Source organism: Priestia sp. JSM ZJ58 (assembly GCF_044383985.1).
GTDB classification, from domain to species: domain Bacteria; phylum Bacillota; class Bacilli; order Bacillales; family Bacillaceae_H; genus Priestia; species Priestia zanthoxyli.
In genome coordinates this window covers 1-115,343 of the sequence record NZ_JBISEM010000001.1, presented here as the reverse complement: position 1 = coordinate 115,343, position 115,343 = coordinate 1, and the positions used below count along the sequence as shown (strand labels likewise).

Below are 115,343 nucleotides of genomic sequence, written 5' to 3'. Positions count from 1 at the left end.
GACATTAATGTCGTCACTTCTTTACCAAATAAATCATCAAGCTGGCGAAGGCGATCAGCGTTTAAATCAATTATTGTAACATCAGCCCCTAATCCGACCGCGATTTTAGCAGCATTGGTTCCTGCTACTCCTCCTCCAATAATCGTTACTTTTCCTCTTTGCACGCCTGGAACTCCACTTAATAAAATCCCTTTGCCACCTTTGGTTTTCTCCAAAAATTGAGCTCCAATCTGAGAAGACATTCTTCCTGCAACTTCGCTCATCGGAGTTAACAGAGGCAAGCTTTTGTTTGGAAGCTGTACAGTTTCATAAGCGATGCCTACCACCTTTTTATCAATCAATGCTTTCGTTAACGCTTCTTCAGCTGCCAAATGTAAATACGTAAACAAAATAAGTCCTTCGCGAAAATATCCGTATTCTTCTGAAATCGGTTCTTTTACTTTCATAACCATTTCAGCATCCCATGCTTCTTTTGCAGTATTTACAATAGAAGCTCCTGCATTTGTGTAATCTTCATCATGGAATCCAGAGCCTTCTCCTGCCTGTGTTTCAATATATACATCATGCCCACCGTTAACTAAAGCTGTAACACCAGCTGGAGTAATAGCCACGCGATTTTCATTGTTTTTTACTTCTTTCGGCACTCCAATTTTCACCTTTATCCCTCTTTTCTTATATCAGTGATTAACTGAAAAAAGAACGCCACACCAAATCCTTTAGAAAACCGGATTTACTATGACGTTACCTTTCGATAGAGCTCAGCATAATCCTGCTTTTCTTAGTTTATATACAGTATATGCATGTAGTTATTCATATAGTTCGTTATCGCTCTTTGCTTCTGGATTTTCAACTACAGAAGCCATAGCATCGCCAATAACGCCGCTTGAATAAGAATCCATTAGCTGTCTTGATGTCTCTTTTTCTCCTTCAAAATCATATTCATATACATGCTGCGGATGTTTTTTGTCTTTCATATGTCACTTCTCCTTTTTCACTCTATTTTCTTTACGAATGTGAACTTTATTTCATAATCCCTTACATGATCTTTTCTATTTTCTTCTTAATTGCTCTAGTTATACCATTTATCTCACATCAAAAAACGCCCGCAGAATTTTCTGCGGACGTTTTGAAAACTGTTTTATATTGAAGCTTTTTCATGCAATTCATCTTTAGCTAGTTGAATTGCTTTTTTCACTTGTTCAAACCCTGTTCCCCCCGCGCTATTGCGGCGATTAACAGCTGTTTTTGGACTTAATACATGGTAGATGTCTTCCTCAAATAAATCTGACGCTTCTTTATATTGCTCGAGCGGCAAATCCATTAGGTAGATATTTTTCTGAATACAAACGAGAACTAGTTTCCCAACCACTTCATGTGCTTCACGAAACGGCATACCTTTTGCAGCAAGATAGTCAGCTAACTCCGTTGCATTTGAAAAATCTTGTTTCGTAGCTTTTTCCATAACATTTGTTTTTACTGTCATTGTTTCAATCATGCCAGCAAAGATTGTTAAGCAGCCTTCAATCGTTGTAACCGTATCGAACATGCCTTCTTTATCTTCTTGCAAGTCTTTGTTGTATGTTAAAGGCGTGCCTTTTAACACAGTCAACAAGCTAAATAAATGACCATATACTCGTCCTGTTTTACCACGAATTAACTCTGCCATATCAGGATTTTTCTTTTGAGGCATAATACTGCTGCCAGTTGCATACGTATCATCCATTTCAATAAATTGAAACTCTTGACTAGACCATAAAATTAACTCTTCACAAAAACGAGATAAATGCATCATTAAAATAGAACTGTTGCTTAAAAACTCTAAAATAAAGTCACGGTCGCTGACAGCATCCATACTGTTTTGATAAATTCCATTAAAGCCTAGAAGCTCCGCGCTGTAATGACGATCAATTGGAAATGTCGTACCAGCTAAAGCTCCTGCTCCTAAAGGAGATAAATCAATACGCTTTAGTGATTCCGCATAACGCTCAGCATCACGCTTAAACATTGAAACATAAGCCATTAGATGATGAGCAAAAGAAACCGGCTGCGCGCGCTGTAAATGTGTGTAGCCTGGAAAAATAGTTTCGACATGCTGATCTGCTTTTGTAAGCAGCACATCTTCTAGATTTTCGATCAGTCCTACAATTTGCTGAACATGCTTTTTTAAATATAAGTGCATATCTGTAGCAACTTGATCATTACGGCTTCGACCCGTATGAAGCTTACCTCCAACCGGACCAATTTCATCAATTAATAGCTTTTCTAAATTCAAATGAATATCTTCATATTGAGCAGAAAATGTTAATTCTTTCTTCTTAGCTTTTTCAAGCAGTGTTTGAAGGCCTTTTTTAATTTGTGACGCTTCATCTCCAGAAAGAATGCTGCATTTCTCAAGCATTGTTACATGTGCTAAACTGCCTTCAATATCTTCTTCTACAAGATGCTGATCAAATGAAATGGACGCACCGAACTCGTCAATCCATTGTTCAGGGCGTTTCGTAAAACGCCCTCCCCAAAGTTTGGTCATACCGTTGTCACCTTCTTTTGATTTACCATGCTGCTCACTTGTGTTGGAAGACCCCATAATGAGATAAAACCAACTGCTGCATTGTGATCAAATTCATCTTCTTTTGTATATGTTGCAAGTTTTTCATTGTATAAAGAATTAGGAGATTTACGTCCCTCTACGATAGCATGCCCTTTAAATAGTTTTACTCTCACTGTTCCGTTCACATATTGCTGCGTGTCTTTTAAGAATGCAAGCAGGGAATTTGTTAATGGAGAGAACCATAAACCCTCATAGATAACTTCTGTTAATTTTTTCTCAATCACTGGTTTGAAGTGCGCTACTTCTTTCACTAATGTTAAATCTTCAAGCTCTTTGTGTGCTTTAATTAATGTCATAGCAGCTGGACACTCATATACTTCACGTGATTTGATTCCCACAAGACGGTTTTCTACATGATCAATACGTCCCACTCCGTGCTTACCTGCAATTTCATTCAATTCTAGAATTAACTGAGCTAGCGTATAAGATTGACCATTTAATGCTACTGGAACACCTTCAACGAATTCAATTTCTACTACATCGGCTGTGTCCGGAGTATTTTCAAGAGAAGCCGTTAGGTCATATGCTTCTTCAGGTGGAGCTGCCCAAGGATCTTCAAGAACGCCGCACTCGTTACTTCTTCCCCATAAGTTTTGGTCAATTGAAAATGGGCTGTCTAAGTTAATTGGAATTGGGATATTCTTTTCTTTTGCATACTCAATTTCTTCTTCACGAGACCATTTCCAGTCACGAACAGGAGCTAAAACTTCTAAGTGTGGATTTAATGCTTTAATTGATACTTCGAAACGCACTTGGTCATTTCCTTTTCCCGTACATCCATGTGCGACAGCTACTGCATTTTCTTGTTCTGCTACTTCTACAAGCTTTTTAGCGATTAGCGGTCTAGATAGTGCAGATACTAATGGATATTTTCCTTCATATAACGTGTGTGCTTGAAGTGCTGCTAATGCAAATGTATTAGCATATTCTTCTTTTGCATCAATCACATATGACGATACCGCTCCAACTGTTAAGGCTTTTTCTTTAACGAATTTCAAATCTTTTCCTTCGCCTACGTCTAAACAGCAAGCTACCACATCGTACCCTTTTTCTTGTAACCATTTAATTGCAACTGATGTATCTAAACCTCCGGAATATGCTAAAACAACTTTTGGATTACTCATCATCTATTCCTCCTACAAATTATATATATATTAATACAACCGTTTTAATTTTTATTCATTTAATCTACTATTACTTTAACAACTTTTTAATCTATTTTCAATAGTTATTCAAAAAAAAGTATATAAATTCACGTTTTTTTTAATTTAATAGGATGAAAGCTCTTAAAATACTGTAAAAATAGACGTGAATGAATATTCCTGCCTTAAATGCATTGTATATTTATATGCATAAATCAAGTATAAATGATTTATTTTTCACTTAAAGTAGCTCTGGCTTTTGTCATTGTATAAAATGGAAGGGAAGAGGTGAAAAAATGGAGCGCTTTTTTACTTATGACAACAGACTCGGTATAAAAATTCCTGCTCTTGAAAGAGAATGGACATTCTATTCTGAAAAAGTTCAGCAGGATATCCTCCTAACATGGGAATCCATTCGAGGGCAAATTCCAGACAAAATTCAATCTGTAGAAAAGAGGATTAATCAAAAACAAGCGGCGTTAGAAGATGAGACTAATTTTATCCGCTCCTGTGAATTAAATAGCGAGATAGGAGAACTTGCTTCTATTATTAATGATTTGTGGCTTTGGTATCGAACAAATGAGGAAATATCAGAAAAAGTTCACGGATAGACAAAAAAACGAGTCTCATGAAAAATTAATGAGACTCGTTTTTCTTATCCAGCAAATAGCGGTATTGGTAAAAGCGCTTCGCATAATCTGTCACTTGTTTGGCCATTCGATAATTCATCCCTCCGCCAACCATCATACTCACAATTGGCAAACGATTATAAACTTTTCGCTTCGCAGCAAATATAGCTAGCGTTTTTCCAATTTGCACAACAATTTTTTGCAGCCACGTCTTATCTACAATTTGATCAACACCTTCATAAAAATACGGGTCAAATTCTTGGCTTAGCTCACTCTTTAATTGATGCCATCCCTCAGCCTGAAGGTGTCTAGGTAACGTTGCTGCATGGAAAACTTTTAGCGTTAGCATAAGCTCTGAAGGAGTCTGGATATGATAGCCGTAGCTCATTGCTGCCTGTTGCACCGCTTGAATATTCATGCATAAAACAGCGGGTATATCAATACCGACTAGCAGCGATTGGCCGGTTCCTGAAAGTGCTCCTTGACTCAGCGCATACAACCGCAGCTTGGCCATTTGCTGTTCGCATATATAAGAAAGCTGATCTACTTGAAGGGAATTCATTTCTGACAGATCTGTGATATCTTCTTTGAATACACGGGCGGTTTCAATAATTCGTTTTGTCGCTTGAGTTTGCATTTCCGTACCTTGAATTAATGCAGTTAACTGAAAGAGTCCCTCATCAATTTTATGTAAATAGGTCTCACGAACAGAAGCAGGAATTAAGTTAAGCCCTTTTTCTAACCATTCTTCGTACAATAACTCCATCTCAGTTGCTTCTACGCTCTGTAAGCTCTCTTCCCATTTATAGATTTCTTCTAAAAGCTGTTCTTCGCGATTCGTTAATATCATCATGTCACCCTTTCAAGAAATAAGTAGTTTTATTTTTATTATAACAAATAATGCATCCGTTACATTTTGCTTCCTATATTATTTCTTTCTTCTATACGTTGTAAACCTTCTTTCAACCGTCAGCTCCTTACGCTATATAAAAAAGCTGATTTCCTAACAAGGAAATCAGCTTTTCGTTAGTTTGCCTGACAATTTATGAGAATTCATGCATTGAAGAGGCACTTTATGAACTTAAATATTCGCTAAACGAGTAACGTCACGTGCAATCATAACTTCTTCGTCTGTAGGAATAACCATAACTTTAACTGGAGAATGAGGGTAGCTAATAAATGCTTCTTCTCCTTGTACACTATTTAAAGCTGGATCCCAATAAACGCCCATGAACTCTAAACCACGAAGAACGCGAGCACGTACAACATCACTGTTTTCTCCAATACCTGCTGTGAAGATGATTGCATCTACACCAGACATACGAGCAGCATAAGAACCGATATATTTATGAATACGGCTAGCAAATACTTCAAGTGCTGTTTCAGCACGTTCATTGCCTTCAGCGCTTGCTTTGATTAGATCGCGTAGGTCACTAGAAATACCAGATACACCTAAAAGACCACTTTCTTTATTTAATACATTTAATACTTCGTCAGCAGTTTTTCCTGTTTTCTCCATAATAAATGGAATTAATGCAGGGTCAATGTTACCTGAACGAGTTCCCATTGCTACACCAGCTAATGGTGTGAAGCCCATTGATGTATCAATTGACTTGCCGCCTTCAATTGCAGCGATACTTGCACCGTTACCTAAGTGACAAGAAATTAAGCGCAATTGTTCGATTGGACGGCCAAGAAGCTCAGCTGCACGCTCAGAAACATATTTATGAGATGTGCCGTGGAAACCGTATTTACGAACGCCATACTTTTCATAGTACTCGTACGGTAAGCTGTACAAGAATGATTTTTCTGGCATTGTTTGATGGAATGCTGTATCGAAGACTGCTACAGCTGGAACATTTGGAAGAATATCTTGGAACGCTTTAATTCCCACAATGTTTGCTGGGTTGTGAAGCGGTGCTAAATCAGATAAAGCTTCAATTTCCGCTAATGTTTCATCTGTGATTAAAACAGAATCAGCAAATTTCTCTCCGCCGTGTACTACACGGTGACCTACACCAGTGATTTCATCGTATGATTGAATGATGTTTTGAGAAAGTAACTTTTCAACTAAAATTTTAACTGCAACAGCATGGTCAGGGATTTCTGTAATATCCGTTTGTTTTTCACCATTTACCGAGATCGTGAAAACAGCGTTATCTAAACCAATTCGTTCTACTAAACCTTTTGTTAATACCGTCTCACTTGGCATTTCAAATAATTGAAACTTAAGTGAAGAACTGCCGGCGTTGATTGCCATGATTTTTGACATAAAAAAACAGCTCCTTCTTTATTATACGTGCATCATAAACATAACGAACAGAACATAAAAGTGTAATCTCTACAATATTCTATGCATTTCGACACGATTTCTATCCTTATTCATTTAATCATTCACGACAATAGATTTCAAGAGCTATACATCATGAAAACGCTACCGGTAAAAATTCATTATTTTCGAAAAAGACTTACTTTTTATTAACGCTGAACCATTGGTCCATTTGAGCCATAATATCACTCATTGCTTCTCGATTACTGAACTTCGGCAAATTCACAAGCAGCGCTTGATCAGGCGCTGTTACCCCTTCTCCCTGCTTTTGAAGAATGATAATACTCTTAGCAGCCTGCTCTTGTTTGAACATTGAAAGCGGCAGCTGAACGATTCCTTGAACGATTGCTTCCTCTTTTAGCAGCGGCTGTAATAAATGAGACTGTTCAGACTCGAACAAGTTATTTGGAATAAGGGCCACTACGTATCCTCCGTCTTTTACATGGCGCAAGCTTTGTTCAATGAATAAGTGATGAGCATAGGTATGACCTTCTTCAGCTCTTACTTTATACTCTTTTGCCCCTTCATCGTTTGGATAATAACCAACCGGCAGGTCACAGACAACTAAATCAACAGGATCAATAAAAAGCGGCTGTAAGCTGTCTTGATTAAATAATTGAACGCCGTGCTTCTGTAAGTTTGCATTTACATATGTCAATTGAAGTAATAAATCATCCACATCTACACCGTATACATGTTCAATTGACGCAGCGTGTGTATTTAAAATGGTTGTTAATAAGTTTCCAGCTCCTACTGCTGGATCTAAAAGCGTATACTTATCTTTTCCTGCCATGAATTTTCCAACTAAGTAGCTGACAAATAGTCCTACAGCATCAGGGGTCATTTGGTGGTTAGGCTGAACTGCTTCTTTCATCCCCTTTAAAATAGCTAGCTGATATGCTTTTCGAATCGTTTCTTTTTCAAAATGATCAAGCGTGATTGAATCGTATTCTTTTTTTAAACGTTTTTTGGTTACCTCATCTAGCTCTTCTTGCAAAATAGTTCCTTGAAACAAGTTTTCTCCCGTTTCAGCTACTGCTTCTAAATATACGCAGTTTAGTTCTTTTCTTAAAATAATAGCTGTTTGATCAATTACACCAAATAGCTTTTCCATACTAGCTAATTGACTCATATTCTGCCTCCTGTGTAATGAAATGATATCTATATAAATGAGTAAACGTCCTATTTGGAACATCATATTTTATCATAAAAGCTTCTTAAAACACAAAGAAGGCGAAAAACATTGTTTTCCGCCTTCTGCCGAACGCCATCGACAATCTTACTTAGCTGCTTTAGCTGCTTCGATTGCTGCTTCGTAGTTCGGATGCTCAGTTACTTCTGGTAAGTACTCAACATACGTTACGTTGTCATTTGAGTCTACTACAAAGATTGAACGAGCCAATAAGCGTAATTCTTGAATAGCTACACCATATGCTTCGCCGAAAGATAAGTCGCGGTGGTCAGATAATGTTTGAACATTATCAATGCCGTTAGCACCACACCAGCGCTTTTGAGCAAACGGTAAATCTACGCTCACTGTTAATACTTTTACGTTATCTAATTTAGCTGCTTCTTCGTTGAAGCGGCGAGTTTGCGCATCACAAACTCCAGTATCAATAGAAGGAACTACACTGATTAGGCGAACAGAACCCTTTGTACTGTCAAGCGTTACTTCTGATAAATCATTTGCTAAAACGGTAAAGTTTGGCGCCTTGTCTCCAACCTTTACTTGATTTCCTAATAATGTTACATCGTTACCTTTAAATTTAGTCACGAATAATTCCTCCTTTAAATAAGTATGTACACTGTTCATATTAGCTTGTCTGTCTCTATATTGCAATTAAATGACATACATACTATAACGCTATATGCTAGAAAACATGCCCAATAAAAAAAGGCTTTGCTTGCTTCTTTTATCGTTCAAAGAAGCAAGCAAAGCTTTATTTTATCCCTACAAATTAAAATCATTTGCACCGTCATGATGCTGATTTTGTTGATTATGATGATCCTGCTGATGGTTATTTCGCTTGAACATTTGCTGCACGCGTTCAATGGCTTGAGGTGCTGTATCTAAAATCTTTTCATATAAATGTGTACTTTCATTAAGGTGAAGCATTTTAATTCCGCTTCCACTCACAATTAAAAAGGCAATTGGCGTAATTGATACACCGCCACCGCTACCTCCGCCAAATGGATGACCTGATTCTTGCTGATGCTGCCCTGGAGAAGATGGCGCATGCCCTTCTACTCCAAACTCGCTTCCACCCGCTGCAAAGCCAAAACCTACTTTTGAGACAGTTAAAATAACGCTGCCATCAGGTGTTTCTACGGGATCACCAATGATTGTATTAACATCAATCATTTCCTTTAAATTTTCCATAGCTGTCGACATTAAACTTTTAATTGGATGTTCTGCCATTAAGATAACCTCCTTATGTTTTCACAGAGTGTGTCTTGTTCTTATTTGACGACTTCCATCTTTTGCGACGCTTTTTGGACGTATGCCGCCAGTATCTCAAGGTCCGTAAACCTACTAGAATAGCTTGACCAACTCGAAAAGAAATTATGCACTCAAATACCGTTTCTGACCAAAGATGTTGAAATACAGGGGTAACGCTCATGACAGGCATATCTTTTAGTTTCATATAACGGCTGATTATACCAACTATGCCCCCCTTTGCAGACCATACAGCCCCGGTAAGTACGCCTGTTAACGCAGCATCACCTAAGCCGAAACGGCTGTGCCATTTAATATCCCTTACCGTCACTTTCTGTAAGAAACGACGAAAAATTTTATGAAAACCGACTACCTGTTCAAGGAATTGCTTCGCATTTTCTAACATGCTTAGTCCGTCTTCTACAGAATAATCACTCCATGAATTCTCGTCTTCTTTTCCTTGATCACCCATTCCTTTTTTCTTTTCAACAAGCAAACGTGGAGAATCTTTTTTTACTTTCACTACCGGAATTTCATATGTATAGCGAATAAGACCGAACCAAGCTCTGAGTCTCACTCTGTAATAATCGTTATCTCGGACATGATGAAGCTCTACAAATAGCGTGATTTTTGTCCATACAATAAGTACAATAACAATTAAAAGTGCTAGCAATATCCATAAAAGCCATAGCACATCCTTCACTCCTTCTTAGCTTCACATTATCTCCAAAACAGAGAATATTAAACCTTATGAAAACAATAAAAAGAGGTTGAGACATAACGAAATGAATCCAATCAGCTGCTAGAAAGATCTACATAAATGAAACCTACGTTTACCCTAACAAAAAAACCGAACCACTAATCAAAAATCTTGATCAGTGGTTCGGTTTTCAATTCGTCTAAATACTTTTGCCCCAGCCTCTTTTTATTATCTGCTTATTGTACCTTCATGTATGACAGTTGTATCTGCGTAGTAATCATGCGCTCCCTGCTTCTTAGGTAAAAACGCAACTAATAAATAGCCAAGTAAAAAAACCGTTTTAGAAATATAACGTCCAACTCCTTCACGAAACAGCACAACAGGCCAAGTTAAGGTGGAGTCTTTCAGCGATACTACTTTAAGCCCAAACACCATCTTTCCAAGCGTTTGTCCAAAATACTTGGTCATTAAAACAAAATAACCATAAAAGATAATAACCGTTACAATCGTATAGGGAGAAAAAAATCCATCTCCTCGAGAAATACCTGCTAAATGGAAAATGGGCTTGATCAGCAGGGAGTTCAAGCTAGCTACCACAGCTAGATCTAAAAGATATGCCCAAAAGCGCATCCAAAAGCCTGCATAATGGAATTCACTACCTATTGGAGTACTTACCGCTGGCTCATGTTTTATATTGTCGTTCGATTCGGTTGAATGAGACTGATTTTCCATGTTCCCACCTCTATTCTGCATATAAATACATCAGACGCGGAGAGCTTGGCTGCGCAAATGTTTTTAACATTGCAGTGACTTGTTCATCTCCACCTATTACTTTTTGCATGCTCATTGAAAGCCAAGAAGGCAGTCCGAATCCTTGATTGTATTGAATTACTTGTGCACCTTTTAACTTATAATCTTTCTCCATTCCCGTTACCGCATCTTCAAAATAGCCTAGTTGATCGACCAGCTTCAGCTCTTTAGCCTGACGTCCATCGTACACTCGTCCATCTGCGATAGAACGCACTTTTTCTTTAGACAAGTGGCGTCCCTCAGAGATAACATTGACGAAACCATCGTACGAGTTGTCTACAAGTGTTTGCATAATTTCTTTTTCTTCTCCGGTCATTTCTCTTGTTGGAGACATAATATCTTTATGAGCCCCGCTTTTAATAACAACAGATTCTACTCCTAGTTTATCAGCCAGCTTGCCGTAGTTAACGCTTTGCATAATTACACCTAGTGAACCTGTTAAAGTGTCCGGAATTGCATAGATTTTATTAGCAGCTGTTGAAATATAATAGCCTCCTGAAGCAGCCATTGATCCCATTGAAATATACACTGGCTTTTTCGTTTCTTTCTTCAGCTCTTCAATTTTTTTATGTATTTCAGCACTTTCAACGACGCCGCCGCCCGGTGAATTCACCTTAATAATGACTCCTTTAACTGCCTTATCATTTTTGGCAGCCTCTAGCTGCTTTAAAAATGCTTGGTGGTTATAACCATTTTGAGACATAAGCGGAGAGGAACTGCTTCCTGTATCTTGAATCGTTCCATTGACCTCTAGCACTGCAATTTTCTTCGCTGCATTCCCTTTTTCGATAACTGTTTCTGATAGTTCACTGTCGTCTCCTCCAAATATGCCTGCCAGACCGTCATCTTTTTCTTCTTTGACTGAAAAACCAATATTAACAATCGCAGAAAAAATGAATAAGCAGGCCGCAATTAAAAGAGCAATCCACCTTTTTTTGTTCATGAAAATCCTCCTTTTTAGGTGTCAGAATTAAAAGATTATTCTTTTAATTCTTAAAGCAATAATGCTATAATTATTGTAACAAACTTTTTTTAAAAAGTTTACTTTATCGCTAATATTTTACATATCAGACAAACAAGGGGGAACTATCTATGCCAAATCGTCGCAACGTTTATTTCTTTCATCCAAAAAACCAGGAATCAAAGGCGCTCGTAAGTCCACTTATTGAACTTGCAAAACAATATGACTTTCAAGTAGTAGACCATTTCGACAGCGCTAACATCATTGTAAGTATTGGCGGTGACGGAGCTTTCTTGCAGGCTGTCCGTCAATCTGGCTTTCGAGATGACTGCTTATATGCTGGTGTCACAACTTCAGATCAACTAAGCTTTTACTGCGATTTTCATATCGATGAAACGGATAAAATGATTGAAGCTATTACGACAGAAAATATAGAAGTACGTCGATTTCCCGTTTTACAAACTCAAATTGATCAAGGAACTTCTTTTTATTGCTTAAATGAATGTTCTATTCGATCAGGTGTTATAAAAACACTCAGTCTAGATGTTTTTATTAATGAAAATCACTTTGAAACATTCCGTGGGGATGGGATGATTATTTCAACACCAACAGGCAGTACGGCTTATAATAAATCGGTAAGTGGAGCCGTAGTTGATCCGTTAATTCCTTGTATGCAAGTCAGCGAATTGGCATCGTTAAACAATAATAATTATCGTACATTAGGATCTTCATTCATCCTAAGCGCTGAGCATACGCTCACTTTAAAACTATCCAATGACAATAACCACAGTCCAATTATTGGAATAGATAACGAAGCATTAAATGCACGTCAAGTTGATCAAGTTCAAATACGTTTAAGCGACCGTCAAATTAAAACGGTTAAGCTAAAAGATAACTCTTTCTGGCAACGAGTTAAGCGTACATTTCTATAATAAAAAGCGCCCAAGGGCGCTTTTTATTTTTGATATACAATTTTTCCATTAATAGCAGTCATCTGCACCTGTACCCCTGGAATATCATCTGCAGATATCTCAAACAGATCTTTTTCTAATACGGTAAAATCGGCCACATATCCCTTCTGAACATATCCTTTTTTATGCTCTTGATGAATGGCCTGCGCGCTTCCTAAAGTAAACAGCTGAACAGCTTCAAATACTGTGACTCGCTCAGAAGGTATGTAAACGACCGAGCTATTTGGAGAAGTTTTTCTAGAAACCGCTGCATGGATCGTTAACATGGGATTGATAGGTTCAATAGGTGCATCCGATCCGCCTGCACACATAACCCCTTCGTCCAATAACGTTTTCCAAGCATAGCAATAATCCAAATGCTCTTCTCCGATTTTTTCAATGACCCATGGAAAATCACTGGCTAAAAACCGAGGCTGAATATCTAGCACAACCGGGAGCTTTTTTACACGATCAACTAAATCTTTTCGTAGAATTTGCGCATGGATGATACGATCTCTTTGCCCTGTTTGAGGAGGATATTGTTCGATGCTTTCCACTACGTATTGAAACGCTAAATCCCCAATCGCATGAATTGCAACGGTCATGCCCAATTCTCTCGCTTTCCTCACTAGCTGCTTTAATTCATCTAGTGATTGAATAGCTACACCTCTTGTAGAAGGGTCGCTTTTGTAAGGAAAGCTTAAAAGCGCAGATTGACTGCCGAGCGAACCATCAGCAAAAATCTTCATTGGCCCTATTTCAATAAAATCGGATGTGTCTTTCTTTTCTTCACAGTATGTATACATATCATCTACAGCTTCATGATGAACAAGTAAATGAGCACGAAACAGCTGCTTTTCTTTATGAATAACGTCTTGGAATGCTTGATATGTACGCAAAAAGCCTCCATAATAATTTAAATCTTCCGTATGTCCACCCGTTAATCCGTGCTGAACACAATCTTTAATGGCTACTGAAAGCGCTTGTCGAATGTATGCTTCTGATACTTTAGGAATATGAGCCGTTACTAATTCTTGCGCTTGATCAGCAAAAAAACCGGTAGGATTTCCAGCTTCATCCCTCTGGATAATACCTCCTTCCGGGTCACGTGTTTCAGCTGTAATCCCGGCTATTTTAAGAGCAGTCCCGTTTACTACTAATCCGTGACGACAGACTCGCTTCAACATAATAGGATGTTCAGTTGACAGCTGATCAAGATCTTGATACTGAATCAAAGAGGAATCTTCCCACTGATTTTCATCCCACCCTTCTCCAATTACCCATTCTCCTTTTGGCGTACTCTCTACTTTTTTCCGAACGAGCCTTAACACCTCTTCCCGAGAAGTAGCTTGAGACAAATCAAGCCGAAGAAGCTTTTCACCGTGACCAATTAAGTGAAGGTGGCTATCGACAAAGCCCGGATACATTGGGTGTCCTTTGAGGTGTACTTCTTTGTCAATCTCAGCACCCCATTTGATTCTTAGATCTTCTTCTGCGCCTATATCTTCAATGAATCCTTTTTCAACATATACGCTTTCTACATGCTCACCTTCTTTTAGCATCGTATATATTTTGCCGCCGTAAAATAAAGTCCCCATCGCCAACATCTCCTTTACTTTATAAAGCTTGATCTTGTCTCTATTATACGTGACAAAACAAACAAGACAAAAGAGTGAGGTTTCCCCCACTCTTTTTAGCCATCATTATTTAATTAATATGACTTATTTACCACCAAGTTGTTGCTCAGCCATTTGAACTAAGCGTTTAGTGATTTCTCCACCAACAGATCCGTTAGCGCGAGCTGTTGCTTCTGGTCCAAGATTTACACCGAATTCAGAAGCGATTTCGTATTTCATTTGGTCGATAGCAGCTGCTGAACCAGGAGCTACTAATTTGTTTGTGTTTGCCATGTGTTTTCACCTCCTTGTTGAATATAGATTGTGTCAAAACACATGGCATCATACATTATTTTTTTGGTAATTTTATGAAATTTTACTTTTAAAACAAATCTTCTACGCTGTCTGCGGTATTTGTAGCCGAAGAAGCTGTCATCTCAAGCGTTTCTACATTATTTACCGCTTCTTGAATTAATGTTTCAAAATCATAAAATTGTTCGTATCGATTTATTTTTTCACGCTTTGGCTTAGTTTTTGGTGAGCTTGGCGTAAAAATTGTACAGCAGTCTTCATACGGACGATTCGAAATTTCATGTGTGTCAATTTTACGGGCAATTTCCACAATCTCCGTTTTATCCATTGTCACAAGCGGACGCAAAATTGGCGTATTCGTCACTTCATTAATCGCATACATGCTCTCAACCGTTTGACTAGCTACTTGCCCTAAGCTGTCGCCAGTTACGATAGCTAACGATTCATTTTTTTCACGAATAAGGTCCGTAATTCGAAGCATCATACGGCGTGTAGAGGTCATGGTATAATTCTCTGGAATTTGCTTTTGAATCGCTTGCTGTACAGCTGTAAACGGTACAATGTGAAGCTTTACTTTTTCGTGATAAGCCGTTAATTTTTGCGTTAAATCAATTACTTTTTGCTTAGAACGTTCACTTGTAAAAGGCGGACTATAAAAATGAACCGCTTCTATTTCTAAACCGCGCTTCATAGCTAAGTATCCTGCAACCGGGCTGTCGATTCCTCCAGAAAGCATGAGCATCGCTTTTCCACTCGTACCAACTGGAAGACCCCCTGCTCCGCGATAATCAAAACATGTAATATACGTTGCTTCACTTCTCACTTCTACTCGTACATTTACGCTTGGCTCTTTTACGTTTACCTGTAGATGCTCTGTATTTCGTAGAATATGACTTCCTACTGCATAATTTAATTCGTTTGTATCAAGAGGAAATTGTTTGTACGCTCTTCGAGTAGATACTTTGAACGTTTTTCCTTCTATATCAAATTCTTTCATTGCTTCTAGCGCTGCTTCTTGAATGGCTTCAAGTTCATTTTCAACTTTTAATGCTAAACTAAAACTTTGAATACCAAAGATTTGCTGAAGACGTTCAATGATAGGCTCGTGATTTTCACCATTTAAGTGAATATACATGCGGTCTCTTGTGTATTTTACGTGAATGTTTTGGAATGCACTAAGAGCCGTTACAATATTTTTTCTTAGCTGCGCAACAAATTTTTTTCTATTTTGTCCTTTAGTGGAGATTTCTCCGTATCGAATTAAAATATGGTTATATATCATAGTTATTTACCTCATTACTTTCTTTAGATCTTCAATTACTGTGAAAATAGCATTTATAATGGGCGTTACTTCATTATAGTCATTTAATCCTGACAAGCTCAAACGAATGGACTGATCGGCTTCTTCGTAATTTTTACCGATAGCTAAAAGCGTTTTACTTGGCTTTTTTCGTTTTGATGAGCAGGCAGATGTAGTTGATACAAACACTCCTTTTTCTTCAAGAGCGTGAACAAAAACCTCACCTTTAATACCTTGCGCTGTAAAATTTATAATATGGGGAGCTGAATGCTCATTCGGCGTATTAATCGTGATTCTTTCGTGAGCAGAAAGTTTGTCCATCAGTTCTGCTTTTATTTTCTGCATTTTTTGCTGATTCTGAGCTGCATGTTCAAGTGTTAAACGAAGTGCTTTAGCAAATGCTACGATTCCCGGAACATTTTCCGTGCCTGATCGATGCTGCATTTCCTGAGAGCCTCCGCTAAGCAACGGATGAAGCTGAACTCCATTTCGTTTATATAAAATCCCCGTTCCTTTTAAGCCGTGAATTTTGTGTCCTGATAATGTGCATAAATCAATTTTATGATTTGCTAAAGAAAGCGGAACTTTTCCAATCCCCTGCACATGATCGACATGAAAAAGCACCTTCGAATAGTTCGTAAGCATCTGTCCAATTTCTTCAATTGGCTGAATGGTGCCAATTTCATTATTTACATGCATAACGGATACTAAAATGGTTTCATCCGTAATAGCTGATTCAATAGCCGCAGGTGACACAAATCCATTTGAATCTACCGGAACATACGTCACATGAAACCCTAGTGCTTCTAACTGCTTAAATGGTTCATGAACAGAATCATGTTCAATATTTGTCGTAATAATATGCTGACCTCGGCTTTTATATTGCATCGCTACGCCTTTAATAGCTAAATTATTCCCTTCCGTTCCTCCTGATGTAAAGATAATTTCATTTGACGATACGTGCAGCAATTCTGCTACTTGCTCACGTGAACGGCTCAACAAATTCTCCGCCTGTACGCCAAATTGATGGAGGGACGATGGATTGCCATAATAAGTTGTAGCTACTTTGGTAAAAGATTGTATGACTTCATTATAGGGTTTTGTTGTAGCGCTATTATCTAAATAAATCAAGGATGCGCGCCCCCTTCTTCATTTTTTCGGAACAACGTATTATCATACCACACCTTGGTATTTTTTTAAATTAGGCGTTCCTTTTATTATTAATAAACTATTTAGATTTTTTCAAAAAAACCTATATATGATTCCATAAATGTGGTAGTATGTATCACGTACTTTTAGTTTTTAAAAAGTCAGAAAATTTAATCATCAACATAAGAAACACTAGGAGGCATTATGAAAACCAAAGCACTCACTAACAAAGAAATACTTGCCATCGGTCTTATGCTGTTTGCTCTCTTTTTCGGAGCGGGAAATATGATTTTCCCTCCTTTGCTCGGACAGCAAGCCGGAACACACACTTGGAGTTCCATTATCGGTTTTCTCATTACAGGTGTAGGACTTCCGCTTATGGGGATAATCGCTGTTTCTAAAAGTAATGGAAATTTTACCGAAGTAGCTAAAAAAGTTCACCCTATTTTCGGGATTTCTTTTACTATATTGCTTTACTTAGCAATTGGCCCTTTTTTTGGTATACCCAGAACGGATACGGTAGCGTTTGAAATCGGTGTGACCCCATTTTTATCAGAAAATGCGGTTGCAAGCAAGATTCCTTTAATGGTCTATACCGTTATTTTCTTTGGCCTAACACTTTATTTATCATTGAATCCAACTAAAATTGTTGATCGCATAGGAAAAATTCTAACTCCTTTACTGCTCGCAGTATTAGCTCTTTTAGCTATCAAAAGTTTAATGACACCTATGGGTTCTTTTCAAGAACCTCACGCCAAATATATAGCCTCTCCATTTACGGGCGGCTTTATTGATGGATATTTGACAATGGATACAATTGCAGCTCTCGTATTTGGCATCGTTGTTATCAACAGTATTAAGGAAAAAGGCGTAACGGACGAACGAACACTTGCTTCGGTATGTATCAAAGCCGGGTTGATTGCTGCTGCTGGGTTAGCTATCGTTTATCTTTCTCTCGCGTATGTCGGCGCTTCAAGCGTAGAAGCAATTGGTATGAAAGAAAATGGAGGAGCTATTTTAACAGCTGTAGCTACAACATTATTCGGTTCGTTTGGCACCATTATTTTAGGACTCGCTATTACATTTGCTTGTCTAACGACAGCCATCGGATTAACTTCTGCTTGCGCACGATTTTTCACGCAGCTGGTGCCAAGCATGTCATATAAAACATTTGTTGTCATTTTAATGCTGTTTAGTGCTGTTATTTCAAATGTAGGGCTTACTCAATTAATTTCTATTTCCATACCTATTTTGACCTTTGTATACCCTATTGCCATTACGCTAATTGCTTTATCATTAATTGAAAGAGCCATTTCGTTTGGTCGAGAAGTATATGTGACAGCCGTAATCATTAGCTCGATTCTGAGCATTTTTGACGGGTTAAAAGCAGCAGGAATTATCTTAACAAGCATAGACAATTTTTTCAAAAACTATTTGCCGCTTTATAGCCAAGGCCTTGGCTGGCTTATTCCAACAGTTGCTGCTGCCTTCATAGGCTATATTATTAGTATTGCAAGAGGTACACATCACACAGATAGTATACAAAGAAAAGCGTCATAAAAAAGCTCGTGTCCTTTGGACACGAGCTTTTTAACTCTGTGAAGATACAATACGCTGTATACGATCCAGCGCACCAGGATCTACTTGCTCAATAGCTGCAGATGCCTGTTTTAATGCTTCTTTGTATTCGTAATGACGAAACGCTTCTTCTGCTTCTTCTAAAGACTGTGCAATCGAGTGATGAGTACTTCTATAACGGTTACCGTATTGAATCACTCTTTCAACGAGTCGCGCCTCTTCTAACATTGCCTCTGTTTCATCAAATGTATCCTGAACAAAACCAACAGCATCTTCAAGTAAAGATTGAACAGCTTGAATATTAAGCGGTTTTTCTTTCAGCTTAGCGGTTACTTCATTTAAGATATGAACCGTTTTTTCAAGCTGCACTTTGTATTCTTCAGGAACACCGGGAAGGTTGCTTTTTTGAATAAGGCGTCTTGCTTCAATCAACTGAGATTTCAGTTCTTCTATTTTGTCCTTAGCCGAGAGCTCATCTTTGCGAAGAGCTTGTAGCATATCGCTATAGGATTCCTGAGATTCTTTTAATTGGTTAAGCTGTTTGGAAACGTCTTCGAGTTCTTCTTGGATCACACTGTAGGCTAAATTGTGCTCCGCCACCTTGTCCGAAATATTATAGTACAAGTTAGTCAATCGTTTTAGTTCGCGATCCATTTTGTAATATACGTCTAAATCGCGCTCTTTAAAATGATAGCTCTGCTGTACAAATAGCGTTTCTTCACGAAGTTCACGGTTTCGTTCTTGAAGCATACGAAGGAAGTTAGATACCGTATGAGATTCACGGTTCATTTTATGATAGGAGAAAACCTCATGCTCAAGTGAGTCATATAACTGCTCTAAGCGTTCGTTCACATCATCTAGTTTTGTAATCGCTTCTTCCACATATAATTCTTCAATATCTGCAATAATTTCAGCAGTTTCTTGTTTTAAAAGCTCTACCGTTTCTTCTACTTGCAGATGATCTAACACATATCCCTGCTCACTCATTTCGCGGAACCCGTCAAGCAGTTCATTGAACTGAACAGGAAGAGTGGTCTGACACTCAACTAACACTTTTGGAATTTGTTCTAAATACGAATCAATAGCTGTTAAATCAGTTTTTAATTGAAGAACAATCTCACGTGCTTGAAGATAGTTTCCGTTAATCGTCTCTTCCTCGTATTTTTTAAACTGCTCTTTAGATGTATTAATTGCGTATTCTAACGTTTTTTCAGCATTTCCATAGGAATACCGATGTGCGAGCAATTTTTTCTTCACGTGGCGGTGAAGCTGATTTAATTCCTCAATATCATATCGATTATCTTGTTCGCTACCAATTAAATTTTGAAGTTCAGTAAGTATGTTTTCAATATCTATCTTGGTTTGTTCTAAGGCTTGATCAATATGTATAGATAACTGCTTCGCTTTTTTAAACCGGTATTTATCTGCTGCTTCTTCCGTTTCAAACAGTTCTTTATCAATTTTCGGGAGATTAGTTGATATAATTTCATCCCACTGCTCACGCCAACGTTCAAATAGCTCTTCAGTTTGACCTGTCATGTTCAATTCTTTTACTTTTGAAATTTCCTCTGCAACTGGCGTATTTGCTAATTCGACTTTGATCGTTTCCAGGCGATCAATTTCTTGATAAATCTTTTTACGTGAAAACATTCCGTACACAACTAATCCGATAATAAGTATGATTAGTGCTATAATGAATTCCATACTAAGCCCCCTTACAGTGCGTTCTACATGACAAGTTTCTTATTTATAAAAAGGGTGAATTTAATCCTTTAAATTTTTTTGCGTCAATGTTTTTATGATACCATGTAAAGTCCAACTTTTGAGCAAAAAATTAAATTTTTTTATACAAAATATTGGCATGGAGTCACTTTGTGTCGTTACAATGGAAAAAGAAGAAAAAAGGAGGCATTTTTTATGAAAGTTGACAAACATATTCATACTCCATTTTGCCCACACGGTTCACCTGATTCATTGCAACAATATGTTGAACAGGCGATTTCCCTGAACTTTGGCGAGATTTCGTTTACAGAGCATGCTCCATTACCAAAAAGCTTCAGTGATCCGACGCCTGATCGCGACAGCGGAATGGATCCTGACAAACTTGATCGCTACATTCAAAACGTACAGCAAGTTAAAAAAGAATTTGAGCGCGATATTCGTATCAATGTCGGATTGGAAGTTGACTTTATTGAAGGATTTGAACAAGAAACAACAGATTTCTTAAACGAGTATGGTCCTTGCCTCGATGACAGCATCCTTTCTGTCCATTTCTTAAAACATGAAGAAGGATATGACTGCCTAGATTTTAGCGCTGACGTATTTGCACATATTGTACAGAAGTTTGGCAGCGTAAGCAAAGTATATGATAAGTATTACAACACGGTATTACGCTCTGTACAGGCCAATTTAGGCGTTTATAAGCCTAAGCGCATTGGTCATATGACACTCATACATAAATTTCAAGCTCAATTTCCATATGAAGACACACTTTCCCCTATTATTTTATCAATACTCGATGAAATAAAAATGAAAGATCTGGCTTTGGATTATAATGGTGCAGGATTGTTTAAGCCTTTGTGCAAGGAAGCGTACCCAGCTCCCTTTGTCGTAAAAGCAGCCCAACAGAAAAAAATCCCTCTCGTATATGGGTCAGACGCCCACTGTGCGAAGGATTTAGGCCAAGGCTATAGAGAGCTTCATTTAAGATAATTGAACGCGAAGTTTGTTTGTCCGTTCATATGGCAAACATACCGTTGTGTGCACCCATCGCTCAAGCTCAATCGCATATTGCTGAACAAAATACGGTTCGTGAGGCAATATATGAAGAACTTCACTTAGGTACTGAGGATGAAGATAAGGCATAGACAGCATGCCCTTAAGCTCAATGATTGTAAAGGAAACGTGCAGCTTTCGAAACTCCTTTTCTTTCATCCCTCTTTCAAGGATTGTTTTTAAGTAGTATTTTTCCTTGGTTAAATACGTAGTCATAACTTCTCGAATTAAAATCGTGTCAAGAGAGATTTCTCTATATACGAGCCGGGCAATATGCCTATTTTCGTGCTGGTAATGTAAGATAGCTCGAATCATTACGATCATACTTTCTGTTGAAGACAGCTTTTTCATTTCTTGAAATGCTTGCTCCAACACCCCAATATAACCTTCAAAATAAGAAATCACTAAACTTTCAAGCAATCCTTCTTTGCTATGAAAATAATATGAAATATTCGCTACGTTCACTTTCGCTTTTCCTGCAATCTCGCGCACCGACGTACCATCAAAACCTTTTACGTTAAAAAGAGAAACGGCCGCATCAATAATTTTCTCTTTCGTTTTTGACTGTACAGCCATCTATCTACACCTCATTTCGATTTATTTTTACAAAACACATATGATTGCAAAATTGTGTAGAAATCGTTACAGTATTTAAAAAGGATTTTAGTAGCCTCTCTACATAATTCGTGATAGGCTTTTTAGTTCCTGTAATCTTTTATCGACAAAGTAGCGTTAAAACTGACGTTTCCTGATAAAAATTCATTAAATCTTATGTTGAATGGAGGAGAATACATTGTTTAATGTCGAAAACTACAGCGGCTCAAAACAAAAGGATTATGAATTAGTAATTAAGCAATTACGCGCCTTATTAGAAGGAGAAAGCAATACGATTGCTAATCTAGCAAATGCTTCAGCTTTGCTAAATCAATTTTTAAATGAAGTAAACTGGGTAGGTTTTTATTTAATGGAAGACGGGGAGTTAGTGCTTGGACCTTTCCAGGGACTGCCGGCTTGCGTTCGTATTCCACTTGGAAAAGGCGTATGCGGTACAGCAGCTCAAAATCAAAAAACAGAGCGAATTGAAGATGTTCACGCCTTCCCTGGCCACATTGCATGTGATGCCGCTTCTCAATCTGAAATCGTTGTACCAATTGTAAAAGACGGTCAGCTTTTAGGTGTTCTTGATATTGACAGTCCAATCAAAAATCGCTTTGATGAAATCGATCAACAGTATCTTGAAGAATTCGTCAAAGAACTCACTTCTTTTCTTTAAATATGAATAAGCAAAAAAACCGCTGCAAATCAGCGGTTTTTGCTTATTAAACAAACGTTTGATTAGCCATCACCACCGTTTTCTTACGTTCTTTCTTCTCTTTTCATACTTCAAATGAATATATCCTTTCTTTTACAATCTTTTAATCTTCAATCTTTCTTGACTTTATACGAGGAAACACCTATAATACTCGTTGTGTGAAATATTGCAGCTTATACAATCTTCTTTATGTTTTTTCATTTTGTTCCTCATTAAAAGGTTGTTTTACAGAAGTAGCAATTCTTTTAAAAAGATGGTGTATCGTGTAACTCTCTGCTGCTAGAGCGATGGTACATGAAAACAAAATGAGCATATCGCTAGAATGTGTCTGTTTTTGTTTTGCATAAAATAAAAACACAAACAAGGAGGAGTCATCATGGCTCGTTATACAGGTCCAAGTTGGAAAATCTCTCGTCGCTTAGGTCTTTCTCTAAGTGGTACAGGTAAAGAATTAGAAAAACGCCCTTACGCTCCAGGTCCACACGGCCCAGGTCAACGTAAGAAAATTTCTGAGTACGGTTTACAATTACAAGAAAAGCAAAAATTACGCCACATGTATGGTGTAACTGAGCGTCAATTCCGTAACTTATTCGTTGCTGCTGGTAAATTAACTGGTAAGCACGGTGAGAACTTCATGATTCTTTTAGAAGCTCGTCTTGATAACTTAGTATACCGTATGGGTCTTGCACGCACTCGTCGTCAAGCTCGTCAATTAGTTAACCACGGTCACGTTTTAGTTGACGGTAAACGCGTTGACATCCCATCTTACCGTGTACAACCTGGTCAAGTGATCGGTGTTCGCGAAAAATCTCGCAACCTTTCAATCGTGAAAGAAGCGCTTGAAGTTAACAACTTCGTACCAGACTACTTAACAGTAGACGCTGAGAAATTAGAAGGTACATTCACTCGCTTACCTGAGCGTTCTGAATTATCTGCTGAAATCAACGAAGCACTAATCGTAGAGTTCTACTCTCGTTAATAGTAAAAAGCCGTTCCCTATGGAGCGGCTTTTTTACTGTCTTTATACAAAAAAAGGCCTTTCGGCCTTTTTTTATGCGTATTGAATAAGCGTATATTTTTTCTTGCCTCGACGAATTACTGTAAATTGACCTTCAATACGGTCTTCTGCTCCTACTGTTTTTTGCAAATCCTGCTCACGCTCACCGTTTAAGTAAATCGCACCGTTTGAAATATCTTCACGCGCTTGACGTTTAGAAGGAGAGATTTTACTTTCTACAAGTAAATCGATTAAACCAATATCTTCACCTGTATGCGTGTAAGAAGGAACATCCTTGAATCCTTGCTTAATTTCTTCTGCTGTTAACTCTGAAATACTTCCGTTAAATAAAGCTTGCGAAATACGAATGGCTTGCCCAAGAGCTTCTTCACCGTGTACAAGCGTAGTCATCGCCGCTGCTAGTGCTTTTTGTGCTTCGCGTTTTTCAGGCGCTTCTTTTGCAGATGCTGCTAATTCATTAATTTCTTCATGTGATAAGAATGTAAAGTATTTTAAATATTTTATAACATCACGATCATCTGTATTAATCCAGAACTGGTAGAATTCATACGGACTTGTTTTTTCAGCGTCTAACCAAATTGCTCCGCCTTCTGTTTTACCGAACTTCGTGCCGTCTGCTTTTGTTACAAGTGGAACTGTTAATCCAAATGCTTTTGCATCTTCTTCTGATTTACGAATTAATTCTAAGCCAGCTGTAATATTTCCCCATTGGTCGCTGCCGCCAATTTGAAGCTTACAGTTATACGTTTGGTATAAGTTCAAGAAATCATATGATTGTAAAATCATGTAGCTGAATTCCGTAAATGAGATGCCTGATTCGATACGAGATTGAACAGAATCCTTTGCCATCATGTAGTTAATACCAAAGTTTTTACCGATATCTCGTAGGAATGTAATAACATCTAACGTGCCAATCCAGTCATAGTTATTCGCAATAACCGCTGCATTTTCACCTTCTTCAAAATCTAAGAAGCGTGAAAGCTGACCTTTAATACGCTCACTAAACATAGCAACCGTTTCTTTTTCATTTAACGTACGCTCTGCTTTTTTACCGCTTGGATCTCCAATAAGACCCGTACCTCCACCAACTAATGCAATCGGTTGGTGTCCAGCTTGTTGAAAGCGACGCAAAATTAAAACAGGAAGCATGTGGCCGATGTGAAGGCTGTCGGCTGTTGGATCGAATCCACAGTACAAACGAACAGACTCTTTACTCAAAAGTTCATTTAAACCTTTTTCATCCGTTTGTTGATTAATGAGCCCTCGAAACTCAAGATCTTGTAAAATATCCATGTTATATTCTCTCCTTTATCTAATTGCTCGTTACAATTTGTTGAACAACATAAAAAACGCCCCTTCTTAAAAAAGAAGGGACGAAAATATCGCGGTACCACCCTATTTGGAAATAAATTATTTCCCACTTAAATGATGTAACGGTCTACCCGTCTTTTGCTACTGTAAGTTCACAAAAGATGCTCAAGGACGTATTTCATATTTGTCTATGTACTGATTTTCAGCAACCATCAGCTCTCTTAAACAGGGAGACAAGTATTACTTCTTCCTATCACTGCAGTTTATTTTATTTAAAAGTTTACACCCCACAATTATGAATGATTTCATTTTAAAATTCAAGTCCAAAAAAAAGTTCAAACAGCTGGCTGTTTGAACTTTATAAAAATCACTTATTTTCCCTACAAAGATTGAAACGTTTACTCCTTAGTCTTCCATCGTCGACAAATCGCCCGTTGGCAAATCTAATTCCCACGCTTTTAAAACGCGACGCATAATTTTACCGCTTCGTGTTTTAGGTAGCTTATCTTTAAACTCGATTTCACGTGGAGCTGCATGAGCAGCTAACCCTTTTTTCACAAATTGACGAATATCTTCAATCAGTTCATCTGAAGATTCATACCCATCTCTAAGTGCGATAAACGCTTTAATAATTTCCCCACGCACAGGATCAGGCTTACCAATGACACCCGCTTCTGCTACAGCAGGGTGTTCAACAAGCTTACTTTCTACTTCAAATGGACCAACTCGTTCTCCTGCGGTCATAATAACGTCATCAATTCGGCCTTGGAACCAAAAATAACCGTCTTCATCCATATACGCGGAATCACCTGATACGTACCAGTCGCCTGGCATAAAGTATGACTCATACTTTTCCTTGTTGTTCCAAATTGCATGCATCATAGATGGCCAGCCTTTTTTAATTGCTAAGTTACCCATTCGATAAGGTGGAAGCTCTTGTCCTTGATCGTCAACGATTGCTGCTTGTACACCCGGAATAGGTTTTCCCATAGATCCTGGTTTAATTTTCATAGACGGGTAATTACAAATCGTCTGACCTCCAGTTTCAGTCATCCACCACGTGTCATGAATACGTTTTTGGAAAACCTTCATTCCCCAGCGTACCACTTCAGGATTTAATGGTTCTCCCACGCTTAATACATGTCTAAGGCTGCTTAAATCATAGCGTTTAACTAAGTCATCGCCAGCACCCATTAGCATACGAAATGCTGTAGGCGCACTGTACCAAACCGTTACGCCAAAATCTTCAAGTGCTTGATACCATGCATCTGGACTAAAGCGTCCTCCTACAATCACATTTGTTGCTCCAGCAAGCCAAGGACCAAAAATTCCGTAGGAAGTTCCCGTTACCCAACCCGGATCTGCTGTACACCAATACACATCGTCATCTTTTAAGTCGAGCACCCACTTAGCAGTTTGATAATGCTGAAGCATTGCATTATGAACGTGAAGCACCCCTTTTGGTTTTCCAGTTGAACCTGATGTATAATGAAGCAGCATACCATCTGTTCTATCTACCCACTCAATCTCCACCTCTTTATTCGCCGCTTCTAATCGCTTCAGAAAATCTAGTTGAATGCCTTCTTCTGCTACATTTTCCCCTACAAGGAGAATGTGTTTTAAAGCTGGCAAATCCTTCACCGGAACGCGGCTCAGCAGTTCAGGCGTTGTAATTAACACTTTTGCATCACTGTCTTGCAAACGATCTTTTACTGCACCTTCCATGAATGCTTCAAACAAAGGCCCAACAATAGCGCCAAGCTTCACCGCCCCTAACAATGCAAAATAAAGTTCCGGAGAGCGAGGCATAAAGATAAACACACGATCTCCCTTCTCTACGTCTGCTTGTTTTAGCACGTTTGCGGCTTTGTTTGACCATTCTTTCATTTCTTTGAATGTATATTTTTCATTGCGCTGCGCATCTCGATAATAAAGCGCAACTTTATTTTTACGCGTAGAGTTTGCGTGCTTATCAATTGCTTCATAAGCTGCATTTAATTTACCTGTTTCATGCCATGAAAATTCCTTCTCCACTTGTGACCAGTCAAAGGTTTGATACGTTTTATCGTAGTCCTGTAAGTTGTATACCCCTTCAATTACAGGAAGCGCTTCCACCTTCATCACAAACTCCCCCTTATGTATAAAATTTACAAACCTATTATATAACAAAAATAGACTTTTCACAATTTTATAAAAATTATTTGTCGGAATTGGGATAATAGTCTCCCTTGTTATATGACAACCTTTGTTATATAAGTGTCGAATTAACAAGAATCTCTTTTAATTTCCTATTCTATGTTTTTGAAAAAACTCCTTTTCTTTTATTTAATTTTTTGAAAACGCTTTAATGTAGAGTTTTTTTTGTATTATAATACAGATAAGACTGCTTGAAGGTGGTGATTCATGTGAAACATTCCCAAACATACAATATGAAAGAACTAAAAACAGCGGTTGGAGCAATTGTTATTGAAGGACCTGTCTCCTCACAAACCTTGCAACAACTTGATTTTCATGAGCAACTAACGGCCTTTCGTCCACCTGAACAGCAAAAAGAAGCATTGATCGAGATTGCCAACTTGCCTGAAGGTAGAATCATTATTGCTCGTCATCATCATACAATCATTGGTTATGTCACCTTTTTATATCCCGATCCTCTAGAACGATGGTCGGAAGGAAATATGGAGAATTTAATCGAATTAGGAGCTATAGAGGTAGCTGCCCCGTTTCGCAGCTACGCTGTTGGAAAAAACTTGCTTATCGTATCTATGATGGATGATGCAATGGAAGATTATATTGTCATTACGACAGAATACTACTGGCATTGGGATTTAAAAGGAACAGGGCTAAATGTGTGGGATTACCGCAAAATTATGGAGAAAATGATGAATAAAGGCGGACTGACGTGGTTTGCCACAGATGATCCGGAGATTAGCTCCCACCCTGCTAATTGTTTGATGGTAAGAATCGGGAGCAGAGTCCCTCAAGAAAGCATACAAGAATTTGATAGCCTGCGCTTTCGAAATCGCTTTATGTATTGAGCTGACCTTTAAGAAAAGGAGCTGTGTCTGATGATTGTTGAAGAGATGATGAAAACCGATCTCGTTACCTTAACCCCCGACCATACGATTGCTGAAGCTATGAAACTTTTAGATACACATAAGATTAGACATATTCCTATCGTTAATGACCTTCATCACGTAGTTGGCATCATTTCTGATCGAGACGTAAGAGATGCAAGTCCATCTATTTTAGATAATACTTATACATCTGCTCTTCTATCCGAACCCGTGCGGATGATTATGAAAACAGAAGTCATTACAGCTCACCCTCTTGATTTTGTTGAAGAAATTGCAAGCATTTTTTATGAACACCAAATCGGTTGTATTCCCGTCACAAAAAACAAGCGGTTAGTAGGAGTTGTTACCGAAAGAGATCTACTACATACGTTTATTCAGCTTACCGGCACTAATAAGCCAGGTTCACAAATTGAAATAAAAGTAGAAAATAAGGCTGGCGTGCTCGCTGAAGTTACATCCCTCTTTGGTTCAAAGAGAACAAACATCTTAAGCGTACTTGTCTACCCTGATGTAGATGAACGATATAAAATCCTTGTGCTTCGCATTCAAGCTATTAATCCATTGATTAGTATAAATACATTAAAAGAAAACGGCTATGAGGTGCTATGGCCTAAATTACCGGAGATGACGTAATGACTAGTAATGCTGTATTTATTTATTCAGATGATATTCTTTCGTACAAATTCAGCAATAATCATCCGTTTAACCAGCTTCGTGTTCAACTAACATATGAACTGTTACGGGAATTTGGCGCTTTAGGCAATCAAGATATTGTATTACCGCGGATGGCATCTGATGAAGAACTTCAGCTTGTCCATGATACTAGCTATATTCAAGCGGTAAAATTAGCAGGAAGCGGCGAGCTTTCTGTTGAAAAAGCAGCAGATTTTGGTCTTGGAACAGAAGATACACCTATGTTTCCCAACATGCATGAAGCCAGTGCGTTTTTAGTTGGGGGTACACTTACGGCTGTAGATTATGTGATGACTGGAAAAGCTAAGCATGCTCTAAATTTAGGAGGAGGATTGCACCACGGCTTTCGAGGAAAAGCTTCCGGCTTCTGTATTTATAACGATAGCGCGGTAGCCATCAAATATATGCAGCAAAAGTACAACGCGCGCGTCCTCTATGTCGATACAGATGCTCACCATGGTGACGGCGTGCAATGGACATTTTATGACGATCCTTCCGTTTGTACTCTTTCCATTCATGAAACGGGACGCTACTTGTTTCCAGGCACGGGAAACGTTAACGAACGCGGGCACAGTGAAGGCTATGGTTATTCATTTAATGTGCCTGTTGATGCTTATACGGAAGATGAGTCTTGGCTCGACGTTTATAAGACCTCTTTAAAAGAAGTAGCTGCTTTTTTTAAACCAGATGTTATCTTGACACAAAATGGAGCCGATTCTCATTATTACGATCCGCTCACTCATTTATGCGGCACCACGAAAATATACCGTGAGATTCCTAAAATTGCTCATGAAATTGCCCATGAATACTGTCAGGGAAGATGGATTGCGGTTGGCGGAGGAGGTTATGATATTTGGCGGGTTGTTCCTCGGGCTTGGTCATTCATTTGGCTTGAAATGATTGAACGAAAGGCAGAAGGCATGCTTCCTCTATCATGGCTTGAAAAATGGACAAAAGTATCGCCTCACCCCATTTGCACGCAGTGGGATGATGAACCTAATATCTATCAGCCAATTCCAAGAAAACCAGAAATAACAGAAAAAAACGCTCAAACTCTTGAGCGCGCTCTTTATCCTATTCGTTCTCATACATCTCATTCTTAAAAAAAGGCTATACAAACGTATGGCCTTTTTCACTGTGCTTCGGGATCTGAAATAATAATTTCGACGCGTCTATTTTTTTGTAAATTGTCATTAGACGTGTTCGGAACAAGCGGCTTTGTATCTCCGTATCCAAGTGCTTCAAAGCGGTTAGCAGAAAGAGAAAAGTGGTTCGTTAAATAACGTATGACGCCGCTGGCACGCGCTGCCGATAGTTCCCAATTAGATGGATAACGATAGGTGTGAATAGGTCGATTATCGGTATGACCTTCTACTTTAATATCATTTGGAATAGTACTGAATAACCTTCCTAATTCATCCAGGAAAGGGGTACCTTTCTTCAAAATGTCTGCCTGTCCTGTTTCAAACAGCACCTGTTCTTGTAAAATAAGCACAACTCCGCGTTCATCTCGCTTAGCAGTAATAACATTCTGAAGCTTATTTTCCTTCAGGTAATTTTGCACTTTCGCTAAAATGTTATCCAGCTTTTGAGACTGCTGGCTCTTTTCTACAGAAGCTAATGAGCCACCGCTTGTAAGCGAATTGACAACGGTCTGAAACTTTTGATTATCAACGCTAGACATTGAAAATAGTAAAATAAAAAAAACTAATATTAACGTCACCAAATCAGCAAATGTTACCATCCATTTTGGCGACTGTGCCGAATACCTTTTTCTTCTACGCTTCACGAACGTGTTCTCTCTTTTCTTCCAGCTTTCGTTTTTCAACAGGGGCAAATACTTTTAGCTTTGCTTGCACAAAGCGAGACTTTTGCCCCGCCTGCAAGCCGATGACACCTTCAATAATCACTTCTTTAACAAAAAGCTCATGCTCCGTTTTACCAGCTAATTTAGCTGCGATTGGCTGAAAAAACAAGTTTGAAAGCAGCGCCCCGTAGAAAGTCGTTAAAAGAGCAATTGCCATGTTAGGCCCAAGCGATGAAGGGGTATTAAGGCTTTTAAGCATTAGCACTAGCCCAACGAGCGTCCCAATCATTCCCCAAGCGGGGGCATAATCGCCTGCTTTTTCAAACATACTTCGACCTCTCGTATGTCTTTCTTCTACTGCAGCTATTTCAGCTTCAAGCAGCTCTCGAATCATTTCTGGTTCTACTCCATCAATGGCTAGCAAAATACCTTTTTTCACAAATGAATCATCGATTTGTTCAAGCTCTGCTTCTAACGATAGAAGCCCTTCTCGACGCGCTTTTTCCGATAAATGTACAAATGTTCCTACAATTTCTTCTACGTTTATTTCTTTCGATTGAAACGCTTGTTTCCCTACTCTTCCCATATTTTTTAATTGTTTTAACGGAAAGCTCACGCACAGCGTACCAAAAACGCCTCCCAGTACAATTAAAATCGATGGCACATCAATAAAAGCTAAAAAACCGCTCATTCCTCCACTTGAAATAACCCCAAACACAACCATAGAGATACCAATTAGTATCCCTATAGGTGTGAGCATATCAATTTTTTTCATATTCTATCTCCCCGTGTCTGAACTTTGGATTCGTTCTTATTCATTCACAGGTATTATTTTGTTGATTGTCTGAACTCGATGCGGTGAGGAAGCTGTACAATGCTGCTGTCTACCGTTTCTTTGTTCATGTATTTCGTTAAGAGACGCATCGCTACTGCACCAATATCATACATTGGCTGTACAACAGATGTTAACTGAGGACGAACCATTGTTGAAAGTCTTGTGTTATCAAAACCGATAACTTCTAGATCGTTTGGTACATTCAACCCGCGATCTTGTGCCCCGTGAATAACGCCTAATGCCATTTCATCCGTTCCAACGAAAATAGCAGTTGGCTTTTCATCTTCTTCTAATAGTTTTTCAACTGCTTCAATACCTGAATCGTACGTGTAGTCTCCTTCTACAATATAAGAATCGCGTACAGGCAATCCGCTTTCAGTAAGAGCACGCTTGTACCCTTTTACTTTTTTCGCATGATTGATCGGTTCTTCTAGCGTACCTGAAACGAATGCAATATTTTTATGACCGCTGTCAATTAGTGATTGCACTGCATCAAAAGCTGCTTGTTCATAATCAATAGTTACAGATGGGATTTGGTTAGTTGATTCGATTGATGCTGCAAGTACAACTGGAACCGGTGATTTTTTTAACTCTTCTACGTGTTCTTCCGTTACATTCCCACTCATGAAGATGATTCCGTCTACTTGTTTACCAAGCATGTTATTTAAAAGATGAAGTTCTTTATCTTGATTTTGGTCGGAGTTACTTAAGATGATATTATACTTGTACATTGTTGCAATATCTTCGATTCCACGCGCTAACTCTGCATAGAAAATATTTGAAATATCAGGAATGATAACTCCTACTGTCGTTGTTTTTTTACTGGCTAATCCACGCGCTACTGCGTTCGGACGATAGCCTAGTCTTTCAATTGTTTCTAATACTTTTTTTCTAGTTGATGGTTTTACATTTGGATTTCCGTTTACCACACGAGAAACCGTTGCCATTGACACGCTTGCTTCCCTTGCTACATCATAAATTGTTACGTTCACAACAAACACTCCTTATCGAAAAACATTTCGTTTATTTTATCCTTATTTCATTTCTTGTATTTACGTATATAAATCCATCTTCCTTTATAGAATGGCTATTTCTAGCTCCTTCACTCTTACATACAGCTTAGATACCCTGTATGCATCTAAATCATTCCTGTTATGCCCTTATTATTACGTGTGCAAAGACAATTTTACCAGTTTATATGTAACAATGTAAAAGACGGTGTATAGTAAGTAAATAAAAAAAGTGAATCGCGAATTTATATCATATGCACTCACAGAATGATAGCGAATATCTGTAACTACTATACGATACTATGTGCTTCACCGCAACGTATTTACCGCCTTTTTCCGACAAGTTTCACGAGAATTTCATAAATTCTTGTTTTTTGGATTTGCACTTATTCTTTCCTATTTTGACAAAAGTTATCGACTGTTTTCAAAATACGTGATAATTTCGCTTATCTTTATTATAACGAAAGGCAAACAAGCTTGAAACCATTAAGTGCCTCAAACTTGTCATAAAAGTATACGAATTTTTCTTTTTTACGTTTTTTTATAAATTTAAGTTACATATAGGTTTTAGCTGCTTCATAAATTCTGTAAATTGCGGAATATCCATTTGCTGAGCTGAGTCAGAAAGTGCTACCGCCGGATCTGGATGAACTTCTGCCATAATTCCATCCGCACCAATGGCAAGAGCCGCTTTAGCCGTTGGAACAAGCAAATCTCGTCTTCCTGTTGAATGCGTGACGTCGACTAAAACAGGTAAATGAGTTTCTTGTTTTAAAATGGGAACGGCTGAAATATCCAGCGTATTTCGCGTTGCTCGCTCATACGTACGAATTCCTCGTTCACACAAAATCAGCTGATCATTTCCTTTTGATACAATGTATTCAGCAGCATTAATAAACTCATCAATCGTAGCGGCTAAGCCCCGCTTTAATAAGACAGGCTTCTTCACCGCACCCGCTTCTTTTAACAGCTCAAAATTTTGCATATTACGAGCACCAATTTGAATCACATCTACGTATTCTACAGCTGTTTCAATATCAGCGGGGTCGACAATTTCACTAATAACGGCTAAATCATATTCGTCAGCTACTCTTTTTAAAATTTGTAGTCCTTCTAAGCCAAGGCCTTGAAAATCATAAGGAGATGTTCTTGGCTTGTAGGCTCCGCCTCTAAGCATCCCCACACCCTGCTGCTTTACAGCTTTTGCTACGGCTGCTACTTGCTCATAGCTTTCAACGGAACAAGGTCCTGCTACAAAACGCTGAAGTCCGTCACCAATTGTTTCTCCTTTTACCGTAACGATTGTATTTTCCGGCTTCTTTTTACGGGATACAAGAAGTGCTTTACGATGATCATCTTCTTGAAGCTCTAAATGAGCTTTGAAAATCTCTTTGAAAATATGTTGAAGCGTAGATGTTTGAAACGGTCCTTCATTCTTGCTTAAAATCGCATCAAGCATTGCTCGTTCACGAACAGGGTCAAACCGTTTGGTTGACTGCATTCCTTTTAACTTTCCTATTTCTTGAACAAGCTCGCCTCGCTCATTAATAAGCTTTAACAGTTTCATATTTACTTCGTCAATTTGAGATCGCAAATGCTGAAGATCTGAATTCGTCATGTACGTCCACCCTTTCACTGATTTTAAAAAATCCGTTTAGCAGGGTTACTACATAAGATGATAGGTGATGGAGGATATATGTAAGGGGCTTCTCTGCTTTTATGTGCTAAACTACATCTATTGTACGAAAAAGTGGATGAAACCGCAATCAGCTTACAAAAAAAACCGAACGATTAATCGTTCGGATCTTCCTTCATCTAAACTGCTTTTGTCCCAGCCTCTTTCAATTAATGAGCTACATTTTTCGCTAATTCTTCTTCGTTAATGTTCCAGTGAGAAGCGTGCCACTTCACTTTTCCATCTTCAAACAGAAGCGCTTGAGGTGATTCATGCTTCACTTCATACGTTTCAGCAATATAGTTGGATACGTCTCGTGAATCTTGCACATGAAGATAATAAGAAGGAATGTCTTCATGACTAGAAGCAAACGCTGAAAATGCCTCATGACCAGCTGCACTAATTGGACACGTCGTGCTGTGCTTTAAAAATAAAAAGCGATGGTTTTCCTTAATAACTTGTTCGAACTCTTCAACTGTTGAAATCTTTTTCATTTTTTTCACCCTTTCTGTACTTACTCTTAAGTTTACATGGTTTGACCGTTTCCATACAAAAAGAGTGCTCAGCTTTATGTATAATGCTAATGAATTTATTTATAAGGTGAAGTTATTTTCAGCATAGAAAGAAAAGAACTTGTTAAATTAAAATCCCTCTGATGAAACTAACATTTACTTGCCGTTACCCAACCTAAATTACATACAAAAAAAGCGTTCACCCTATAGGGTAAACGCTTTTGATTCTTTATTATGGTCGTGGCACTGTGCTTTCCACTTCATCTAATGCTTTTTGAGCTTCTGTTAGCTTCTGTTGAACGTCTTCGTTGCTTTGAGACTCCACTTCATCAGCAAGCACTTCTAAGCTCGTTGGAGGTAATGCTTCGTGTTCAGGATCTACTTTACGGAAGTTTTTCACTTTGTCCACTACTTGTGAAGATTGCTCAGATAATGTTTGTGATAAACCAGCCGTTTTTTCTTTAGCCGTTTGAGCAAACCCTTGTCCTTTTTCAACAGCGCTGTTTTTCGCTTGCTCTGTTTTTAAACGAACGTAAGCTGCCTGCTCATTTAAATCCGAACGGAACTCTTTACCTGATTTTGGAGCAAGTAATAATGCCGTTGCAGCTCCTACAACTCCTCCAATCACTGTTCCTACTAAAAAGCCTTTATTTGAAGTGTTGTTTGGTTTATTTGGTTTGTTTGACATATGCGTCTCCTCCTTTAAAGTTCATCCTTATGAAAATGAGCGTGAGCGTTGAACCGCTTTTTCTTTTACTTCAACAGGTACGGGCTCCGCGTCAATTTTTTTCTGTTTTCTTAATTTTATACGTTCCCATACGTCTAATGCAACATTGCTCCATTGAACGACTTGAGCAACAGTTTCTTTATTTTCTTCTACTTTCTCTGAAACGCTTGATGATACGCTTTTAATCGACTTATTTAGGTCTTGGATTGAGTCACCTACGCCTTTAACAGAATCCACGACTGTGTTCAGCGCTTCGGATTTACGCTGAATATCTTCAGCTAACAGATTAGTCTTATGTAAAAGTGCAGTTGTTTCAGCTGTGATTCCTGTCATTTGCTTTTCTACACCGTCTAAAGTACCTGCCACTGAATTTAATGTGTGCTGAACGGATTTCAATGTTTTTGACACGGAAACCACCAGGTAAAAAATCGCAATGGCAACAATAGCAGCGCTTAAATAAAGAATAATAACCATCTGTGCAAGGCACCTCCTATTTTCATCTCTCTTGTTATAACTACTTTCCCAATTTTATAAACAATTAAACCTTCTATTCCCTATAGACTCTTTAACTTTACCATATTCTCTCTGCATTTATTCATAAAAAGGGAAGATTGCTACATTATTTCGCGATATATGAGTTATTTCCCTTCCTAAAGAAAAAAAGGATTTTAAAGCATAAAAACAAACAAAATAAGCTCAGTGGGGTACAATAGAAAGTGAATCATCAATCATTGTTATTTTAAGGAGGCACTATTTATGAAAGACCCTAGAATTGCAACATTAGCTAAAAATTTAATTAATTATTCTGTTCGCCTTCAAAAAGGAGAAAAAGTATTAATCGAAAACTTTGGACTTCAGCGCGAGCTTGTGACAGCACTTGTAGATGAAGCGTACAAGGCCGGTGGCTACCCGTTTGTACTGCTAAAAGATCATTCGGTAGACCGAGCTCTTTTAAACGGTGCACAAGAAGAGCAGTACAATATGATGGCAGACTTCGAAGCAAATGTGATGAAAGAAATGGATGCTTATATTGGCTTACGTTCTGGTTCAAACATTTTTGAACAATCAGATGTTCCGGCAGATAAAATGAAAATCCAAGGGAATACGATCGGTAAAAAAGTACATAGAGAAATTCGCGTTCCAAAAACAAAATGGGTCGTTCTTCGCTACCCAAACGATTCAATGGCGCAGCTTGCTAAAATGAGTACAGAAGCATTTGAAGATTTTTATTTCGATGTATGCAACTTAGACTATGGCAAAATGAGCAAAGCGATGGATGCTTTAGTTGAGCTCATGAACCGTACGGACAAAGTGCGTTTAACGGGTGAGAATACAGACTTAACGTTCTCTATTAAAGATATTCCTGCAGTGAAGTGTGCCGGAGAAATGAATATTCCGGACGGTGAAGTATACACGGCTCCTGTACGTGATTCTGTAAACGGAACAATTTCTTACAACACTCCTTCTAACTATCAAGGCTTTACGTTTGAGAATGTATCCTTAACATTTAAAAACGGTAAAATTGTTGAAGCAACCGCTAATGATACAGAACGCATCAACGGCATTTTTGATACAGATGAAGGCGCTCGTTTTGTTGGCGAATTTGCGATTGGCGTAAATCCGTATATTCAACATCCAATGCAAGACATTTTATTTGATGAAAAAATTGACGGAAGCTTCCACTTCACTCCTGGCGAGTGCTACGAAGATGCGTATAACGGAAACAAGTCAAATATTCACTGGGATATGGTGATGATTCAGCGCCCAGAATACGGTGGCGGTGAGATTTATTTCGATGACGTGTTGATTCGTAAAGACGGGCTATTTGTCATTGAAGAATTAAAAGCGTTAAACCCTGAAAATTTAAAATGAGTTTTGAAATAAAAAAAAGGCACTCAGGAGAGTGCCTTTTTTTTATGATACGGTTTGCTGATATAGTTTTTCAAACTTTTGAATGTCTCCAGCACCCATAAATACTAATACAGCTTCATTATGGTCTTTTAACGATTCAATTGTTTCTTCATTAATTAATTCAGCTCCGCTGATTTTGCTTCGTAGATCTTCAATTGATAATTTACCTTGATGCTCACGGGCTGATCCAAAAATGTCACATAGATATACTTTATCAGCGTGCTGTAAGCTTGCTGCAAAGTCCTCTAAGAACGTTTGTGTACGCGTAAACGTATGCGGTTGGAAAACAGCCACAACTTCACGGTTTGGATACTTTTGACGAGCAGCTGAAATCGTTGCATTAATTTCCGTTGGATGGTGTGCATAATCATCGATTAGCACTTGTTTGCCAACGTTCTTTTCGCTGAAACGACGCTTTACACCTTGATATGTTTTAAAACGCTCTTGCAGCACAGCAACGTCAATTTCTTCATAATGACAAAGTGCAATAACGGAAAGTGCATTTAAGATGTTATGATCGCCATACCCTGGAATCTCAAATGATGCGTGGAATGTATTTCGAACGAACACGTCAAATGTTGTGCCTGTTGTGCTTTTTACGATATTACGTGCTTGGAAATCATTTTCTTCGCCTAATCCGTAATAAAGAACAGGTACCTTCGCTTGAATTTGCTGCAGATGTTCATCGTCTCCACAGGCAATAATTCCTTTTTTGACTTGAAGTGCCATCTCTTGGAACGCGCTAAATACATCATCGATATTGGCAAAATAATCAGGGTGATCAAAATCAATATTCGTCATAATTGCATAGTCTGGCGTATAAGATAAGAAGTGGCGGCGATACTCACATGCCTCAAACGCAAAATACTTGCTGTCTTTTACACCTTTACCCGTACCGTCTCCAATTAAATATGAAGTAGGTTCAGCTCCTTGAATCACATGCGCTAACATACCCGTTGTGGATGTTTTTCCGTGTGCTCCTGTTACGGCTACACTCGTATACTGTTTCATAAAGTCACCTAAGAAACGGTGATAGCGTACAAGCTTGACTCCTTCTTTTGAAGCTGCTTCTGCAATTTCTTCATGCGTATCAGGAAAAGCATTTCCTGCAATTACAGTCATGCCGTCTTTAATATTATTTTTATCAAATGGTAAAACAGGAATTCCCTGCTGTTCTAGTGCTTTTTGCGTAAAAATTTCTTTTTCAATATCCGATCCTTGAACTTGAAAGCCCATATCGTTTAGGATTTGCGCAAGCGCACTCATTCCTGTTCCTTTAATACCTACAAAATGGTAAACTGTCATATAAAGAACCTCCAACATTCGTCTATCTGTAAGACAGTATATGACGGTTATCTAGAATTGCTCTTACAAACGTATATAAATGTCGTTTGATTGCTGATTTCACGATAACATTCGTACATTATATCACTTCTTATAACATAACTCCATGACTCCATTTCTACTCTCTTCCCTTGCGAAACGGCCTTTTATTTTGGCTTCATCACATAGTATATAGCCTGCTGTTTTAAAAACGATCGCCATGTCATTGCATTTTTTTTGTCATTATATTGGGTTACTAATTGTTCAATGCGTTGTTTATGTCCTAAAAAGAAAGAGTCAATTAACACGTCATATCCGATTGATTTTATTTTTCGAATCCAAATTACTTGTTGTTCCTCTAAATTTGCAAATCTTCCTCTTACATCTTTGATGATAACCTGCTCATTTGTCAATGGGGTATATCCTTTTAAGAAAAACGAATTAGGTACTTTAGACACAATAATTGGCTCTAGTACACTCGTCAAAAAAAAGGCTCCTTGAATTAAAAACGACTCTGTTTTCTGCTTCGCCTGATCAGCTAAAAACAGCTGCAGCAGGGTTTTCCCCTGAATGGTTACATATTCAAATGCAAACCACTGAAAAAATAATTGTTCATGGGAATCAGATAGAGCCGCCTCATGAGGCAAGTTTACTAACTCTTTAAATAGATGTGAAGCCCGCACTTTTTCTCGTATATTCGTATAGCGGTTCACAAAAAAGAAATATTGATTGTAAAAGTCGCAAATAGCATTATCAGACTGAAGCTGCTTTTGTTCACGAATTTCATTAAAGTTAATCAGTTCATGATTTTCTTCTGTCATTACTCTTCACTCGTACTCTAATTATTTTGGTTTGTCCTCTTTAAACGCCTTCAGCTCATATGTTTCAGCTGGTGAGAAATGATAGCAAACTATCACATGCTAAAAAAGCAAAACACACATTATCCTTACATATAGTAAATCATTTTACTAGTTCTGACAAACCTTTTCCTTTTTTTCCTGATGGATTTCTTCCAAAATCCCTACTCAAATTCTGTATAAACGAACTTAAAGCAGGAAAAAAAGAGGCGGCGGATACAGTGACAGAGCGTTAGCTCACATAAAGCTGTATCCTGCTGATTTTGCATAGCCTCTTTTTTTAACCTACATGCAGAAAAACAGCTTAAAATGTAGAAGTGGCTGTTTGACTTTCCATTTCCTGAAGCTCGTTTTCGGTAATGAGCACATCTCTCGGCTTGCTTCCTCTTGCTTCTGAAATAATTCCTTGCTGCTCCATCATATCAATTAGGCGCGCTGCGCGATTGTACCCCATTCTGAAGCGTCTTTGCAGACTGGAAGTAGATGCACCGCCTTGGTCTAGCACAAACTCGCATGCTTCATAGAAAAGCTCATCTTCTTCATTTGAAGCAAAGCTTTGCTGCTTTTTCAACAAATCTTCTTGATCAAATAAGTATGTTGGCTTCATTTGCTTTTTGACATGATCTACAACGCGATCAATTTCTTCATCTGAAACAAAGTTCCCTTGAATTCGAACGCTTTTAGAAGATCCGTTTTCAAGAAGCAGCATATCACCTTTACCTAATAGCTTCTCTGCTCCTCCTGTGTCGATAATTGTACGTGAATCAACTTGCGAAGAAACAGAAAATGCGATACGCGTTGGCACATTTGCTTTAATTAAGCCTGTAATAACATCTACGGAAGGACGCTGCGTTGCAAGCAATAAGTGAATGCCACACGCTCTTGCCTTTTGTGCAATACGGCAAATAGCTTCCTCTACTTCCCCTGGAGATACCATCATCAAGTCGGCAAGTTCATCAATAATAATAACTAGATACGGCAGCTCCCCGCTTTTTTCATTATGTTCTTTTACACGTTCGTTGTATTTTGTAATATCACGTACGCCCGCATGTGCAAACAGTTCGTAACGGCGCTCCATTTCCTCTACTGCCCACTTTAAAGCTGTAGTAGCTGCTTTCGCATCCGTGATAACCGGGCTGACTAAATGCGGAATGCCGTTGTAAGGAGCTAGCTCAACCATTTTAGGGTCAATTAACATAAGCTTGACTTCGTGTGGCGCAGCTTTATAAAGCAAGCTGACGATAATGGTATTAATACACACACTTTTACCAGACCCCGTCGCTCCAGCAATTAAACCGTGAGGCATTTTGTTCAAGTCAGTCACAACCGGCGTTCCTGAAATATCTAACCCTAACGCCACCGTTAAAGGAGAGTTATCTTTTCTAAAAGAAGGATGCCTCAAAATTTCGCGAATTAACACCGGCTTACTTTGACGATTTGGCACTTCAATTCCAATCGTATTTTTCCCTGGAATTGGCGCTTCAATTCGAATATCACGCGCGGCTAGGCTCAGTTTAATATCATCTGTTAAATTCGTAATTTTGTTCACTTTCACACCGGGCTCAGGATGTACTTCAAATCTGGTTACGGTAGGACCTTGCGTGACGTTTACGACCTTAGCTCGAACGTTAAAGTTTTTTAATGTCATATCCAAAAGCTCACGCTGCTCATCCGCCCATTGATTATCTTCTTCAATAGCAGCTGGAGGAATGTTAAGCAAGTTCATTCCAGGAAATGCATAAGGAGAAGAAGCTTTTACATTTACAGGTTCTTCAGATTTTAATGAAGCCTGCGGAACCACTTCTTCGGTTTTTTCACCGTGAACTTCTTCTTGCCTACTTACTTCCGTTTTTTTTTGCAGAGCTTCTGCCTCCTGCCTTTGGTATGAACCTTGGGACGACTGACTTTTTTCTCGAGCGCTGTTATCCATCTTCGTGCGGTCTTTTTTCAGCATCATTACGTTAAAAGGCACTAATCGCTTACCGCGAGCTCGTTCAGCATTCCCTGGCTGTTCTGCAGGTACAAGAGGTTCTACAGCTGACTCTTGCTGTACTTGTCCTTGTAACTCTTGACTTTCTTGCATCCTGCTCTCTTCCTCTTTTATCACTGAATTTTCAAGCTCTCGGTGCACAACAGCGGATACCGCTTCTGGTTGCCATTCATCAGCTGCGGGTTGCGATGGATGTAAACTTTCAGAATTCAGCTCATGTTCTGCTTCAACATGAACACTGTTTGTTGGCTCTTCTAGAATGACGTGACTTTCTTTTTCAGCGGCTGGAACTTCTTCTCTCTTTCTAGGCTTTAGTGCTTCTACTTCTTCTGCTTGTAAAAACGCTGGGCTTTCTTCCATCAACGTTTCTGCTCCTGCCTCTTCAGCTTCATTTCCGATCTCTTGTTGGAAAGAAACGGATGATTCAAACGGAGGCGTTTCCTTTGAAATTGGAGCCTCTTCAGCTACTGCTGTTTCTTCCGCCAAATCCCAGTCGGTAGCTTTCTCTTTTGCCACTAACGGTTCGACCGCATGTGATTCTTCAAAAGTTGGAACCTCTTCCTGTTCTTTTACGGCTACTGAAGAACTTGGCTTTTCTTCAGGAAATGATATCTTCTCTTTTTGATTTTCCTCATATTGCTTCCACTGAGCAAAACGCTGAGAAGACAGTTGCATCATTTCTTCCGTTTCTTGAATCTGTGCTTCTTCCGCTATAGGCTTAGAAACTGGTTTTCTTAACGGCTCTACAACAGACGTATTCATCGCTCGTCGGTAAATTTCATCTTCAAACGCTGCTTTTGATAACTGTGTACTCGGAAGCTCATATTCTACTACTTCCTCACTTCCGTTTTGTACAACATTAGAAGGCCGCTTATTAAACCCATAAACAGGTGAAGGGATTTCAGTCGGACGGAACGGACGTTTTCTTACTTGCGGAATCGCTTCTTTCTTTTCAGATACCGCTTTTAACGGCTGAGATACTGACTTAGGCTGCGTTAGCGCCGACTTGCGAACAGGCTCTTGATAAAACGGAGCCGGTGCCTTTTTTGCTACAGGCCTTGGTTCATTTTTAGGAGCTGCTGCCTTTTTTGCTTCTCCCGTATCATCAATTAAAGGGAAACGAAACGTTCCTTTTGGGTATTGATAAGCTACTTTTGTATGAACATCTTGCTGCTCTTCACTGTAATTCCGCTTTTGCGTTCTGGCCGAGTGTGGAACAGAAGGTTTTGGCGCTGCTTTCATCACTGGCTTTTGATGAACTGACTGCATTTGTTTAGGCTTAGTAGCCTTCTTTTTAGGAATTGTTTTTTCTCTATTTAAAGGGTATTCTTCCGTTGTATTTCCATGTTCGTCTACAACGATTTCTTTCACTTCGTATCCTAGTAAATAATCCATTACTTTTCGTACAAAACCCATTTTTATCACTCTTTCTATCAGACTATCTTACTTCGTTTAGCCTCTTATATCGCAGTGCTGCGACATCTACAAAAAGCTATCCATGCATCCTTTATTTACCTTTGGCCTCAAAGTATTCTCTGAGATGGATATATATACTATCTTTTCATTTATCATTCTATCACGTATGCTTGAACTCTTACTATAAAATCTACTATTTTGCTTCCCTTATTTATACAGTAAAATTCCTCTTTGCAAAAATATTTTTTCATGTTTAATTAGCACTCATAATTAAACGCGAAAAAAGCCACTAGTCTAGACTAGTGGCTTTTAATTTTATCAAACCTTTTTAAGAATTGACAATTGCTTTTCAGCAACTGTAACGCTTTGAAATATACGTGTAAAAAAACATCCTGCTTTTGCCCTATAAATTAGTATCACACCCTGCTTTTATGCTTGAAAAGGCTGACCTACTTCATATTTGTCTTCAAGTACTAAAATCCCTTTTTCTTGAGGAGCGTTCGGAAGCGCCAGCTCTTTAGCAGAGCAAATCATGCCTGAAGAAGGTACACCGCGCAGCTCTGCATCTTTAATGATCATACCGCTTGGCATAACCGCTCCTACTTTTGCTACGACGACTTTTTGACCTGCGTCTACATTTGGTGCTCCACATACAATTTGAAGTGTTTCTGTGCCAACATCTACTTTACAGATGTTTAGCTTATCTGCATTTGGATGCTTTTCTTTTTCTTGAACATATCCAACTACAAACTTAGGAGATAAATCCACTTCAAGTTTACCTTCAAAACCGCTTTCGCTAAGTACACGATTTACTTCTTCCACCATTTCTTCTGTTAATTCAAGAGAACCATTTCCCTCTACTTTTAACTTAGAAGAAGCATGAAAGATGTTATAGCCAGCCGTTGTATTTGATTTTTGATCAAAGATACGCACAACGTCGCTTTTTGTTTCAAACGTGCGATTTTCAATTGCAATATCTTCTAGCTTGACGATTAACGTATCGCCGATACCTTCTTTATTATAAAAAAGATTCATAATTAGTCCCGTCCTTTACTGCGATTTTTTCCTAGAATAAAAATAGGTTCTAGCTCACCGTTTTCGTATAAAAATGAAAGAGCTGTGATGGGTACACGTCCACTTGCAAAAAAGCTCATGGTCATTTGCGCAAGAATATCATAACCCGTTTCGTTTTGGATATCAGCTAGAATCAGCACATCTTGATGAGGTACTGCTACAGCCATTGTGCCCGAAACACTAGAAGCAAAATCTTGCAAAAATGCCTCGTTAAGAATTCGGCTTGCATCGTATCCATCGTTCTGATTTACAAAATAAAAGTCATTGCCTGCTACCGTATCTTTTTTATGTGAAATCGGCAAAGAGCGAAGATTAAATTTAGCCATTTCCCGCACTGCGGATAGATCTAAATTTTCCTTACGAATTAGTTTCTCATCTAATAGACGATATGTATTGCCTAAATCAAGCGCATAATAAATGCGTGTTTCAGCTGTATGTTCATCATAAATCAACGGCACGTCTTCATTCGATTTATCCGGAAAAGACGTTGAGCGAATAACTGGATAAATGCGCTTTTCTTTTCCCGTTACCTGCTGTTCATCGTTCATAACACGAAGAGCTTCTTTTATATAATATACCATTTCATCTAGAGCCGCTTCCTTTTTTTCTTCCCATTTTGCAATTAGCCCGGGTAAAGAAATGGTTACACCTTTTTTCGTTTCCTTATGTTCAACGCGAAGCGTATCTTTTTCACGGTCAAATAAAAATGACCAATCCGCACCCGTTAATCGCTCTTCAAGTAGCTTTCTCATCTTTTGACTATTCATTTTCGCCATATTTACGCCTCCTTTTCTCATTTTTATGTATGAAGACTGATAGCAATTTATCGCTATCAGTCTTCACTTGTTTTATGCATTTAAGCCGTTAATGAACTCTTCAATTTCTTCTTTTGTTTTACGGTCTTTGCTGACAAAACGTCCTGTTTCTTCTCCGTTGCTGTAACCAACAAAGCTTGGAATACCAAAGATGCTTAATTCTGCACAAAGATCGATAAAGTCGTCGCGATCCACATAGTGAAATGTATACTCGCTATGATTCGCCTCAATTTCTGGAAGCACAGGCTCGATTACTCGGCAATCTGGGCACCAGTCTGCTGAAAACATCATGATATGCTTTCCCTCTTTAATGACTTCTTTGTATTGTTCAATTGTTTGCATTTTTTCCATTTTTCTTTCCTCCACTTTTTCTTTTACTTTCGTATTTAAACGGCTAAAGCCCCATACATTTTTTAATCCTTCTACATCAAAACATAGTATATGAGTTGTTGCAACTATCATACACTGATGCTTTTCTATTATAAAGGGTTACAAAGGAATTTCCTATTGAACAGCTTGATTTGTCCTAAAATCTAGCTGTCCTTTTAGCATTAAAACAACCTGATAAAACATAGAAGTCCGATCTAAATTCCCATTGGTGAAAATGCCGATTGCTCCTTCTTTTTTTCGAATATTTTTTTGGTTTGTATACATTTCCATAGCTTCGGCTAATTCTTTTTTATCATGACGAAGCATGTCGGCTACCGCTTCAGGAAGCCGAATACGAGCTCCTCCACCTAAAATCGGTTCAAGGTCCTTAGAGGTAACAAGACTTCCCCAATTGCAAAGGAATAAGCCATGAGGTGTTTCCTGCACCCCTCCTTCGAGCCCAATGCCGATATCAGCACCTGTCTCTTTAACAGCAGCACGCGCGCGGTTAATCGCTCCTTGGATGGTTTCTTCATCAGAAAAAGGCTGTGGTGACACCCCGGACTGCACGTCTACCTCTACATATGTAAAAGTATCTCCAAATACTTTTTTTACTGCATTTACTTTTGTTGGGTTCTTCGTTCCGATTGCAATTTTCATTTTTTTCTCCTGTCATGATGAAACAAAGCAACCGCAAAAGCAGCTGCTTTGTTCTTCTTTATCCGTTTTGTTTAATCGTATCAAGCGTTGTTTGGTCTGTAGAGCGTACAAGTTTGACTAATAATTCTTTTGCAGCTGCATAGTCATCCACATGAATCATAGATGCATGGGTATGAATATAACGTGAACATACGCCGATCACTGCAGAAGGAACTCCGTTATTAGAAGTATGAACGCGCCCTGCATCCGTACCTCCTGGAGAAACGAAGTATTGATAAGGGATGCTGTTTGTCTCAGCTGTATCTAAGATAAATTCTCTCATTCCTCTATGTGTGACCATCGTACGGTCAAAGATACGAAGTAATACGCCTTTTCCTAATTGTCCAAATGCATTTTTATCGCCTGACGTATCGTTAGCAGGACTAGCATCTAGTGCATAAAACAAATCCGGTTTAATCATATTCGCAGCTGATTGAGCACCGCGAAGTCCTACTTCTTCTTGAACAGTAGCTCCAGAATATAAGATATTTGGCAATTTTTCATTTTTTACTTCTTTTAATAATTCAATCGCAAGTCCGCACCCATAGCGGTTATCCCATGCTTTTGCCAGTATTTTCTTTTCATTTGCCATTGGCGTAAACGGACAAATCGGTACAATTTGATCGCCAGGACGAATGCCCATTTCTGCTACTTCCTGCTTGCTATCTGCGCCCACATCAATCATCATATTTTTAATGGCCATTGGCTTGTTGCGCTGTGATTCGTCTAATAAATGGGGAGGGGTAGAAGCAATTACGCCGGTGATAGGACCTTTTTTTGTCACAACATGGACGCGTTGAGCTAGAAGTACTTGACTCCACCATCCTCCTAGAGTTTGAAAACGAAGCATTCCTTTATCAGTTACAGACGTAACCATAAATCCTACTTCGTCCATATGTCCTGCTACCATTACTTTAGGACCTTTTTCTTCATTATAGCGAACGCCGAATAAACTTCCTAACCCATCTTGAATGACTTCATCTACAAGGGGTTCAATTTGCGAGCGCATAAATGAACGTACTTGATGTTCGTTTCCAGCGGCACCTGGTAACTCCGTTAATGTTTTAAATAGAGATAGCGTTTCATTGTTCATATATACTCTCCTTTATGTATCATTTTCTTTATTGTATCGAAAACCGGAAATAGTTGCTAGTTCCGTCCTTCTCTTCTATGACTCAACTTAACAAAGCATTCGACAATTTGATATAATGATGAAAACATATCCTTAAAAAGCAGGTGAATAACGTGAAATGGACTCAACTAATAGCAGGAGCTGCAGTCGGATTTGCAAGCGCTTATATTATTCAAAAAAGAACGTCGTCAATTTCCTCATCGGAAGCCCTTACGATTGTTAAAAGCGCTTTTAAACAAAATGGGGCAATCGACGGCTCATGGATTGAAACGACGACTAAGGTCATTCAAAAGCATGGTCTCTCTTTTTATGGTTATACAGGTGGAATTATCAGAACACGTGATGCAAAACAGGAACATTACGAGTTTTTCATTGATAAAAAAAGCGGTGCTATTATTGAATTGACGCTGAATACACCCGTTTAATTTCGTCAACTATTTCTCCTTTGTTATCCCATTTTACAGCTCGATAAAAAGCATCATGATAAAAACTTAGCCAAGCTTGATGCTCATAGGCATAAGCTAACCACTGCTGCTTTTGTTCAATCGAAGTCATTGGATAGTCATCATACGCCATTACCCATAAGACATTTTGATGTGCATGTGTTGGCAAAAGATCGCCCATGTGCACTAAGATGTCATTGTTTCCTTTTAATATAACTACAGCATGACCATCGCTGTGACCGCCGGTATGATGAACCGTTACTCCAGGCACAATTTCATCTTTGTCGCTAAATGTTATTACTTGATGCTGAATAAATTCCCAATTTTGTTTCCAATACGTATTTTTAGAACGTATATTAGGATTCCTCATTTCATTCCACTCGATGTCACTAACAAAAATTCTTGCATTTGGAAAAGCAGAGGAAAAGTTTCCGTTGATACATTTTGTTAAGCCTGACACATGATCAAAGTGGAGATGCGTCATAATGATATGAGTAATATCTTCGCACGTGAACCCTAACTTTTGTAAGTCTTCAGCAATAAATGATTCTTCCGTTACGCCAAAATGACGCTTTTTTTTCTCATCCAACATCCCATTTCCTATACCTGCATCAATTAACATGAGGTGTTTTTCAGTTTGAACGAGCAAAGGATCAGTCCTCATGGGAATTCGATTCCCGTCTGAAATGGGATATTTTTTTGTCCAAAGCTCTTTTGGAACAACACCAAACATTGCCCCTCCATCTAAATGATTATTCCCTCCACGAAGCCATGTAACTTTTAATTCGCCTATTGTTAGCGTTTCCATTTTACACCTCCATTATATTCCTTTTTATTTTATCACTATCCCCTTCTCTTTTTGAACAAAAAAAGACTGAGGAACTCAGTCTTTTTCATTCAGGTATTTTACTTCACAGCGGTAAATGCGGCTGCCTTTTTGTGAAAATTTCTCTTCATATTCCGTCATAACATTGCCTTCAAAATCGCTTTTATGCAAATCTAAGCTAATGTACTTGAGAAGAAGTCCATATTCTGAAAAGCTTGTCAATGAATACTCAAATAGCCCTTGATTATCTGTTTTAAAGTGAATTTCTCCACCATCAACCAGCAGATTTTCATACATGCTTAAGAACGTTTTGTATGTTAAGCGGCGCTTGGCATGTCTCTTTTTTGGCCATGGATCAGAGAAATTGAGATAAACGCGACCCACATCATTTTTTGCAAAAAACTCACTAAGATGGTTAGCATCTACATTCAACAACTTTAAATTTGGAAGCTCTTCTTCAATCAATCGTTCTAGAGCACTTAAGATGACACTTTCATACATTTCAATTCCAATATAGTTGATATGCGGATTTTGTTTAGCCATCCCTACTAAAAATTGGCCTTTTCCTGTTCCTACTTCAATATGAAGAGGATTTTCATTTCCAAAAACTTCTTTCCAGTTTCCTTTATACTCCGCTGGATTTGGAACCACGTATTGGGGATTTTCAGCAATTTTATCTTTTGCCCAAGGTTTGTTTCGTAATCTCATGTTGCACCTCTTTAATTTATTTTGACGCATTGAAAATGTCGGTTATTCGAAACAACCGACATTTTCATGCATAATTGTGTTTAGATAGAAAAAAATAAGAGCATCATACGAGAAAGGATGATGCTTAATGCCTTTAAATGCCGAACACCAAATGAATATAGTAAAAGATATTTTATCTAATCATCAAAGTGATTGCTGCGGAACGGTTGCGGAATGTGAACAGGTTGAACGTTTAATTCAATCAATGTTAGCAAAAGGATATGCTAGCACAGACGTACAAGCAACACTACAAAACGTTTATAAATACACGCAAGATGCAAAAAGTGCTGCTCATTTAGACGAACATATTCAAACCAATCAACAAAATTTATCACAATGGGTCCAAGAACTATCTACCTTGTCATAACCTTTGCTACTGTGCTTGAATGTCGTTGACGAGCAACATCCGAAGATATTCAAGCCAGTAATTCATTTCAGAATGTTCATTTTTCGAACGATGCCATTCAATGAATAAAATGGTTTGACTTATCACATACCACTTCATTCTCGTTTTCAAGTTCTCAGTTAGTTCAACCCCATAATGCTCAAGCCATTCTTCCCACTGAGATGGATTGATGTACCAATAAAGCAATAAACCTAAATCAATAGCAGGATCTGCAATCATCGCTCCGTCCCAATCGATTAAATATAGCTGCGTATTCTCTCCAAGCATCCAGTTATTGTGGTTCACATCACAGTGACATACCACATATTTATCTGTCTGAATGGACGGAAGCTCTGCTTGTAAATAGCTGATTCCCTGCTCTACAATACTCTCTTTTTGAAGTCGCTCGTCCACGTTCTCTAGAATATCGGCTAGCACGTCTCCGGGAAGAAGCGGTGTTTTCCCTAACCTTTTCAACATATCTAATAACTCGTTTGAATGATGAATTTTACTAAGCAATTCTGTCACTCGACTCGAATTCATATCTTTTGGTTTTAATTCTCGACCATCTAGCCAGTGCTGAGCTGTGATCACATCTCCATTTTCCATTCGTCTTGTCCACACGAGCTTCGGTACAATTCCTTCAGCTGACAATACTGCTAAAAAAGGTGATGAATTACGCTTTAAAAAAAGCTTTCGGTCTTGAAATTTTGCAAAATAAGCTTCTCCTGTCGCTCCGCCAGCAGGAGTAATTTCCCATTCGCTTCCTAATATATCTTCCAACCAATTCACCTTCAATTTCAACACACACATTTCGTTTAAAAATTTCACTCAATAAAGCAATCTATTAAGACATCATGACGTTATTTTCTTAGTAAATAAAAAAGACGGCTATTGAGGATATGTATCAATAGCCATCCTTTATAAATATTATCTCCATCACACTTTTTTCGTCAAGTGGTTGAAGACAATAATTACGTTTGAAATAAAATAAGAACGCTAAGCTTTGGAACATTTATAGCATTATCCTCTATAGTAGGATACCCATTTTTATATACTTTACAATGATCAAGTGCTATTTTCCATGGTCCTTCTGGCAAAACTACTTTTTCTTCCATTAGGCCTTGATTAAAAAACACAATAATATTCTTCCACGGATCGTAAGCCAATACGTTTGATAAGCAATAGCCAATAACGGATTTCGGCGTGTTTAGAAAAGAGACATGCTGCCTAATCGCTGAAGCATCCCCCAAGCGAAATGCATCGTGCTGTTTGCGAATACGAATCAGCTCTTGAACCCAATTCACATCAGAAGAAAATTCCCTTCTTCGATTCCAATCGAGTGCATTAATATCATCGGGTGAATTATAGCTGTTCTCTACGCCTTTTTTAGTGCGGTAAAACTCTTGACCACTATGAAGAAACGGTATGCCTTGTGAAAGAAGCACAATAGCAGTAGCAAGGCGATGACGACTTCTACGAGTGTCTTCGTCTTCTTCTCCGTTTGAATTCGTTAACTTATCCCACAGCGTATGATTATCATGTGATTCAACATAATTAATTGACTGTGCTGGATTTATAAATAAAGCGGGACTGTCTTCTTTATCCAGAATGCTACCCGCTATCACAGATTGCACTGCTTCTTTTTGATGAATATTCCCGCTGATAAAACCTTTTTCATACACATCGAACGTGCTTCCTTTTACAGAATCTCGAAAGCGGTCATTAAAATAGCCGATTTGAGGTGTTTGGCGGGCATTCGCCATCATTGCTTTTTGAGTGTGGGGAAGAGGCGTATTTAAATCCCAGCCTTCGCCAAACACCAAAATAGTAGAATCAATTTCATTTATTTTTTCCCGAATGATTTTCATCGTTTCTATATCTAAAATCCCCATGAGGTCAAAACGAAAACCATCAACATCGTACTCTTTTATCCAAAATAATACTGAATCGATAATAAACTTTTGCGCCATTTTCCGTTCAGAAGCAAAATCATTTCCTACTCCCGTCCCGTTCGAAGGCATCCCAAACTCATCATGTCGAAAATAATAGCCCGGAACAATTTTTTCAAAAGGTGATTCTTCTCGTACAAATACGTGATTATAAACTACATCTATAATAACACGGAATCCCTGTTGATGAAGCGTTGATATTAATTGCTTCACTTCAACAATACGAGTGGTGGGATTTGAAGGGTCAGCAGAGTAGCTTCCTTCCGGCACATTAAACAACAATGGATTATACCCCCAATTATAAGAAGCATGAGGATTTAATTCATCTACTCCGCCAAAGTCGTTAATAGGAAGAAATTCAAGATGGGTCACTCCTAGCTCTTTTAAATAATGGAGGCCTGTTGGTTTGCCTGGCTGACCGCTTGATTCAGTAACAGCTAGGTACGTACCTTTTTTTTCTATCCCGCTTGAAGGATGAATAGAAAAGTCTCGAACATGCATTTCGTAAATAACGGCATCCGTTGGCTGAAGGAAAGGCGGCTTTTCATGGGGATGAACATAGGCTGTATGAAGATTTATCAGAACTCCGTATTCACTATTTGCTGTAGCTGCAACGGCATAAGGGTCCACCGCTTCATTTGTCCGACCGTTTACATCTATTAAAAATCGATAATAATACCCTTCTTTATCTAAGGGAAGTTCCTTTTCCCATACGCCTTTTCTTTGACGAGTCATAACGTACAGTTCTTCTTCTCCGCTATTTGCATGTATTAATTTTAAAACCACTGCTGATGCAGTCGGGGCCCAGACTTTTATCATAATATGATCTGAATAAAAGGCTGCACCCAAATCATTTTGATTATAATAAAATCTTTCATCAAACTCTTTTGTTCGTATAACAGCCCCTACCTGCAACGGAACTTTCTGCCCGTGATTATCACAGATAACGTACGAATGTCCAATTTCTATGCTCTCTTCAACCTTACCTTCATATTTGATAAAACCTTCTAATTCATGTACGTTTTCAATAGAGATGGTCTCATGCATTTGTGCACCTTTAATCACAAAAAAATCAATTTGACCTTCATGATAAGAAGTTGGAACTAAAACAGTAATACGATCTATTTGATCTAAATAAGCCTGAAACTTATTATCACCAGTCATCCTTTTCTCCTCCTTATGCCAATTACCTCTTTAGTAGCATTATATGTAGCAAACGCAAAAACGAAAGCACTTTCATAGCATGAATGTTCGGATTATTCACCTGCTTCGAATTCCCGGTCAAAATAAATACTCTGGCTGTGTTCGAGCAGTACCTGAGCTGCTTTCATCTGTTTAAACTTTAAAGGCGCTTTAGATTTCCTAAGTTCATAAAACCATTCTTCATACTTTCTAGCATCTACAAATTCAACCTGATAAGGCTCCGCAGCGTAGTCAATGTATCCATTTCTGCTTAGTAATATTTTCTTTACGCTATGTTCAATATCGTGAGTACGATAGATACTTCGGACAATTTGCTCCATTCGATTTAACCCAATTAACGGATTTAATATCTTTTTTTGATCTCTTCCTCTTAACTCTGTCCAAAAATTTTCTTTTGAATACTGAAAAACAGCACTTTTATATGTTTCTATTAAACAAATACAGAGGGTTTCCGTTGGAGTAACAATAATGATATCCCCTTCTACCGGAGCTTTATTAATCAGGAAAACAGGCTTGTACATCACGAGATACGTATCAGGAAAGCGCTGAATAAAATAACGGAGAGCTTCATCATGGTAATATTTACGATCTGCTTGCGAGAACTCAAATAAAGTGGATGTAGCCCATTTCATTTGAAGATCAAATACATTTTCTAAAAACAATATTTTCAAATCTTCCGCTGTTTGTGGAAGAGTTGTAAACCTCAATAGCTCTTGATTTTCCACGCTATCGCTAGAGAACGCTTCTTCCACTTCAAGCGTTTCTTTTTTCCTTGTAAACCGCTCTTTTGCTTTTTGCAAAAATGAACGTTGAGCTTTTGTTTCTTCTTTTACAGGAGGGCCATGTAATAGCCCTTGTTCAAACAATTGCTTTGCTTTCTTCCAATTATGTTTTTTTAAATGATTAAACTGAGACGTGTAGTGATAAACGTCTTTTTCATAACGGGAAATATAATCTTGCACCTTAAGTAGCTGCGCCACGTTTACATCAATCCCCTAATTAAAATTCCTCTAACACTTGGTTCACCGATTGTTTCTCTATTATCATCGGCGTTTTCTTTCCTTTAATAAGAGTGATCTTTAAATAACCTCTCTCCATGCTTGTATGTTCATATGCTACTGTGACTGCAATGAAAAAGATAGTATTTTTTTATATTTAGGTTTGCTAGCAGGGTGAACTTCAAAAAGGGCAAATGAACTTACTTGAAACTGTTCTTCAACCGACGTTTGCTTTAACTGCTCTTCCGAAAGCCCGGCTTCCCCTCCCCACTTCTTTGCAATCGTAATATGAGGACGATAAGGACGTTTTTCGTATAAGCCGCTTAGGTCTCCCCATACAGCTTGTATATCCCTTTGTAGATTCACAAGCTTATCATTTGGCTTAAGGCTTACATAAAGCACTCTAGGCTTGTTATACGCACCGAACACATCGTACTGAACGGTCTGCAGTGAAAAACTTGAATGACGGGAGGCTACTTCTTTTAAGCGGTTAATCAGCTTTTCCTTTTTGTTATCTACAAATCCTAAGAATTGTAGTGTTATATGATAATCGTCAGGGTATGTCCATTGTTTAAAAGGAAAAGGTGTTAATTCTTTTGCCCAATTTTCTGCCTGATATGCAATGGAGACTGGCACGTTGATTCCAATAAAATAGTGTTGATCACTTTTCATCAAATCCCTCCTTTTCTTTTCATTATCTTTCCCCAATTTGTCATGTTCAAAAAGAGCTAGATTTATTTTAAAGGTTTTCTGGATCAAATAGAGAGGTTTTTCTGAAAATTTGTCATGTGCTTAAAAAATAAGAAATTGTGTTATCATAGAAATAATACAGAGAATTTTTATAAGAAAAGGATGAGAAAAATGAAAGTTGTTAACAATATGGCTGATTTGATTGGCGAGACACCTCTTGTTAAATTGAATCGTCTTCAACCAGCAGATGGAGCATCCGTTTACTTAAAACTAGAATTTTTTAATCCGAGCCGTAGTGTAAAAGACCGTGCTGCTTTTAATATGATCGTGGAAGCTGAAAAAGCAGGCTTGCTCAATGAAAATTCCACCATTATTGAACCAACGAGCGGAAATACAGGTATTGGCTTAGCTATGAATGCAGCAGCAAGAGGGTATCGTTCTATTTTAGTCATGCCCGATACGATGACTCAAGAACGAATTAACTTGTTAAAAGCATATGGTGCTGAAGTTGTTCTAACACCTGGCGATGAAAAAATGCCTGGCGCAATCCGTAAGGCAGAAGAGCTTACAAAAGAAATTCCAAATGCATTTATGCCCATGCAGTTTGAAAATAATGCAAACCCTGACGCACATCGAAAAACGACTGCTAAGGAAATTATTGAGGCAATGAACGATTTAGGAAAAGACCTATCTGCTTTTGTTGCTACTGCTGGAACAGGCGGAACGATCACGGGCACAGGTGAAGTCCTAAGAGAAAACTACCCAAATATGACCGTTCATGTTGTGGAACCAGCTGGGTCTCCTGTATTATCTGGAGGAAGACCTGGAAAGCACAAGCTTGTAGGAACAAGCCCTGGATTTATTCCTGATACGCTTAACATAGAGGTTTACGACGAAATTTTAAAAATTAAAGATGAACAAGCCTACGATATTACGCGACGCCTAGCTTCTGAAGAAGGGATTTTAGTCGGTCCTTCATCTGGCGCTGCGTGCTATGCTGCTATCGAGGTAGCCAAAAAATTATCTCCTGATCAAGTGGTCGTATGTATTGCTTGCGATACAGGTGAACGTTATTTATCAAGCGACCTATTCTCATATGAATAATAAAGAGGCTGGAACAAAAGGATTTTAGCCCAAATGAAAAACGAACCATGAATCAACATGTTTGATTCATGGTTCGTTTTTTTGTGATGGTGAATGTAGGTTCATCGGTTTCGTTACTTCTAGCAGTTGATTGGAGGGCAAGGCGAAGACTCCTGCGGGAAAAGCAGAACAGGTGAGACCCCGCAGGAGCCCAGGCGACGAGGAGACTCAGCGGCCGCCCGCGGAAAGCGAAGCCTTGCATGGAAATCAACTGCGGTGTCACAAACAGTCCAGCTCATGTATCCTAGTTATTCACCTTTAAATTGGATTCGTTTCGTTATGTCTCAACCTCTTTTTATTTAGCCAATTCGTAAATAGCCTGTGCATAAATAGCTGTTGCACGAAGCAAATCTTCAATTACCATGTACTCGTCTTTTTCGTGCGCTACTTCTTCACGGCCTGGGAAAAGAGGTCCAAATGCCACACCCGCTTCTAATGCTCTGGCATATGTTCCTCCTCCAATTGAAATAAGCGTAGGTTCTTCATTTGTTTGTTCTTGGTAAACCTTTTGAAGCGTTTGAATAAGCTCATGTTTTTGATCGACGTGATGTGGTTTAGAATCTGTAAAATGTTTGATAGTCATTTGATAAGATTCACTTTTTTCTTTAATCGTATCAATAATATCGTCAATATGAGCTGATACAGGATAGCGAATATTTAAGCCAAAGTGCCCCGCTTCTTCTTGATTATAAGACATGATTCCCACATTTATCGTTAAATCACCCGTGACCTCATCTTTGCGATTTAAGCCCATTTTTTCTCCTAGTGCATCTTGGACTAAATACGCATTTGCATAACCTACAAACTGATTAGCTTGTTCATCAAGTTCTAATGTGTGTAAAAAGCGAAGAAGTGTAAGCCCAGCATTTTTCCCTTTATCAGGCACGCTTCCATGTGCTGAAACTCCTTCTAGAGTAAGTGTATACGCACCGCTCTTTTCGGTTATTGAACCTTTTAAAGACTTATCTTTTAAAAATTGATCATATTTATTTTTAATATCGGTTTCACTATGGAATTCAAGAACAGCTGTTGCAAGATCAGGAACCATATTGTAGCGTCGCCCAGAGACAAATGATGTAAGCTGGACGCTTCCCTTTGTTCCTTCAATGGGCTGCTGGCGAATTTCTACATCTGTAATGCCTTTTTCAGCATAAATGATAGGAAAATCCGCATCCGGCGCAAATCCCATCGTTGGCATCTCTTCATGATTGAAGTAGTGGTCCACACATCTCCAGTCACTTTCTTCATCCGTTCCAATAATCATTCGAACCCGCTTAGATAGAGGAAGCCCTAAATCTTTCACAATTTTCATCGCATAATAAGCAGCCATCGTCGGGCCCTTATCGTCGATTGCTCCTCTAGCAAAAATTTTCCCGTCTTTTATTTCACCGCCGTATGGATCAACCGACCACCCGTCTCCTTCAGGAACGACGTCTACGTGACACAAAATGCCAAGAAGGTCTTTTCCTTCTCCCGCTTCAATATGACCTGCATATCCGTCTACGTTCTTGACGGAAAACCCGTCATTTTTTCCTTTGTTTAAAAGAAAGTGAAGCGCTTGAGCAACTCCAGGTCCAAATGGCTCTTCTTTTTTTTCTGTGCTTGTCAAAACACTTTTAATTTGCAAAAAACGCTGCGTCTCAGCTAGAATTTCAGCTTCTCTTTTTTGCACTTCCTCTTTCCAATTAATTGCTGTCATCTGTGTGCCTCCTTTGCCTGCTTTTACAGATTGTATCTATCATTACTATTGGTAAATTTAACTTTATCATACCTTTATATAGAAAGAAATAATTGTCTCTTTCCTTTCATATCAAAGGTTTACAGAGTCAAAATTCCGGGAAATAATTTGTAGGCACAATCGATAAAAACGGATTCTATTTGTTTATTGTTTACATATACTATAAAAAATGTGCAAATAGAGGAAGGAGATGTTACGAAAGGATTACATATTTATATCATTTTTTGTAAATATTGTGTTAATTTGCGTTTTCTCTTTTATTTTTCTGTCGATTTTGTGTACAATAAGGATAAGGACTGAAATAGTGCTTGACATCTCAGAGTTATAAAGAAGTTGTGCCTTACGAAAAACGAATAAGGAAGTGGTTTTTTGAAACCTTCAACTAATCGAATGCTAACTCGTATCAAATCGGTCTATATGTTCATTTGTAAAAATGGAACAGTTACAACGCAAGAGCTCGTAGACGAATTTGGTATTACACCAAGAACCATTCAGCGTGACTTGAATGTGTTAGCATATAATGATTTAGTTCGCAGCCCAAGTCGCGGTACATGGACGACTACGCAAAAGAAGGTCAAGATGTCATCCTAGTAAGTTTATTTCAAGGGTAGTAAGTGATTTATATATAGAGATAAAATTCTACGCAGTAGAAAGTCAAGACTTGGACGAGTGCATAGTCCCCCGCTCCATTTGCACGTCAAGCAGAGTTGGTACTCGTTTAAGTGCTTTAACGTGAAATGTTTCACTTGTCGAATAAAGTGGACAAAAAAAGGAACCATTTTAGACTTAGGTTCCTTTTTCTTTCGCCTCTTCTTAGGCATTTGATTTTTGTAATAAAGCTAGTTCTTCTTCCGTTAACTCCCTGTACTCTCCTAAATCTAACGACTCGTCTAATAGCAAAGCTCCCATAGATAAACGTTTTAAATACGTTACTTTTTTTCCTCTTGCTTCAAACATACGCTTCACTTGATGAAATTTCCCTTCAACGATCGTTAATTCAATTTCTGATTCCACACCGCTTGTTAGTACCTTTAACTCTGCTGATTTTGTTACGTATCCATCATCAAGAGTGACACCCTGTCTAAATGCTTCAGCATCTTCTTCAGTCACCGGCGCATTAATTTTTGCAAAATACGTTTTAGGAACGTGCTTTTTAGGAGATAGCAGCTGATGTGCAAGCTGACCATCATTTGTCAGCAGCAAGAGCCCTTCTGTATCTTTGTCTAAACGCCCTACCGGAAATGGGTCATACACAGCATCGTCAATTTCCAATAAGTCCAAAACTGTTTCATGAAGAGAATCTTCCGTCGCTGATATGACACCTTGCGGCTTATGCAGCATAAAGTAAACAAATTCTCGGTAAGAAACGGCTTCGCCATGCACAGTTATTTCTTGTTCATCTGGATTAACATGTACCTTAGCATCTTTAACCGCTGTACCGTCTACCTTAACAGCTCCAGTCTTTAAAAGACCTTTAACTTCTTTTCGGCTTCCGTACCCAATGGTAGAAAGCAATTTATCCAAACGCATGTAATATCCTCCTTTTTTTGAAAAGAAGATGACTCTAACGAGTCATCTTCTTATGCACTGCGCTGTTTATTTCGGCGCAGTATCTTTCGTTCAATTGCACCTGTTACCCTCGCTCCCATTACTTTTTCAAGCAGGCTTGAACGATAGGTAATAATAAAGTAAATAAGGCCGCCTACTGCTGCTCCTATAATCGTAATAACCGTGGCAGAGAATCGTCCTGGGGTTGTAAACAGACCAATTACTACTGAAACAATTTTTACGCTGATTCCCATAATCGCAACAAAAATGAGAATGAGCACAGAGCGTTTTATAAACTCACTGTAGTTATATTTTGCGTGTTTTTGAATAAGCGCAAACATATAAACAAGAGATACGATATAGCCTAGTGCTGTCGCTAAAACTGAACCGATCTCGTGGAACATAAGAATAAATGGCACGTTCACGACAATTTTCACAATCAATCCAAATAATAGACTTAAAACAGCATATTTTTGTTTGTTGATCCCTTGTAAAATAGCTCCATTAACCGTGAAAAACGAGAACAATAAAGCTACGGGTGCATAATAAAGCAAGACATTTCCACCCGCATCCGATGCATCTGTTCCAAAGAAAAACGTATATGCTGGACCAGCTAAAGCCATTAACCCTACAGATGCTGGCAGCACAAGAAACATAATCGTTTGATATGTTTGATCAATTTGCTTTTGCAATACATTATAATCTTTATTCACAAATGAACGTGTAATCGTTGGTACAAGAGTCAAACCGAATGCAGTAGCTAATGAAACAGGAATCATCACAAGCTTTGGAACATAAGACTGAACAATTCCGTTCATGGACTCCGCTATTTCTTTTTGTCCAGCCGCTACCATCGCACGGTTAAATGTGAATTGATCCACATACTGATAAAGCGGAATAGCTAAGCTGACAAATACATAGGGCAATGAATACGTAAGCAGCTCTTTAAAAATGGATACGGTAGAAATACGCGTAGGCGTTACCGTCTGCTCGTTCACCATTTTATCGAGATGAGGCTTTCGTTTTTTCCAGTACCAAATTAATACGGCAAGTCCAGCAAGAGCTCCTACAAAAGCACCCATTGTAGCAAATCCAACGGCTAGCGCAAGACTCCCATGTACAACTTTGATGACGATATAAGTGGATGCTAATAAAAAGACAACCCGCACAAGTTGTTCAACTACTTGTGAAACAGCTGTGGGTCCCATAGACTGGTGACCTTGGAAAAATCCTCGCATTAAACTCATCATCGGTACTACAATTAACGCAACACTAACCATTCGCATAACCATTACTACATCTTCTAAGGAGTTATTTAAATCAGAACCTCCAAGTGTAATTCTAGACATAACAGGCGCTAACGAATATAAAAGTAAAAATGCAAGTATTCCTGTGACAAGCATTAATTTCATGCCGGCCCGATACATTCTTCTACTCGTATAATAATCACCGAGTGCATTATATTTTGATACAAATTTCGATACGGCCATTGGCATACCGGCTGTAGCAATACTTAAATAAATAGCATATTGGTTATATCCATAACCAAACAGTGCTCCCCCTACGGTTCCAACAAGGATCGCAAATGGAAATAAATAAATCATTCCCAGAATTCGGGATACATAAGTGCCAAGCGTTAGCACAAAGGTCCCTCTTAACAATTTTGAATCAGACATACGTTTGCCTCCGATACTTAATGTTACATACTGATAATAATGATAGAATTGAAAAGAAGCAAGTGAGAGTATACACTAAGAAAGGTCTTATACTCACTCACACTCGTCAACAAGCTAAAAAACAAAGACTATAGCCCATTTTATCCAATGTTGAGAGATTTGTCAGTGAACAAACTAAAATTTTTTAAGAATAGACAGGTTGGTGAAAGTATGATATATGATGTAGTCGTAATCGGAGGAGGACCTTCTGGTTTGATGGCATCGATTGCAGCTGGTGAGTCAGGTGCAAACGTATTATTAATTGATAAAGGCAATAAACTTGGACGAAAGCTTGCCATTTCTGGAGGGGGCCGCTGTAATGTAACAAACCGCCTTCCGATTGATGAACTTATTAAACACATTCCAGGAAACGGACGCTTTTTATACAGTGCGTTTTCTGTTTTTAATAACGAAGATATCATCTCCTATTTTGAAGGCCTTGGAATTAAATTAAAAGAAGAAGATCACGGGCGTATGTTTCCGGTTAGCAATAAAGCACAATCTGTTGTTGATGCATTAATTAGTGAACTCCACCGTCTTCGTGTAACAATTCGCACAAACACAGCCGTTAAACGCGTAAACTATGAAAACAACACCGTGAAAGAAGTTGTGCTTCAAGACGGAGAAGCAATCCAAACGAAAAGCGTTGTGATTGCAGTAGGCGGAAAATCAGTGCCTCATACGGGTTCGACAGGAGACGGTTATCAATGGGCAAAAGATGCAGGTCATAAAATTACTGAACTTTACCCAACAGAAGTTCCTATTACATCTAGCGAACACTTTATTAAAACAAAAACGCTTCAAGGTCTATCGCTTCGCAACGTAGGACTAAGCGTACTTAATAAAAAAGGCAAACCTGTCATCACTCATCAGATGGATATGATTTTCACTCATTTTGGCATCTCTGGCCCTGCCGCTCTTCGCTGCAGCCAATATGTTGTTAAAGAGTTAAAGAAACAAAAAAGCAACACTGTTCAAATGTCTCTTGATTTATTTCCTAGCCAAAACGAAGAAGAGATTTTTCAACAATTAGTCAAAACAACAAAAGAAGAGCCGAAAAAAGCGATTAAAAATGTTTTAAAAGGTTTTGTATCTGAACGCTATCTACTATTTTTACTCGAGCAAGCAGACATTGATAGCCAAGCGCTAGCGGGACAGCTTCAGCATGAAAAACTGAGAGAATTCTCGAGAATGTGCAAACGATTTGAATTTGCTGTAAACGGCACACTTTCTTTAGAGAAAGCATTCGTCACAGGAGGCGGAGTATCCGTTAAAGAAATTCACCCAAAAGAAATGTCTTCTAAATTTATGCAAGGCCTTTACTTCTGCGGGGAAATTCTTGATATCCACGGATATACTGGAGGATACAATATTACTTCTGCCCTTGTAACAGGCCGTTTGGCTGGCAGTAATGCAGGAGAATTTGCAACAAGCCTAGCATAATATGCTAGGCTTTATACATAACCATGGCTGAAAAACAGTACACCTGCTCATCACGATCAACATCCACTGTGACTTGGTACTTAATATCCACGACGTCTTCATCTTCTAATTTGCGTAAAAATCGGTTCACCGCAAACTCTAAATCTTTTTCATGCTCTTTATCAAACATTTTCACCTGTATCATAGCTTCTACCACCTTGTCCTATCAAATTTGTTTCAATCAGAATGGACTGCTTCTCTCAATGATGGCTTTCGTACTGATTTTCAACTTCTTCCTACCTCTATTTTTATGAAGACTTTTATAGATTTAGTCATCATTTGTTTTGCTACTATCATTTTAGTTGAATGGTAGAAGTTTCATTCCAAAAGAAAAAAGCGCCTGTCAAAGGCGCTTTTTCTTATTTATTAACCGTTTTTCCTTCCCACTCTAACATACCGCCAACCATATTTGTTACTTTATAACCTTGTTCTTGAAGGTAGTAACATACGTTTTCACTGCGGCGTCCAGAACGGCAAATGAAAATATATTCTTTTTCTTTATCGAAATAATCCACATTGGTTGGAATATCATTCATACGAATGTGTTTAGCAGTTGGAATCATTCCTTCTGCTACTTCCTCATCTTCGCGAACATCAACTAAATGAAGCTCTTCTCCATTTTCAACGCGTTTTTGAAGCTCTTCAGGCGTAATCACTTTTACTTCTTCCATCTTCGTCATTCCTCTCTATTCTTTCATTCAGCTTGCTATCGCTATTGTAGCAAATTCAAATACCTTTATGCCACTAAATAAGAAAAGCTTAAGCAGCAGCCTACCTAAGCTTTTCCAATCGTAGTTAAAGGTTTAACTAAGGGCCTGATGTCAACCCCGAAAGGGGGACATCAGGCCCTTAGGTCTAGAACAGCCCCCCTGACTGCTCTTTAGTCAGGAGGGCTGTTCTACATCAATACTTAATTAGCTACGATGTTTACTAATTTACCAGGCACAGCAATCACTTTGCGTACTGTCTTACCTTCAATGAACTCTTGAACATCTTCATTAGCCATTGCAATATCTTGAAGCTCTTCACGAGATGCCTCAGCAGGTACGTTTAATTTTGCACGTACTTTACCGTTAATTTGAACGACAATTTCCACTTCATCATCTACAAGTTTCGCTTCATCAAACGCAGGCCAAGCTTCATATGAAATCGTATCTTCGTGGCCTAGTTTGCTCCATAATTCCTCAGTTGTATGAGGACAAATTGGTGCTAATAGCTTCACAAATCCTTCTACGTATTGCTTTGGCAGCACATCAACTTTGTATGCGTCGTTGATGAATACCATAAGTTGAGAGATACCTGTATTAAAACGAAGACCTTCGTAATCTTCCGTTACTTTTTTCACCGTTTGGTGATATACGCGTTCAAGTGTAGTATCATTGCTTTCTTGAACCTTGCTGCTTAATTCACCATTATCCTCGATAAGTAAACGCCATACACGATCTAAGAAACGGCGTGCACCATCAAGCCCTTTTGTTGACCAAGCAATGGATGCATCTAACGGTCCCATAAACATTTCGTAAAGGCGAAGCGTATCTGCACCGTGGCTTTCTACGATTTCGTCTGGGTTTACAACGTTACCTTTTGACTTACTCATTTTTTCATTGTTTTCTCCAAGAATCATACCTTGGTTAAACAGTTTTTGGAACGGCTCTTTTGTTGGAACTACGCCGATATCATATAAAAATTTATGCCAGAAACGAGCATACAATAGATGAAGAACAGCGTGTTCAGCTCCACCGATATAAATATCAACCGGCAACCATTCTTTTAATTTGTCTGCATCTGCTAATGCTTCGCTGTTCGTTGGATCAATGTAGCGTAAGTAGTACCAGCAGCTGCCTGCCCATTGAGGCATTGTATTTGTTTCGCGGCGCCCTTTTTTGCCCGTTTCCGGATCTACAACGTTCACCCAGTCATCAATGTTTGCTAATGGAGATTCACCTGTACCTGACGGCTTGATTTCAGTTGTTTTTGGTAAAACAAGCGGAAGCTGATCTTCAGGAACTGCAGTTGTTGTGCCATCTTCCCAGTGAATAACAGGAATCGGTTCACCCCAGTAGCGCTGACGGCTGAATAACCAGTCACGCAGACGGTATGTTACTTGTTTTTCACCTTTTTCATTTGCTTGAAGCCACTGAATCATATTTGAAATTGCTTCTTCTTTATCTAGACCATTTAAGAAGTCTGAATTAACGTGCTCGCCGTCGCCTGTATAAGCTTCTTTTGAAACGTCTCCACCCGCTACTACTTCTTTAATCGGCAGTTCAAATTTAACAGCAAACTCATAATCACGCTCATCATGAGCAGGAACAGCCATAATTGCACCTGTACCATAGCTCATTAGAACATAGTCAGCAATCCAAATTGGCATTCTCTCACCGTTTACAGGGTTAATTGCATAAGCACCTGTGAATACGCCCGTTTTGTCTTTAGCTAAGTCTGTACGCTCTAAATCGCTTTTGCTTTTAATTTGATCTAAATACGCTTCTACCGCTTCTTTTTGTTCGGCTGTCGTAATTTTATCCACAAACGGATGTTCAGGTGCTAAAACGGCATACGTTGCCCCAAACAGCGTATCAGGACGCGTTGTGAACACAGTAAATGTTTCGTCATATCCATCAATTGTGAAGTGAACGTGAGCTCCTTCAGAGCGGCCAATCCAGTTTCGCTGCATTTCTTTAATACTTTCTGGCCAATCAAGATCATCTAAATCTTCTAGTAAACGATCTGCATAAGCTGTGATTTTAAGCATCCACTGCTTCATTGGACGACGCTCAACCGGATGCCCACCGCGCTCACTTTTGCCATCTATAACTTCTTCGTTTGCAAGTACTGTTCCCAACGCAGGACACCAGTTAACAGCTACTTCATCCACATAAGCTAAGCCTTTTTTATATAACTGTAAGAAAATCCACTGCGTCCATTTGTAGTAGTTAGGATCAGTTGTATTAATTTCACGCTCCCAATCGTAAGAGAAACCTAACGATTTGATTTGACGACGGAAATTATTAATGTTAAGTTCAGTGAACTCAGCCGGATCGTTTCCTGTATCTAATGCATACTGCTCAGCAGGTAGTCCGAATGCATCCCATCCCATTGGATGAAGTACATTGTATCCTTGCATACGCTTCATACGAGATAAAATGTCCGTTGCTGTATAACCTTCTGGATGCCCAACGTGTAAACCCGCCCCAGATGGATAAGGGAACATATCTAATGCGTAAAACTTACGCTTTCCTTCATCTTCTGTTGTTCTAAATGTTTTATTTTCTTCCCAAACTTTTTGCCATTTTTGTTCGATCTTTTCATGATTAAAAGCCATACATAATCCTCCTTGTACGCTCCAGCTGTATTTAATTAAACTAAAAAACCCCTCATCCCTCAAACAAAGGGACGAGAGGTTGAATAAACTTCCCGCGGTACCACCCAAATTAGCACAATTATGTACTCACTCATTTTCCTTAACGCGGATAGACGGTAAATGTTACTTTACTTCACATTTACAACTCCAAGGTGAGTTCATGAACGCCCGTTTGCTGACTCGCACCACCCGTCAGCTCTCTTAGCTCGCTTCGTTCACTACTATTCCTTATCATAGTTTTTACATCATACTACCTTGTATTGTAAATAATATGTTCGCAAACTGCAAGTTGTTCAACGGATTTTGTAAAAGTTTCTACACTGCCTCACTGCTTTGTTGCTAAATCCCCTCTTTCATTCTTATATATGAACAACTTCTCCCAAAAACATACATACAACGCCAAACAAAGAGATTTAGACATAACTAAGTTAATCCTATCTAAAGCTGAATAAATAGGATATCTGGACTCCTTGCTACAAAACTGTTCATTTCCGTGCAAGGCTTCATCTTGCGCTCCAATCAACAGCTTAAAGCAACTAAACACATAAAAGCCGAGTTCACCATAATAATGAAAAGATCCGAACGATTTATCGTTCGGATCTTCCTTCAGCTAAAATACTTTTGTCCCCGCCTCTACTTTCTTTAACAGCTATTATTAAATACCAAATCCAAAAGAAAACAGGATAATCGCAAGTACGAGACCAACAAGCGGAACAATTACCGTCATCGCTGCAACTGATCCATACGCATCTTTATGAGTTTCTCCACAAATAGAATTAATTGTGGTGACGACATAACCATTATGAGGCAAGGAATCTAATACGCCAGAAGATATAGCTACTACACGGTGGAGAGCTTCTGGATTTACACCAGCATCTAGATAGTGAGGGGCTAAAATTGGCAAAGCAATCGCCTGACCTCCTGAAGCCGAACCTGTCATCCCCGCGATAACACTCACCGCAATAGCTCCCCCTATCAACGGACTGCCTGGAATATGCGTCATGGCATCTACAGCCACTCCAAACGCGGGAACAGCCTTAGCAACCCCTCCAAAACCTACGACAGCAGCTGTATTCCCAATTGCAATTAACGCTCCAAGCGTCCCTTCTGATGCTGCATTCCAAAATCCTTTAAAGTGTTTTCGGTTCACAATGTATGTGACAATGATACCGCTTAAAAGTGCGACAATCAACGCAGATTGCTGAAGCGGCTTATGAAGTGCAAAAGAAATAATGAGCACGACCACAAGCGGAAGCAAACTTAATAACGGATTAGGAAGAGACTGATTTTCCGTTACTGCTGGATCTTTCTCGCGTGATATAAAACGCTCTCCATTTTTAACTGCTTTTGAAATCAAGCGCTTTAACCACCAGTAGCCGAATACAGCCATCACTACCGCTACAACTAAACTAACTTCCCATCCTGCATACGGACTAGTCTTTAAATATTCAATTGGAATCCAGTTTTGGATTTCAGGCGATCCAGCCGAGGTCATCGTAAACGTAACGGAACCGAATGCTAAAGCAGCAGGGATAAACCGCCTCGGCAAATCAGCTTGTTTGAATAAGCTTAAAGCCATTGGATAGACAGAGAATGCTACTACAAACAGACTGACTCCTCCATATGTTAAGACCGCACAGGCAAGTACAATCGCCAACACTGCTCTTTTCATTCCTAGTTTACTGACAATCCAGCGAGAAACACTATCAGCGGCCCCGCTGTCTTCCATCACTTTTCCAAAAACGGCGCCCAATAGAAACATTAAATACCAAGAAGCAATAAATCCTGTGAAACCAGACATATAATTCCCAACAAAATTTGCTTCTCCTTCTTTCACCAGCTGTGGAAATAAAGGCATTCCGCTTGTTAACGCAACAACTAAAGCACTAAGCGGACCTGCTATAAATAAATTCATGCCTCTCATCGTTAATACAATGAGCAGCAATAATCCTCCAATTAATCCAATCATACTAAGCATATTCTAGCCCCCCAAGAAGTCATATAATTAGAAAACGCTTACATTTTTACAGGTATATACTCCTTTCTTTGCTTGTCACGACCCTTACTATATTATTAAAGGAATACTGAAGACATTCCTACGTTTATTGAACAGTCAAAAATAAAACCACCTCTATTTATTTAGAGATGGTTAGTGAACGCTGACGTTTTTCTTTTAATTTATAATCGTATATCCATGTTGTACACATGCTAAATAACAATAGTGCAATTAATAAATAGCACAGGGTAGACATATTAAACGCATCGAAAATAACGCCTCCAAAGAGAGGGCCAATCATTTTACCTGCAGTAGCCATACTGTTGACTACGCCTTGATAAAATCCTTCTTTTCCTGATGGAGCTAACTGACTTGCGACAGCTGGAATTGCTGGCCAAACAAACATTTCTCCAACTGTTAACACAATCATTGCTGTTAAGAACTGCGAAAATGTTGTGGCATTCACCACGATGATGAAAGAAGCCACAAAAATAACCGTTCCAATTAGAACCTGTACTTTTAATGTCTTTGCTACTTTTTGAATGATAGGCACAATCAAAGGCTGACCGACTACAATTAAAATGCCGTTAATCGTCCAAAGCAAACTGTAGCTAGAAAGAGGTATATTCAACTCACGCGTATGCGTAGCAATCGTTGTTTGCCACTGAACATACGCGACCCAGCATAATACGTATCCTGTACATAAAATAAGAAGGGCCGTCAGTTTCGTTTTGTGCTGAATACTACCGGCTTCATTAAGGACATTCGTTTGCCCAACTGTAACCGAAATATGACGGTATGAAAAAATAGCAATAAGAAGAAAAATAACGTATAAAATTGTATTAGCTAAGAAAATATACGTAAATGAATAGGATGCTACAACGCCCCCTACCGCTGCGCCAATAGCCACTCCTGCATTTTGAGCAACGTACATCGCATTAAATGCTTTTCTTCCGCCTTGTGGCCAGACTGAGCCTGCCATTGCATACATAGATGGAAACACAATACCAGATCCAAACCCTACAATAACCAAGAGAACAACGTATGTAGGCCAACCATGGAAAAACACCAGTCCCACTAATGCAACAAGGGTAATAATAATTCCTGATAAAATGGATTTATATCCTCCAATTTTGTCAAAAAGCGTTCCCCCTAGTAAATTACCCACTACGCTTGCAGCAGAGTTCAGCATAAGAACCACTCCTGCAACGGATAACGACTTTCCTAAATGTTCATTTATATAAATTGTATTGAGAGGCCATAAAAACGAAGCTCCCGTTACGTTTACAAGCATACCAATAATCAAAAACCAAAGTGACTTGGGCATTGATCTCCCCCCTATCTATTCGAATGCCAACGTACATTCTAGTCTTTTCTTAAAGGGTTCGCAATGCTTTTACATATAGACAATTTATTTGAAATTCGCTGACTATTTAAAAAGGTGATTTCACATGACAATATCATGCAAAATCACCTTTTTACCGCTTATTTTTGCTTCGAACGAACCGGCTGGGCACGCTTGCTGTTCCGTGCTTTTAATTCTTTTACAGGATCAAAATCTTTTCCTAGCTCAATATCATTGCTGTTGATCCCGTTTTTTGTTTTTTGTTCCGGGTTATTTTGATTTGAACGAGTTGCCATAAAATCCTCTCCTTAATGCTGAGTTGTAATCAATTTATTTTGCAGCTGCTGAACTTGCAGGCGCATGCGATATAGCTGCTCTCTTTGCTGTGCATTTGCACTGTGAGAAAACTCTTCAATTTCTTTATAAGCATTTTCTAATTTTTCCTGTGCTTTTGTATATTCAGTGTCATTGTAATGTTCTTGTTTCATGCCTTCCTGTAACTGACCTTGTCCAAAGCGAATAGCATCTTCACACTGCTGCATAAGTTGATCCACTGCTTGACGAGTTGTCATTGTCTATTCCTCCTATTCGTTCATTTCTGTCTTATTTTGCGCAACTTTACTCTCCTTTACGACAAGAAGAACCTGTTAAATATAAGCATCCTTAAATTTGTTTGGCACTTTTTCACGTTTTTGATACAATTTGTTGATGTATATTGCATGTAAAAAGGAGGTTGCTGATTTGAATCAGACAAACCCATTTCCGTATAAATCTGAAAACAAACGTTATCATACCTGGAATTACCACTTACGTAACCACTTTGGCCATAAGGTATTTAAAGTAGCCTTAGATGGAGGATTTGATTGTCCAAACAGAGACGGCACGGTAGCTCACGGCGGCTGTACGTTTTGCAGCGCTGCCGGTTCAGGAGATTTCGCTGGAAACAGAGCGGATGATCTTGTGACACAATTTAACGAAATCCGTGAAAAAATGCATCATAAATGGAAAGACGGAAAATACGTTGCTTACTTTCAAGCATTCACTAACACTCACGCTCCTGTTGAGGAGCTTCGTGAAAAATATGAAGCGGTCTTAAAGCTTCCCGGAGTTGTTGGGCTTTCTATCGCCACGCGCCCTGACTGTCTCCCCGACGATGTGGTGGAGTACTTGGCTGAATTAAATGAACGAACTTATCTATGGGTAGAACTTGGACTGCAAACTGTTCATGAACGAACTTCACTGCTTATCAACCGGGCACACGATCATCAATGCTATGTAGATGGTGTAGCAAAGCTTCGAAAACACGGTATTCGCGTTTGTTCTCACATCATTAATGGTTTGCCTTTAGAAACACCTGAGATGATGATGGAAACGGTACGGGAAGTAGCAAAATTAGACGTTCAAGGAATTAAGATTCATCTGCTTCATTTACTAAAAGGAACTCCTATGGTCAAACAGTATGAAAAGGGCCTTGTTGAATTTCTTTCATTTGAAGAATATGTAAAGCTTGTATGCGATCAGCTCGAAGTAATCCCTTCTGAGATGATTGTTCATCGTATTACCGGTGATGGACCGATAGACCTCATGATCGGACCGATGTGGAGCGTAAATAAGTGGAGCGTATTAAATGCCATTGATCAAGAGCTCGAACGTCGCCAAAGCTATCAAGGAAAATATTACGAAACAGAGTTGATGGAAAGATGAAAATAGAACGTATCCTGCCTTTTGCCCGCACGTTGCTCACTAATGCTGTGGCCGAAGGAGATGTCGCGATTGATGCTACAGCAGGAAATGGACATGATACATTGTTCTTAGCCAACTTAGTCGGAGATACAGGTCATGTATATGGATTTGACATTCAGCCCCAAGCCATTCAAGCAACTCAGCAGCGATTGACAGAACATCATGTAGAAAAACGAGTCACGCTTATCCAAGAAAGCCATAGCAATATAAGCATGCTTCCTACTTCTATTAATGGACGAGTGACGGGCGCTGTCTTTAATTTAGGTTATTTACCAGGTGGAGATAAAGACATCGTCACCACTTCTGAAACAACAATTTCTGCAATTGAGCAGTTACTTGATTTGCTAGCACCTGAAGGAGTGATTGTGCTCGTTATTTATCACGGACACGAACAAGGGAAACAAGAAAGAGACGATTTACTAACGTACGTCCAAAATCTGGATCAAAAAGATGTCCATGTTTTACAATACCGCTTCATGAATCAGCAAAACAATCCTCCGTTCATCATTGCTATTGAAAAAAGATAAGCCGCATATGGCTTATCTTTTTAACATTCGGTACAAGCGTCCGTTGATATAGAAAAAGTAGCTGAGTGCTCCCCCCGCTTTGATTAATCGACGTGCATTCACATGAACATGTTTTTGTGCCCTCACTTTTTGATCGGACAAATAAACGCCCAGGAGTCCCTTATAGATAAAGCAGTGAAAGTGATAATCCGGTAGTTTTTTAGCATATTCGTCCGCTTTTACAACAAAATGCAAAAAGCGGTCCATCATTTGCTGATAGTGAGGATAATAAAAACAAAAGTTCAAATCTCCTCCTGCTTTATCTTCTTCTTGGTCAATTAAATAATCGAGTAAAATATGTAAACCTTGAATATAAGGAAAATATCCCGCTTTTATTTTCTCCGTCATTTCTTTGGTCATCTCTTCTTGAAAACTGTAAGCGGCCAAACAAAAAATGCCTAACGTTGAACCAGAGCACGCTGAAAATTCATACCACTCCATTTCAGGAACACTGTGCCGGTGAGCATCAAACCAATTCTCTAATCGTGGAACTCTTTCCTTGATTTCAACATGCTTATGTATTTGCAAATCACAATAATAAGTAGCTAGTTCTAATAAATGTGAAGAGACGATATGGTAATTACAGGCTTTTCGCAAGGACTGCTGACAAGTCTGGACAAGTTCCGCTAAATATCCTCCATCGTCTTTATCCGTTCGAAAACGATAGTAATCCCCAAGAGGTGCATGAGGAGTCAACGCATCTGGCATCGATTCGTGTAAGGCTGCAAAATCTTTAGGATCGAGCGAATTGCTGCGGTCACATAAGTTATCTAAGTAATCGCTGATTGTTTGGTAGGCAACGATAAATTTTACGCATTCAATCATGTTTTCTTTCGCTAAAATCGATAGGATACCGCCTCCTTCACAATGAAAAGTTTTTGTATCGATACTTGCCAATGCTTGAGTGCGTAATTCTTTATTAGGAATCTCTTTTGCCCGTTCCCGCCAATGGTTAAGCTCATGATGAACGACGGGAAACACTTCTCGATAAATTTTTCTCATTAATGAAATAGGACGAGACGGAATCTTCATTTATTTTCACCTCAATTTCTGACAGCACTCATTAAATGTGAAGATCAACAAAGCTTTTCGCGTATGTAAAAACGTATTCTCTTTCAGGCTCATTAAAGATTTCGTGATACAGCTGAGACCATTCTTTGTAGATTTTTTCACTTAGCTCTATTTCATCAAACCACTGTCTAACAATCAGCTTTTCAATAATTTTATCTTCTCCTGCCTGCATCACAAGAAGCGGAACATCCGGCAAACGATCGATATCTTTAAAAGCTAAGTTAACAGCTTGAATCAATTCTCGGTACCATCTTACAGAAACTTTTGTAACGTACAGTGAGTCGTTTTCATCTTCATCTCGAACTTCTTGATTTCTTGTTGCTTTTTCAACAGTAAGACCCAAATCAAAAAGTTTGTTCGGCATGACTTTATTTAATCCTTTAGATAACATATCTAAGTAAGCTGGTACTTGCTCTTTTAATCCTAGACAAGGTGAGGAAAGAATCGCACCCCATATAGGAAGATTTTTTGTCTGCAGCGTACGAATAACCGCCAGTCCTCCCATACTATGTCCTAACAGGAAAATAGGCAAATCATATTTTTGCGCTTCACGTACCCATTCTTCCACTTCATATACATATTCATCAAAGGATAGGATATGTCCTCTTCTTCTCGTTGTTAAGCCTTGGCCAGGAAGGTCTCCCATGATTACGTGCATTCCAACCGAACGCCACATCTCAATCAGCCAGCGATAGCGCCCGTGATGCTCCGCTGCTCCATGGACCATGACAATAACGCCTTTTGGATTTACTGCTTCCCATTTATGCATTTGAGTTACTCCTTCTTCCTTTTTTTGTTTACCTGCTTTAAAAACCTTTGTACACTTACATTAGAAGATTTACTACTTTTTTTCAACTAATAAAGGGAGATGATTTGATGATTTATCCGTATAAAGAAAAAATGCCTAATATTGCACCCAGCTGCTTCCTCGCAGACTATGTCACGATTACTGGAGATGTCACCATTGGTGAAGAAAGCAGCATTTGGTTTAACACCGTTATTAGAGGAGATGTTTCACCTACTATTATAGGTAAACGAGTAAATATACAAGATCAATCAACACTCCATCAAAGCCCAAATGCTCCTTTGCTTATTGAGGATGATGTGACAGTAGGACATCAAGTTATTTTACACAGCTCCATCATCCGCAAACGCGCGCTCATTGGCATGGGCTCTATTATTTTAGACGGTGCGGAAATTGGTGAAGGTGCTTTTATCGGTGCAGGAAGTTTAGTGCCTCCCGGTAAAAAAATACCACCTAATACTCTCGCACTCGGTCGACCTGCTAAAGTAATCCGCACTCTGACTGAGGAGGATTTAAAAGATATGCAGCGCATTCGTACAGAATATGTAGAAAAAGGGCAGTATTATAAGTCTATTAAGAAATCTGATTCTTCATTATAAAGGAAACGTTCCCTCAGAAAGTCATACTGAGGGAATTTTTTTAGTATCTCCACAAACTCTCTAATCATGTTCTATTCTCTCCACAATTGTAAAGAAATTTCCATATTAATTTACATCGTTTTAGTACTGCCTCCACAATTAAAGATTAAACTGAATAATAAAGACGTATTTATTAAAAAGGGAGCGACTCTATGAAAGCCAAGTTAATTCAGTATGTATACGATGCCGAATGCCGATTATTCAAAAGTGTAAATCAACATTTTGATCGAAAGCACTTAAATAGATTTTTACGTTTACTAACTCATGCCGGCGGAGCCACGTTTACCATTGTGATAGCGTGCTTGCTGCTATTTCTGCATCCTTCATCCGTCGCTTACGCCTGTGCGTTTTCTCTAGCCGTTAGCCATATTCCTGTTGCCATTGCTAAGAAGCTATATCCGAGACAACGGCCTTATATTCAACTAAAGCATACAAAAGTATTAGAAAATCCATTAAAAGATCATTCATTTCCATCGGGGCATACAACGGCTATTTTTTCGTTAGTTACCCCTCTGATGATTACTTACCCAGCCTTCGCTGCCGTTCTTTTGCCGCTTGCAGTAACGGTAGGCATTTCAAGAATTTATCTCGGTCTGCACTATCCGACGGATGTCATGGTAGGCCTGATACTCGGCATCTTTTCAGGTGCTGTTTCACTGAACATATTTTTAGTCTAATTGATAGGAGGAGTACTCATGAGAATTGCTTTATTTACAGATACATTTGCTCCGGAAGTTAACGGAGCTGCTAAAACACTTTATCAATTTACTCAGTATGTCAAATCAAAGCAAATTCCCATCCAGGTATTTGCTCCTGAATTTGCTCATAATCGGTCGTTTTCAACATACGTTCACCGCTCGCCTAGCATGCCGTTTTTCCTTTATCCAAACAGCCGCTTTTCATTGCCAAACGTTCTAAAAATTAAAAAGCAGCTGCAGGAATTCAACCCTTCTCTTATTCATTTGGCCACTCCTTTTACAATGGGGCTTTGCGGCTCCTATTACGGGAAAAGATTAGGTATTCCTCTTGTCGGCTCTTATCATACCAATTTTGATGATTATTTATCTCACTATGAACTTGAAAAAATGCGTGTACCACTGCAAAAATATATGAAATGGTTTTATAAACCTGTACAAAAATTATTCGCTCCCTCCGAAGTGACCAAACAGCAGCTAGAAAAACAAGGGTTTCACAACGTAGCTATTTGGTCGCGAGGGGTAAATCACAAATTGTTCCATCCCCACTATGACCGCTTTGATATTCGTATTAAATATAATATAAAAAAACCCTACATCTTAACGTATGTAGGAAGGTTAGCTAAAGAAAAGAACGCTGATTTTTTACTAAAAATTGCCCGATCTTTACCTGATCATATCCGCCACCAAGTTCACTGGCTTATTGTGGGAGATGGTCCTTTAAAAGAACAAATGCAACAGCAAGCATCTGAGCATATGACATTTACAGGCTTTCTTGAAGGTAAGCAACTTGCTCATATCTATTCTTCATCTGATTTGTTTGTTTTCCCTTCAGAAACAGAAACGTTCGGAAATGTCGTACTGGAGTCTCTTGCTTCTGGAACTCCCGTGGTGGCAGCAAATGCAGGAGGAGTTAAACAGATGGTTCAGCACGGGCGAAACGGCTACCTTTGCAAACCTCACTCCTTAGAAGAATTCAGTTCGGCTATTACAGGTTTACTTGATGATTTGCACCAGCGGCTTCACTTTAGCCATGCAGCGAGACACTATGCTCTTACTCAATCATGGGACGCCATTTTTCAGCATTTGCTTTCAGAATATGAAGATGTCGTAGAAAAATCTGCTGAAGGTATTCAATGGGCATAAAAAAATCTCCGTTTTCACGGAGATTTTTTTATTATTTAGCTAAAGCTTGAGTTTTTAATGCTTCAGCTTTGTCTGTGAACTCCCAAGGAAGCTCCACATCTGTACGACCAAAGTGACCGTAAGCTGCTGTTTGCTTATAAATTGGGCGACGTAAATCAAGCATTTTAATGATGCCTGCTGGACGTAGGTCAAAGTTTTTGCGTACTACATCTACTAGTACTTCTTCAGAAACTTTTCCTGTACCGAATGTATCAATTGAAATAGATACTGGCTGTGCAACACCAATTGCATATGCTAGTTGTACTTCACATTTATCAGCAAGATCAGCTGCTACAATGTTTTTCGCAACATAACGAGCTGCATAAGCTGCTGAACGGTCTACTTTTGTTGCGTCCTTACCAGAGAATGCACCGCCGCCGTGACGAGCATATCCGCCGTAAGTATCAACGATAATTTTACGACCAGTTAAACCAGCATCTCCTTGAGGGCCGCCGATTACGAAACGTCCTGTTGGGTTAATGAAATACTTTGTATTTTCATCAATTAACTCATTTGGAACAACTGGATTAATTACATATTCTTTTAAGTTACGTTGAATTTGCTCTAACGTTACTTCTGGGTGATGCTGAGTTGAAATAACAATTGTATCGATGCGAACAGGTTTGTTGTTTTCATCATATTCAACTGTTACTTGTGTTTTACCATCCGGGCGAAGGTAAGGAAGAATTTCTTCTTTACGTACTTCTGTTAGACGGCGAGCAAGTTTATGAGCTAATGAAATTGGAAGAGGCATTAATTCTTTTGTTTCGTTACATGCATAACCAAACATTAACCCTTGGTCTCCAGCTCCGATTGCTTCGATTTCTTCATCGGACATTTGACCTTCACGTGCTTCTAACGCTTGGTCTACACCAGCAGCGATATCAGCTGACTGCTCGTCGATAGATGTTAATACTGCACAAGTTTCAGCATCAAATCCGTATTTTGCACGAGTATAGCCAATTCCTTTAATTGTTTCACGAACTGTTTTAGGAATATCCACGTAAGTAGAAGTTGTAATTTCACCGCTTACTAAAACTAAACCAGTTGTTACGCTTGTTTCACAAGCAACACGAGCATTTGGATCCTTTGCTAGGATAGCATCAAGAATTGAGTCAGAAATTTGGTCACAAATTTTATCGGGATGTCCCTCTGTAACAGATTCTGACGTGAACAGACGACGTTGTGTTGACATCAGTTTTCCTCCTTATAAATACGATACATTGTGATACGGTACTCATTCCCTTATTTTCATTACACGTTAAAAAATATAAAAAAACCTTTCCTTGTATCGAGGAAAGGTATCAAATTCTACATAAGCCTTTCACTCTTATCGATCAAGGTTGTGCCCTTGCATCAGGTTAGCACCTTATCGTCTACACAAAAAAATGACGATGGTTGCTGGGTTTCACAGGGCCTGTCCCTCCACCAGCTCGGGATAAGAGAGTATCCGTTCAAGGACATATAATACATGAAAAAGCGCTTCACTGTCAACAACATTCAAATGGAAATCATCTCTTTATGTTTGAATCTGTTTTAATGTAACATACTCAAATTTAAAAATAGTATACCTTATTAAGAATGATCACGAAGTTTGGTTAACAAGACAGACCAAAAAAAGGCTTTCACTTGAAATAGCTTCACTTTTTTCGCTTCTAGCACATATACATGTGTCTAAAATAGGTATAACGTACATTTTTTTATAATACACAAACATTTTTAGTTAAATAGTATAGAATAATTAAATAAATGTGTTATACTAATTATAAATTTCAAACATTAATGAATAAATAATAGCTAAAAAAGGAAGGTAGTGCACATGAGTACTGTTGATATGTCTATCGAATTAAATGGTTTGCTTCAATTAAAAACAACAAAACACCAATTATCTGTTCCACAACTTGTTGAAAAAATTCTAGCTCGACGCGAAGGAACGCTGACTTCTACAGGTGCTGTGTCAGTCGAAACCGGAAAATATACAGGCCGCTCTCCTTTGGATAAATTTATTGTAAGCGATGCTGTATCTTCAAAAACGGTTGAATGGGGACCCGTCAATCAGCCAATTTCTGCTCAGCGATTCGATGCGCTATACAAAAAAGTCTTAACCCACTTAAAGAAGCAGGATGAACTTTTTGTTTTTAATGGATATGCTGGAGCTGATAAAAAGTATCAGTTACCAATTCAAGTAGTTAATGAATTTGCATGGCACAACCTATTCGCTCAGCAGTTATTCATTCGCCCTTCAGCTGAACAAAAAACAAATGATGATGTGAAGCCGTTTACAATTGTAGCAGCTCCAACGTTCAAAGCTGACCCTGAAACAGACGGGACGAATTCGGAAACCTTCATTATTCTTTCATTAGAGCGACGCATTGTGCTAATTGGAGGAACTGAATACGCTGGTGAAATGAAAAAATCCATTTTTTCAGTGATGAACTTCTTGCTTCCTCAAAACAATATTCTATCCATGCACTGTTCTGCTAACGTAGGAGAAGAAGGTGACGTTGCATTATTCTTTGGTTTATCTGGAACGGGTAAAACAACGCTTTCTGCTGATGCAAACCGTCGTTTAATCGGAGATGACGAGCACGGTTGGTCAAGCTCTGGTGTATTTAATATTGAAGGAGGCTGCTACGCGAAGTGCATTCAGCTTTCCGAAGAAAAAGAACCGCAAATTTTTAATGCAATTCGCTTCGGCGCAGTACTGGAAAATGTAGTGTTGAATCAAAATACGAAAGTAGCAGATTACAATGATAATAGTTTAACAGAGAATACTCGTGCCGCTTATTCAATTGACTCTATTGATAATACGGTATTGCCAAGCGTTGCTGGGCACCCTACAGCTATTGTCTTTTTAACTGCTGATGCCTTCGGCGTCTTACCTCCAATCAGCAAGCTTACAAAAGAACAAGCGATGTACCATTTTCTGAGCGGATACACTAGTAAGTTAGCTGGAACAGAGCGCGGCGTAACATCGCCACAGGCTACTTTCTCTACATGCTTTGGTGAGCCTTTCTTACCTCTTGCTCCAACAACTTATGCAGAAATGCTAGGAAAGAAAATCGATGAACATAACGTAAATGTCTACCTTGTAAACACTGGATGGACCGGCGGTGAATACGGCGTGGGTGAACGAATGAAGTTAAGTTACACTCGAGCTATGGTTCAAGCAGCTCTTGAAGGAGAACTAGCTAATACCGAAACAGTAACAGATGCTATTTTTGGTTTATCGATTCCAACTCATGTTCCGGGAGTTCCTGATGAAGTGCTTCAGCCTTCTAAAGCATGGAACGATGCAACAGCTTATAACCAAAAAGCAACTGAACTTGCCGCTAAATTCAAAGCGAACTTCAAGCGTTTTAATGATGTAGCATCGGACATTTCAACATTAGGCGGACCTAGAGTCTAATAAAAAACCGATCGTCTTATAGACGATCGGTTTTTTAGTTAGTCGAATGTAATTTTGTCAGTTCATATGTGACAATGGTTTTTTCCTGCTCCATTTCTACCTTACGCACAACAGCAGTTCCAATACATTCTCCATTTTTCGTTTTGTGAATGTTTAATGGAATATCCAACGGATACAAACGATATCCTTTTTTCTCAACTTGAAAAATGTTATCTGTTACACGCTTTTCGTTGCCTTTTGTCACAATCATTGTATTTAATTCTAGCGGCATCCCCATTTTCTCTCACTCCTCACTGTTATTCTACTTGTTTTTTCTATCGTAGCATATCTTTTATTGCGCTTTCATCCACTTCGTTAACTTCTTTACCGTTTCTCGGTTTTCTTTTGGTGGAAAAGCATGTGGAAAGTTTTCAAAATACCAGCTGGTAACTTTTTTATTGGACTTCTTTAGTTTAGATTCGAGCTGATAGGAATGATCAATTGAGACGTTTTTATCTTCTAAACCATGAATAAGCAAGACCGGCGGCTCGACGAGATGAGCACGATGCAAAGGTGTCCTCCATTCGTATCTTTCAGGATATTTAGAAGGAGTTCCTCCAATCACCCGCTTCATCATTCTTCTTAAATCTTCTCTTTCTTCATATGTCAGCACCATATCCGTGACGCCTCCCCATAGCACAAGAGAACGGCTGTCTTTTTTTTCAATGGCTGTGAGTAAAGCCATCACTCCCCCTCGTGAAAACCCAAAAATATGAATGCGGTCATGGTGGACGTTAGGGAGCTGTTTCAGTAAATCGTAAGCAGCAAAAGCATCGTAACGATCATCTCCTGCAAAATCTTCGTTTCCTTCGCCTCCTTGATTTCCCCTATAGAACGGAGCCATCACAATAAAACCTTGTGAAGCAAATTGAATGAGTCGAGCAGGGCGAACCGTTCCTACGTTCTTAATACCTCCTCTTAAGTATAAAAAGCCGTCATACATTCCTTTTTCTTTTGGCTCTGCAAGCATTCCTTTAATCTTAAGCCCTTGACATGCATATGTAATCACCCACAGCGTCACGCGAGGATTTGATGATGGGAAACGCTGTTTATGAAGAATTGTTCCATCTTTCATTTTTTTCCTCCATTCTTTATATAACTAGCCTACTTTCTTCCGCTAAGGTTTACTTTCAGTCGTTGACTACTACTTCTTTGATTTTCCACATAGTTATATAGGCACTCACCTTCTTCCACTTCTTTACATACATTATCATAAAATATTTTATTACTTTAAGGAGGTTTGCTTTATGAAACCAATTAAATGGCTTTTTTCTTTGCTTGCTATTATGATTTTACTCATTCCACTAATTAGCTGCAGCAAAACAACATCTGTACAAACGGTTCGTGTCGGCGAAGTAACTCGCTCTATCTTTTATGCTCCCCAGTACGTCGCTATTTCAAAAGGCTTTTTTGAAGAAGAAGGACTAAAGGTAGATTTAAAAACAACTTGGGGCGGAGATAAGACAATGACGTCACTTTTATCTGATGGCATCGACGTCGCCTTAGTCGGCTCGGAAACGTCAATCTACGTATATGCACAAGGGTCTAGTGATCCCGTCATCAACTTTGCACAGCTAACCCAAACCGACGGAACATTTCTAGTAGCACGTAAAAAGGTCGATCAATTTTCATGGGATCAGCTTAAAGGCAAAACGTTTCTTGGTCAACGCAAAGGCGGCATGCCGCAAATGGTAGGGGAATATGTGTTAAAACAGCATAATATTGATCCTAAAAAAGATGTAAAACTCGTTCAGAACATTGATTTTGCTAACGTTGCGAATGCTTTTGCTTCTGGTACTGGAGATTACGTTCAATTATTTGAGCCAACGGCTAGTATTTTAGAGAAACAAGGAAAAGGACATATCGTTGCTTCCTTCGGAAAAGAATCAGGAACAGTTCCTTATACAACATTTATGGCCAAAGAAAGCTATTTAAAAGATAACCCTGAAGCAGCAGCTAAATTTACTCGAGCTATTTACAAAGCACAAAAATGGGTGAATACACATAGCACAGATGAAATTGCTGAAGTGGTTGCACCGTATTTTGAAGATACACCTAAAGACACGCTAAAAACTGTTATTGACCGCTATAAATCGCAAAAATCCTTTGCAACTAACCCTTTATTAGATGAGAAAGAGTGGGATCATTTACAAACAATCATGGACGAATCTGGAGAACTTCCAAGACACATTGATCACAGCAAGCTAGTCAACACAAAATTCGCAAAAGATGCAATGAGGGAGTAATATGACAAAACTTCACATTCAAGATATTCAACATATGTACCTTACGACAAAGTCTGCTACCACTGCACTTGAACATATTAATTTGTCTATTGAAGAAGGAGAATTCGTTTCCTTTCTCGGCCCAAGCGGATGTGGAAAAACGACGCTTCTATCGATTATTGCAGGCTTGATTGAACCAACGTCCGGCTCTGTCACAATAGACGGTGAAAATATCGGAACATCAGTCCCAAACATCGGTTATATGCTTCAACAAGATTATTTGTTTCCGTGGAAAACCATTAAAGAAAATATTTTACTTGGGCTTGAAATTCGCGGACAGCTAACAGATAAAACAGAGAGTAAAGCACTTTCACTTCTAAAAGAAATTGGTTTACAGGACGTAGATGACCTATATCCGCACCAGTTATCCGGAGGCATGAGACAACGCGTCGCTTTAGTCCGAACACTTGCCATTGACCCCGCTATTTTACTCTTGGATGAGCCTTTTTCAGCACTTGATTTTCAAACAAAACTCAAGCTTGAAGAACTTGTCTCCAAAACACTGATGACCTATCAAAAAACGGCCGTTTTGGTCACGCACGATATCGGCGAAGCCATTGCTATGAGCAGCCGAATCTTTTTATTCTCAGCCAAGCCGGGGAAGATCGCAAAAACATTTACGGTTCCTTCTATTTTACGAACCCTCTCTCCGTTTGAAGCACGACAGCATCCTGTCTATAACGATTTATTTATGGACATATGGAAGGAGCTTGATCAACTTGAAACCCACTAGCTCCCTAGATACTCTTCACGAAAGCTACCTTCGCAAGGTTCGGGGCGAAAAACGATTAGTACTGAGCGTGCAGATGGTCATTTTTTTAGCCTTTTTTAGCTTCTGGGAACTAGCTTCTCGTTTAAAGTGGATTGATCCTTTAATTTTCAGTTCCCCTACTAAAGTGTGGCATTTATTTTTAATTAAACTTGCCGACGGCTCGCTAGCAGAACATATTGGTTTTACATTATTTGAAACGGTTCTTGGCTTCATTTTAGGCACATTGCTAGGTATTTTACTTGCAACGGCCCTTTGGTATTCAACTAGGCTTGCAAACATATTAGACCCTTACCTCGTTATTTTAAACGCCATGCCTAAAGTAGCGCTGGGCCCTATTTTAATAGTAGCGATCGGTCCAGGATTTTTCTCAATTTTAACGATGGGAGCGATTATATCCGTTATTATTACATCCATCGTCGTTTACACAGCCTTTAAAGAAGTGGATCCAAACTATATTAAATTACTAAAAAGCTTCGGGGCAACGAAAACCCGCTGTTTTAAAGAAGCAATTCTTCCAGCTTCCATGCCTGCCATTATTTCCACATTTAAAGTAAACGTCGGTTTATCTTGGGTAGGCGTCATCGTAGGAGAATTTTTAGTTTCTTCAAAAGGGCTTGGATATATGATTATTTATGGTTTCCAAGTCTTCAACTTTACTCTTGTTCTTCTCAGCTTATTATTAATTGCCATTTTCGCTACGATTATGTACCAAGGCGTGGCTTATTTAGAAAAGAAATTGATCCGACGCTCATAAAAAATACCCCCGTACAAACGGGGGTATTTTCGTTGATATGATGCTTTTACAAAAATGTTCGCTTTACATATTTCATTACATATTGTAAAACATTATCTTTCATGATGAAGCTGTACGCATCATCTTGTTGAATGCCCGAAGGTAGTTCGTCAATCATTACGGGACCATCTGTTTCCATGTAGTCTTCTTTTTTAATTACATTTCCAATCGTAGCAAAATAAATGTTTTTAATAATAGTCTTTCCTTTACTTACTACTTTATATTGACCAATATAAGTTAAAGAAGAGACTTCTCCGCCTGTTTCTTCAAACACTTCTCGAACCGCTGCTTCTTCTGGTACTTCATTGCCTTCTAGTTTTCCTCCGGGAAATTCTAAACCTCGTTTTGAGTGATTCGTTAGCAACCATTGATTTTCATACCTGCATACGACCCAAACATGACGTGGAGTTTTCGAGAATGGATTTTTTTCAAATGATAAAAATACTTGATTATGATATGCATCCTTAAATGTGTACATGGTCGACTCAAACTCCATTTGATTTTTCCCTTATTTTATCATACATTACGGCCATACCTGATAAGAAAAGTATGCTCGTACTTTTTTTCTTTGCTTTTTACCCCTTATTCCGTTCTATCTGAAGATAAAATATTCATCTGTTTGATATGTGATTTTGTTTCATCGTCTCCCAGCTTATAAAGCATGGCATATATCTCAACTGTTGTTTTATCGTACATATCATTTTGAGAATCATGATGATATTCCAGATACGGAATATGTGATCGCCAAAAGCTTGACCAATCGCTTGAAGCGCGCTGATCTAAATAGATTCTCAGCTGCTCCACTTCTTCATCTGTTGCTTCAATCGCATAATTCCAATCTGAAGCAGTATTTGACTGATTGATTTCTCCTGAACTCAGAGATACATAATATTTTTTTGTCATGAAAGATATTCAGCTCCTTCTTTCTAGTGCCAACTTATCTTTCTTATGTGTATCTTATTCTTTTTTTATACACTCTACGATTTAAAGCGGTCTTTTAAAATCGCTATTGCTTTTTTTAACGGCTCTGGAATCGGAACCCCTACAATTCTTGCGTTTTCTGTAATTGAAATCATTTCGTTTAAAATATAGAACAAAATAGCTCCATCTCGAATAATATGACCGTTTTCCCAAAATACAGAATCGATAAAGTTTGCTACAGCAATCATGGCAAAAATAAAAATCTTTTTGGCAATTCCTTTAAAACCTACTTTGCTAGATAAACGTTTATTTATAAAAGCTGCAATTGTACCCGTCAAGTAATCCATTGCCACTAATGCTACTAAAGCCATTAGTAAATAGTCCCACTCTCCAAATAAAAAAAAAGCCAGTGAACCTAAACTTGAGATTATTAAGACAGAAAGCTTCTGCATATCCACTTTTTTCACCCTTTCAGCAGTCATAAGCAGTCATATCCCTACAGTATATGCCAGTGAAAAAAAAGTGTTCGTCCATCTTATCATAAAAAAAACCTGCGAGTACTCGCAGGTTTTACTTACTTGCCTAGGAATGATTTTAACATCCACGTATGTTTTTCTAAGCTTTGATGAATGGCTAACAGCATGTCTCCTGTTGTTTCGTCGCCCGCTTCACCGGCTGCATCCATTCCTTCTTTTAATTCAGCAGTTAGCGTATCAAAATCGCTTACTAAAGAAGCAACCATGTCTTTAGCCGTTTCGCTTCCATCCGCTTCTTTAATAGAAGAAAGTTCTAACGATTCTTTCATTGTTGCCACAGGTTTTCCTTCTAATGCTAAGAGGCGTTCTGCAAGGTCATCAATAATTGTAGCTGTTTCCGTATACAGCTCTTCAAACTTTTCATGAAGAGTGAAGAATTGTTCACCTTTCACGTACCAATGAAAATTATGAAGTTTTATGTACATTACACTAAAGTTTGCCACTTGTTTATTAACAATTTCATTTACATTTTCTGCCATGTTTTTCGCTCCTTTGTGAACTCTTTGTATAGTATAGTTGTACCCTTTTTTAGTTGATTAAAACATTTTTTTCATAAAAAGAGACATTTCCCTTTCTTTAATCATTTATCTTTTCCAAATAAAATAAGCAGCCCAGCGGACTGCTTATTTTTAGCCAAATACTTTTTCTAAATCTTCTTTGTCCTGTTCTAACCAGAACTTCATTAAGCGTTTTGCTCCTTCTAAATCGTGAAGTTTCGCTTGACCACACTGCTTTTCGTTTGCTGCTGGAATTTCAGTAATATTAATTGCATCTTTTAACGTATCGTCTAACAAGTCAATGATTTCACGTACAGTTGGCTCGCCGCTCACTACTAAGTAGTATCCCGTTTGACATCCCATAGGCGAAATATCAATAATATCAAAGTGATCGTATTTTTCTACATGAGTACGAATATTAAAAGCTAATAAATGCTCTAACGTATGAATAACGTCCGGCTTCATTGCTTGTTTGTTTGGTTGGCAAAAACGAATATCGAATTTATTTACAACGCCGTCGCTTCCCACTTTGTGAACACCGCAGTGTCTTACGTAAGGTGCTTTAACCGCATTATGATCTAGCTCAAAACTTTCTACTGATGGCATAATACCACTCCTTTTTTCTTCTTTCACCTATCATAACATGCAATTCCGATATATTTCATCCATTTAATAACCTTTATTTCTTTTAGTTGCTTTTTATTCCTTCTATCCCTTATAGTATGAGCAAACACGAAAGAAAGAACGTGATAATAAATGATTGCAAAGCTTTTGCTTTTACTTATAAAAGGATATCAAAAAGGAATTTCGCCTTTTCTTCCGGCAAGGTGCCGGTTTTACCCTACTTGCTCCCAGTACGGAGTTGAATCCATTAAACGCTTTGGTGCCGTAAAGGGATCTTATTTGACTATAAAACGCATTTTAAAATGCCACCCGTTCCATCCGGGTGGCATCGATGAAGTACCTGAGAAAAAATTACACTAAGCTTTAGTTGTTTTCGATTGCTTCATACCCATTTACAACAACATCTAGCTTTCCTGTATTTGGATCAATAACTAGTCCATGTACAGGAGTATCTTTTGAAAATAGAGGATGATTACGAATTGTCTCTACACTATGCTGAACAGTCTCTTCTACTGAATCAAAACCCGTTAACCATTTTTTCAAGTCCATAGAATATTCAATGGTATTAATCACTTCATCTGAGATGCCTTTTGCTCTTACTTTCTCTAAAAAAGGTTCCGCCTGAAGTTTACCTGCTCCGCAGTCATGGTGACCAATTACACATACCTCATCAGCTTGTAGCTCGTACACAGCTACTAAAATGCTTCGCATAATACTTCCAAATGGATGTGAAACAAGTGCTCCTGCATTTTTAACAATTTTCACGTCTCCGTTACGCAGATTTAAAGCGTGCGGAAGCAATTCTACCAATCTTGTGTCCATACACGATAAAATAACCATTTTTTTATTAGGGAATTTGCTTGTTTCGTAAAGTTCATACTTCTTTTCTTCTACAAATTTTTTGTTGAATTCTAAAACATCTTGTAATAAGCTCATTTGCTGTCTTCTCCTTCATAAAAAAAATTCTTTCTTGTATTATAATACTTTTTCCTATAAGATGAAAAGTGTTAAATCGTAATCATTATTATTTGAAGACAAGAAAGTAGGTTATAACAGTGAAAAAAATTCCCGTTACCGTTTTAAGCGGATACCTTGGGTCAGGTAAAACAACTCTTTTGAACCATATTTTAAAAAATAAAGAAGGTTTAAAGGTCGCGGTCATTGTCAATGACATGAGCGAAGTAAATATTGATGCAGACTTAGTTAAACAAGGCGGATTTTCTCGAACAGAAGAAAAACTTGTTGAAATGCAAAATGGCTGTATTTGCTGTACGCTTCGAGATGATTTAATGAAAGAGGTAGAACGCCTCGCTGACAATGATGATATTGATTATATTGTCATTGAATCTTCCGGAATCAGCGAACCTATCCCTGTTGCTCAAACATTTACTTATATTGATGAAGAGCTTGGCATTGATTTAACTCAGAAATGTTCATTAGATACGATGGTCACTGTAGTAGATGCTAATCGCTTTTGGGAAGACTTTTCATCAGGCGAAAGCTTATTAGACCGCAAAGAAGGAACGGATGAAAACGATAAAAGAGAAGTGGTTGATTTATTAATCGATCAAATTGAATTTGCAAACGTCATTTTATTAAACAAAGTTGATTTGTTAACAAAAGATGATGCAGATGAGCTGCAGGCTGTTCTTCACAAATTAAACTCAGAGGCCACTGTTATCCAAACAATTAATAGTGAGGTAAAACTTGAAACCATACTTCATACCGACTTATTCGACTTTGAAAAAGCTAGTCAAGGAGCCGGATGGATTAAAGAATTAAATGAAGAACACCATACGCCTGAAACAGAAGAGTTTGGTATTTCTTCTTTTGTATATAGAAGGAATCGTCCCCTTCATCCTGAACGCTTTATGAAATGGTTAGAGGACTGGCCGGTTGATATTGTACGTGCAAAAGGATTTTTCTGGCTTGCTTCACGTAACCATATGGCAGGACTTCTTTCTCAAGCAGGTACGTCCATTATGATTCAAGGAGCGGGTGAATGGGTCGCAACGTACACAGCAGAGGAAAGGGAACAAACCTTAAAGGAAGAACCTGAATTACGAGCAAAATGGGATGAACAATTTGGAGACCGTATTAACGAGCTTGTATTCATTGGTATTGATATGAACAAAGCTGAAATAATTGAAACTTTAGACCACTGTTTGCTGACAAATGAGGAAATGAATCAAGATTGGGCTACTTTCAAAGACCCCCTTCCTAAGTTTACAGTAAGTGCGTAAATTTTTAGTTTTCAAATCGTAATAATTACGATATAATAACATAGGTCATAAATGGTTACGATACGAACGGAAGGAGCAACATAATGAAATTCAAACCACTTTTAATGGTGCTGGCATTAGGAATTGGAACAGCCCTTGCAGGGTGCAGTTCAAGCAGTGCAAATAACGCATCTGATAATAAAAATAAAAAATTAGAAGTTTACACAACAATTTACCCTTTACAGGATTTCACTGAAAAAATCGGTGGAAAATATGTAGAAGCTAAAAGCATTTTACCAACAGGTGTAGATGCTCACTCATTTGAACCTACCACAAAAACAATGGTCAAAATCGCAAACGCGGACGCATTCGTTTACTCAGGAATTGGGCTTGAAGGCTTTGCAGATAAAGCACAGTCTACGCTAAAGAATGAAGATGTCGCTTTAGTAGAAGCTGCAAAAGGAATTGAACTAGCAAAGAGTTCTGAAGATGAGCATGCCCATGAGGACGAACATGCACATGAAGAAGAGCATCACCACGGAGATACAGACCCTCACGTTTGGCTTGATCCTATTTTAGCTATTCAATTAGCAGAAAATATTAAAAATGAACTTGTTGAATTAAAACCAGATAAAAAAGCAGAATTTGAAAAGAACTTCCAATCCTTAAAGACTCAGCTTGAAGATGTGAACCAAGAGTTAAAAACAACGATTGGCGACGCACCTCATAAAGAAATTTTAGTATCACATGCAGCCTACGGCTACTGGGAAAAACGATACGGATTAAAGCAAATTAGCGTAGCGGGTTTATCTCCTACAAATGAGCCGTCTCAAAAACAATTAGAAAACATCGTAAAACAAGCAAAAAAAGACCATATCAAATACTTTATCTTTGACCAAAATTTAAAGCCTAAAGTGTCTACACTTGTAAAAAATGAAGTGGGAGCTCAAGCTTTAACACTTCATAACTTAGAGTCATTAACGAAAAACGATGTTAAAAATAAAGAAGATTATTTCTCCATTATGCAACACAACATTGATACGTTGAAAAAAGCATTATATTAATAAAAAAACTAGCCTCTCGGCTAGTTTTTTTATTGTAATTTATATTTTTGCTTAAAGCGTTCCACACGGCCGCCTTTATCAGCAAATTTTTGTTTTCCTGTATAAAATGGATGTGTATCCGAACTAATTTCAACTTTTAAGAGCGGATATGTGTTGCCATCTTCCCATTGAACGGTCTCATTTGATTGTTTTGTAGATCCTGATAAAAATGATGTTCCGCTATTTGTATCCATAAATACAACTTTACGATAGTCTGGATGAATATTTGTTTTCATTAAATATCTCTCCTTTAAAACAATATATACTCATTATAATCGTAATGATTACTATTTTCAAGTTATATGTTTTACCAATTCTGATGCATAAAGCGTGGTAAAAAGTGGACAATAAGGTTTATCAATACTTTACTGGAAAGGTTGAAAAATGAATGGATCATTTAGTTACTGCACGTTCAATGTTTGGTCTGAACATGGGAGTACATATCATTTTTGCCACTCTTGGCGTCGGCATTCCTCTCATGATTTTATTGGCTGAAATTCTTTACTACAAAACAAAAGATAAAGATTATGAACTTATGGCACAGCGCTGGACAAAAGGAGCTGCTGTCCTGCTTGGAGTCGCTATTCCTACGGGAACGATTGCTGGTGTGCAATTAGCGTTGCTTTGGCCGGGTTTTATGGAAATCGTAGGAAAAGTGATGGCTCTTCCTTTTCAAATTGAAATTTATGCTTTCTTTATTGAGGCTCTTTTTCTCTCTATTTACGTATACGCAGCGGACCGTATTTCTCGAAAAATGAGGATTATCAGTCTCATTTTAGTAGCAATAGGCGCTCTTGCCTCTGCCGTTTTAATTACAAACGTGCACGCATTTGAAGGAACACCTGCTGGCTTTCGAATTTTAAATGGCGAAATTGTAAGCGTAGATCCTTGGGCAGCTTTCTTTAATCCGAGTTTCTTTGTAACGTCCGGTCACGTAGCCGTTTCTGCTTATACAACCGGAGGCTTTGTCATTGCTTCAGTCGCTGCCTTTAAAATGCTTCGTGCGCGAAAACATAATCCAAGAGAATATAAATTTCATCATAAAGCATTGATGATGGGATTAGTAATCGGCGGGATTTTTTCTTTTGTAACAGCTTTGAATGGACATGAATCGATGCAAAAAGTATACGAATATCAACCCGAAAAACTTGCAGCAGCTGAAGGTCTATTTGAAACGCAAGATCATGCGCCATTAGCTTTAGGCGGATTTACAGATGAAAAAGAACAGCGAGTCAAGTATGGCATTGAGTTTCCATGGATGCTCAGCTTCTTGTCGGGTAATAGCTTTAATACAGTGATTACTGGACTCAATGACTTCCCTAGAGATTATTGGCCGCCGCTTTTTGTGCATACCTTGTTTAACGGTATGGTCATTATCGGATCGATTTTAATTTTAGTGGCGCTAGTGGGCGTTGTTTGGTACAAGTTTTTAAAGAAGAAAAGCTTCCCTAAAGTTTTCATGTGGGCATTTGTCGCAACGGGCCCTCTCGCGATCATGGGCATTGAATTCGGATGGATTTTCGCATGTACAGGCAGACAACCCTGGGTCATTTACCGCATCATGCGTACATCAGAAGCCGTTACTACTTCTGCTAATTTGCATATTTTATTTTTCTTGTTTTTGCTTGTTTATATCGTACTCGTGGCCGCAGTCGCCCTTGTACTGGTGTTTTATTTTAGACGAAATCCGCTTTCTAAAGAGCTTGCTGCGCAAGCAGATTAAAAAGGATGTGAGAATATGGGTGATTCATTACTAGCAATTACTGTAATATGGGGCTTCATTTTTATCTATGCTGTAATGGGAACGATGGACTTTGGAGCTGGTTTTTGGTCGATGGTCTATATTAACCGTACGAAAACAAATGCTACAGATGTAGCAAACAGATATCTATCGCCTACTTGGGAAGTAACCAATGTATTTATCGTTGCGATTGTTGTTGCGCTGTTTAGCTTTTTTCCGCGAGCTACATTTACGCTTGGAACAGTGCTACTAGTACCGGGGAGTATCATTTTACTTCTCTTATCTATTCGAAGCGGATTTTTAGTGTTTTCACACTATGCTGGCAGCTTCAAATATCGGAGAGCGTTGGTTTACGTATCTGGTATATCTGGCGTATTAATTCCCGCTTTTTTAATCGCCGTACTGCCCGTAAGTCAAGGTGGATTTATTGATGTAATTGACGGAACGCAGCGATTAAATTTAGCAAGAGTGTTTTCAAGTCCGCACGTCTATTCATTTATTGGTTTTGCCATTACTTCTTCCCTGTTTCTGTCGTCTCTTTTATTAGCAGACTACTCGAAGTCATCTGACGAAATGGAAGCTTATGCGGTCTATCGGCGCGATGCGCTCATTACAGGACCTCTTTCACTGCTAATGGCTATCTTTATTATGATTACAATGCAATCAGAAGCCAGCTGGTTATATGATAAAATGATGCAGTTTAAGCCTCTTCTTTACGGGTCTGTAGGTCTATTTGTAGTAGCTGGTATTGCTCTGCTGCTGCCTTCTCAAAAAGGAAAAGGAATGCCTCGTTTAGCCGTGGTATCAATCGTCCTTCAATATTTCTTAGCAAGTTACGTATACGGACGAAGTCATTTACCGTATGTCGTGTATCCAAACGTAACGATTGAGAATGGATTTACACATCCCGATGCGTTCCATTCGTTATTTATTGTGTATATTGTTGGCTTTGCGATTTTATTTCCTGGATTCTTTTATTTCTGGCGTCTATTTATGAAAGATAATAAAGAATACAGCAAAAAGAAGCCATATTAAAAACCCGGTCAGCACTTGACCGGGTTTTCTTATGAAGCAGCAGATTTTGCCACTACTTCAGCAAAGTCTTTAGCAAATACCTTACATTTTTCTACATCTTCTCCAAAGGGAGAAAGCTCGATTTTCAAACCAGGAACAGCTATATTTCCGTTGCGTCCCTTTATTTTTTCTTCAATTAAATCAACTGCTCCGCAAAAAACATCATATGATGAATCACCTGAACCAAATACAGCCATCTGCTTTTGACTGAGATCTATATCATCCATTTCATCATAAAGATCTAAAAAATCATCTGGCAGCTCTCCATCTCCCCACGTATAAGCTCCAAAGATAATAGATTCTGCCAATACAAGGTCCGAAGCAGCAATGTCATATACTTCTGCTCGTTTCACATGCAATCCATGCTTGACTAATTCTTCTTCGATCAAATCGGCTATCGCTTCTGTGTTGCCTGACATACTCGCATAAGCTAGTAAGATTTCCTTCATGTAAATGACGCTCCTTTACACCAGCAGTGTGGGCCGCACATCCCCTTCTTCATCACATTCTTGCTTAAGAGGACAGTTTTCACACTCACTGGATGCATAGTTCTTTTGAAAATGTTTTGGTTCCATTAACACACTTTTGACAATATGTAGTTGAAGTATGGCCTTTTCATAATCGCCTGTTGCAATATAATAAGTTGTTGTTTCTCCGGTTAATAATGAATAAAAACGAATTTGTTCAGGAACCTTTTGAAAAGCTTGTTTCGAAAAAACGATAATAAAGTCTTTCATTGCGTTCTTCACTTCTTCATGGTCATCTAGAATGAATTTTGTTACCGTATAAGACTTCTCTGTCCATGCAGCAAAATCAATGGTCAGAGAAAGGTTGCTTTGAATTTCTTCTACATAAACGCTGTATTTTTCAAACACAAAAAGTGGTAGCTCCACATGTGTTTTCTCGCCTAAAAACCTCAGTAAATAATCACTTACTTTAGCTAACACATCGTAATAGTGAATGGGTGATGAAAACATATTTGGCTTTAGGCGCCAATATTTTTCAATAAGCTGTAAAACATAGAGGTTTGAGCGATACTCAACTGGCTTGCTATAGTATGTTTTAATGATTTGATGGACGGTTACTTGAACATGCTGTTTCCAATCTATAGATGTCTTTTTCAAAAGAAGCTGCTGCTGATAAAATTTGTACGGACATCGAATAAATTGTTCGATGTGGTTATTGGAGAGTGTCTTTATATGCACTTTTATCGGTTCCATCTATGTCTCACCACCCTAATTGAAATTCATTCTCAATAATGATCAAAAATTAAATCATGAAATTTGCTCAATCACTTTACGAATAGCACTCCATGAATGTTTGACGAAATAAATTGGTTTTTGCTGTTTTTTTGCTTTCTCTTTAATGACTTTTGCCATATTGTGATTAATAAAATCCGTAATAACTAATACAAACCCAATATGTTCGGGAATTTCTCGCTTCACCATATTGCTTTTACGGCCATCTAAATGAATTACTTCATTAAACCCTTCTCCCGCTAGACGATCTGTAATATGCTTTAACCTGTCTCCTCCTACAACCATGACTGATGACATGTTTGTTCCCTCCCAATTAATTATTCATTTAATGATTTGACAACAACCTGTATTCTTTACTATATATACAGTTTAATTGAGAATGATTCTCTTTGTCAATGTTTAATTGATAAAAATTCTCAATTAAAATGAAAGTCTACCACCTTTCTTATAAGTTAGTTGAATTTTGACCATACTATAGCTATCACATACAAAGGAGGGTTAACGTTGGAACAAAACATTCTTTGTGAAGTAAATAACTGTCACTTTTGGAAAAATGGAAATCACTGCAGTGCAGAAGAAATTTACGTAGTAAGTCATAGCGGAAAACATGCAGCAAGCAGCTATGAAACAGACTGTAAAACGTTCAAGCCAACTGAAGCGTAACCCGCAAAAGGACAGCCTCTGGGTTGTCTTTTTTCTCTCTTCAAGATCATAAAAAAGGAGACTAGTATGAAGACTGAACAACTGATTCATTTTTTTAAAGAAGAAGCCATAAAAGCAAATGAACAAACCTTTCCAATCTATGTACAATCATTTACTCATTTATGGACATACAAATGGGGAACACTTGAAAACATTCCAGAAGAAATTGATGACTTAATTACCACACGTGCGTTAGAACTTGGACTTATTCACTTAAAAAAAGCTGACTAATCAATAAGGAAATTAGTCAGCTTTTGTGTTTATAAATCATCAAATCCATTTGCATCTGATGCTTTTGTATATTGTCGTGATTTCTGTTCAAAGAAATCGGTTTTCCCTAAATCTACCTCTTGATAAGCAATAATCCAACGAAGAGGATTTTCAATCGGTGCTTCTGGGAAAGCAGCTCGACCGAAGCCTAACTGATTACAGCGTTTATTCGCCATATATTCAATGTACTGCTGCAGTTCTTTCATCGTAATGCCGTCGAATTTTTCTCCAATAACAGATTCCGCCCATTCAATTTCAAGACGAGCTGCCTCTTGGAACGTTTCAACTACAAACGTTTCTAGCTCCTCCGTACGATAAGCTGGATTTTCATTTAGTACTTCCTTGAAAATCTTTTCAAATAACCCAACGTGAAGCTGTTCATCACGATTGATATAATTAATCATCGTAGATGTCGCCACCATCTTTTGATTTCTCGCAAGATTATAGAAGAACGCAAATCCGCTATAGAAGAAAAGTCCTTCTAAAATAACATCATATACCATAGACTTCAAAAAGTTTTCAACCGTTGCTTCTTCGCTAAATGCTTTATATCCGTTTGTAATAAAGTCATTTCGTGCGCGAAGCTTTTCGTCTGTACGCCAGTATTCAAATACTTCATCTTGTTTTCCTTTTGGTACAAGACTTGATAAAACATATGAATACGAATGATTATGAACCACTTCTTGCTGCGCTAAAATAATCATTAGAGCGTTAATCGAAGAATCGGTTACATAGTCAGCTACTTTGCTAGCATAATCTGATTGAATACTGTCCAGTAGCGCCAGCAGGCCAATAATTTTTAGAAAGCTCTCTTGTTCGTCAGCGGTTAACTGAGGGAACTGTTTAATATCTTGACCCATATTAATTTCAAACGGCGTCCAGAAATTAGCTAGCATACGCTTGTATTTAGGGAACGCCCATGAAAATCGGACGTCATCCCAGTTTAGAATATTGGAGCTCTTGCCGTTGATGATTCCTGTCGAACGGTTCGGAGCTGTTTCGTTCATTAATTCTCGTTTTAACATGCTTGTCATCAATTATTCACTCCTTTTAACTATGACAGCTTTCACATTCTTCAATGACTTCACTTGATGTTGAACGTACGTAATAGGTCGTTTTTAATTTTTCTTTCCATGCCGTCATATGAAGATCCAGCAGCTCTTTTGCTCGGATATCATTTTGTACATATAAATTGAATGAAATAGATTGATCAATATGACGCTGGCGCTTGGCGTTTTGCTTAATGCTCCAGTGCTGATCAATTAAATAAACGGACTTATAATACCAGTTTGTTGCTGGCGATAAATCTGGTGCCGTCACTGGGATTTTATAGTTTTTCTTTTCCTCTGAATAAAACTTACGGAAAATCGGATCAATACTTGCCGTAGAACCCGCGATAATAGATGTTGATGAATTAGGTGCTACAGCCATTAAATATCCATTTCTTATCCCATTGCTTTGAACTTCGCTACGCAGTTCACTCCACGCTTCGCTCGTGTATTCACGTGTTTCAAAATAAGCGCCTGACTCAAAATCTGAGCCTTTAAATAATGGATATGCGCCTTTTTCTTTAGCTAAGTTCATGCTTGCCTGCACGGTTAAGTAAGAAATTTGTTCATACAATTCATCGCAATATGCTACCGCTTCATCTGTCTCCCATGCTATTTTCTTTAAGGCAAGCAAATGGTTCCAGCCAAATGTGCCAAGCCCTACTGCGCGGTACTTTTGATTCGTTAGCTTTGCTTGAAGTACCGGCAAATCATTTAACTCAATAACATTATCAAGCATGCGTACTTGAATTGGAATTAAACGTTCAAGTACATCTTCAGTTACGGCTCTCGCTAAGTTAATAGAAGAAAGATTACATACAACAAAATCGCCCGGATTCTTTGTAATAATAATTTTTCCGTCTTCCGTAATTTCCTCTGTTACGACCGTTGTACTTTGGTTTTGCGTGATTTCTGTACATAAGTTACTGCAGTAAATCATGCCCGCGTGTCGGTTTTGATTAGCTCGGTTAACCGTATCACGATAGAACATATAAGGAGTTCCGGTTTCAAGCTGCGAAAGCATAATGCGCTTGAAGATCTCAATAGCAGGCACTGTTTCTCTTGAAAGCTGTTCATTGTTTACACACTCAGCGTAACGAGTGCGGAACGAACCGCTGCCTTCTTCTTCATCATAAAAATCTTCTAACGAGTAGCCCATCAGCGTACGAACTTCGTGAGGATCGAATAAGTGCCAGTCTTCACGTGCTTCTACTTTTTCCATAAACAAATCTGGCAAACATACGCCAGTGAATAAATCATGCGTGCGCTGGCGTTCATCACCATTGTTCAAACGCGCGTCTAAGAATGAAAAAATGTCTTTATGCCAAACATCTAAATATACAGCAATAGCTCCTTGTCGTTGACCTAGCTGATCGACACTTACAGCCGTATTATTTAGCTGTTTCATCCATGGAATTGTTCCTGATGATACGCCTTTAAAACCTTTTATATCACTTCCTCGACTTCTAATATGACCGAGGTAGACACCAATTCCGCCTCCATTTTTACTAAGCGTGGCCAAATCTGTATTGCTATCATAAATACCGCGTAAGCTGTCATCAATCGTATCAATAAAGCAGCTAGATAGCTGTCCGTAGCTCTTTCCTGCGTTTGAGAGTGTTGGTGTGGCAACCGTCATATATAGACTAGAAAGCGCCCAGTACGCTTCTTTTACTAATGCTGTTCGATTTTCTTTCTTTTCTTGAGACATCAGCGTCATAGCAATGATAAGAAAACGTTCTTGCGGTAATTCGTATACACGCTTATCATGTGATGTCGCTAAATAGCGATCTGCTAATGTCAGCAATCCAATGTATGTAAATAAACGATCGCGTTCAGGAATAATGACTGAAGCAATTTCATTAATTTCTTCTTCTGTATATGTTTTTAATAGCTGTTTATTATAAATGCCGATTTTTGTTAGTTCTTGAATAAGCTGATAAAACGAACCGTACTTCTCTTTTTTATCATAACCTCGGTTGTCCGCTGCTTTTCGATATAGTTCGTTTAAGTAGACGTCTGCCGCCACGTACGTCCAATCTGGTTCTTCCATTGAAATACGCTCTAGGGCTGCCAAAATTAGTACGTTTGCAACCTTTTCGTCCGTCATATTTTCCTTTACTGTAACAGTTTGAATAACCTTTTCCTCATACAAAGAAAAATCAAGTTGCGTAAATTCTTTTTTTAAACGTTCAATATATGCAGTTAATTCATGTAGAATTGTAGGCTTTAATGTATTCACCATAAATATGGCTCCTCTCTTCACTTCAAAATAAAAAATCGCTCACCGTACCTCGGTGAGCGAATAGAACGAAGATAGAAGAAGACACTAAGTCTTTTCTCAATCCTCGCTCTACCCTCTCACCTCCCGAAGAAGATAAAACGACATAAAAAAGGCAGGTCTCCTGACTTATGCTTCTTTTTACTTTAAGGCCTTCCCATGATGTTTACTCACAGTGGATCTCCTTATTTCATCAGCATTCACAGTTGCGGGGACAGCTTTGGATTTTCACCAAATTCCCTTTTAAGTCTTTTTATCAGACACCTTTTTCACTGGAAAACACAAAATATAGTATTTTATTATTGTTTAACAAACAACATATTGTGTTATGTTATAAACACATTATATAGGACAACTTAGAAAACTATCAACCTATTTTCAAAAATAATTTTGTTTTTTACGATAAAATCCTTCGACTTTTTTCATCAAACTACTCCATCATAACATGTTTTGACACGCTTGATGGAACAATGTGCTCTTTTTAAAAAATTTGTCCTATTTTTCTACTAAACATTGCCAACATCAATAAAAAAACCGTTTTTCATAAAAAACGGTTTTTAATTATTTGTATTCTTTTTCAAATGCTGTGATTGTTTTGATAAACTTTTTATCAATATCGTATCCTATCCCCGGTTTTTCCTTCACCTTTATTACTCCGGCTTCTACCTCTACTTCGGGCTTAATAATATCTTTTTCCCAATAGCGAGACGACGCAGAAATGTCACCTGGTATCGTGAAAGAAGGCAGTGTGGCAAGGGCGATGTTATGAGCTCGTGAAATCCCGGCTTCTAACATTCCGCCAACCCAAAGCCTTACACCGTGTAGGGCGCATAAATCATGAATTTTTTTTGCTACAGACATTCCGCCAACTCGACCGATTTTCACATTGATAATCTTGCAGCTTTTTTGTTCGATTGCATGACGTGCATCTTCATAGCTCACAATACTTTCATCTAAGCAAATCGGCGTCTTCATTTGCTTTTGTAATAATCGATGATCAAGGATATCATCCGAACTTAACGGCTGTTCGATCATCATTAAATTCAATTCATCTAGTTTTTTCAATGAATCACTATCGCTTAACGTATAGGCTGAATTGGCATCAGCCATAAGAGGAATGCTTGGAAATTCATCTCGAATTTGTTTCAGTAGCTCATAGTCAGCGCCTGGCTTAATTTTCACTTTAAAGCGCTTATAACCATCTTTCATATAAGTCTTTATTTGTTCTTTCATGATGGAAATATCATTTAAGCCAACTACCACTCCAGCTTCTACAGCAGGCCTTATTCCGCCAATTACTTCAGCTAAGGGCTTATTTTGGCGCTTTGCATACAAATCCCATACAGCACAGTCCAAAGCTGCTTTAGCCATGTTGTTCCGCTTTAGAGGTTTGAATAACTTTTGAACATCCTCTGGTTTTTGAAGCTGCTGGTGAAGAAGCGAAGGAATTAAAAAATCGTCTAACATATGAAAACATGTCTGAATCGTTTCTTCCGTATACCAAGGAGATGAAAAAGCAACGACTTCTCCCCATCCTGTAAATCCTTTTTCATCTTCTACTTCAAGCAAAATCAATTCTCGATCCTGGACCGTACCATAGCTTGTTGAAAAAGGAGAAAGAAGCTTCATGTCAATTTTATAAAGATGTACTTTTTTGATAATCATCGATTAAATCCCTTTCTGTATGAACGATGATAGCTTCCGGCGTATGATTTTATTAGAGGCCGTTCGCGGCAGCTCCTCTACTCGAACGAAATACTTTGGAAGTTTGTACTTTGCTAAAAATTGTTGAATGTGTAAAGATAACTCTTCATCTGAAACGTCTTCGTTTATAACAATGCATGCTGCAGGAACTTGTCCCCATTTTCCATCGGCTACTCCCGTTACACCGGCCTCTTTAACAGCGGGATGCTTCAACAAAACATTTTCAATTTCAGCTGGATATACATTTTCTCCACCTGAAATAATAAGGTCCGAACGTCTGTCTAATACATATAGAAAACCTTCTTCATCCACTTTCCCGATATCTCCTGTATAGAACCAGCCTTGTTGAAGGGCTTTTTTAGTAGCTTCAGGTTTATTTAAATATCCTTTTGTAACATTTGGACCTTTAACAATGATTTCTCCTGCTTCACGTGTTTCATTTCCATTCTCATCTACAATTTTCATTGCACACGGAAATAATGGTTTACCTGCTGATCCCAGTTTTCGCAAACTATCTTCAGGTGAAAGCGTAACGAACTGTGAAGATGTTTCTGTCATTCCATACGTTTGATAAACAGGAATTTCTTTATTCACACAAGCCTCTAAAATAGTAAGCGGTGCGGGTCCTCCTCCTAAAAGCATACAGCGAAATGTATTTGGGTATTTACGTTCAGCTAATTCATCCAGCATATTCGATAGCATGGAAGTGACAACCGAAATAATTGTTACTCCTTTGTTTTCAATGGCTTCATTCACCGCTCTTGCTTCAAATCGTTCTTCTAAAATGATTTTCATTCCGTAAAAGACGCTCCGCATTAAAATGGATAATCCGCTAATATGAAACAAAGGAACCGCTATAAGCCAGCAGTCTTTTTCATTTAATCCTAAATTAAGCGCTGAACCAATGGAACTCCACCAGTGATTTCCATATGTCTGCAGCACTCCTTTTGGATTACCTGTTGTTCCAGACGTATACATAATGGTGAACGTCTCCTCGAGATTCCACGTTTTCTGAAAATACGTTTCTGTTTCTGGAGAACTTTTTAAAGAAGATAAAGGAAGCTGAGTAATGGAACTTTGGAACTCTCTCGTTAAAAATGCTTCATCCGTAATAAGCAACGACACGTTTGCATCTGTTAGCTGATAATTGATTTCTTCATTTGTCAAACGCGTATTGACGAGCAGCACCCGAGCGCCAATATAAGAAACCGCATGTAAAATCTCAATAAACTCCACGCTGTTTTTCATGCATAAAGCAATGGTATCACCTTGCTTTACACCGTTAAACGAAAGCTGCTGCGCTACTTTTTGAACACGCTTATGAAGCTCTTGAAAAGTAAGCGACGTTTGCAGTGTTTCTACCGCCACTCGGTTTGGCGTCAAATATGCTCTTTGCATAAGCCCATTAGGAATCGTTTGGCCACTCATAAATTTCTCTCCTTTTTATACTAATTAACTAAATCAAATTGAAAAAACAGCCTGATGATAATCACCAAGCTGTTTCAGCTGTTTAAGGGAAACGTGGGAACTGTTGGAAGTCTGGATTGCGTTTTTCCTTAAATGCATCGCGACCTTCTTTTGCCTCGTCCGTTGTGTAATAAAGAAGCGTTGCGTCACCCGCAAATTGCTGGATACCAGCTAAGCCGTCCGTATCAGCATTAAATGCTGCTTTTAAGAAACGAAGAGCGGTTGGACTTTTTTCTAACATCTCTTCACACCATTGAATTGTTTCAGCTTCAAGCTGTTCTAATGGAACGACCGTGTTTACTAATCCCATGTCTAGTGCTTCTTGAGCGTTGTACTGACGGCATAAGAACCAGATCTCACGCGCTTTCTTATGGCCTACGATGCGAGCTAAGTAACCAGAGCCATATCCTGCATCGAAGCTTCCAACTTTAGGACCTGTTTGTCCAAAGACTGCGTTATCCGCTGCAATTGTTAAGTCACATACAACGTGAAGAACGTGGCCTCCACCAATTGCATAGCCTGATACCATTGCAACAACCGGCTTTGGAATTACGCGAATTAAACGCTGTAAATCTAGAACGTTTAGACGTGGAATTTCATCTTCTCCTACATAGCCGCCGTGACCGCGAACTCTTTGGTCTCCGCCTGAGCAAAATGCTTTATCCCCAGCACCTGCTAATACAATTACTCCAACGCTTGCATCGTCACGAGCATAAGCAAATGCATCGATCAATTCCATTACTGTTTTTGGACGGAATGCATTGTGCACTTCCGGACGGTTAATCGTAATTTTAGCGATTCCGTTATATGTTTCGTATAAAATGTCTTCATATTGACGTACTGATGTCCATTCAACTGTCATCTTTATTTCCTCCTAATTATGTAGTAGCTAAGAACTCACTTACTATTCTACCAAAAATCTCGGGTTGTTCCACGTGAATTGCATGGCCTGTCCCTAAAATAATTTTAGAAGTAGCATTTGGTATTAATGTTTGCATTTCTTTGGAAATTAAACAAAACTTTTGATCTACTTCTCCTGTAATAAGCAAAACCGGCATCAACAGATCGTCCAGCTTCTCCCAAAGGGACGGCTGGACTCCTGTTCCCATTCCTTTCAAACTGTTGGAAAGGCCGATTTCTGTATGCGAAAGTCTTTCTTGACGCACCGCTTCTTGAACATAGCTAGGCAATTGCTTTTGAGAACGAAAAAGAGGGATTTCCTCCCAAAAGTTCACAAATTCTTCAATTCCATTTTTCACAATGCGGCTCGCCAGCTGCTCATCTTTTTCTTTTCTTAGCTTTTGTTCTTCTCGCGTTTTTAAACCAGGCGATGCGCTTTCTAATACCAACTTTTTCACAAGGTGTGGATATCGCTGAGCAAATGAGAGAGCAAGCCTTCCTCCCATCGAATATCCAATTACATTCACCTGTGATAGAGATAGCTGTTGAAGCAGCTCATGCAGTGCTTCAACAACTGCTTCCATTGAATATGGTTTGATTTCTTTCGGAGCTGCTGATTGGCCATGACCAATAATATCAACAGCAATCACTTGATAGTCTTTAACGAATTTCTTCATAAAGGTACGCCAGGTTTGAGAAGAACCGGTAAAGCCGTGAAGAAGCAGCAGCGGCTCTCCTTTTCCCTCGGTGTGCACATAGTAAGATACACCATTTAATTGATACATCATTGCTTATTCCACACCGTTTGACAAATTTATTTCCTCGGAAACAAGTTTCCACAAACTGCGATGAGTCTCTACATTTTCTGTACGAGTTGTACGAATCTCTACAACATGTAACCCGCCTTTTGTGAAAGCATGGTTCATTGCATGTCGAAATTCTTCCCAGCTGCTTGCTGAAGAAAATGTGCCATCATACAGACGAGTGGCATGCTCAAAATTCAATCCAGTTGGCGTACCGAATAAAAATTCAAAGTGCTTTTCTTGTTTTGACTGCGGTAAAAATGAAAAAATTCCTCCGCCGTCATTGTTAACTAGCACAACGGTTAAATTTAAATTATGCATCTTAGCTGCCAGCAGACCATTTAAATCGTGATAAAAAGATAGGTCACCAATAAATAAAACGGTGTGATCGTAAGCCGTGCTTACGCCTAGAGCAGACGAAACCACACCATCAATTCCATTTGCTCCTCGGTTTACAAAAAGTGGAATATCTTTCTCCGTATTTAAGAAGAAAGAATCAATATCTCGAACAGGCATTGAATTTCCAACAAACAAAGCCGTGCCTTCAGGTACTACATCCACAATTTCTTGAACTACTTGTCCTTCGAACCATTCCTGGCCAGAAGTTAATGTTTTGAGAGCCTGTGCAGTTTGAGCATTAATCTTTTTCCATAGACTCAGCCATGAAGTAGACTCCTCTTGATTCGCTGAAAGGCGCTTGATCAGTTCTTCACAAAATAATGTTTCATTGGCTTCAATCATCACTGTTGAACGCAAAGTAGGATCTCTCCAGCCTTTACCTTGGTCAACTACAAACATTTCTTTCGGCTCGTGTGCTTTTAAAAATTGCAATAGCGGTTTCGATACCGGCATCGCGCCAAAACGAATGACAACTTCGGGGTAAAAACGCTCATCAACCTTATCACTTTTTAAAAATGTATCATATGTCTCTATTACATTTTCTTTTGAATGCTTGCCGCTTCTTAATTGTGATAACGGATCTGCGAGCACCGGAAAGCTTAAAGCGTCAGCTAAACGGCATACGCTGTCTACTGCTTTTAAAGACATTTGATCTCCGCATATAATAAGTCCTTTTGTTGTTCCCTCTAGGCGCTTCGCAATTTCTTCGAATCCTTTTTCAGATAGAGATGCTTCTCCATGAATAGCAGCCACATATGATTTACCGCGTTTCCCCTGACTCCATAAATCTTCAATAGACAAATCTGGTACAATCGGTTCACGTAAAGGTACGTTAATGTGTACAGGACCGCTCGGTATAGCTTGAGCTGTATGAACAGCCCTTGAAGCTACTGTTCGAATATAACGATTCATATCTGCACTTTCTTCTGGTAAAGCTGTATCTACAAACCACTTCGCATACTGACCGAAAAGATGATTCTGATTAATTGCCTGCGGGGCACCTATATCCCTTAACTCGTGCGGCCGATCGGCTGTGATAACGACTAAAGGAATGCGTGAGTAGTGAGCTTCAATTACTGCAGGATAATAATTCGCTGCAGCTGTTCCAGATGTACATACAAGCGCCACTGGTTTTTTCTTTGCTTTTGCTATTCCTAGAGCAAAAAAGCCGGCAGAACGTTCATCAATGTTTAAGTGCACATGAATATCAGGGTGCTCAGCCATAAGCATCGCAATAGGCGTTGAACGTGACCCTGGACTGACCACTACTTCTTCAACATTTGCTTCTACTAATTCATCCACGAATGACGCAATATACGTTGTTAATGATTTAATGTGTTCCACGCATAATCCCTCCTAAAGCTGAAAGCATCGGGTTGAATTTAATTTTTGTTTCTTCATATTCACTTTCAGGCGTAGAATCTGCTACAATTCCACAGCCCGCAAATAAAACAGCTTCTTTTTGCTGAATAACAGCCGAGCGGATTCCTACTATAAATTCACCGTTTCCATTGATATCCATCCATCCTAAAGGAGCTGCGTACCACCCTCGGTCAAAGGATTCTAGCTTTCGAATAATAGGCAAGGCCTCCTGTTGAGGATATCCTCCTAACGCTGGTGTTGGATGGAGCTTTTGAATAAATGAAAATAGCGTCACATCTTCCTTTATACGCCCTTTCACAGGTGTATACAAATGTTGAATATGCTTTGTTTTATATAAACTTGGCTTACTTGGAATTTCTACTTCATAACAATAAGAATTCATCGCTTCTTTAATCATATGAACAACAACATCGTGCTCAATTAAGTTCTTAGGATCCTGAAGCAATTCCTCACCTAGTTCGTGATCTTCCTGCCTTGTCTTTCCTCTTGGAATCGAACCCGCTAAACAAGTGGAAAACACGTAATCTCCTTGTTTTTGTACTAGTCTTTCTGGGGAAGCGCCGATAAAATGCTGATGCTCTCCCTCTAAAATATATGTGTAGCTAGTTGGCTGTTCCTTTAACAGACGCTGAAGCACGTATTCAGTAGAAATATCTTCATTAAATTTTACTTTTAATTGGCGAGCAAGAACCACTTTCTCTATAACCTGTTGCTTAATTAAAGTAGTAGCTCTTTCAATATTTCCTTTAAATTTCTCTACCCCAATTTCTTCTTTTTCCAACAGCAAAGGTGAAATATGAGATTCCCCGTCGTACTCTTCACAAAGAACAAGTTTTTGGACCTCTTCGAAATAATTGATGTGCTCTTTTACAGAATCTTGTCCTTTAACCATCATATTAACGGTAAGATATCCTTCTTTATTTACCTGGGTATATAACACAGTTGGAATCATAAATTTTGAACTCGGGAAATCACTCCAATAGTTTTCTCGATACTGATTTGGGTCAAATGAAAATCCTCCAAATAAAAGAGGACCTGTCCCATCAGGGAAAATTTGGTTATTTTTATAAAAGTCTTCTTTTATAAAGCGCTTCCATTCATTTTCAATGTGGAAATAACGTTCTTTTGCCGCATTGGTGCAAATAGTATGCGCATATCCTAATCCAACAAATGTATAATAACTGTTGGGATCTTTCCAAAAAAAGCGTTCTTTATAAAACTGGTCATGTCCGTTCGCATAAAAAATAAGGGGGTCAATAGGTCTTACTTTTTTCACTAAACTGACCAATTTTGGCTGATTTTCATTTTTTGCACGCTCAATCGCATCTTTAATGTATTCTTGTACTAACTGTTCGGTCGTTGCAATCACACTACGTCCCCCCGTTCATCTTTTTTTCTTAAGTCTGTAACTAACTTATTATAAACTTTCAGTTCAAAAAAATCTAGCATCGCGATTCATGAGCAAAAATTAATTTTGCTTGTCTAAATTACGCCTTTTCAGTAAACCAATAAAAAAATCTTTATGATCTATTTAGTACCCTTTAGCCCTCAAGAACATTATTTTTATCATACCCTTTTCTATAACCTTTACCTTTCTTTAATTTTCCACTCCATTTCTCTCTTAGCTTCATGAATACCCCAAATCCTCCTAATATGAATCGTGTTTTTTTGAATTTTTAACACATACTACAAAAGCACACTAAATTTTTAAGGGGGAGCTTCATGACACTTTCAAAACAAGAAATCAGTCAGTTAAAACAAAATTTACAGCAGCAGCAGGCTGATATTCAATCGCACTTTGATCAAAATGATCATTTTGGTCTAACTCGAAGCGACGCTCACGATGCTGTAGGAGAACTTTCAAGCTACGATAACCACCCTGGTGACACAGCCACAGAAACATACGAGCGTGAAAAAGACCTTGCACTAAATGAACATGCAAAACAAGAGCTACATGAAATAGAAGAAGCACTGCAGGCAATCGCTCACAGCACGTATGGAACATGCAAAGTATGTGGAGCAGATATCTCATTTGAAAGACTTCAGGCTGTACCAACTACTTTATACTGTAGAGAACATAGCCCATCACAGGATATTCCAAAGCACAGACCTGTAGAAGAAAATGTTCTCCATCACCCATTTGGTCAATACGACTATGACGATACCGAGACGACAGGATACGACGCAGAAGATTCTTGGCAAGACGTTGCGCGTTACGGGACGTCTGAATCTCCTTCTGATTTTATAGAAGATACGTCTAACTATAGTGAAACCTATATTGAGGCGGATGAAGCTATCGGGTACGTTGAAGATTATGAAAACTTTGCCGCTACCGATTTATATGGACAGCCTCTTCCTATTTACCCTTCAAAAGAGCATGAGCGATATGAAAATGCACTGGATGAAGAAGGTACGATGACCATATTTGGAGATTTACCGGCCTATGAGAAAGATCCATACACTGAAAAGGAGTAGTTCTTCATACTACTCTTTTTTCTATTTTTAGTAGGAGCTATGGGAGATGACATCGAATGAATAGGAGATTAGAATTAATAATGAGGTGAACATAATGAATGCACATGAAATTGATTATAAATTGTATGGAGATGACATGCAGTTTGTTGAAATTGAATTAGATCCTTCAGAAAGTGTGATAGCAGAAGCTGGAGGAATGATGATGATGGAAGATGATATTGAGATGGAAACCATTTTTGGTGACGGTTCTTCCTCCAACAGCAGCGGACTTTTTAATAAACTAAAAGGTGCTGGGAAACGCGTATTAACTGGTGAAAGTTTATTTATGACGGTATATACAAATAACGGATATCACAAGCGAAAAGTATCTTTCGCTTCACCTTTTCCAGGTAAGATTATTCCTGTCGATTTAGAGCAGCTCGATCATAAAATCATTTGTCAAAAAAGCTCCTTTTTATGCGCTGCCAAAGGCGTATCCGTTGGTATTGACTTTCAAAAAAAACTAGGAACGGGCTTCTTTGGCGGTGAAGGTTTTATTATGCAAAAATTAGAAGGCAATGGCCTCGCATTTTTGCATGCAGGCGGCACCATTCATAAGAGACAGCTGCAGCCGGGTGAACGCCTTCGTGTAGATACTGGCTGTTTAGTGGCCATGACCCGTGATGTAAATTACAACATCGAATATGTAGGGAAAATTAAAACAGCTCTGTTTGGAGGAGAAGGCATGTTTTTTGCTACTCTGTCAGGACCGGGAACAGTTTGGATTCAATCTCTTCCTTTTAGTCGACTAGCCGATCGCGTTTTATCAAGTGCAGTTTCACCAACGGGAGGTAAAGGTGAAGGCAGTATCCTTGGTTCTTTAGGTGATTTCTTAAACGGTGACAACAGATAAAATAAAAAGGTGTAGTCGTTGACTACACCTTTTTTATTTATTGATTTAATAAATTTTTAGTGGAATGAATTCCCCAAATATCAGATGCATATTCCTCAATCGTTCGGTCACTAGAAAAAAAGCCGGAATGTGCAATGTTCGTCGCACTCATTTGAAGCCATTTATTTTCATTTCCATAAGCTTCGTTTACTTTTTGCTGTGCCGTAACGTATGAGTCAAAGTCACGGAGTACGTAGTATTCATCATTTTGCATTAATAATGAATCATATATAGGCTCGAATAAGTCATATGTGTCAGGTAAGAAGCCGTTTGTGAGCTGCTCGAGCACTTGTCGAATCCGCTTATCATGATGGTAATAATCATAGGCACGGTATCCTCCATTTTGCTGATAGCTCAATACTTCTTCGGCTTTTAACCCAAAAATAAAGACATTATCTTTTCCTACTGCCTCGCTAATTTCGACGTTCGCTCCGTCCATCGTACCAAGAGTTAACGCTCCGTTCATCATGAATTTCATATTTCCCGTTCCCGAAGCTTCTTTGCTGGCGGTTGAAATCTGTTCGCTGACATCCGCTGCAGGAAAGATATACTCAGCAAGTGACACTCGATAGTTTTCTAAAAAAACGACTTTTAAAAACGGTGATGTTTGTGGATCATGATTGACAACATCAGCTACAGAATTAATTAGCTTGATGACTTTTTTTGCATAATAATAGCCGGGAGAAGCTTTCGCACCAAAAATAAATGTACGAGGCACGATTTGAAAATTAGGGTCTTCTTTTAATCGATTGTACAAATACATAATGTGCAGTACATTTAAAAGCTGTCTTTTATAAGCATGAAGCCTTTTAACCTGTACATCAAAAATAGAATGTGAATCTATTTTAATTCCCGTTTGCTCTTGAATAATATCGGCAAGCAGCTTTTTACGCTGTTGTTTTACTGTTTTTAGTCCTTGTAAAAAGCTTGGATCTTCCACATACTCTTGGAGCTTTATAAGAGAATGCGGCTGTTTAATCCATTTATCTCCTATCACCTCGGTAATAAGAGAGGAAAGCTGCGGGTTAGCTTTTAACAACCAGCGCCGGTGGGTAATTCCATTCGTTTTATTGTTAAATTTAGCAGGATAAAACTGATAAAAATCTTTCATTTCTCGTTCTTTTAAAATATCAGTATGAATCTTTGCCACGCCGTTTACTTTATAACTTCCCACAATTGCTAAATGAGCCATCTTTACTAGCCCGTGCGCTAAAATAGCCATATTTTCAATCCGCTGCCAGTCTCCTGGATATGCTTCCCATAATTCTTTACAAAAGCGCTCATTAATTTCTTCAATAATCATATACACTCGTGGAAGCAAGGGTTGAAATAAATCAATCGGCCATTTCTCAAGGGCTTCAGAAAGAGTCGTATGGTTTGTGTATGAAATGGTATTGGACGTAATATGCCATGCATCTTCCCATTCCATTTTTTCTTCATCCAGTAAAATTCTCATTAGCTCAGGAATCGCAAGTACAGGATGCGTATCGTTAATATGAATGGCTACTTTTTCGTGAAAGTTTGTAAGTGTTTGATAGGTATTTCGATGTGCTCTGATAATACTTTGTAAGCTAGCTGACACAAGAAAATATTGCTGTTTCAACCTTAATATTTTACCATCTTCATGTGTATCATCCGGATATAAAAATTCTGATACAGCCTCTGTTTGACGCTTATACTCCATCACATCTTTATGTACTGGAAATGATGAAGGCTCCGCATTCCAAAGGCGAAGTGTATTCACTGTATCTGTTTTATACCCGATAACCGGGATGTCATAAGGAACAGCAGAGACGGGTTCTCCTTTTACATGACGAAAAGAGAATGTTCCGTCTTCCTGTACCATTTCAACTTCGCCCCAAAAGTTCACTTCGATTGCTTGATCTAATTTGCGTACTTCCCATGAATTCCCATGCCTTAACCATTGTTCTGGGAGCTCAATTTGAAAGCCGTTTACAATCTTTTGATCAAACAAACCGTGTTTATAGCGAATCCCATAACCGTGACCAGGAAGATTAAGTGAAGCAAGAGAATCTAAAAAACAAGCAGCAAGCCTGCCTAATCCCCCGTTTCCTAATCCTGCGTCTACTTCGATTTCCTCAATATTTTCAAGTGAAATATTCAGATCACTTAATCCTTCTTTTACAACTTCCCGAATTCCTAAGTTCAACAGATTTTGACCCAACAGTCTGCCTAATAAAAATTCGATAGAAAGATAATACACTTGCTTTGTATGTGAAGACCTATGAATTTCATTGGTTGAAATCCAATCGCTGCTAATATACTCTCGCACCATATTTCCTAATGTATGATAGTGATCTTGAACAGTAGATTCTTTAAAGCTCTTTCCATATGTCATTTCCAGCTTTTTTAAAAAAGCCTCTTGAAAGCTTTTTTTATCAGAGAACAATCTGCTCACCCTTTCACGATGGAGTAGATGTCAAATTTGAATACAATTGATTATATTTAAATGCCGATTGCCCCCAGCTATAATCCTGACTCATAGCATCCATCATTAATTTTTTCCATACATCTTTCTGGTGATAAAATGAAACAGCTCTTTCTAACGTATGAAGCATGTCATGAGCATTATAATTCTTAAAAGAGAAGCCATTTCCCTCTCCGCTATATTCATTATAAGCTTTGACCGTGTCATTCAGGCCGCCCGTTTCACGCACGACTGGAATGGTTCCATACTTTAAGGCTATTAATTGTCCGAGTCCGCAAGGCTCAAAACGGGAAGGCATTAAAAATAAATCCGTACCGGCATAAACTTTATGAGCAAGTTCCTCATTAAAACCAATAATGGCTTTTACTTGTTGCGGGTACGTATCTTCCATCTCACGGAAAAACTGCTCAAACTCGTGTTCGCCAGTTCCTAAAATAACAATTTGGGCTCCTAAGTTAACCGTCTCATGGAAAACGTGCTTGACTAAATCCAATCCCTTCTGCTGGGTTAACCTTGTAACCATCGAAATAATTGGAACATCGTTATTTTCCTCTAATTCAAGATAGCGCTGGAGCTCTTTTTTATTTTTATATTTTCCTTCAATCTCTTCTACAGAATAAGGATAAGATATAAGCTGATCTGCGTCTGGGCTATAAGCTTCTTCATCGATTCCATTTACAATCCCAATTAAATCTTGATTTCGCTGACGCAATAATCCATCTAAACTTTCTCCGTAATAGGGCATTTGAATTTCATCTCGATATGTAGGACTTACCGTGGTAATTTTATCAGCTGATACAAGAGCCGCTTTCATAAAATTAATATTCCCATAAAACTCGAGCTGGCTTGTAGTAAAATAATAATCATTTAAATTTAATAGCTCATATAAATTGCTTTTAGGGAAAATTCCTTGGAATTGCAAGTTATGAATCGTAAAGACCGTCTGGATATGATCATACATATCATAATTAGCACGAAGTAAAAATGGAATCATAGCCGTATGCCAGTCGTGACAATGAATGATATCAGGCTCATTCTCTAAAAATGGGATAGCTTCAAGCACAGCTCTGCTGAAGAAAGCAAATCGTTCAGCGTCATCGTAGTGCCCATATAAGCTATCTCTTTTAAAATAATATTCATTATCAATGAAAATATATTTAACGCCATCCATCGTTAACGATTCAATCCCACAGTACTGTCTTCTCCACCCAACCTGCACATGAATAACTTTTTCAAGCACCATTTCATCTTGATAATGTTGAGGAATGGTTCCGTACTTTGGCATGACTACACATACGTTCGTTCCTAACTTTTTTAATTCTTTAGGCAGGGCACCTGCTACGTCTGCTAATCCTCCTGTTTTAATAAAAGGTACACATTCTGATACAGCAAATAATACATTCACGACTTCATCAACGCTCCTTGAGTTGTTCCTTTAGCAATGACTCTAGGTAGACCTGACTCACCTAGCAACGTTTCATTACTTCCTATTTTCACATCTTTGTCTAAAACAACATTTTCTAATACACTATTTTCTAAAATAACGCCTTTTTGCATCACAATGCTATTCTTAACGACCGTACCTTTTCCAATTTTAACGCCTCGGAAGATAATACTATTTTCCACATGTCCTTCAATCACGCACCCGTTTGCGATCATTGAGTTTTTCACAACCGCTTTTTTTGCGTAACGAGTAGGCGGTTCATCTTTTACTTTAGTGAAAACAGGACGTTCGTTGATAAATAACTGCTTCCAAACATCTGGAGATAAAATTTCCATACTTGTTTTATAGTAGGCATCTAAGCTAGAAATCTCAGCCGTATATCCATGGTGCTCGTACTTTTCTACACGATGAGATTGTGCCATATATCGAACCATTTCTTTAATCGTATAAAAATCATGCGATTCATTTTGCAAAATATTAACTAGAATAGATTTATTAATAATATACATATTAAGCGATTTATCACCCTGCTTCATTTCAGTAATATCTGCATTTGAAGCAATATGACGCTGCAGCACGTGCTCAAAGTCAACTGTACATATCGTATAACTATTAGCAATTAATACGTATTCCTGCTTACTTCTTAAGAAATAATCAATATGATAACGGAACTGCGTGAATAGTGATGGACTCTCTAAGTGTAAATCACTTGTCATAGGAGGGAAGATAAACAATCCATCTCGCTTCCGATCCAAATCCCATTCTTTTCCTGAACCTATATGATCCATCAATGCGCGATAGCGATCACGAGGAAAAATGGCAACGCTCGAAATTCCAGAGTTCACCATATTAGAAAGCGTAAAATCGATTAATCGATAGCGCCCTGCAAAAGGAATGGCAGCAATCGATCTATAAAAGGTTAAAGGCTGCAGCGCTGTTGTGTTTGTACAAGCATCAATAATACCAAGCATTTGATTATTCAATGTCGTTCATCCTCTCTGTTCGTTAAATGCATTTAGCAACTGATTCAATCAATTCTTGAGTAACAAGAATTACTTCTTCGCTTCCTTTGGTCGGTCGAATGATAGTACCGTCTGGAACTTCAATGTCCGATGGAACAATTGCGTTTTCAATATATACGTTAGAGCCTATCTTTGCAGTAGGCATGACAACCGTTTTCTTAACTTCAGAACCTGAACCGATTTGTACACCTGGAAATAACACGGACTGCTCTACGTTTCCTTCGACAACGCACCCTTCATTTACTAATGACTCCACCACGCAGGCGTTTGGCGCAATATATTGAGGAGGCTGATTAGGGTTAACAGAGTATACTTTCCATGAAGAGTCAAATAAATTAAGCTCGTCTTTATCACATAACAAATCCATATTCGCTTCCCATAAGCTTTTTACAGTTCCTACATCTTTCCAATAACCTTGGAATGGATATGCAATTAGCTTTTTCTTTTCATCTAGTAAAAGCGGAATAACATCTTTACCAAAATCATGGCTTGAGTATGGATTGCGTGCATCCATTTCTAAATATTCTTTTAAAATACTCCATTTAAAAATATAAATCCCCATAGAAGCTAGATTATTTTTAGGACGCTGTGGCTTTTCATCGAACTCCATTACATCTAGGTCACTATTTGTATTTAAAATACCAAAACGGCTCGCTTCTTCCCAAGGTACTTCAATAACAGAAATCGTTACATCTGCTTCTTTGTTTATATGATAATCAAGCATATTTTCATAGTTCATTTTATAAATGTGATCACCTGATAGAATCAGTACGTACTCAGGATCATATTGTGTCAAATAGTTTAAATTTTCATAAATAGCGCTAGCCGTGCCTTTATACCACTTTACTCCATCTGACTCCGCGTATGGAGGCAATACTGTGACGCCACCATTCCGTCGGTCCAAATCCCAAGCGCTTCCAATTCCAATGTATGAATTGAGAACTAGCGGTTGATATTGTGTTAATACACCTACTGTTTCAATACCTGAATTTGTACAATTACTTAAAGCAAAATCAATAATTCGGTACTTACCACCAAATGGTACAGCTGGCTTTGCTAGATTTTTTGTAAGCGAACTTAGCCGACTACCTTTTCCTCCTGCCAATAACATCGCTACGCATTTCTTTTTTAACATGTTGTTTTCTCTCCCCTCGTTTTCTCTTTGCTCGTAGTATACTAATGCCAAACGGCGGAATATTCATTTCAATGCAAAAAGGTTGACCGTGAAACGATTCATCCACTGATTTTAATGCCTTTTTATTTACAATGCCTGAACCGCCGTACACTTCGTCATCACTGTTAATCACTTCAATGTACTCTGTCTCAACTGGAACTCCAACTTTGTAAGAATGATATGGATGCTCAGAAAAATTGCTAACAACTATAAAAATCTCCTGATTTTCTTTCGACTTGCGAATAAAGGAGAAAATTTGTTGATGATGATTGTTAACATCAATCCATTCAAATCCATCTGGATTATGGTCTAATTCATATAAAGGCTTGCTTCTTTTATAAATCTTGATGAGATCCTTCATATACCCGTTAAGATTGCGATGCATGTCAAAGTCATAAAGCATCCAGTCTAACTCTTCTAAATCTTTCCACTCATCAAATTGGCCAAACTCTCCGCCCATAAATAAAAGCTTTTTTCCAGGGTGTGCAAAGAAATATCCATATAGCAGTCGAAGCTGTGCAAACTTGCGCCAGTAATCACCTGGCATCTTATTAAGCAATGATTTTTTCCCATGTACGACTTCATCATGAGAAAGCGGCAAAATAAAGTTTTCGTTAAACGCATACATTAGTGAAAAGGTCATTTTATCGTGAAGATAGGGACGTCTTTCCACGCCAGCTTCCATGTACGTTAAAACGTCATTCATCCATCCCATGTTCCACTTATAATTAAAGCCTAAACCGCCCTCATACGTAGGTGCTGTAACAAGGGGCCAATCCGTTGAATCTTCTGCCATCATTAATATCGTTTCATCAGATTTAAAAACAGCTTCATTCAATTTTTTTAAGAAGCTGACAGCTCCATCATTTACTGCTTTTCCAGAAGAATTTTGCCAATAAAGCATATTAGCTACAGCATCTACTCGAAATCCATCTATGTGGAAGTACTCCAACCAAAACAAAGCGTTCGAAATGAGAAAACTTTGTACTTCAGGCTTGCCTAAATCGAAATTAGCTGTTCCCCAAACATAGTTTTCACGGTCGGGTTCTTTTTTGTATTCATAAGTAGGTTCTCCATCGAACATATACAGACCATGTTCATCCTTACAAAAATGCCCGGGTACCCAGTCTAAAAGAACGCCTATATTATTTTGATGACACTCATCTATAAAGTTCATCAACTCTTTGGGTGTACCGTATCGACTGGTAGCAGAATAGTATCCAGTTCCTTGATATCCCCAGGATCGGTCGAGCGGATGCTCAATGACTGGTAATAACTCAATATGTGTAAAACCTTGTTCAGCAATATAAGGAATAAGCTCCTGTGCTAATTCACTGTATGTATAAAGGCTGCCATCTTCATGAGTCCTCCAAGACCCTGCATGCAGCTCGTAAATACACAGTGGTCTTTCATATATATTTTGCTGTTTTTTCTTTCTACGCCAATATTGGTCGTTCCATTTGTACCCATCCAATGAGTAAACAATAGACGCAGTGTTTGGACGCACTTCACTGAAGAAAGCGTATGGATCTGCTTTTAATTTTTTTTGATTGCTTTGTGTGATGATTTCATATTTATAAATAGTCCCTTGTTCTAATTCAGGGATAAATGTCATCCAAATACCTTCTTCATTAACTTTAACCATTGAATGTTGAAAACCGTTCCATTTATTAAAATCACCTACAACGCTTACACCCTTTGCATGAGGTGCCCACACGCAAAATCGTACGCCTTCAATTCCTTCTACCGTTACCTGATGCGCACCGAAAATAGAGTAACTGCGAAATAAGTTTCCTTCGTGATACAAATGAACATCAAATTCAGTAGGCTGAACCGCTAGATTCACTTTTGCCACCCCTTTAACTTCAAACATAATATACGCACATAATATACGCTTCTTACCACTCATTCCCTTTTATAGTAAAAACATAAACCTTTTCTACAAATATAATAGAATAAATGTTCTCTAAAATTACTCTTTATTCCATACTCTTCATACTTTATTACTTTATGAATAATTCCATATGATATAGGGAAAATCCTGCTTAAAACTTACTTTTTATTCTGAAAATTCATGGTAATTATTCCTAACTATTATTCCTGTTTACTTAATCTTTAAAAAAGCGCAAATAAAAAAAAGGTTTGCATATATGCAAACCTTTTTAAGATGACCCGTACGGGATTCGAACCCGTGTTACCGCCGTGAAAGGGCGGTGTCTTAACCGCTTGACCAACGGGCCATATTTAAATTTAAAACGACTGGCGGAGAAGGAGGGATTTGAACCCTCGCGCCGCTTACACGACCTACACCCTTAGCAGGGGCGCCTCTTCAGCCACTTGAGTACTTCTCCGTATGGCTCCACAGGTAGGACTCGAACCTACGACCGATCGGTTAACAGCCGATAGCTCTACCACTGAGCTACTGTGGAATATGGTGGGCCTAAGTGGACTCGAACCACCGACCTCACGCTTATCAGG

Annotated in this window: 113 protein-coding genes, 3 tRNA genes, 2 riboswitches and 2 other annotated features (1 of these 120 running past the window's edge); of the genes, 34 read left to right on the top strand and 82 right to left on the bottom strand. The window is 38.6% G+C overall.

The annotated features are described in order from the left end of the window. The 4 genes from ald to ACH6EI_RS00565 form a co-directional block, all read right to left on the bottom strand. Window positions 1-656, bottom strand: the 5' portion of a protein-coding gene (gene ald, locus ACH6EI_RS00580) for an alanine dehydrogenase (protein WP_014458028.1). 466 nt of this gene lie to the left of the window's left edge; 656 of the gene's 1,122 nt are visible here — the first part of the coding sequence; the start codon lies at window positions 654-656; its stop codon lies beyond the left edge, outside the window. A gap of 150 nt (window positions 657-806) precedes the next feature. Continuing rightward, window positions 807-974, bottom strand: a complete 168-nt coding sequence (locus tag ACH6EI_RS00575) for a hypothetical protein (protein WP_165573745.1) — start codon at window positions 972-974, stop codon at window positions 807-809. A gap of 164 nt (window positions 975-1,138) precedes the next feature. Then, complete coding sequence (gene argH / locus ACH6EI_RS00570) at window positions 1,139-2,527, bottom strand: argininosuccinate lyase (RefSeq protein WP_014458026.1); 1,389 nt, start codon at window positions 2,525-2,527, stop codon at window positions 1,139-1,141. After that, on the bottom strand, window positions 2,524-3,732 hold the full coding sequence (locus ACH6EI_RS00565; RefSeq protein ID WP_033579611.1) for an argininosuccinate synthase: 1,209 nt from the start codon (window positions 3,730-3,732) through the stop codon (window positions 2,524-2,526). The genes argH and ACH6EI_RS00565 overlap by 4 nt, the downstream gene beginning before the upstream one ends. Window positions 3,733-4,046: 314 nt before the next feature. Here ACH6EI_RS00565 and ACH6EI_RS00560 point away from each other — a divergent pair, with 314 nt between their 5' ends. Next, window positions 4,047-4,361, top strand: a complete 315-nt coding sequence (locus tag ACH6EI_RS00560; protein ID WP_099331323.1) for a hypothetical protein — start codon at window positions 4,047-4,049, stop codon at window positions 4,359-4,361. A 25-nt stretch (window positions 4,362-4,386) separates the two neighbouring features. On the opposite strand, the gene ACH6EI_RS00555 is transcribed toward ACH6EI_RS00560, so the two are convergent. From ACH6EI_RS00555 to sppA, 8 genes are all read right to left on the bottom strand, one after another. After that, window positions 4,387-5,229: an EcsC family protein gene (locus ACH6EI_RS00555; protein ID WP_028411795.1), complete on the bottom strand. Its 843-nt coding sequence runs from the start codon at window positions 5,227-5,229 to the stop codon at window positions 4,387-4,389. Window positions 5,230-5,460: 231 nt separating this feature from the next. After that, window positions 5,461-6,651: an acetate kinase gene (locus tag ACH6EI_RS00550; protein ID WP_013059468.1), complete on the bottom strand. Its 1,191-nt coding sequence runs from the start codon at window positions 6,649-6,651 to the stop codon at window positions 5,461-5,463. Between the two features lie 196 nt (window positions 6,652-6,847). Next, window positions 6,848-7,840, bottom strand: coding sequence for a class I SAM-dependent methyltransferase (locus ACH6EI_RS00545; protein ID WP_029319991.1), 993 nt, complete (start codon window positions 7,838-7,840; stop codon window positions 6,848-6,850). Between the two features lie 147 nt (window positions 7,841-7,987). Continuing rightward, complete coding sequence (gene tpx, locus ACH6EI_RS00540; RefSeq protein WP_045291207.1) at window positions 7,988-8,521, bottom strand: thiol peroxidase; 534 nt, start codon at window positions 8,519-8,521, stop codon at window positions 7,988-7,990. Window positions 8,522-8,659: 138 nt separating this feature from the next. Further along, window positions 8,660-9,127, bottom strand: a complete 468-nt coding sequence (ytfJ, locus tag ACH6EI_RS00535) for a GerW family sporulation protein (protein ID WP_028411798.1) — start codon at window positions 9,125-9,127, stop codon at window positions 8,660-8,662. A 13-nt stretch (window positions 9,128-9,140) separates the two neighbouring features. Beyond that, the gene (locus tag ACH6EI_RS00530) at window positions 9,141-9,839 is read right to left on the bottom strand and encodes a DUF2953 domain-containing protein (RefSeq protein ID WP_028411799.1); all 699 of its coding nucleotides are present in this window, start codon (window positions 9,837-9,839) and stop codon (window positions 9,141-9,143) included. A 234-nt stretch (window positions 9,840-10,073) separates the two neighbouring features. Further along, the gene (locus tag ACH6EI_RS00525; RefSeq protein ID WP_013059473.1) at window positions 10,074-10,577 is read right to left on the bottom strand and encodes an RDD family protein; all 504 of its coding nucleotides are present in this window, start codon (window positions 10,575-10,577) and stop codon (window positions 10,074-10,076) included. A 10-nt stretch (window positions 10,578-10,587) separates the two neighbouring features. Beyond that, on the bottom strand, window positions 10,588-11,598 hold the full coding sequence (gene sppA / locus ACH6EI_RS00520; RefSeq protein ID WP_014458019.1) for a signal peptide peptidase SppA: 1,011 nt from the start codon (window positions 11,596-11,598) through the stop codon (window positions 10,588-10,590). A 149-nt stretch (window positions 11,599-11,747) separates the two neighbouring features. Here sppA and ACH6EI_RS00515 point away from each other — a divergent pair, with 149 nt between their 5' ends. Continuing rightward, the gene (locus tag ACH6EI_RS00515) at window positions 11,748-12,548 is read left to right on the top strand and encodes an NAD kinase (RefSeq protein ID WP_014458018.1); all 801 of its coding nucleotides are present in this window, start codon (window positions 11,748-11,750) and stop codon (window positions 12,546-12,548) included. Between the two features lie 23 nt (window positions 12,549-12,571). On the opposite strand, the gene ACH6EI_RS00510 is transcribed toward ACH6EI_RS00515, so the two are convergent. From ACH6EI_RS00510 to ACH6EI_RS00495, 4 genes are all read right to left on the bottom strand, one after another. Next, window positions 12,572-14,164: an amidohydrolase gene (locus tag ACH6EI_RS00510; RefSeq protein ID WP_108674333.1), complete on the bottom strand. Its 1,593-nt coding sequence runs from the start codon at window positions 14,162-14,164 to the stop codon at window positions 12,572-12,574. Between the two features lie 123 nt (window positions 14,165-14,287). Continuing rightward, entirely contained in the window at window positions 14,288-14,476 is a 189-nt protein-coding gene (locus ACH6EI_RS00505) for an alpha/beta-type small acid-soluble spore protein (RefSeq protein WP_013059477.1), read from the bottom strand. A gap of 88 nt (window positions 14,477-14,564) precedes the next feature. Next, window positions 14,565-15,776 carry a tRNA uracil 4-sulfurtransferase ThiI gene (gene thiI / locus ACH6EI_RS00500; RefSeq protein ID WP_014458016.1) on the bottom strand — a complete coding sequence of 404 codons (1,212 nt, stop codon included), beginning with the start codon at window positions 15,774-15,776 and terminating at the stop codon, window positions 14,565-14,567. Window positions 15,777-15,782: 6 nt separating this feature from the next. Next, window positions 15,783-16,925, bottom strand: coding sequence for a cysteine desulfurase family protein (locus ACH6EI_RS00495; RefSeq protein WP_098112326.1), 1,143 nt, complete (start codon window positions 16,923-16,925; stop codon window positions 15,783-15,785). Between the two features lie 222 nt (window positions 16,926-17,147). On the opposite strand from ACH6EI_RS00495, the gene brnQ reads away from it, so the two are divergent. Next, window positions 17,148-18,503: a branched-chain amino acid transport system II carrier protein gene (gene brnQ, locus ACH6EI_RS00490; RefSeq protein WP_014458014.1), complete on the top strand. Its 1,356-nt coding sequence runs from the start codon at window positions 17,148-17,150 to the stop codon at window positions 18,501-18,503. 30 nt (window positions 18,504-18,533) lie between these two features. Here the strand turns inward: brnQ and ezrA are convergent, their stop codons facing one another. After that, the gene (gene ezrA, locus ACH6EI_RS00485; RefSeq protein ID WP_013059480.1) at window positions 18,534-20,225 is read right to left on the bottom strand and encodes a septation ring formation regulator EzrA; all 1,692 of its coding nucleotides are present in this window, start codon (window positions 20,223-20,225) and stop codon (window positions 18,534-18,536) included. Between the two features lie 213 nt (window positions 20,226-20,438). On the opposite strand from ezrA, the gene hisJ reads away from it, so the two are divergent. Next, window positions 20,439-21,233: a histidinol-phosphatase HisJ gene (gene hisJ, locus ACH6EI_RS00480; protein ID WP_014458013.1), complete on the top strand. Its 795-nt coding sequence runs from the start codon at window positions 20,439-20,441 to the stop codon at window positions 21,231-21,233. Here the strand turns inward: hisJ and refZ are convergent. Then, complete coding sequence (gene refZ / locus ACH6EI_RS00475) at window positions 21,225-21,872, bottom strand: forespore capture DNA-binding protein RefZ (protein WP_014458012.1); 648 nt, start codon at window positions 21,870-21,872, stop codon at window positions 21,225-21,227. The genes hisJ and refZ overlap by 9 nt on opposite strands. A 217-nt stretch (window positions 21,873-22,089) precedes the next feature. Between refZ and ACH6EI_RS00470 the strand changes: the two genes are divergently transcribed. After that, window positions 22,090-22,569 (top strand): GAF domain-containing protein, encoded by a 480-nt coding sequence (locus ACH6EI_RS00470; protein WP_014458011.1) that lies wholly within the window; start codon window positions 22,090-22,092, stop codon window positions 22,567-22,569. Between the two features lie 415 nt (window positions 22,570-22,984). After that, the gene (rpsD, locus tag ACH6EI_RS00465; RefSeq protein WP_013059485.1) at window positions 22,985-23,587 is read left to right on the top strand and encodes a 30S ribosomal protein S4; all 603 of its coding nucleotides are present in this window, start codon (window positions 22,985-22,987) and stop codon (window positions 23,585-23,587) included. A gap of 72 nt (window positions 23,588-23,659) precedes the next feature. Here rpsD and tyrS read toward each other — a convergent pair whose 3' ends face one another. Further along, window positions 23,660-24,919 (bottom strand): tyrosine--tRNA ligase, encoded by a 1,260-nt coding sequence (gene tyrS / locus ACH6EI_RS00460; protein ID WP_099331326.1) that lies wholly within the window; start codon window positions 24,917-24,919, stop codon window positions 23,660-23,662. Between the two features lie 73 nt (window positions 24,920-24,992). After that, window positions 24,993-25,203 (bottom strand) — a binding site (T-box leader). A 139-nt stretch (window positions 25,204-25,342) separates the two neighbouring features. Next, complete coding sequence (acsA, locus tag ACH6EI_RS00455) at window positions 25,343-27,058, bottom strand: acetate--CoA ligase (protein WP_028411809.1); 1,716 nt, start codon at window positions 27,056-27,058, stop codon at window positions 25,343-25,345. Between the two features lie 284 nt (window positions 27,059-27,342). On the opposite strand from acsA, the gene ACH6EI_RS00450 reads away from it, so the two are divergent. The 3 genes from ACH6EI_RS00450 to ACH6EI_RS00440 are packed head-to-tail and all read left to right on the top strand — an operon-like array spanning window position 27,343 to window position 29,810. Beyond that, window positions 27,343-27,975 carry a hypothetical protein gene (locus ACH6EI_RS00450; RefSeq protein WP_028411810.1) on the top strand — a complete coding sequence of 211 codons (633 nt, stop codon included), beginning with the start codon at window positions 27,343-27,345 and terminating at the stop codon, window positions 27,973-27,975. A 30-nt stretch (window positions 27,976-28,005) separates the two neighbouring features. Beyond that, a complete protein-coding gene (locus tag ACH6EI_RS00445; RefSeq protein WP_028411811.1) occupies window positions 28,006-28,647 on the top strand; it encodes an acetoin utilization AcuB family protein in 642 nt (213 codons plus the stop codon). Then, complete coding sequence (locus ACH6EI_RS00440; RefSeq protein ID WP_028411812.1) at window positions 28,647-29,810, top strand: acetoin utilization protein AcuC; 1,164 nt, start codon at window positions 28,647-28,649, stop codon at window positions 29,808-29,810. Before ACH6EI_RS00445 ends, ACH6EI_RS00440 begins: the two co-directional genes overlap by 1 nt. A 29-nt stretch (window positions 29,811-29,839) precedes the next feature. Here ACH6EI_RS00440 and motS read toward each other — a convergent pair whose 3' ends face one another. The 7 genes from motS to ACH6EI_RS00405 form a co-directional block, all read right to left on the bottom strand. Then, the gene (gene motS, locus ACH6EI_RS00435) at window positions 29,840-30,496 is read right to left on the bottom strand and encodes a flagellar motor protein MotS (protein ID WP_028411813.1); all 657 of its coding nucleotides are present in this window, start codon (window positions 30,494-30,496) and stop codon (window positions 29,840-29,842) included. Continuing rightward, window positions 30,486-31,289, bottom strand: coding sequence for a flagellar motor protein MotP (gene motP / locus ACH6EI_RS00430; RefSeq protein ID WP_028411814.1), 804 nt, complete (start codon window positions 31,287-31,289; stop codon window positions 30,486-30,488). Before motP ends, motS begins: the two co-directional genes overlap by 11 nt. A 53-nt stretch (window positions 31,290-31,342) precedes the next feature. After that, window positions 31,343-32,341 carry a catabolite control protein A gene (gene ccpA / locus ACH6EI_RS00425; protein ID WP_013059493.1) on the bottom strand — a complete coding sequence of 333 codons (999 nt, stop codon included), beginning with the start codon at window positions 32,339-32,341 and terminating at the stop codon, window positions 31,343-31,345. 559 nt (window positions 32,342-32,900) lie between these two features. After that, window positions 32,901-33,977, bottom strand: coding sequence for a bifunctional 3-deoxy-7-phosphoheptulonate synthase/chorismate mutase (locus ACH6EI_RS00420; protein WP_028411815.1), 1,077 nt, complete (start codon window positions 33,975-33,977; stop codon window positions 32,901-32,903). A gap of 227 nt (window positions 33,978-34,204) precedes the next feature. After that, window positions 34,205-34,528 (bottom strand): bacillithiol system redox-active protein YtxJ, encoded by a 324-nt coding sequence (gene ytxJ / locus ACH6EI_RS00415; protein WP_028411816.1) that lies wholly within the window; start codon window positions 34,526-34,528, stop codon window positions 34,205-34,207. A 250-nt stretch (window positions 34,529-34,778) separates the two neighbouring features. Then, the gene (locus tag ACH6EI_RS00410) at window positions 34,779-35,234 is read right to left on the bottom strand and encodes a YtxH domain-containing protein (protein ID WP_013059496.1); all 456 of its coding nucleotides are present in this window, start codon (window positions 35,232-35,234) and stop codon (window positions 34,779-34,781) included. A 27-nt stretch (window positions 35,235-35,261) separates the two neighbouring features. Continuing rightward, window positions 35,262-35,747, bottom strand: coding sequence for a DUF948 domain-containing protein (locus tag ACH6EI_RS00405; protein ID WP_028411817.1), 486 nt, complete (start codon window positions 35,745-35,747; stop codon window positions 35,262-35,264). A gap of 282 nt (window positions 35,748-36,029) precedes the next feature. Here ACH6EI_RS00405 and ACH6EI_RS00400 point away from each other — a divergent pair, with 282 nt between their 5' ends. Continuing rightward, window positions 36,030-37,145 (top strand): aminopeptidase, encoded by a 1,116-nt coding sequence (locus tag ACH6EI_RS00400; protein WP_028411818.1) that lies wholly within the window; start codon window positions 36,030-36,032, stop codon window positions 37,143-37,145. 42 nt (window positions 37,146-37,187) lie between these two features. Here the strand turns inward: ACH6EI_RS00400 and murC are convergent, their stop codons facing one another. The 8 genes from murC to ACH6EI_RS00360 all read right to left on the bottom strand — a co-directional run bounded on the left by murC (window position 37,188) and on the right by ACH6EI_RS00360 (window position 46,820). Then, entirely contained in the window at window positions 37,188-38,489 is a 1,302-nt protein-coding gene (gene murC / locus ACH6EI_RS00395; protein WP_013059499.1) for a UDP-N-acetylmuramate--L-alanine ligase, read from the bottom strand. Between the two features lie 185 nt (window positions 38,490-38,674). Continuing rightward, window positions 38,675-39,328, bottom strand: a complete 654-nt coding sequence (locus tag ACH6EI_RS00390) for a hypothetical protein (protein ID WP_028411819.1) — start codon at window positions 39,326-39,328, stop codon at window positions 38,675-38,677. 340 nt (window positions 39,329-39,668) lie between these two features. Continuing rightward, entirely contained in the window at window positions 39,669-42,770 is a 3,102-nt protein-coding gene (locus ACH6EI_RS00385) for a DNA translocase FtsK (protein ID WP_028411820.1), read from the bottom strand. A gap of 429 nt (window positions 42,771-43,199) precedes the next feature. Beyond that, window positions 43,200-43,805, bottom strand: a complete 606-nt coding sequence (gene ytpR / locus ACH6EI_RS00380) for a YtpR family tRNA-binding protein (protein ID WP_028411821.1) — start codon at window positions 43,803-43,805, stop codon at window positions 43,200-43,202. 2 nt (window positions 43,806-43,807) lie between these two features. Further along, window positions 43,808-44,620, bottom strand: coding sequence for a DUF1444 domain-containing protein (locus tag ACH6EI_RS00375; RefSeq protein ID WP_080754456.1), 813 nt, complete (start codon window positions 44,618-44,620; stop codon window positions 43,808-43,810). Window positions 44,621-44,692: 72 nt separating this feature from the next. Continuing rightward, window positions 44,693-45,010, bottom strand: a complete 318-nt coding sequence (locus ACH6EI_RS00370; RefSeq protein WP_028411823.1) for a thioredoxin family protein — start codon at window positions 45,008-45,010, stop codon at window positions 44,693-44,695. A gap of 153 nt (window positions 45,011-45,163) precedes the next feature. Next, window positions 45,164-45,688, bottom strand: a complete 525-nt coding sequence (locus ACH6EI_RS00365; protein WP_028411824.1) for a DUF84 family protein — start codon at window positions 45,686-45,688, stop codon at window positions 45,164-45,166. Window positions 45,689-45,746: 58 nt separating this feature from the next. Continuing rightward, entirely contained in the window at window positions 45,747-46,820 is a 1,074-nt protein-coding gene (locus ACH6EI_RS00360; protein WP_099331327.1) for a M42 family metallopeptidase, read from the bottom strand. 152 nt (window positions 46,821-46,972) lie between these two features. Between ACH6EI_RS00360 and ACH6EI_RS00355 the strand changes: the two genes are divergently transcribed. Further along, window positions 46,973-47,284: a PepSY domain-containing protein gene (locus tag ACH6EI_RS00355; protein ID WP_028411825.1), complete on the top strand. Its 312-nt coding sequence runs from the start codon at window positions 46,973-46,975 to the stop codon at window positions 47,282-47,284. Here the strand turns inward: ACH6EI_RS00355 and ACH6EI_RS00350 are convergent. Together ACH6EI_RS00350 and trmB are read right to left on the bottom strand one after the other, a co-directional pair. Continuing rightward, window positions 47,253-48,110, bottom strand: a complete 858-nt coding sequence (locus ACH6EI_RS00350) for a YtnP family quorum-quenching lactonase (protein ID WP_028411826.1) — start codon at window positions 48,108-48,110, stop codon at window positions 47,253-47,255. The two genes, ACH6EI_RS00355 and ACH6EI_RS00350, sit on opposite strands and share 32 nt — an antisense overlap. Window positions 48,111-48,185: 75 nt before the next feature. Beyond that, window positions 48,186-48,836 (bottom strand): tRNA (guanosine(46)-N7)-methyltransferase TrmB, encoded by a 651-nt coding sequence (gene trmB / locus ACH6EI_RS00345; protein ID WP_028411827.1) that lies wholly within the window; start codon window positions 48,834-48,836, stop codon window positions 48,186-48,188. Window positions 48,837-48,963: 127 nt separating this feature from the next. On the opposite strand from trmB, the gene ACH6EI_RS00340 reads away from it, so the two are divergent. After that, window positions 48,964-49,242, top strand: coding sequence for a YtzH-like family protein (locus ACH6EI_RS00340; RefSeq protein ID WP_028411828.1), 279 nt, complete (start codon window positions 48,964-48,966; stop codon window positions 49,240-49,242). Between the two features lie 6 nt (window positions 49,243-49,248). Here ACH6EI_RS00340 and ACH6EI_RS00335 read toward each other — a convergent pair whose 3' ends face one another. From ACH6EI_RS00335 to thpR, 4 genes are all read right to left on the bottom strand, one after another. Beyond that, on the bottom strand, window positions 49,249-50,073 hold the full coding sequence (locus tag ACH6EI_RS00335; protein ID WP_176344694.1) for a phosphotransferase family protein: 825 nt from the start codon (window positions 50,071-50,073) through the stop codon (window positions 49,249-49,251). 161 nt (window positions 50,074-50,234) lie between these two features. Beyond that, window positions 50,235-52,376 (bottom strand): type I pullulanase, encoded by a 2,142-nt coding sequence (pulA, locus tag ACH6EI_RS00330; RefSeq protein ID WP_098999245.1) that lies wholly within the window; start codon window positions 52,374-52,376, stop codon window positions 50,235-50,237. Window positions 52,377-52,468: 92 nt separating this feature from the next. Beyond that, entirely contained in the window at window positions 52,469-53,395 is a 927-nt protein-coding gene (locus ACH6EI_RS00325; RefSeq protein WP_028411831.1) for a hypothetical protein, read from the bottom strand. A 135-nt stretch (window positions 53,396-53,530) separates the two neighbouring features. Beyond that, entirely contained in the window at window positions 53,531-54,085 is a 555-nt protein-coding gene (gene thpR / locus ACH6EI_RS00320; protein ID WP_028411832.1) for an RNA 2',3'-cyclic phosphodiesterase, read from the bottom strand. 189 nt (window positions 54,086-54,274) lie between these two features. Here thpR and cysK point away from each other — a divergent pair, with 189 nt between their 5' ends. After that, a complete protein-coding gene (cysK, locus tag ACH6EI_RS00315; protein ID WP_033579594.1) occupies window positions 54,275-55,207 on the top strand; it encodes a cysteine synthase A in 933 nt (310 codons plus the stop codon). Between the two features lie 126 nt (window positions 55,208-55,333). Next, on the top strand, window positions 55,334-55,549 hold the full coding sequence (locus ACH6EI_RS00310) for a hypothetical protein (protein WP_047749728.1): 216 nt from the start codon (window positions 55,334-55,336) through the stop codon (window positions 55,547-55,549). Here the strand turns inward: ACH6EI_RS00310 and pepV are convergent. Further along, window positions 55,542-56,945, bottom strand: coding sequence for a dipeptidase PepV (pepV, locus tag ACH6EI_RS00305; RefSeq protein WP_028411834.1), 1,404 nt, complete (start codon window positions 56,943-56,945; stop codon window positions 55,542-55,544). The genes ACH6EI_RS00310 and pepV overlap by 8 nt on opposite strands. Window positions 56,946-57,353: 408 nt before the next feature. Between pepV and ACH6EI_RS00300 the strand changes: the two genes are divergently transcribed. Further along, window positions 57,354-57,575: a DeoR family transcriptional regulator gene (locus tag ACH6EI_RS00300; protein WP_013059517.1), complete on the top strand. Its 222-nt coding sequence runs from the start codon at window positions 57,354-57,356 to the stop codon at window positions 57,573-57,575. 222 nt (window positions 57,576-57,797) lie between these two features. On the opposite strand, the gene ACH6EI_RS00295 is transcribed toward ACH6EI_RS00300, so the two are convergent. Together ACH6EI_RS00295 and ACH6EI_RS00290 are read right to left on the bottom strand one after the other, a co-directional pair. Then, entirely contained in the window at window positions 57,798-58,514 is a 717-nt protein-coding gene (locus ACH6EI_RS00295) for a pseudouridine synthase (protein ID WP_028411835.1), read from the bottom strand. A 50-nt stretch (window positions 58,515-58,564) separates the two neighbouring features. Continuing rightward, window positions 58,565-60,208, bottom strand: coding sequence for a putative polysaccharide biosynthesis protein (locus ACH6EI_RS00290; protein ID WP_028411836.1), 1,644 nt, complete (start codon window positions 60,206-60,208; stop codon window positions 58,565-58,567). A 210-nt stretch (window positions 60,209-60,418) separates the two neighbouring features. Between ACH6EI_RS00290 and ACH6EI_RS00285 the strand changes: the two genes are divergently transcribed. Then, a complete protein-coding gene (locus ACH6EI_RS00285) occupies window positions 60,419-61,690 on the top strand; it encodes a BaiN/RdsA family NAD(P)/FAD-dependent oxidoreductase (protein WP_028411837.1) in 1,272 nt (423 codons plus the stop codon). A gap of 4 nt (window positions 61,691-61,694) precedes the next feature. On the opposite strand, the gene ACH6EI_RS00280 is transcribed toward ACH6EI_RS00285, so the two are convergent. From ACH6EI_RS00280 to ACH6EI_RS00250, 7 genes are all read right to left on the bottom strand, one after another. After that, window positions 61,695-61,874 (bottom strand): sporulation protein Cse60, encoded by a 180-nt coding sequence (locus tag ACH6EI_RS00280; protein WP_013059521.1) that lies wholly within the window; start codon window positions 61,872-61,874, stop codon window positions 61,695-61,697. Window positions 61,875-62,088: 214 nt separating this feature from the next. Further along, the gene (locus ACH6EI_RS00275) at window positions 62,089-62,400 is read right to left on the bottom strand and encodes a rhodanese-like domain-containing protein (protein ID WP_028411838.1); all 312 of its coding nucleotides are present in this window, start codon (window positions 62,398-62,400) and stop codon (window positions 62,089-62,091) included. A 239-nt stretch (window positions 62,401-62,639) separates the two neighbouring features. Next, on the bottom strand, window positions 62,640-65,054 hold the full coding sequence (leuS, locus tag ACH6EI_RS00270) for a leucine--tRNA ligase (protein WP_028411839.1): 2,415 nt from the start codon (window positions 65,052-65,054) through the stop codon (window positions 62,640-62,642). Between the two features lie 64 nt (window positions 65,055-65,118). Beyond that, window positions 65,119-65,337, bottom strand: a binding site (T-box leader). A gap of 411 nt (window positions 65,338-65,748) precedes the next feature. Further along, window positions 65,749-67,071, bottom strand: a complete 1,323-nt coding sequence (locus ACH6EI_RS00265; protein ID WP_028411840.1) for a GntP family permease — start codon at window positions 67,069-67,071, stop codon at window positions 65,749-65,751. A 157-nt stretch (window positions 67,072-67,228) separates the two neighbouring features. Then, entirely contained in the window at window positions 67,229-68,416 is a 1,188-nt protein-coding gene (locus tag ACH6EI_RS00260) for an MDR family MFS transporter (protein ID WP_028411841.1), read from the bottom strand. A gap of 158 nt (window positions 68,417-68,574) precedes the next feature. After that, window positions 68,575-68,730, bottom strand: a complete 156-nt coding sequence (locus ACH6EI_RS00255) for a hypothetical protein (protein ID WP_013059527.1) — start codon at window positions 68,728-68,730, stop codon at window positions 68,575-68,577. 12 nt (window positions 68,731-68,742) lie between these two features. Beyond that, the gene (locus ACH6EI_RS00250; RefSeq protein WP_013059528.1) at window positions 68,743-69,006 is read right to left on the bottom strand and encodes a YtzC family protein; all 264 of its coding nucleotides are present in this window, start codon (window positions 69,004-69,006) and stop codon (window positions 68,743-68,745) included. Between the two features lie 169 nt (window positions 69,007-69,175). Here ACH6EI_RS00250 and mnmL point away from each other — a divergent pair, with 169 nt between their 5' ends. Both mnmL and mnmM read left to right on the top strand, forming a co-directional pair. Continuing rightward, window positions 69,176-70,138: a tRNA modification radical SAM protein MnmL/YtqA gene (mnmL, locus tag ACH6EI_RS00245; protein ID WP_028411842.1), complete on the top strand. Its 963-nt coding sequence runs from the start codon at window positions 69,176-69,178 to the stop codon at window positions 70,136-70,138. Then, window positions 70,135-70,704 (top strand): tRNA 5-(aminomethyl)-2-thiouridylate-methyltransferase MnmM, encoded by a 570-nt coding sequence (mnmM, locus tag ACH6EI_RS00240; protein ID WP_028411843.1) that lies wholly within the window; start codon window positions 70,135-70,137, stop codon window positions 70,702-70,704. The genes mnmL and mnmM overlap by 4 nt, the downstream gene beginning before the upstream one ends. 12 nt (window positions 70,705-70,716) lie before the next feature. On the opposite strand, the gene ACH6EI_RS00235 is transcribed toward mnmM, so the two are convergent. Beyond that, window positions 70,717-71,775 (bottom strand): tetraprenyl-beta-curcumene synthase family protein, encoded by a 1,059-nt coding sequence (locus ACH6EI_RS00235; protein ID WP_028411844.1) that lies wholly within the window; start codon window positions 71,773-71,775, stop codon window positions 70,717-70,719. Between the two features lie 31 nt (window positions 71,776-71,806). Further along, complete coding sequence (locus ACH6EI_RS00230) at window positions 71,807-72,583, bottom strand: alpha/beta fold hydrolase (protein WP_013059532.1); 777 nt, start codon at window positions 72,581-72,583, stop codon at window positions 71,807-71,809. Between the two features lie 107 nt (window positions 72,584-72,690). On the opposite strand from ACH6EI_RS00230, the gene ACH6EI_RS00225 reads away from it, so the two are divergent. The 3 genes from ACH6EI_RS00225 to ACH6EI_RS00215 all read left to right on the top strand — a co-directional run bounded on the left by ACH6EI_RS00225 (window position 72,691) and on the right by ACH6EI_RS00215 (window position 75,098). Beyond that, entirely contained in the window at window positions 72,691-73,218 is a 528-nt protein-coding gene (locus tag ACH6EI_RS00225) for a gamma carbonic anhydrase (RefSeq protein WP_028411845.1), read from the top strand. Between the two features lie 191 nt (window positions 73,219-73,409). Next, a complete protein-coding gene (locus ACH6EI_RS00220; protein ID WP_028411846.1) occupies window positions 73,410-73,934 on the top strand; it encodes a phosphatase PAP2 family protein in 525 nt (174 codons plus the stop codon). A gap of 18 nt (window positions 73,935-73,952) precedes the next feature. Beyond that, entirely contained in the window at window positions 73,953-75,098 is a 1,146-nt protein-coding gene (locus ACH6EI_RS00215) for a glycosyltransferase family 4 protein (protein WP_028411847.1), read from the top strand. Window positions 75,099-75,129: 31 nt separating this feature from the next. Here the strand turns inward: ACH6EI_RS00215 and metK are convergent, their stop codons facing one another. Further along, entirely contained in the window at window positions 75,130-76,332 is a 1,203-nt protein-coding gene (metK, locus tag ACH6EI_RS00210) for a methionine adenosyltransferase (protein ID WP_013059536.1), read from the bottom strand. A gap of 132 nt (window positions 76,333-76,464) precedes the next feature. After that, a riboswitch (SAM riboswitch) is annotated at window positions 76,465-76,582 on the bottom strand. A gap of 374 nt (window positions 76,583-76,956) precedes the next feature. On the opposite strand from metK, the gene pckA reads away from it, so the two are divergent. Further along, the gene (pckA, locus tag ACH6EI_RS00205) at window positions 76,957-78,546 is read left to right on the top strand and encodes a phosphoenolpyruvate carboxykinase (ATP) (protein ID WP_028411848.1); all 1,590 of its coding nucleotides are present in this window, start codon (window positions 76,957-76,959) and stop codon (window positions 78,544-78,546) included. 34 nt (window positions 78,547-78,580) lie between these two features. On the opposite strand, the gene ACH6EI_RS00200 is transcribed toward pckA, so the two are convergent. Both ACH6EI_RS00200 and ACH6EI_RS00195 read right to left on the bottom strand, forming a co-directional pair. Then, window positions 78,581-78,823 (bottom strand): DUF2584 domain-containing protein, encoded by a 243-nt coding sequence (locus tag ACH6EI_RS00200; protein WP_028411849.1) that lies wholly within the window; start codon window positions 78,821-78,823, stop codon window positions 78,581-78,583. Between the two features lie 54 nt (window positions 78,824-78,877). Further along, complete coding sequence (locus ACH6EI_RS00195; RefSeq protein ID WP_028411850.1) at window positions 78,878-79,660, bottom strand: alpha/beta hydrolase family protein; 783 nt, start codon at window positions 79,658-79,660, stop codon at window positions 78,878-78,880. Between the two features lie 172 nt (window positions 79,661-79,832). Between ACH6EI_RS00195 and ACH6EI_RS00190 the strand changes: the two genes are divergently transcribed. From ACH6EI_RS00190 to ACH6EI_RS00180, 3 genes are all read left to right on the top strand, one after another. Further along, complete coding sequence (locus ACH6EI_RS00190) at window positions 79,833-80,831, top strand: ABC transporter substrate-binding protein (RefSeq protein ID WP_028411851.1); 999 nt, start codon at window positions 79,833-79,835, stop codon at window positions 80,829-80,831. Between the two features lies 1 nt (window position 80,832). Beyond that, window positions 80,833-81,603 carry an ABC transporter ATP-binding protein gene (locus ACH6EI_RS00185; protein ID WP_028411852.1) on the top strand — a complete coding sequence of 257 codons (771 nt, stop codon included), beginning with the start codon at window positions 80,833-80,835 and terminating at the stop codon, window positions 81,601-81,603. A 73-nt stretch (window positions 81,604-81,676) separates the two neighbouring features. Continuing rightward, window positions 81,677-82,396, top strand: coding sequence for an ABC transporter permease (locus ACH6EI_RS00180; RefSeq protein WP_223269001.1), 720 nt, complete (start codon window positions 81,677-81,679; stop codon window positions 82,394-82,396). A gap of 46 nt (window positions 82,397-82,442) precedes the next feature. Here ACH6EI_RS00180 and ytkD read toward each other — a convergent pair whose 3' ends face one another. The 5 genes from ytkD to ACH6EI_RS00155 all read right to left on the bottom strand — a co-directional run bounded on the left by ytkD (window position 82,443) and on the right by ACH6EI_RS00155 (window position 84,995). Then, window positions 82,443-82,913 carry an RNA deprotection pyrophosphohydrolase gene (ytkD, locus tag ACH6EI_RS00175; protein ID WP_013059543.1) on the bottom strand — a complete coding sequence of 157 codons (471 nt, stop codon included), beginning with the start codon at window positions 82,911-82,913 and terminating at the stop codon, window positions 82,443-82,445. Window positions 82,914-83,017: 104 nt separating this feature from the next. Then, window positions 83,018-83,338, bottom strand: a complete 321-nt coding sequence (locus ACH6EI_RS00170; RefSeq protein WP_028411854.1) for a hypothetical protein — start codon at window positions 83,336-83,338, stop codon at window positions 83,018-83,020. 74 nt (window positions 83,339-83,412) lie between these two features. Then, a complete protein-coding gene (locus tag ACH6EI_RS00165) occupies window positions 83,413-83,838 on the bottom strand; it encodes a phage holin family protein (RefSeq protein WP_014457957.1) in 426 nt (141 codons plus the stop codon). 92 nt (window positions 83,839-83,930) lie between these two features. Next, window positions 83,931-84,371 (bottom strand): Dps family protein, encoded by a 441-nt coding sequence (locus tag ACH6EI_RS00160; protein WP_339996966.1) that lies wholly within the window; start codon window positions 84,369-84,371, stop codon window positions 83,931-83,933. A gap of 150 nt (window positions 84,372-84,521) precedes the next feature. Then, window positions 84,522-84,995, bottom strand: a complete 474-nt coding sequence (locus ACH6EI_RS00155; RefSeq protein WP_013059547.1) for an S-ribosylhomocysteine lyase — start codon at window positions 84,993-84,995, stop codon at window positions 84,522-84,524. Between the two features lie 150 nt (window positions 84,996-85,145). Here ACH6EI_RS00155 and yidD point away from each other — a divergent pair, with 150 nt between their 5' ends. Then, a complete protein-coding gene (gene yidD, locus ACH6EI_RS00150; protein WP_098112337.1) occupies window positions 85,146-85,373 on the top strand; it encodes a membrane protein insertion efficiency factor YidD in 228 nt (75 codons plus the stop codon). A 3-nt stretch (window positions 85,374-85,376) separates the two neighbouring features. On the opposite strand, the gene ACH6EI_RS00145 is transcribed toward yidD, so the two are convergent. Beyond that, entirely contained in the window at window positions 85,377-85,949 is a 573-nt protein-coding gene (locus ACH6EI_RS00145; RefSeq protein ID WP_028411855.1) for a beta-class carbonic anhydrase, read from the bottom strand. Between the two features lie 119 nt (window positions 85,950-86,068). Between ACH6EI_RS00145 and ACH6EI_RS00140 the strand changes: the two genes are divergently transcribed. After that, on the top strand, window positions 86,069-87,256 hold the full coding sequence (locus ACH6EI_RS00140) for a GTP-binding protein (RefSeq protein WP_098999247.1): 1,188 nt from the start codon (window positions 86,069-86,071) through the stop codon (window positions 87,254-87,256). A gap of 83 nt (window positions 87,257-87,339) precedes the next feature. Beyond that, window positions 87,340-88,299: a metal ABC transporter solute-binding protein, Zn/Mn family gene (locus ACH6EI_RS00135; RefSeq protein ID WP_028411857.1), complete on the top strand. Its 960-nt coding sequence runs from the start codon at window positions 87,340-87,342 to the stop codon at window positions 88,297-88,299. A gap of 29 nt (window positions 88,300-88,328) precedes the next feature. Here the strand turns inward: ACH6EI_RS00135 and ACH6EI_RS00130 are convergent, their stop codons facing one another. Next, window positions 88,329-88,574 (bottom strand): type B 50S ribosomal protein L31, encoded by a 246-nt coding sequence (locus ACH6EI_RS00130; protein WP_013059552.1) that lies wholly within the window; start codon window positions 88,572-88,574, stop codon window positions 88,329-88,331. A gap of 152 nt (window positions 88,575-88,726) precedes the next feature. On the opposite strand from ACH6EI_RS00130, the gene ACH6EI_RS00125 reads away from it, so the two are divergent. After that, window positions 88,727-90,061 (top strand): cytochrome ubiquinol oxidase subunit I, encoded by a 1,335-nt coding sequence (locus ACH6EI_RS00125; protein ID WP_028411859.1) that lies wholly within the window; start codon window positions 88,727-88,729, stop codon window positions 90,059-90,061. A gap of 15 nt (window positions 90,062-90,076) precedes the next feature. Next, a complete protein-coding gene (locus tag ACH6EI_RS00120) occupies window positions 90,077-91,114 on the top strand; it encodes a cytochrome d ubiquinol oxidase subunit II (RefSeq protein ID WP_028411860.1) in 1,038 nt (345 codons plus the stop codon). Window positions 91,115-91,143: 29 nt separating this feature from the next. Here the strand turns inward: ACH6EI_RS00120 and ACH6EI_RS00115 are convergent, their stop codons facing one another. Genes ACH6EI_RS00115 through ACH6EI_RS00105 form a run of 3 tightly spaced genes read right to left on the bottom strand, consistent with a single transcriptional unit; the run spans window position 91,144 to window position 92,709 of the window. Further along, window positions 91,144-91,602: a flavodoxin gene (locus ACH6EI_RS00115; RefSeq protein ID WP_028411861.1), complete on the bottom strand. Its 459-nt coding sequence runs from the start codon at window positions 91,600-91,602 to the stop codon at window positions 91,144-91,146. A 15-nt stretch (window positions 91,603-91,617) separates the two neighbouring features. Continuing rightward, the gene (locus tag ACH6EI_RS00110; protein WP_223546271.1) at window positions 91,618-92,373 is read right to left on the bottom strand and encodes a hypothetical protein; all 756 of its coding nucleotides are present in this window, start codon (window positions 92,371-92,373) and stop codon (window positions 91,618-91,620) included. Window positions 92,374-92,427: 54 nt separating this feature from the next. After that, complete coding sequence (locus ACH6EI_RS00105; RefSeq protein ID WP_028411863.1) at window positions 92,428-92,709, bottom strand: DUF2325 domain-containing protein; 282 nt, start codon at window positions 92,707-92,709, stop codon at window positions 92,428-92,430. 207 nt (window positions 92,710-92,916) lie between these two features. Between ACH6EI_RS00105 and ACH6EI_RS00100 the strand changes: the two genes are divergently transcribed. After that, entirely contained in the window at window positions 92,917-93,075 is a 159-nt protein-coding gene (locus ACH6EI_RS00100; RefSeq protein ID WP_013059558.1) for a DUF1540 domain-containing protein, read from the top strand. Window positions 93,076-93,141: 66 nt separating this feature from the next. Then, window positions 93,142-93,345, top strand: coding sequence for a hypothetical protein (locus ACH6EI_RS00095; RefSeq protein WP_013059559.1), 204 nt, complete (start codon window positions 93,142-93,144; stop codon window positions 93,343-93,345). A 29-nt stretch (window positions 93,346-93,374) separates the two neighbouring features. Here the strand turns inward: ACH6EI_RS00095 and ACH6EI_RS00090 are convergent, their stop codons facing one another. The 8 genes from ACH6EI_RS00090 to ACH6EI_RS00055 all read right to left on the bottom strand — a co-directional run bounded on the left by ACH6EI_RS00090 (window position 93,375) and on the right by ACH6EI_RS00055 (window position 104,739). Further along, window positions 93,375-94,418 (bottom strand): ribonucleotide-diphosphate reductase subunit beta, encoded by a 1,044-nt coding sequence (locus tag ACH6EI_RS00090; protein ID WP_013059560.1) that lies wholly within the window; start codon window positions 94,416-94,418, stop codon window positions 93,375-93,377. A 16-nt stretch (window positions 94,419-94,434) separates the two neighbouring features. After that, window positions 94,435-96,678, bottom strand: a complete 2,244-nt coding sequence (locus ACH6EI_RS00085) for a ribonucleoside-diphosphate reductase subunit alpha (protein ID WP_028411864.1) — start codon at window positions 96,676-96,678, stop codon at window positions 94,435-94,437. A gap of 133 nt (window positions 96,679-96,811) precedes the next feature. Continuing rightward, window positions 96,812-96,997, bottom strand: a riboswitch (cobalamin riboswitch). Window positions 96,998-97,275: 278 nt separating this feature from the next. Further along, the gene (gene menC, locus ACH6EI_RS00080) at window positions 97,276-98,379 is read right to left on the bottom strand and encodes an o-succinylbenzoate synthase (RefSeq protein ID WP_028411865.1); all 1,104 of its coding nucleotides are present in this window, start codon (window positions 98,377-98,379) and stop codon (window positions 97,276-97,278) included. Window positions 98,380-98,382: 3 nt separating this feature from the next. Further along, window positions 98,383-99,846, bottom strand: coding sequence for an o-succinylbenzoate--CoA ligase (locus tag ACH6EI_RS00075; protein ID WP_028411866.1), 1,464 nt, complete (start codon window positions 99,844-99,846; stop codon window positions 98,383-98,385). Between the two features lie 82 nt (window positions 99,847-99,928). Then, a complete protein-coding gene (gene menB, locus ACH6EI_RS00070) occupies window positions 99,929-100,747 on the bottom strand; it encodes a 1,4-dihydroxy-2-naphthoyl-CoA synthase (protein ID WP_013085280.1) in 819 nt (272 codons plus the stop codon). A 16-nt stretch (window positions 100,748-100,763) separates the two neighbouring features. Continuing rightward, window positions 100,764-101,573 (bottom strand): 2-succinyl-6-hydroxy-2,4-cyclohexadiene-1-carboxylate synthase, encoded by an 810-nt coding sequence (menH, locus tag ACH6EI_RS00065; RefSeq protein ID WP_028411867.1) that lies wholly within the window; start codon window positions 101,571-101,573, stop codon window positions 100,764-100,766. Window positions 101,574-101,576: 3 nt separating this feature from the next. Beyond that, the gene (gene menD, locus ACH6EI_RS00060) at window positions 101,577-103,331 is read right to left on the bottom strand and encodes a 2-succinyl-5-enolpyruvyl-6-hydroxy-3-cyclohexene-1-carboxylic-acid synthase (protein WP_028411868.1); all 1,755 of its coding nucleotides are present in this window, start codon (window positions 103,329-103,331) and stop codon (window positions 101,577-101,579) included. Then, the gene (locus tag ACH6EI_RS00055; protein ID WP_098627468.1) at window positions 103,318-104,739 is read right to left on the bottom strand and encodes an isochorismate synthase; all 1,422 of its coding nucleotides are present in this window, start codon (window positions 104,737-104,739) and stop codon (window positions 103,318-103,320) included. The genes menD and ACH6EI_RS00055 overlap by 14 nt, the downstream gene beginning before the upstream one ends. Before the next feature lie 353 nt (window positions 104,740-105,092). On the opposite strand from ACH6EI_RS00055, the gene ACH6EI_RS00050 reads away from it, so the two are divergent. After that, complete coding sequence (locus tag ACH6EI_RS00050) at window positions 105,093-105,845, top strand: TraR/DksA C4-type zinc finger protein (RefSeq protein ID WP_013059568.1); 753 nt, start codon at window positions 105,093-105,095, stop codon at window positions 105,843-105,845. A gap of 94 nt (window positions 105,846-105,939) precedes the next feature. Next, complete coding sequence (locus tag ACH6EI_RS00045) at window positions 105,940-106,737, top strand: TIGR00266 family protein (protein WP_013059569.1); 798 nt, start codon at window positions 105,940-105,942, stop codon at window positions 106,735-106,737. A gap of 37 nt (window positions 106,738-106,774) precedes the next feature. Here the strand turns inward: ACH6EI_RS00045 and ACH6EI_RS00040 are convergent, their stop codons facing one another. The 8 genes from ACH6EI_RS00040 to ACH6EI_RS00005 all read right to left on the bottom strand — a co-directional run bounded on the left by ACH6EI_RS00040 (window position 106,775) and on the right by ACH6EI_RS00005 (window position 115,294). Further along, window positions 106,775-109,186, bottom strand: a complete 2,412-nt coding sequence (locus ACH6EI_RS00040; RefSeq protein WP_028411871.1) for a glycogen/starch/alpha-glucan phosphorylase — start codon at window positions 109,184-109,186, stop codon at window positions 106,775-106,777. Between the two features lie 13 nt (window positions 109,187-109,199). Further along, window positions 109,200-110,630: a glycogen synthase GlgA gene (glgA, locus tag ACH6EI_RS00035; RefSeq protein ID WP_028411872.1), complete on the bottom strand. Its 1,431-nt coding sequence runs from the start codon at window positions 110,628-110,630 to the stop codon at window positions 109,200-109,202. Then, window positions 110,627-111,652 (bottom strand): glucose-1-phosphate adenylyltransferase family protein, encoded by a 1,026-nt coding sequence (locus tag ACH6EI_RS00030; protein ID WP_025750736.1) that lies wholly within the window; start codon window positions 111,650-111,652, stop codon window positions 110,627-110,629. Before ACH6EI_RS00030 ends, glgA begins: the two co-directional genes overlap by 4 nt. 22 nt (window positions 111,653-111,674) lie before the next feature. Then, complete coding sequence (locus ACH6EI_RS00025) at window positions 111,675-112,826, bottom strand: glucose-1-phosphate adenylyltransferase (RefSeq protein WP_016765788.1); 1,152 nt, start codon at window positions 112,824-112,826, stop codon at window positions 111,675-111,677. Continuing rightward, complete coding sequence (gene glgB, locus ACH6EI_RS00020) at window positions 112,777-114,738, bottom strand: 1,4-alpha-glucan branching protein GlgB (RefSeq protein ID WP_033579577.1); 1,962 nt, start codon at window positions 114,736-114,738, stop codon at window positions 112,777-112,779. Before glgB ends, ACH6EI_RS00025 begins: the two co-directional genes overlap by 50 nt. Window positions 114,739-115,033: 295 nt before the next feature. Further along, window positions 115,034-115,105: transfer RNA gene (locus ACH6EI_RS00015), tRNA-Glu, on the bottom strand. 20 nt (window positions 115,106-115,125) lie between these two features. After that, window positions 115,126-115,216: transfer RNA gene (locus ACH6EI_RS00010), tRNA-Ser, on the bottom strand. A gap of 3 nt (window positions 115,217-115,219) precedes the next feature. Next, window positions 115,220-115,294: transfer RNA gene (locus ACH6EI_RS00005), tRNA-Asn, on the bottom strand. Window positions 115,295-115,343 lie beyond the last annotated feature (49 nt).

Coding starts and splice junctions, on each gene's coding strand:
- ACH6EI_RS00575 (WP_165573745.1), bottom strand. CDS start 974: ATGAAAGACAAAAAACATCCGCAGCATGTATATGAATATGATTTTGAA.
- argH (WP_014458026.1), bottom strand. CDS start 2,527: ATGACCAAACTTTGGGGAGGGCGTTTTACGAAACGCCCTGAACAATGG.
- ACH6EI_RS00565 (WP_033579611.1), bottom strand. CDS start 3,732: ATGAGTAATCCAAAAGTTGTTTTAGCATATTCCGGAGGTTTAGATACA.
- ACH6EI_RS00560 (WP_099331323.1), top strand. CDS start 4,047: ATGGAGCGCTTTTTTACTTATGACAACAGACTCGGTATAAAAATTCCT.
- ACH6EI_RS00555 (WP_028411795.1), bottom strand. CDS start 5,229: ATGATATTAACGAATCGCGAAGAACAGCTTTTAGAAGAAATCTATAAA.
- ACH6EI_RS00550 (WP_013059468.1), bottom strand. CDS start 6,651: ATGTCAAAAATCATGGCAATCAACGCCGGCAGTTCTTCACTTAAGTTT.
- ACH6EI_RS00545 (WP_029319991.1), bottom strand. CDS start 7,840: ATGAGTCAATTAGCTAGTATGGAAAAGCTATTTGGTGTAATTGATCAA.
- tpx (WP_045291207.1), bottom strand. CDS start 8,521: ATGAACAGTGTACATACTTATTTAAAGGAGGAATTATTCGTGACTAAA.
- ytfJ (WP_028411798.1), bottom strand. CDS start 9,127: ATGGCAGAACATCCAATTAAAAGTTTAATGTCGACAGCTATGGAAAAT.
- ACH6EI_RS00525 (WP_013059473.1), bottom strand. CDS start 10,577: ATGGAAAATCAGTCTCATTCAACCGAATCGAACGACAATATAAAACAT.
- sppA (WP_014458019.1), bottom strand. CDS start 11,598: ATGAACAAAAAAAGGTGGATTGCTCTTTTAATTGCGGCCTGCTTATTC.
- ACH6EI_RS00515 (WP_014458018.1), top strand. CDS start 11,748: ATGCCAAATCGTCGCAACGTTTATTTCTTTCATCCAAAAAACCAGGAA.
- ACH6EI_RS00510 (WP_108674333.1), bottom strand. CDS start 14,164: ATGGGGACTTTATTTTACGGCGGCAAAATATATACGATGCTAAAAGAA.
- ACH6EI_RS00505 (WP_013059477.1), bottom strand. CDS start 14,476: ATGGCAAACACAAACAAATTAGTAGCTCCTGGTTCAGCAGCTGCTATC.
- thiI (WP_014458016.1), bottom strand. CDS start 15,776: ATGATATATAACCATATTTTAATTCGATACGGAGAAATCTCCACTAAA.
- brnQ (WP_014458014.1), top strand. CDS start 17,148: ATGAAAACCAAAGCACTCACTAACAAAGAAATACTTGCCATCGGTCTT.
- ezrA (WP_013059480.1), bottom strand. CDS start 20,225: ATGGAATTCATTATAGCACTAATCATACTTATTATCGGATTAGTTGTG.
- hisJ (WP_014458013.1), top strand. CDS start 20,439: ATGAAAGTTGACAAACATATTCATACTCCATTTTGCCCACACGGTTCA.
- refZ (WP_014458012.1), bottom strand. CDS start 21,872: ATGGCTGTACAGTCAAAAACGAAAGAGAAAATTATTGATGCGGCCGTT.
- rpsD (WP_013059485.1), top strand. CDS start 22,985: ATGGCTCGTTATACAGGTCCAAGTTGGAAAATCTCTCGTCGCTTAGGT.
- tyrS (WP_099331326.1), bottom strand. CDS start 24,919: ATGGATATTTTACAAGATCTTGAGTTTCGAGGGCTCATTAATCAACAA.
- acsA (WP_028411809.1), bottom strand. CDS start 27,058: ATGAAGGTGGAAGCGCTTCCTGTAATTGAAGGGGTATACAACTTACAG.
- ACH6EI_RS00445 (WP_028411811.1), top strand. CDS start 28,006: ATGATTGTTGAAGAGATGATGAAAACCGATCTCGTTACCTTAACCCCC.
- ACH6EI_RS00440 (WP_028411812.1), top strand. CDS start 28,647: ATGACTAGTAATGCTGTATTTATTTATTCAGATGATATTCTTTCGTAC.
- motP (WP_028411814.1), bottom strand. CDS start 31,289: ATGAAAAAAATTGATATGCTCACACCTATAGGGATACTAATTGGTATC.
- ACH6EI_RS00420 (WP_028411815.1), bottom strand. CDS start 33,977: ATGACGAATTCAGATCTTCAGCATTTGCGATCTCAAATTGACGAAGTA.
- ytxJ (WP_028411816.1), bottom strand. CDS start 34,528: ATGAAAAAGATTTCAACAGTTGAAGAGTTCGAACAAGTTATTAAGGAA.
- ACH6EI_RS00410 (WP_013059496.1), bottom strand. CDS start 35,234: ATGTCAAACAAACCAAATAAACCAAACAACACTTCAAATAAAGGCTTT.
- ACH6EI_RS00405 (WP_028411817.1), bottom strand. CDS start 35,747: ATGGTTATTATTCTTTATTTAAGCGCTGCTATTGTTGCCATTGCGATT.
- ACH6EI_RS00400 (WP_028411818.1), top strand. CDS start 36,030: ATGAAAGACCCTAGAATTGCAACATTAGCTAAAAATTTAATTAATTAT.
- murC (WP_013059499.1), bottom strand. CDS start 38,489: ATGACAGTTTACCATTTTGTAGGTATTAAAGGAACAGGAATGAGTGCG.
- ACH6EI_RS00390 (WP_028411819.1), bottom strand. CDS start 39,328: ATGACAGAAGAAAATCATGAACTGATTAACTTTAATGAAATTCGTGAA.
- ACH6EI_RS00385 (WP_028411820.1), bottom strand. CDS start 42,770: ATGGGTTTTGTACGAAAAGTAATGGATTATTTACTAGGATACGAAGTG.
- ytpR (WP_028411821.1), bottom strand. CDS start 43,805: ATGAATCTTTTTTATAATAAAGAAGGTATCGGCGATACGTTAATCGTC.
- ACH6EI_RS00375 (WP_080754456.1), bottom strand. CDS start 44,620: ATGGCGAAAATGAATAGTCAAAAGATGAGAAAGCTACTTGAAGAGCGA.
- ACH6EI_RS00370 (WP_028411823.1), bottom strand. CDS start 45,010: ATGGAAAAAATGCAAACAATTGAACAATACAAAGAAGTCATTAAAGAG.
- ACH6EI_RS00365 (WP_028411824.1), bottom strand. CDS start 45,688: ATGAAAATTGCAATCGGAACGAAGAACCCAACAAAAGTAAATGCAGTA.
- ACH6EI_RS00360 (WP_099331327.1), bottom strand. CDS start 46,820: ATGAACAATGAAACGCTATCTCTATTTAAAACATTAACGGAGTTACCA.
- ACH6EI_RS00350 (WP_028411826.1), bottom strand. CDS start 48,110: ATGGAAACGCTAACAATAGGCGAATTAAAAGTTACATGGCTTCGTGGA.
- trmB (WP_028411827.1), bottom strand. CDS start 48,836: ATGAGATTACGAAACAAACCTTGGGCAAAAGATAAAATTGCTGAAAAT.
- ACH6EI_RS00340 (WP_028411828.1), top strand. CDS start 48,964: ATGCCTTTAAATGCCGAACACCAAATGAATATAGTAAAAGATATTTTA.
- ACH6EI_RS00335 (WP_176344694.1), bottom strand. CDS start 50,073: ATGTGTGTGTTGAAATTGAAGGTGAATTGGTTGGAAGATATATTAGGA.
- pulA (WP_098999245.1), bottom strand. CDS start 52,376: ATGACTGGTGATAATAAGTTTCAGGCTTATTTAGATCAAATAGATCGT.
- thpR (WP_028411832.1), bottom strand. CDS start 54,085: ATGAAAAGTGATCAACACTATTTTATTGGAATCAACGTGCCAGTCTCC.
- cysK (WP_033579594.1), top strand. CDS start 54,275: ATGAAAGTTGTTAACAATATGGCTGATTTGATTGGCGAGACACCTCTT.
- pepV (WP_028411834.1), bottom strand. CDS start 56,945: ATGACAGCAATTAATTGGAAAGAGGAAGTGCAAAAAAGAGAAGCTGAA.
- ACH6EI_RS00295 (WP_028411835.1), bottom strand. CDS start 58,514: ATGCGTTTGGATAAATTGCTTTCTACCATTGGGTACGGAAGCCGAAAA.
- ACH6EI_RS00290 (WP_028411836.1), bottom strand. CDS start 60,208: ATGTCTGATTCAAAATTGTTAAGAGGGACCTTTGTGCTAACGCTTGGC.
- ACH6EI_RS00285 (WP_028411837.1), top strand. CDS start 60,419: ATGATATATGATGTAGTCGTAATCGGAGGAGGACCTTCTGGTTTGATG.
- ACH6EI_RS00280 (WP_013059521.1), bottom strand. CDS start 61,874: ATGATACAGGTGAAAATGTTTGATAAAGAGCATGAAAAAGATTTAGAG.
- ACH6EI_RS00275 (WP_028411838.1), bottom strand. CDS start 62,400: ATGGAAGAAGTAAAAGTGATTACGCCTGAAGAGCTTCAAAAACGCGTT.
- leuS (WP_028411839.1), bottom strand. CDS start 65,054: ATGGCTTTTAATCATGAAAAGATCGAACAAAAATGGCAAAAAGTTTGG.
- ACH6EI_RS00265 (WP_028411840.1), bottom strand. CDS start 67,071: ATGCTTAGTATGATTGGATTAATTGGAGGATTATTGCTGCTCATTGTA.
- ACH6EI_RS00260 (WP_028411841.1), bottom strand. CDS start 68,416: ATGCCCAAGTCACTTTGGTTTTTGATTATTGGTATGCTTGTAAACGTA.
- ACH6EI_RS00255 (WP_013059527.1), bottom strand. CDS start 68,730: ATGGCAACTCGTTCAAATCAAAATAACCCGGAACAAAAAACAAAAAAC.
- ACH6EI_RS00250 (WP_013059528.1), bottom strand. CDS start 69,006: ATGACAACTCGTCAAGCAGTGGATCAACTTATGCAGCAGTGTGAAGAT.
- mnmM (WP_028411843.1), top strand. CDS start 70,135: ATGAAAATAGAACGTATCCTGCCTTTTGCCCGCACGTTGCTCACTAAT.
- ACH6EI_RS00235 (WP_028411844.1), bottom strand. CDS start 71,775: ATGAAGATTCCGTCTCGTCCTATTTCATTAATGAGAAAAATTTATCGA.
- ACH6EI_RS00230 (WP_013059532.1), bottom strand. CDS start 72,583: ATGCATAAATGGGAAGCAGTAAATCCAAAAGGCGTTATTGTCATGGTC.
- ACH6EI_RS00225 (WP_028411845.1), top strand. CDS start 72,691: ATGATTTATCCGTATAAAGAAAAAATGCCTAATATTGCACCCAGCTGC.
- ACH6EI_RS00220 (WP_028411846.1), top strand. CDS start 73,410: ATGAAAGCCAAGTTAATTCAGTATGTATACGATGCCGAATGCCGATTA.
- ACH6EI_RS00215 (WP_028411847.1), top strand. CDS start 73,953: ATGAGAATTGCTTTATTTACAGATACATTTGCTCCGGAAGTTAACGGA.
- metK (WP_013059536.1), bottom strand. CDS start 76,332: ATGTCAACACAACGTCGTCTGTTCACGTCAGAATCTGTTACAGAGGGA.
- pckA (WP_028411848.1), top strand. CDS start 76,957: ATGAGTACTGTTGATATGTCTATCGAATTAAATGGTTTGCTTCAATTA.
- ACH6EI_RS00200 (WP_028411849.1), bottom strand. CDS start 78,823: ATGGGGATGCCGCTAGAATTAAATACAATGATTGTGACAAAAGGCAAC.
- ACH6EI_RS00195 (WP_028411850.1), bottom strand. CDS start 79,660: ATGAAAGATGGAACAATTCTTCATAAACAGCGTTTCCCATCATCAAAT.
- ACH6EI_RS00190 (WP_028411851.1), top strand. CDS start 79,833: ATGAAACCAATTAAATGGCTTTTTTCTTTGCTTGCTATTATGATTTTA.
- ACH6EI_RS00185 (WP_028411852.1), top strand. CDS start 80,833: ATGACAAAACTTCACATTCAAGATATTCAACATATGTACCTTACGACA.
- ACH6EI_RS00180 (WP_223269001.1), top strand. CDS start 81,677: ATGGTCATTTTTTTAGCCTTTTTTAGCTTCTGGGAACTAGCTTCTCGT.
- ytkD (WP_013059543.1), bottom strand. CDS start 82,913: ATGTACACATTTAAGGATGCATATCATAATCAAGTATTTTTATCATTT.
- ACH6EI_RS00170 (WP_028411854.1), bottom strand. CDS start 83,338: ATGACAAAAAAATATTATGTATCTCTGAGTTCAGGAGAAATCAATCAG.
- ACH6EI_RS00165 (WP_014457957.1), bottom strand. CDS start 83,838: ATGACTGCTGAAAGGGTGAAAAAAGTGGATATGCAGAAGCTTTCTGTC.
- ACH6EI_RS00160 (WP_339996966.1), bottom strand. CDS start 84,371: ATGGCAGAAAATGTAAATGAAATTGTTAATAAACAAGTGGCAAACTTT.
- ACH6EI_RS00155 (WP_013059547.1), bottom strand. CDS start 84,995: ATGCCATCAGTAGAAAGTTTTGAGCTAGATCATAATGCGGTTAAAGCA.
- yidD (WP_098112337.1), top strand. CDS start 85,146: ATGATTGCAAAGCTTTTGCTTTTACTTATAAAAGGATATCAAAAAGGA.
- ACH6EI_RS00145 (WP_028411855.1), bottom strand. CDS start 85,949: ATGAGCTTATTACAAGATGTTTTAGAATTCAACAAAAAATTTGTAGAA.
- ACH6EI_RS00135 (WP_028411857.1), top strand. CDS start 87,340: ATGAAATTCAAACCACTTTTAATGGTGCTGGCATTAGGAATTGGAACA.
- ACH6EI_RS00130 (WP_013059552.1), bottom strand. CDS start 88,574: ATGAAAACAAATATTCATCCAGACTATCGTAAAGTTGTATTTATGGAT.
- ACH6EI_RS00125 (WP_028411859.1), top strand. CDS start 88,727: ATGGATCATTTAGTTACTGCACGTTCAATGTTTGGTCTGAACATGGGA.
- ACH6EI_RS00120 (WP_028411860.1), top strand. CDS start 90,077: ATGGGTGATTCATTACTAGCAATTACTGTAATATGGGGCTTCATTTTT.
- ACH6EI_RS00115 (WP_028411861.1), bottom strand. CDS start 91,602: ATGAAGGAAATCTTACTAGCTTATGCGAGTATGTCAGGCAACACAGAA.
- ACH6EI_RS00110 (WP_223546271.1), bottom strand. CDS start 92,373: ATGGAACCGATAAAAGTGCATATAAAGACACTCTCCAATAACCACATC.
- ACH6EI_RS00105 (WP_028411863.1), bottom strand. CDS start 92,709: ATGTCATCAGTCATGGTTGTAGGAGGAGACAGGTTAAAGCATATTACA.
- ACH6EI_RS00095 (WP_013059559.1), top strand. CDS start 93,142: ATGAAGACTGAACAACTGATTCATTTTTTTAAAGAAGAAGCCATAAAA.
- ACH6EI_RS00090 (WP_013059560.1), bottom strand. CDS start 94,418: ATGACAAGCATGTTAAAACGAGAATTAATGAACGAAACAGCTCCGAAC.
- ACH6EI_RS00085 (WP_028411864.1), bottom strand. CDS start 96,678: ATGGTGAATACATTAAAGCCTACAATTCTACATGAATTAACTGCATAT.
- menC (WP_028411865.1), bottom strand. CDS start 98,379: ATGATTATCAAAAAAGTACATCTTTATAAAATTGACATGAAGCTTCTT.
- ACH6EI_RS00075 (WP_028411866.1), bottom strand. CDS start 99,846: ATGAGTGGCCAAACGATTCCTAATGGGCTTATGCAAAGAGCATATTTG.
- menB (WP_013085280.1), bottom strand. CDS start 100,747: ATGACAGTTGAATGGACATCAGTACGTCAATATGAAGACATTTTATAC.
- menH (WP_028411867.1), bottom strand. CDS start 101,573: ATGATGTATCAATTAAATGGTGTATCTTACTATGTGCACACCGAGGGA.
- ACH6EI_RS00050 (WP_013059568.1), top strand. CDS start 105,093: ATGACACTTTCAAAACAAGAAATCAGTCAGTTAAAACAAAATTTACAG.
- ACH6EI_RS00045 (WP_013059569.1), top strand. CDS start 105,940: ATGAATGCACATGAAATTGATTATAAATTGTATGGAGATGACATGCAG.
- ACH6EI_RS00025 (WP_016765788.1), bottom strand. CDS start 112,826: ATGTTAAAAAAGAAATGCGTAGCGATGTTATTGGCAGGAGGAAAAGGT.
- glgB (WP_033579577.1), bottom strand. CDS start 114,738: ATGTTTGAAGTTAAAGGGGTGGCAAAAGTGAATCTAGCGGTTCAGCCT.